The 115,343-nt window shown below is 73.8% G+C and carries 66 protein-coding genes and 4 pseudogenes (1 of these 70 running past the window's edge); 42 read left to right on the forward strand and 28 right to left on the reverse strand.

The window, feature by feature from the left end:
* The 4 genes from OG982_RS00005 to OG982_RS00020 form a co-directional block, all read right to left on the reverse strand.
* A partial coding sequence (locus OG982_RS00005; RefSeq protein WP_266947679.1) for a type I polyketide synthase occupies nucleotides 1-13,471 on the reverse strand: 13,471 nt, incomplete at its 3' end.
* 314 nt (nucleotides 13,472-13,785) lie between these two features.
* Entirely contained in the window at nucleotides 13,786-15,336 is a 1,551-nt protein-coding gene (locus OG982_RS00010; RefSeq protein WP_266790916.1) for a PH domain-containing protein, read from the reverse strand.
* Nucleotides 15,333-15,833: a PH domain-containing protein gene (locus tag OG982_RS00015; protein WP_266790914.1), complete on the reverse strand. Its 501-nt coding sequence runs from the start codon at nucleotides 15,831-15,833 to the stop codon at nucleotides 15,333-15,335. The genes OG982_RS00010 and OG982_RS00015 overlap by 4 nt, the downstream gene beginning before the upstream one ends.
* Nucleotides 15,834-15,906: 73 nt before the next feature.
* Nucleotides 15,907-16,464 (reverse strand): hypothetical protein, encoded by a 558-nt coding sequence (locus tag OG982_RS00020; RefSeq protein ID WP_266790912.1) that lies wholly within the window; start codon nucleotides 16,462-16,464, stop codon nucleotides 15,907-15,909.
* 165 nt (nucleotides 16,465-16,629) lie between these two features.
* On the opposite strand from OG982_RS00020, the gene OG982_RS00025 reads away from it, so the two are divergent.
* Entirely contained in the window at nucleotides 16,630-17,928 is a 1,299-nt protein-coding gene (locus OG982_RS00025; protein ID WP_266790910.1) for a sensor histidine kinase, read from the forward strand.
* Nucleotides 17,921-18,553, forward strand: coding sequence for a response regulator transcription factor (locus tag OG982_RS00030; RefSeq protein ID WP_266790908.1), 633 nt, complete (start codon nucleotides 17,921-17,923; stop codon nucleotides 18,551-18,553). Before OG982_RS00025 ends, OG982_RS00030 begins: the two co-directional genes overlap by 8 nt.
* 121 nt (nucleotides 18,554-18,674) lie before the next feature.
* On the opposite strand, the gene OG982_RS00035 is transcribed toward OG982_RS00030, so the two are convergent.
* From OG982_RS00035 to OG982_RS00055, 5 genes are all read right to left on the reverse strand, one after another.
* Nucleotides 18,675-21,590 (reverse strand): LuxR family transcriptional regulator, encoded by a 2,916-nt coding sequence (locus OG982_RS00035; RefSeq protein WP_266790906.1) that lies wholly within the window; start codon nucleotides 21,588-21,590, stop codon nucleotides 18,675-18,677.
* A gap of 205 nt (nucleotides 21,591-21,795) precedes the next feature.
* A complete protein-coding gene (locus tag OG982_RS00040) occupies nucleotides 21,796-22,560 on the reverse strand; it encodes a thioesterase II family protein (RefSeq protein ID WP_266790904.1) in 765 nt (254 codons plus the stop codon).
* A 308-nt stretch (nucleotides 22,561-22,868) separates the two neighbouring features.
* Nucleotides 22,869-23,795: a hypothetical protein gene (locus tag OG982_RS00045; protein ID WP_266790902.1), complete on the reverse strand. Its 927-nt coding sequence runs from the start codon at nucleotides 23,793-23,795 to the stop codon at nucleotides 22,869-22,871.
* A 31-nt stretch (nucleotides 23,796-23,826) separates the two neighbouring features.
* A complete protein-coding gene (locus OG982_RS00050; RefSeq protein WP_266790900.1) occupies nucleotides 23,827-24,252 on the reverse strand; it encodes a hypothetical protein in 426 nt (141 codons plus the stop codon).
* Nucleotides 24,249-27,677, reverse strand: coding sequence for a CHAT domain-containing protein (locus OG982_RS00055; RefSeq protein WP_266790898.1), 3,429 nt, complete (start codon nucleotides 27,675-27,677; stop codon nucleotides 24,249-24,251). The genes OG982_RS00050 and OG982_RS00055 overlap by 4 nt, the downstream gene beginning before the upstream one ends.
* A 117-nt stretch (nucleotides 27,678-27,794) precedes the next feature.
* On the opposite strand from OG982_RS00055, the pseudogene OG982_RS00060 reads away from it, so the two are divergent.
* Nucleotides 27,795-28,627: pseudogene (locus OG982_RS00060) on the forward strand (alpha/beta hydrolase).
* Here the strand turns inward: OG982_RS00060 and OG982_RS00065 are convergent.
* On the reverse strand, nucleotides 28,611-29,645 hold the full coding sequence (locus tag OG982_RS00065) for a zinc-dependent alcohol dehydrogenase family protein (protein ID WP_266790896.1): 1,035 nt from the start codon (nucleotides 29,643-29,645) through the stop codon (nucleotides 28,611-28,613). The pseudogene OG982_RS00060 and the gene OG982_RS00065 sit on opposite strands and share 17 nt — an antisense overlap.
* Before the next feature lie 264 nt (nucleotides 29,646-29,909).
* Here OG982_RS00065 and cseB point away from each other — a divergent pair, with 264 nt between their 5' ends.
* The 7 genes from cseB to OG982_RS00100 all read left to right on the forward strand — a co-directional run bounded on the left by cseB (nucleotide 29,910) and on the right by OG982_RS00100 (nucleotide 37,880).
* Nucleotides 29,910-30,659: a two-component system response regulator CseB gene (gene cseB, locus OG982_RS00070; protein ID WP_266790894.1), complete on the forward strand. Its 750-nt coding sequence runs from the start codon at nucleotides 29,910-29,912 to the stop codon at nucleotides 30,657-30,659.
* Between the two features lie 5 nt (nucleotides 30,660-30,664).
* A complete protein-coding gene (locus OG982_RS00075; protein WP_266790892.1) occupies nucleotides 30,665-31,951 on the forward strand; it encodes a HAMP domain-containing sensor histidine kinase in 1,287 nt (428 codons plus the stop codon).
* Nucleotides 31,952-32,150: 199 nt separating this feature from the next.
* Nucleotides 32,151-32,864, forward strand: a complete 714-nt coding sequence (locus OG982_RS00080) for an ABC transporter ATP-binding protein (protein ID WP_266792314.1) — start codon at nucleotides 32,151-32,153, stop codon at nucleotides 32,862-32,864.
* A gap of 64 nt (nucleotides 32,865-32,928) precedes the next feature.
* Complete coding sequence (locus OG982_RS00085) at nucleotides 32,929-35,487, forward strand: ABC transporter permease (protein ID WP_266790890.1); 2,559 nt, start codon at nucleotides 32,929-32,931, stop codon at nucleotides 35,485-35,487.
* Nucleotides 35,488-35,620: 133 nt separating this feature from the next.
* Nucleotides 35,621-36,256 (forward strand): metal ABC transporter ATP-binding protein, encoded by a 636-nt coding sequence (locus OG982_RS00090; protein WP_266790888.1) that lies wholly within the window; start codon nucleotides 35,621-35,623, stop codon nucleotides 36,254-36,256.
* Complete coding sequence (locus tag OG982_RS00095; RefSeq protein ID WP_266790886.1) at nucleotides 36,253-37,119, forward strand: metal ABC transporter permease; 867 nt, start codon at nucleotides 36,253-36,255, stop codon at nucleotides 37,117-37,119. The genes OG982_RS00090 and OG982_RS00095 overlap by 4 nt, the downstream gene beginning before the upstream one ends.
* Nucleotides 37,077-37,880 carry a metal ABC transporter solute-binding protein, Zn/Mn family gene (locus OG982_RS00100; protein WP_266790885.1) on the forward strand — a complete coding sequence of 268 codons (804 nt, stop codon included), beginning with the start codon at nucleotides 37,077-37,079 and terminating at the stop codon, nucleotides 37,878-37,880. The genes OG982_RS00095 and OG982_RS00100 overlap by 43 nt, the downstream gene beginning before the upstream one ends.
* A 58-nt stretch (nucleotides 37,881-37,938) precedes the next feature.
* Here OG982_RS00100 and OG982_RS00105 read toward each other — a convergent pair whose 3' ends face one another.
* Genes OG982_RS00105 through OG982_RS00115 form a run of 3 tightly spaced genes read right to left on the reverse strand, consistent with a single transcriptional unit; the run spans nucleotide 37,939 to nucleotide 42,268 of the window.
* Nucleotides 37,939-38,682 (reverse strand): DJ-1/PfpI family protein, encoded by a 744-nt coding sequence (locus tag OG982_RS00105; RefSeq protein ID WP_266790884.1) that lies wholly within the window; start codon nucleotides 38,680-38,682, stop codon nucleotides 37,939-37,941.
* Between the two features lie 44 nt (nucleotides 38,683-38,726).
* Nucleotides 38,727-40,472 (reverse strand): class I adenylate-forming enzyme family protein, encoded by a 1,746-nt coding sequence (locus OG982_RS00110; RefSeq protein ID WP_266790882.1) that lies wholly within the window; start codon nucleotides 40,470-40,472, stop codon nucleotides 38,727-38,729.
* Nucleotides 40,469-42,268: a CoA transferase gene (locus OG982_RS00115; protein ID WP_266790880.1), complete on the reverse strand. Its 1,800-nt coding sequence runs from the start codon at nucleotides 42,266-42,268 to the stop codon at nucleotides 40,469-40,471. Before OG982_RS00115 ends, OG982_RS00110 begins: the two co-directional genes overlap by 4 nt.
* 208 nt (nucleotides 42,269-42,476) lie before the next feature.
* Here OG982_RS00115 and OG982_RS00120 point away from each other — a divergent pair, with 208 nt between their 5' ends.
* Nucleotides 42,477-43,607, forward strand: a complete 1,131-nt coding sequence (locus OG982_RS00120; protein ID WP_266790878.1) for an acyl-CoA dehydrogenase family protein — start codon at nucleotides 42,477-42,479, stop codon at nucleotides 43,605-43,607.
* A 51-nt stretch (nucleotides 43,608-43,658) separates the two neighbouring features.
* Here the strand turns inward: OG982_RS00120 and OG982_RS00125 are convergent, their stop codons facing one another.
* The gene (locus tag OG982_RS00125) at nucleotides 43,659-44,720 is read right to left on the reverse strand and encodes a sugar ABC transporter permease (protein WP_266790877.1); all 1,062 of its coding nucleotides are present in this window, start codon (nucleotides 44,718-44,720) and stop codon (nucleotides 43,659-43,661) included.
* Nucleotides 44,717-45,847: an MFS transporter gene (locus OG982_RS00130; RefSeq protein WP_266792313.1), complete on the reverse strand. Its 1,131-nt coding sequence runs from the start codon at nucleotides 45,845-45,847 to the stop codon at nucleotides 44,717-44,719. Before OG982_RS00130 ends, OG982_RS00125 begins: the two co-directional genes overlap by 4 nt.
* A 262-nt stretch (nucleotides 45,848-46,109) precedes the next feature.
* Between OG982_RS00130 and OG982_RS00135 the strand changes: the two genes are divergently transcribed.
* Nucleotides 46,110-46,895 (forward strand): hypothetical protein, encoded by a 786-nt coding sequence (locus OG982_RS00135; RefSeq protein WP_266790875.1) that lies wholly within the window; start codon nucleotides 46,110-46,112, stop codon nucleotides 46,893-46,895.
* A 159-nt stretch (nucleotides 46,896-47,054) separates the two neighbouring features.
* Nucleotides 47,055-47,699, forward strand: a complete 645-nt coding sequence (locus OG982_RS00140) for a sigma-70 family RNA polymerase sigma factor (RefSeq protein WP_266790873.1) — start codon at nucleotides 47,055-47,057, stop codon at nucleotides 47,697-47,699.
* Here the strand turns inward: OG982_RS00140 and OG982_RS00145 are convergent.
* Nucleotides 47,657-48,757, reverse strand: a complete 1,101-nt coding sequence (locus OG982_RS00145) for a MarR family transcriptional regulator (RefSeq protein ID WP_266790871.1) — start codon at nucleotides 48,755-48,757, stop codon at nucleotides 47,657-47,659. The two genes, OG982_RS00140 and OG982_RS00145, sit on opposite strands and share 43 nt — an antisense overlap.
* A 133-nt stretch (nucleotides 48,758-48,890) precedes the next feature.
* The gene (locus OG982_RS00150) at nucleotides 48,891-49,838 is read right to left on the reverse strand and encodes a methionyl-tRNA formyltransferase (protein WP_266790869.1); all 948 of its coding nucleotides are present in this window, start codon (nucleotides 49,836-49,838) and stop codon (nucleotides 48,891-48,893) included.
* A 247-nt stretch (nucleotides 49,839-50,085) separates the two neighbouring features.
* Here OG982_RS00150 and OG982_RS00155 point away from each other — a divergent pair, with 247 nt between their 5' ends.
* The 5 genes and pseudogenes from OG982_RS00155 (at nucleotide 50,086) to OG982_RS00175 (ending at nucleotide 68,500) form a co-directional block, all read left to right on the forward strand.
* Nucleotides 50,086-51,435, forward strand: coding sequence for a lysine N(6)-hydroxylase/L-ornithine N(5)-oxygenase family protein (locus OG982_RS00155; RefSeq protein WP_266790867.1), 1,350 nt, complete (start codon nucleotides 50,086-50,088; stop codon nucleotides 51,433-51,435).
* A gap of 102 nt (nucleotides 51,436-51,537) precedes the next feature.
* The gene (locus OG982_RS00160; RefSeq protein ID WP_266790865.1) at nucleotides 51,538-52,587 is read left to right on the forward strand and encodes an iron-siderophore ABC transporter substrate-binding protein; all 1,050 of its coding nucleotides are present in this window, start codon (nucleotides 51,538-51,540) and stop codon (nucleotides 52,585-52,587) included.
* 54 nt (nucleotides 52,588-52,641) lie between these two features.
* Nucleotides 52,642-57,117 (forward strand): annotated as a pseudogene (locus tag OG982_RS00165) (amino acid adenylation domain-containing protein); the annotation flags it as partial.
* Nucleotides 57,118-57,248: 131 nt separating this feature from the next.
* The gene (locus OG982_RS00170; protein ID WP_266947680.1) at nucleotides 57,249-68,294 is read left to right on the forward strand and encodes a non-ribosomal peptide synthetase; all 11,046 of its coding nucleotides are present in this window, start codon (nucleotides 57,249-57,251) and stop codon (nucleotides 68,292-68,294) included.
* Nucleotides 68,291-68,500, forward strand: a complete 210-nt coding sequence (locus OG982_RS00175) for an MbtH family protein (protein WP_266790861.1) — start codon at nucleotides 68,291-68,293, stop codon at nucleotides 68,498-68,500. The genes OG982_RS00170 and OG982_RS00175 overlap by 4 nt, the downstream gene beginning before the upstream one ends.
* A 150-nt stretch (nucleotides 68,501-68,650) precedes the next feature.
* Here OG982_RS00175 and OG982_RS00180 read toward each other — a convergent pair whose 3' ends face one another.
* Both OG982_RS00180 and OG982_RS00185 read right to left on the reverse strand, forming a co-directional pair.
* The gene (locus OG982_RS00180) at nucleotides 68,651-70,534 is read right to left on the reverse strand and encodes an ABC transporter ATP-binding protein (RefSeq protein ID WP_266790859.1); all 1,884 of its coding nucleotides are present in this window, start codon (nucleotides 70,532-70,534) and stop codon (nucleotides 68,651-68,653) included.
* On the reverse strand, nucleotides 70,531-72,228 hold the full coding sequence (locus OG982_RS00185; RefSeq protein WP_266790858.1) for an ABC transporter ATP-binding protein: 1,698 nt from the start codon (nucleotides 72,226-72,228) through the stop codon (nucleotides 70,531-70,533). The genes OG982_RS00180 and OG982_RS00185 overlap by 4 nt, the downstream gene beginning before the upstream one ends.
* Nucleotides 72,229-72,416: 188 nt before the next feature.
* Here OG982_RS00185 and OG982_RS00190 point away from each other — a divergent pair, with 188 nt between their 5' ends.
* From OG982_RS00190 to OG982_RS00220, 7 genes are all read left to right on the forward strand, one after another.
* The gene (locus tag OG982_RS00190) at nucleotides 72,417-73,487 is read left to right on the forward strand and encodes an iron ABC transporter permease (RefSeq protein WP_266790856.1); all 1,071 of its coding nucleotides are present in this window, start codon (nucleotides 72,417-72,419) and stop codon (nucleotides 73,485-73,487) included.
* Nucleotides 73,484-74,626, forward strand: a complete 1,143-nt coding sequence (locus tag OG982_RS00195) for an iron chelate uptake ABC transporter family permease subunit (RefSeq protein ID WP_266790854.1) — start codon at nucleotides 73,484-73,486, stop codon at nucleotides 74,624-74,626. Before OG982_RS00190 ends, OG982_RS00195 begins: the two co-directional genes overlap by 4 nt.
* Complete coding sequence (locus OG982_RS00200; RefSeq protein WP_266790852.1) at nucleotides 74,623-75,507, forward strand: ABC transporter ATP-binding protein; 885 nt, start codon at nucleotides 74,623-74,625, stop codon at nucleotides 75,505-75,507. The genes OG982_RS00195 and OG982_RS00200 overlap by 4 nt, the downstream gene beginning before the upstream one ends.
* Before the next feature lie 14 nt (nucleotides 75,508-75,521).
* Nucleotides 75,522-77,093: an amidohydrolase gene (locus OG982_RS00205; RefSeq protein ID WP_266947681.1), complete on the forward strand. Its 1,572-nt coding sequence runs from the start codon at nucleotides 75,522-75,524 to the stop codon at nucleotides 77,091-77,093.
* A gap of 228 nt (nucleotides 77,094-77,321) precedes the next feature.
* Nucleotides 77,322-79,145: a glycoside hydrolase family 15 protein gene (locus OG982_RS00210; RefSeq protein ID WP_266790849.1), complete on the forward strand. Its 1,824-nt coding sequence runs from the start codon at nucleotides 77,322-77,324 to the stop codon at nucleotides 79,143-79,145.
* Nucleotides 79,146-79,162: 17 nt separating this feature from the next.
* Nucleotides 79,163-80,098, forward strand: a complete 936-nt coding sequence (locus tag OG982_RS00215) for a cyclase family protein (protein ID WP_266790848.1) — start codon at nucleotides 79,163-79,165, stop codon at nucleotides 80,096-80,098.
* Nucleotides 80,099-80,121: 23 nt separating this feature from the next.
* Nucleotides 80,122-81,702, forward strand: a complete 1,581-nt coding sequence (locus tag OG982_RS00220; protein ID WP_266790847.1) for a GMC oxidoreductase — start codon at nucleotides 80,122-80,124, stop codon at nucleotides 81,700-81,702.
* A 12-nt stretch (nucleotides 81,703-81,714) separates the two neighbouring features.
* Here the strand turns inward: OG982_RS00220 and OG982_RS00225 are convergent, their stop codons facing one another.
* From OG982_RS00225 to OG982_RS00240, 4 genes are all read right to left on the reverse strand, one after another.
* A complete protein-coding gene (locus OG982_RS00225; protein ID WP_266790846.1) occupies nucleotides 81,715-83,484 on the reverse strand; it encodes a sodium:proton antiporter in 1,770 nt (589 codons plus the stop codon).
* Nucleotides 83,485-83,503: 19 nt separating this feature from the next.
* On the reverse strand, nucleotides 83,504-84,523 hold the full coding sequence (locus OG982_RS00230; RefSeq protein ID WP_266790845.1) for a cytochrome d ubiquinol oxidase subunit II: 1,020 nt from the start codon (nucleotides 84,521-84,523) through the stop codon (nucleotides 83,504-83,506).
* Nucleotides 84,520-85,992: a cytochrome ubiquinol oxidase subunit I gene (locus OG982_RS00235; protein ID WP_266790844.1), complete on the reverse strand. Its 1,473-nt coding sequence runs from the start codon at nucleotides 85,990-85,992 to the stop codon at nucleotides 84,520-84,522. The genes OG982_RS00230 and OG982_RS00235 overlap by 4 nt, the downstream gene beginning before the upstream one ends.
* Before the next feature lie 111 nt (nucleotides 85,993-86,103).
* On the reverse strand, nucleotides 86,104-86,937 hold the full coding sequence (locus OG982_RS00240; RefSeq protein ID WP_266790842.1) for an SDR family oxidoreductase: 834 nt from the start codon (nucleotides 86,935-86,937) through the stop codon (nucleotides 86,104-86,106).
* 259 nt (nucleotides 86,938-87,196) lie between these two features.
* Here OG982_RS00240 and OG982_RS00245 point away from each other — a divergent pair, with 259 nt between their 5' ends.
* From OG982_RS00245 to OG982_RS00295, 11 genes and pseudogenes are all read left to right on the forward strand, one after another.
* Nucleotides 87,197-87,706 (forward strand): gluconokinase, encoded by a 510-nt coding sequence (locus OG982_RS00245; RefSeq protein ID WP_266790840.1) that lies wholly within the window; start codon nucleotides 87,197-87,199, stop codon nucleotides 87,704-87,706.
* Between the two features lie 392 nt (nucleotides 87,707-88,098).
* Entirely contained in the window at nucleotides 88,099-89,940 is a 1,842-nt protein-coding gene (locus OG982_RS00250) for a BTAD domain-containing putative transcriptional regulator (RefSeq protein WP_323139212.1), read from the forward strand.
* A 98-nt stretch (nucleotides 89,941-90,038) separates the two neighbouring features.
* Entirely contained in the window at nucleotides 90,039-92,267 is a 2,229-nt protein-coding gene (locus OG982_RS00255) for a TOMM precursor leader peptide-binding protein (RefSeq protein ID WP_266790839.1), read from the forward strand.
* Nucleotides 92,257-94,185, forward strand: coding sequence for a TOMM precursor leader peptide-binding protein (locus tag OG982_RS00260; protein ID WP_266790838.1), 1,929 nt, complete (start codon nucleotides 92,257-92,259; stop codon nucleotides 94,183-94,185). The genes OG982_RS00255 and OG982_RS00260 overlap by 11 nt, the downstream gene beginning before the upstream one ends.
* A 44-nt stretch (nucleotides 94,186-94,229) precedes the next feature.
* Nucleotides 94,230-95,788 (forward strand): annotated as a pseudogene (locus OG982_RS00265) (SagB family peptide dehydrogenase).
* A 13-nt stretch (nucleotides 95,789-95,801) separates the two neighbouring features.
* A complete protein-coding gene (locus OG982_RS00270) occupies nucleotides 95,802-98,567 on the forward strand; it encodes a lantibiotic dehydratase (RefSeq protein ID WP_266790835.1) in 2,766 nt (921 codons plus the stop codon).
* Complete coding sequence (locus tag OG982_RS00275; protein ID WP_266790833.1) at nucleotides 98,555-99,673, forward strand: lantibiotic dehydratase C-terminal domain-containing protein; 1,119 nt, start codon at nucleotides 98,555-98,557, stop codon at nucleotides 99,671-99,673. Before OG982_RS00270 ends, OG982_RS00275 begins: the two co-directional genes overlap by 13 nt.
* A complete protein-coding gene (locus OG982_RS00280) occupies nucleotides 99,670-100,794 on the forward strand; it encodes a peptidase M50 (RefSeq protein WP_266790832.1) in 1,125 nt (374 codons plus the stop codon). Before OG982_RS00275 ends, OG982_RS00280 begins: the two co-directional genes overlap by 4 nt.
* A gap of 76 nt (nucleotides 100,795-100,870) precedes the next feature.
* On the forward strand, nucleotides 100,871-101,887 hold the full coding sequence (locus OG982_RS00285) for an ABC transporter ATP-binding protein (protein ID WP_266790830.1): 1,017 nt from the start codon (nucleotides 100,871-100,873) through the stop codon (nucleotides 101,885-101,887).
* Nucleotides 101,884-102,639: an ABC transporter permease gene (locus OG982_RS00290; RefSeq protein ID WP_266790828.1), complete on the forward strand. Its 756-nt coding sequence runs from the start codon at nucleotides 101,884-101,886 to the stop codon at nucleotides 102,637-102,639. Before OG982_RS00285 ends, OG982_RS00290 begins: the two co-directional genes overlap by 4 nt.
* The gene (locus tag OG982_RS00295) at nucleotides 102,636-104,594 is read left to right on the forward strand and encodes a TOMM precursor leader peptide-binding protein (protein WP_266947682.1); all 1,959 of its coding nucleotides are present in this window, start codon (nucleotides 102,636-102,638) and stop codon (nucleotides 104,592-104,594) included. Before OG982_RS00290 ends, OG982_RS00295 begins: the two co-directional genes overlap by 4 nt.
* An 85-nt stretch (nucleotides 104,595-104,679) precedes the next feature.
* Here OG982_RS00295 and OG982_RS00300 read toward each other — a convergent pair whose 3' ends face one another.
* On the reverse strand, nucleotides 104,680-104,853 hold the full coding sequence (locus OG982_RS00300) for a thiazolylpeptide-type bacteriocin (protein ID WP_007268044.1): 174 nt from the start codon (nucleotides 104,851-104,853) through the stop codon (nucleotides 104,680-104,682).
* A 164-nt stretch (nucleotides 104,854-105,017) separates the two neighbouring features.
* Between OG982_RS00300 and OG982_RS00305 the strand changes: the two genes are divergently transcribed.
* The 4 genes from OG982_RS00305 (at nucleotide 105,018) to OG982_RS00320 (ending at nucleotide 109,217) form a co-directional block, all read left to right on the forward strand.
* Entirely contained in the window at nucleotides 105,018-106,289 is a 1,272-nt protein-coding gene (locus OG982_RS00305; RefSeq protein ID WP_266790824.1) for an amidohydrolase, read from the forward strand.
* Nucleotides 106,290-106,624: 335 nt separating this feature from the next.
* Entirely contained in the window at nucleotides 106,625-107,047 is a 423-nt protein-coding gene (locus OG982_RS00310; protein ID WP_266790822.1) for an SSI family serine proteinase inhibitor, read from the forward strand.
* 153 nt (nucleotides 107,048-107,200) lie between these two features.
* Nucleotides 107,201-107,950, forward strand: coding sequence for a hypothetical protein (locus OG982_RS00315; protein ID WP_266790820.1), 750 nt, complete (start codon nucleotides 107,201-107,203; stop codon nucleotides 107,948-107,950).
* Between the two features lie 172 nt (nucleotides 107,951-108,122).
* Nucleotides 108,123-109,217 (forward strand): selina-4(15),7(11)-diene synthase, encoded by a 1,095-nt coding sequence (locus OG982_RS00320; RefSeq protein ID WP_266790818.1) that lies wholly within the window; start codon nucleotides 108,123-108,125, stop codon nucleotides 109,215-109,217.
* Nucleotides 109,218-109,331: 114 nt separating this feature from the next.
* On the opposite strand, the gene OG982_RS00325 is transcribed toward OG982_RS00320, so the two are convergent.
* Nucleotides 109,332-110,669, reverse strand: coding sequence for a cytochrome P450 (locus OG982_RS00325; RefSeq protein ID WP_266792311.1), 1,338 nt, complete (start codon nucleotides 110,667-110,669; stop codon nucleotides 109,332-109,334).
* Nucleotides 110,670-111,161: 492 nt separating this feature from the next.
* On the opposite strand from OG982_RS00325, the gene OG982_RS00330 reads away from it, so the two are divergent.
* Nucleotides 111,162-112,451: a cytochrome P450 gene (locus OG982_RS00330; RefSeq protein WP_266790816.1), complete on the forward strand. Its 1,290-nt coding sequence runs from the start codon at nucleotides 111,162-111,164 to the stop codon at nucleotides 112,449-112,451.
* A gap of 69 nt (nucleotides 112,452-112,520) precedes the next feature.
* On the opposite strand, the gene OG982_RS00335 is transcribed toward OG982_RS00330, so the two are convergent.
* Together OG982_RS00335 and OG982_RS00340 are read right to left on the reverse strand one after the other, a co-directional pair.
* Nucleotides 112,521-113,642, reverse strand: coding sequence for a cytochrome P450 (locus OG982_RS00335; RefSeq protein WP_266790814.1), 1,122 nt, complete (start codon nucleotides 113,640-113,642; stop codon nucleotides 112,521-112,523).
* A gap of 271 nt (nucleotides 113,643-113,913) precedes the next feature.
* Nucleotides 113,914-114,039 (reverse strand): annotated as a pseudogene (locus tag OG982_RS00340) (short-chain dehydrogenase/reductase); the annotation flags it as partial.
* 186 nt (nucleotides 114,040-114,225) lie between these two features.
* Here OG982_RS00340 and bla point away from each other — a divergent pair.
* Nucleotides 114,226-115,152, forward strand: a complete 927-nt coding sequence (bla, locus tag OG982_RS00345) for a class A beta-lactamase (RefSeq protein ID WP_266790811.1) — start codon at nucleotides 114,226-114,228, stop codon at nucleotides 115,150-115,152.
* 32 nt (nucleotides 115,153-115,184) lie between these two features.
* Here bla and OG982_RS00350 read toward each other — a convergent pair whose 3' ends face one another.
* Nucleotides 115,185-115,343: the final stretch of a CatB-related O-acetyltransferase gene (locus OG982_RS00350; protein WP_266792310.1), read on the reverse strand. It continues 453 nt past the right edge of the window; 159 of the gene's 612 nt are visible here — the last part of the coding sequence; its start codon lies beyond the right edge, outside the window; it ends in the stop codon at nucleotides 115,185-115,187.

The following is a 115,343-nucleotide window of genomic DNA, read 5'->3' on the forward strand; positions in this document are numbered from 1 at the left end:
CAGACGCCACAACACCAGCAGCCTCATCCAGCGCCAGCAACGACACCACACCAGCGACGGCACCCGCATCGGCCAACAGCCCCGCCAGAGCAGCACGATCCATACCCGGCTCGACAACCACACGCCGGACCTCAGCACCGCCTCCAGCCAGCGCGTCCGCCACGGCCTCGGCTGAGGACTCGTCCTCACGCGCGACGACGACCCACTCGCCGGCCACGGCCCCGGCCGACACAGTCAGCGGCTTCCACGACACCCGGTAGCGCCAGGCATCGACCTCCGACTGCGTCCGCAGGCCACGACGCCACGCCGACAGGGCCGGCAGGACCGTCCCCCAGGCGTTCTCGTCCTCCATGTCCAGCGTCCCGGCGAGCGACGCGAGATCCTCACGCTCCACCGCGTCCCAGAATCGGGAGTCCACGTCGTAGCCGACGCCACTCCGTGCCGCGCCCGTCGTCTGGAGCCAGTAGCGCTGGCGCTGGAAGGCATACGTCGGCAGTTCCACTCGCCCGGCACCCGTACCGGCGAAGAAGGCGGACCAGTCCACCTCCACACCCCGCACATGAGCCACGGCAAGGGCAGCGACTGCGGAGTCAGCCTCGGCACGTCCTGCGCGCAGGGCCGGTACGAAGGCAACGTCCGCGTCACCGGTCAGGCAGTCCTGAGCCAGCGCGGACAGCACGCCGTCCGGCCCGAGCTCGACGAACGTCGTGACCCCCGCAGCCTCCAAGGCGCGGACGCCGTCGAGGAAGCGAACGGCCTCCCGCACGTGCCGCACCCAGAACGCCGCCGAACCCATCTCGTCCGAGACGACCGCGCCGGTCAGGTTGGAGACGACCGCGATGCGCGGGGCCTCGAACGACAGGCCCTCCACCACCTGGCGGAAGTCCTCCAACATCCCGTCCATGTGCGGCGAGTGGAACGCGTGGCTGACGGTGAGCCGCTTGCTCTTGCGGTCCGCGAACGCCTCCGCGATGGCCGTCGCGGCGTCCTCGTCACCGGCGATGACCACTGACTGAGGACCGTTGACCGCCGCGATACTCACGCGCTCGGTCAGCAGCGGCAAGACCTCGTCCTCGGACGCCTGCACCGCGATCATCACGCCACCACCCGGCAGCGCCTGCATCAACCGCCCACGCGCCGCCACCAGAGCGCACGCGTCCTCCAGCGAGAAGACACCCGCCACGTGCGCGGCCGCGATCTCACCCACCGAATGACCGGCCACGAACGCCGGCCTCACACCCCACGACTCCACCAACCGGAACAACGCCACCTCTACCGCGAACAACGCCGGCTGCGCGTACTCCGTACGGTCCAGCAGCGCCGCATCCGTCCCGAACAGCACGTCCTTCAGCGGCAGTTCGAGGTCCAGCCGCTCGCACACCGCGTCCAACGCATCCGCGAACACCGGGAAGGCGTCGTACAGCTCACGCCCCATCCCCAGCCGCTGGCTGCCCTGCCCCGTGAACAGGAAGGCGAGCTTCCCGGGGGCGGGCGAGCCCTCGATCAGGGCGGCCGTCGAGCGGCCCTCCGCCAGCACCGCGAGGCCGGCCAGCAGGGCCTCACGGTCTGCGGCCACTACCGCAGCGCGGTCCTCGAACGACGCCTTGCCGACCGTCAGTGACCACGCGACGTCGACCGGGCGCGCGTCCGGCGCGGACAGGAGGTAGGACTGGAGCTGACGCGCCTGCGCCCGAACGGCGTCCTCGCCCTTCGCCGAGAGCACCCAGGGCATCGCCGGAAGTAGCACGGCCGCTTCAGGTTCCGACGGCTCCACAGCGGCCGGCGGCTGCTCGATGATGGTGTGGGCGTTGGTGCCGCTGATGCCGAACGAAGAGACGCCGGCGCGGCGCGGACGGCCGGTCTCCGGCCAGTCCACCGCCTGCGTCAGCAGGCTGACGTCGCCCGCCTCCCACTCCACCTGGGCCGACGGCGCGTCCACGTGCAGCGTCTGCGGGAGCACCCCGTGCCGCATCGCCATGACCATCTTGATGACACCGGCGACACCGGCAGCGGCCTGGGTGTGGCCGATGTTGGACTTGATGGAGCCGAGCAGGAGCGGCCGGCCCTCAACGCGGTCCTGGCCGTACGTCGCCAGCAGCGCCTGCGCCTCGATCGGGTCACCGAGTCGGGTACCCGTGCCGTGCGCCTCGACCGCGTCCACATCCGCGGCAGACAGACCGGCACTCGCCAGGGCCTCACGAATGACCCTCTGCTGGGACGGCCCGTTCGGCGCCGTCAGGCCGTTGCTCGCACCGTCCTGGTTCACCGCCGACCCCCGTACCACGGCCAGGATCGGGTGCCCGTTGCGCAGCGCGTCCGACTGCCGCTCGACGAGCAGCATGCCCGCGCCCTCGGCCCAGCCCGTACCGTCCGCGGCCGCCGCGAACGACTTGCAGCGGCCGTCGGCCGCGAGGCCACGCTGACGGCTGAAGTCGATGAACGTCTCCGGCGTCGCCATGATGGCGACGCCGCCGGCCAGTGCCATGTCGCACTCACCGTTACGGAGCGCCTGGACCGCCCAGTGCAGGGCGACCAGCGACGACGAGCACGCCGTGTCCACCGTCACCGCCGGGCCCTCCAGCCCGAAGGTGTAGGCGATCCGGCCGGAGGCGATGCTGCCGGCGTTGCCGGTGCCGAGGTATCCCTCGACGCCCTCGGGCAGTTCGTCTCCACTGCCGACACCGTCGCCGATGCCGACGCCCGTGACGTAGTCGTGGTACATGACGCCGGCGAAGACGCCGGTACGGCTGCCGTGCACGGACGAGGGGTTGATGCCGGCCCGCTCGAAGGCCTCCCACGAGGTCTCCAGGAGGAGCCGCTGCTGCGGGTCCATGGCCAGGGCCTCGCGCGGCGAGATCCCGAAGAACGCCGGGTCGAACTCCGCCGCGTCGTGCAGGAAGCCGCCTTCGCGGGTGTACGAGGTACCCGCGTGGTCGGGGTCGGGGTGGTAGAGGGCCTCGACGTTCCAGCCGCGGTCGGACGGGAAGGCGGTGATGCCGTCGCCGCCGGTCGCGACGAGCTGCCACAGGTCCTCGGGCGAGCGCACCCCGCCGGGGAAGCGGCAGCCCATGCCGACGATGACGATCGGGTCGTCCGTGACGTCCACGACGGACCGTACGGGCGTCAGCCGTCCGCGCGCATCGTCCGGGCCCGCGGACCGGGTGGTCACCGCGAGCTCCGCCAGCAGGTGCCGGGCCAGTGCCACCGGGGTCGGGTAGTCGAAGACCAGGGTCGGCGACAGTCGCAGACCGGTCTCGGCCTTGAGTACGTTGCGGAGCTCCACGGCCGTGAGGGAGTCGAAGCCGAGATCCCGGAAGGCCCGTTCGGCGTCGACCGCGTCGGCACCGGTGTGGCCCAGGACCGCGGCAATGCGCCCGCACACTAGCTCCAGGAGCACGCCCTCGTGCTCCGCGACCGGCAGCCCGAGCAGGCGCGCCACCAGCGGCGAACCGGCGTCCGCACGGCCGTCCCTGCGCTCCACCGTCCGGCGTGCCAGGACCCGGACCAGAGCACGCAGCAGCGCCGGCGTCGAACCCGCCGAGACCGCCTGCGTCCGCAGGGCCGCGACATCGAGGCGGATCGGCAGGAGCACCGCGGAGTCCACCGCCATGGCGGAGTCGAAGAGGGCGAGCCCCTCGTCGGCTGCCAGTGCGCCGACACCATCGCGGGCGATGCGTCGCAGGTCGACCTCGTCGAGCCGCCCGGCCATACCGTCGGCACCCTCACCGCCGCTGCCCGTCTGCGGGGCCCACAGACCCCACGCGAGCGCGGTAGCGGCCAGCCCCTCGGCGCGACGCTGCTCGGCCAGAGCCTCCAGGAACGCGTTCGCGGCAGCGTAGTTCGCCTGCCCGGCAGCACCGAACGCCGCCGCAGCACCCGAGAACAGAACGAACGCCGACAGGTCCAGACCCCGCGTCAGCTCATGCAGATTCCAAGCCGCGTCCACCTTCGGCCGCAGCACCGCCGCAACCCGATCCGGCGTCAGCGACGACAGAACACCGTCATCCAGAACACCCGCAGTGTGCACCACGGCCGTCAGCGGGTGCTCGACCGGAACCGACGCCAACAGCACACCCAGCGCATCCCGGTCAGCAAGGTCACAAGCAACAAGCTCCGCCTGAGCACCCAACTCCGCCAGCTCAGCGACCAGTTCCTCAGCACCGACCGCCTCGGGACCCCGACGGCTGACCAACAGCAGACGCCGCGCCCCGTACGCGGTCACCAGGTGCCGCGCGAACAGCCGGCCCAGCCCACCCGTGGCACCGGTCACGAGAACCGTCCCGGACGGGTCACCGATCACAACAGGCGACTCGGCCGCACCGTCCGAAGCCGGCACGCGCACCAGACGCGGCACGCTCACCACACCCGCACGGACCGCCAGCTCCGGCTCACCGGCCGCCAGCGCGGCAGGAATCGCCGCCACCGACACCGGATCCAGACCCTCATCCAGATCCAGATCCAGATCCAGCATGACCAACTGGCCCGGGTTCTCCGACTGCGCCGAACGCAGCAGACCCCGCACCGCACTGCCCGACAGATCCCGAACACCCGAACCGGCCTCAACAGCCACCGCACCCGACGTCACCCACACCAGCCGCGTCCCGGCGAACCGCTCATCCGCCAGCCACTCCTGGACAGACGCCAGCGCGGCATTCACCGCACCGTGCACCGACCCGACGGTGTCGGCATCCACGTCCACAGCGGACGGCAGGACGAACACCGCATCCGGAGCGGGCTCACCCGCCACCAGCGCGGAACCGAACGCGGCCGCGTCGGCGTACTCCGTAACCTCGACACCCGTGCCGCCCAGGCCGATCTCGTCCCGGCCCAGTACGGCCCACCGCAGACCGGCGGGCGTCACCGAGCCGATTGCGGCCGGCTCCCACTCCACACGGAACAGCGACTCCAGGTGACCGCCGCCGGCCGCGTTGACCTGATCGGCCGAGGCCGGACGCAGGGTGAGCGACTCCACGGCCGCCACCGGGCGCCCGGTCTCATCCGCGATCAACAGGGCCAGGCTGTGCCGGTCGTCCGGCGAGTTCGGGGTCAGGCGCATCCGGAGCGAGGAAGCGCCCACGGCATAGAGCGAGACACCGGCCCAGGCAAACGGCAGCAGCGCACCGGCGGAGCCTTCCACGGCGGGGTCGCGGTGGCCGATGGCATGCAGACCCGCGTCGAGCAGCGCCGGATGCAGCCCGAACCGAGCCGCATCCGCACGCCCGTCCTCCGGCAGCACCACCTCCGTGAACAACTCGCCGCCACGCCGCCACGCCGCCTTCAGACCCTGGAACAACGGCCCGTAAGCCATTCCGTCCCCGACCAACTCCGCGTACAACCCGTCAATGTCGACAGGCACGGCACCCGACGGCGGCCACGCCACCAGCTCACCGAACTCCCGCGAAGCCTCCGGCCGCGCACCGGCCGCCAGCACACCCGAACCGTGACGCGTCCACGGCTCCTCCGCCGGCGCGTCCTGGAGGCGGGAGTACACGCTGAACGCCCGACGGCCGGGCGCCGTGGGCGCCTCGATCACGAGCTGAAGCTGCACACCGCCCCGCTCGGGCAGAACGAGCGGCGCCTCCAGCGTCAGCTCCTCCACCACATCGCAGCCGACCTGGTCGCCGGCACGGATCGCCAGGTCGACGAAGGCCGTGCCCGGCAGCAGCACGCCACCGTGGATCGTGTGATCGGCGAGCCAGGGGTGGGTGTCGAGGGACAGCCGACCAGCGAGGAGCACGCCCTCGGAATCGGCGAGCACGACCGCCGCACCCAGCAGCGGGTGCCCGGCGTCACCGAGCCCGATCGCCTCCGGATCCCCGGCGGCGAACACGGACGCGCTGGGCCAGAACCGCTGGCGCTGGAAGGGGTAGGTGGGCAGGTCGACGCGCTGGGCGTCGGAGCCGGTGAAGTACGCGGTCCAGTCGATGGTGACGCCGTGGGCGTGGGCCTGGGCGAGGGCCGTGGTGACGGCCTCGGCCTCGGGGCGGCCCTTGCGGAGCACGGGTACGAACACGGCGTCGTGCTCAATGCAGTCCTGAGCCAGGGCCGACAGCACACCGTCAGGGCCGAGCTCGACGTACGTGGTCACACCCGCGGCCTCCAGGGCGCGGACGCCGTCGAGGAAGCGAACGGCCTCCCGCACGTGCCGCACCCAGAACTCCGCCGAACCCATCTCGTCCGAGACGACCGCGCCGGTCAGGTTCGACACGACCGGGATACGCGGAGCGCCGAACGACAGCCCCGCCACCACCTCACGGAAGTCCTCCAACATCCCGTCCATGTGCGGGGAGTGGAAGGCGTGGCTGACGGTGAGGCGCTTGGACTTGCGATCGGTGAACGTCTCGACCACAGCAGTCGCAGCATCCTCGTCCCCGGCGATGACCACCGACTGAGGGCCGTTGATCGCCGCGATGCTCACGCGCTCGGTCAGCAGCGGCAGGACCTCGTCCTCCGAGGCCTGGACGGCGATCATTACCCCGCCGGCCGGGAGCGCCTGCATCAGGCGACCCCGGGCTGCCACCAGAGCGCACGCGTCGTCCAGGGAGAAGACACCGGCGACGTGTGCGGCGGCGATCTCGCCGATCGAGTGGCCGGAGAGGAAGTCCGGCTTCAGGCCCCAGCTCTCCACGAGCCGGAACAGCGCCACCTCGATGGCGAACAGCGCGGGCTGGGTGTACGCGGTCTGGTCCAGCACGGTGGCGTCGGACCCGAACAGGACGTCTCGCAAGGGCAGTTCGAGGTGGGAGTCCATGCGGGCGCAGATCGCGTCCAGCGCGTCCGCGAACACGGGGTAGGTGGTGTAGAGCTCGCGGCCCATGCCGAGCCGCTGGCTTCCCTGTCCGGTGAACAGGAACGCCGTGCCGCCGGAGGAAGCCGCAGTACCGCGAACCACTCTCGCTGCCTGCTCGCCGGCCGCGAGGGCCCGCAGAGCGGCGAGGAACTCTTCCCGCTCCCCCGCCACCACCACGGCCCGGCGCTCAAGAGCCGACCTCGATGTCGCCAACGAGTAGGCGACGTCGGTGGGTTCGAACTCCTCGTCCGAATCGAGCAGGGCGGTCAGACGCTCGGCCTGGACCTGCAGGGCCGCCTCGGTCCTCGCGGACAGCACCCACGGCATGACCCCACCGGGCCGCAGCGGCTGCGCGGACGGCTCCACGTCGGCGCCTTCCGGCGCCTGCTCGATGATCGTGTGGGCGTTGGTTCCGCTGAAGCCGAACGAGGAGATGCCTGCGCGGCGCGGACGACCGGTCTCGGGCCATTCCCGCTGCTCGGTGAGCAGGGCGACCTCGCCCGCGGTCCAGTCGACGTGCGGGGTCGGCTCGTTCACGTGCAGGGTCTGCGGAAGCACCCCGTGCTGCATCGCGAGCACCATCTTGATGACGCCCGCGACACCGGCGGCGGCCTGTGTGTGGCCGATGTTGGACTTGATGGAGCCCAGCAGCAGCGGCTGTTCGGCCGGCCGGTCCTGACCGTAGGTCGCCAGGAGGGCCTGCGCCTCGATCGGGTCACCGAGCCGGGTACCCGTGCCGTGCGCCTCCACCGCGTCCACCTCGGCGGCCGACAGACCCGCGCTGGCGAGGGCGGCGCGGATGACACGCTGCTGGGACGGGCCGTTGGGGGCGGTGAGTCCGTTGCTCGCACCGTCCTGGTTGATCGCGGAGCCCCGTACCACCGCGAGTACCGGGTGGCCGTTGCGCTGGGCGTCGGAGAGCCGCTCGACGAGCAGCATGCCCACGCCCTCGCCCCAGCCGGTGCCGTCGGCGTCGGCGGCGAAGGCCTTGATCCGGCCGTCGGCGGCGAGACCGCGCTGACGGCTGAAGTCGATGTAGGCCCCCGGCGACGACATGACCGTCACACCGCCGGCCAGCGCCAGCGAGCACTCGCCACTGCGCAGCGCCTGGATCGCCCAGTGCAGGGCGACCAGAGAAGCCGAGCAAGCCGTGTCGACCGTGACCGCCGGGCCCTCGAGACCGAACGCGTAGGAGAGACGGCCGGAAACCACGCTCGCCGCGTTGCCGGTACCGAGGAAGCCCTCGATGCCTTCAGGGATGGAACGGAACGTCCCGTCGTAGTCCTGGCCGTTCGTACCGATGAACACGCCGGCCTGGCTTCCGCGCACGGCGGCGGGGTCGATGCCGGCGCGCTCGAAGGTCTCCCAGGTGGTCTCAAGCAGCAGGCGCTGCTGCGGGTCCATGGCGAGGGCCTCGCGCGGCGAGATCCCGAAGAAATCGGCGTCGAAATCGGCGGCGTCGTAGAGGAAGCCGCCCTGGCGAGCGTAAAACGTGCCCTGCTTGTCCGGGTCCGGGTTGTAGAGGCGGTCCAGGTCCCAGCCACGGTCGACGGGGAACTCACCAATGGCGTCACCGCCGGTCGACAGGAGCCGCCAGAGGTCCTCGGGAGTACGGACGCCACCGGGGAAACGGCAGCTCATCGCGACGATCGCGATCGGATCGTCGTCCACCACCGTGGCCACCGGACCGGTGATCAGGGCCTGAGTGCCGAGCAGTTCATCGCGGAGGTAAGCCGTGAGGGCGGAGGCGGTCGGGTAGTCGAAGATCAGCGTGGCCGGCAGACGCACACCGGTGGCGGCACCGAGCCGGTTGCGCAGCTCGACCGCCGTGAGCGAGTCGAACCCGAGTTCCTTGAAGGCACGTTCGGCGCCGACGGCGTCAACGCCGTCGTGTCCGAGGACCGCCGCGACGTGCGTACGGACCAGACCGAGCAGCTCCCGCTCCAGCTCCGCCACACCCAGACCGGCAAGCCGGTCAACCGGCGACGCGCTGTCACTTGAGGCGTGGGCAGCGGTACGGGTCTCCTCCAGCTCGGCGAAGAGCGTGCTGGAACGCGCGACGGCAAAGGCGGGTCCGAAGCGCTTCCAGTCGACGTCCGCGACCAGCAGCGCCGCGTCGCCGGACGAGGCAACGCTCTGACCCAGCACGGCCATCGCCGTGTCCGGAGCCATCGGCGGCAGACCCTCACGACGCATCCGCGCCTCAAGCGCCTCATCCGCCGCCATGCCGCCCTCGGCCCACGGACCCCACGCGAGCGAGGTCGCAGCCAGACCGGCAGCACGACGCTGCTCGGCCAGGGCATCCAGGTAGGCATTCGCGGCAGCGTAGTTGGCCTGACCCGGCGCGCCGGTCATGCCGCTCATCGAGGAGAACAGCACGAACGCCGACAGCTCGATGCCGAGTTCGACGGTCAGCTCGTGCAGGTTGAGGGCAGAGGTCGCCTTGGCGCGCAGCACGCTCTCGAAACGGTCCGGCGTCAGGGCGTCCAGGACACCGTCGTCGAGCATTCCGGCGGTGTGGACGACCGCTGTGAGCGTGTCGGCCTCAGCCGCCAGCAGCGTGCGCAAGGCGTCCCGGTCGGCGGCGTCACACGCCACGACCGACACCTCAACACCCAGCCCCGGCAGCTCCGCCACCAAATCGGCGGCACCCGGAGCATCCAGACCACGACGGCTCGTCAGCACCAGACGCTCGACACCCGCACCAGCCAGCCAACGAGCCAGCCGACCACCCAGAGCACCCGTACCACCGGTCACCAGAACGGTGCCGGACGGCGTCCAGGAGTCGGCGCCACCACCAGAGGCACGGACCAGCCGACGTCCGAAGACACCAGAAGACCGCACCGCGACCTGGTCCTCACCAGCACCGGCCAGCACACCCACCAGGCGGGCCATGGCCCGCTCGTCCCACACCTCGGGCAGGTCGACCAAACCACCCCAACGCCCAGGAAGCTCCAGCGCCGCCACACGCCCCAGACCCCACACCTGAGCCTGAACCGCCGACACCAGACGGTCCGACCTGCCGACACTCACCGCACCACGGGTCAGGCACCACAACGGCGCCTCCACCCCGACATCACCCAACGCCTGCACCAAACCAGCAGACGCCACAACACCAGCAGCCTCATCCAGCGCCAGCAACGACACCACACCAGCGACGGCACCCGCATCGGCCAACAGCCCCGCCAGAGCAGCACGATCCATACCCGGCTCGACAACCACACGCCGGACCTCAGCACCGCCTCCAGCCAGCGCGTCCGCCACGGCCTCGGCTGAGGACTCGTCCTCACGCGCGACGACGACCCACTCGCCGGCCACGGCCCCGGCCGACACAGTCAGCGGCTTCCACGACACCCGGTAGCGCCAGGCATCGACCTCCGACTGCGTCCGCAGGCCACGACGCCACGCCGACAGGGCCGGCAGGACCGTCCCCCAGGCGTTCTCGTCCTCCATGTCCAGCGTCCCGGCGAGCGACGCGAGATCCTCACGCTCCACCGCGTCCCAGAATCGGGAGTCCACGTCGTAGCCGACGCCACTCCGTGCCGCGCCCGTCGTCTGGAGCCAGTAGCGCTGGCGCTGGAAGGCATACGTCGGCAGTTCCACTCGCCCGGCACCCGTACCGGCGAAGAAGGCGGACCAGTCCACCTCCACACCCCGCACATGAGCCACGGCAAGGGCAGCGACTGCGGAGTCAGCCTCGGCACGTCCTGCGCGCAGGGCCGGTACGAAGGCAACGTCCGCGTCACCGGTCAGGCAGTCCTGAGCCAGCGCGGACAGCACGCCGTCCGGCCCGAGCTCGACGAACGTCGTGACCCCCGCAGCCTCCAAGGCGCGGACGCCGTCGAGGAAGCGAACGGCCTCCCGCACGTGCCGCACCCAGAACGCCGCCGAACCCATCTCGTCCGAGACGACCGCGCCGGTCAGGTTGGAGACGACCGCGATGCGCGGGGCCTCGAACGACAGGCCCTCCACCACCTGGCGGAAGTCCTCCAACATCCCGTCCATGTGCGGCGAGTGGAACGCGTGGCTGACGGTGAGCCGCTTGCTCTTGCGGTCCGCGAACGCCTCCGCGATGGCCGTCGCGGCGTCCTCGTCACCGGCGATGACCACTGACTGAGGACCGTTGACCGCCGCGATACTCACGCGCTCGGTCAGCAGCGGCAAGACCTCGTCCTCGGACGCCTGCACCGCGATCATCACGCCACCACCCGGCAGCGCCTGCATCAACCGCCCACGCGCCGCCACCAGAGCGCACGCGTCCTCCAGCGAGAAGACACCCGCCACGTGCGCGGCCGCGATCTCACCCACCGAATGACCGGCCACGAACGCCGGCCTCACACCCCACGACTCCACCAACCGGAACAACGCCACCTCTACCGCGAACAACGCCGGCTGCGCGTACTCCGTACGGTCCAGCAGCGCCGCATCCGTCCCGAACAGCACGTCCTTCAGCGGCAGTTCGAGGTCCAGCCGCTCGCACACCGCGTCCAACGCATCCGCGAACACCGGGAAGGCGTCGTACAGCTCACGCCCCATCCCCAGCCGCTGGCTGCCCTGCCCCGTGAACAGGAAGGCGAGCTTCCCGGGGGCGGGCGAGCCCTCGATCAGGGCGGCCGTCGAGCGGCCCTCCGCCAGCACCGCGAGGCCGGCCAGCAGGGCCTCACGGTCTGCGGCCACTACCGCAGCGCGGTCCTCGAACGACGCCTTGCCGACCGTCAGTGACCACGCGACGTCGACCGGGCGCGCGTCCGGCGCGGACAGGAGGTAGGACTGGAGCTGACGCGCCTGCGCCCGAACGGCGTCCTCGCCCTTCGCCGAGAGCACCCAGGGCATCGCCGGAAGTAGCACGGCCGCTTCAGGTTCCGACGGCTCCACAGCGGCCGGCGGCTGCTCGATGATGGTGTGGGCGTTGGTGCCGCTGATGCCGAACGAAGAGACGCCGGCGCGGCGCGGACGGCCGGTCTCCGGCCAGTCCACCGCCTGCGTCAGCAGGCTGACGTCGCCCGCCTCCCACTCCACCTGGGCCGACGGCGCGTCCACGTGCAGCGTCTGCGGGAGCACCCCGTGCCGCATCGCCATGACCATCTTGATGACACCGGCGACACCGGCAGCGGCCTGGGTGTGGCCGATGTTGGACTTGATGGAGCCGAGCAGGAGCGGCCGGCCCTCAACGCGGTCCTGGCCGTACGTCGCCAGCAGCGCCTGCGCCTCGATCGGGTCACCGAGTCGGGTACCCGTGCCGTGCGCCTCGACCGCGTCCACATCCGCGGCAGACAGACCGGCACTCGCCAGGGCCTCACGAATGACCCTCTGCTGGGACGGCCCGTTCGGCGCCGTCAGGCCGTTGCTCGCACCGTCCTGGTTCACCGCCGACCCCCGTACCACGGCCAGGATCGGGTGCCCGTTGCGCAGCGCGTCCGACTGCCGCTCGACGAGCAGCATGCCCGCGCCCTCGGCCCAGCCCGTACCGTCCGCGGCCGCCGCGAACGACTTGCAGCGGCCGTCGGCCGCGAGGCCACGCTGACGGCTGAAGTCGATGAACGTCTCCGGCGTCGCCATGATGGCGACGCCGCCGGCCAGTGCCATGTCGCACTCACCGTTACGGAGCGCCTGGACCGCCCAGTGCAGGGCGACCAGCGACGACGAGCACGCCGTGTCCACCGTCACCGCCGGGCCCTCCAGCCCGAAGGTGTAGGCGATCCGGCCGGAGGCGATGCTGCCGGCGTTGCCGGTGCCGAGGTATCCCTCGACGCCCTCGGGCAGTTCGTCTCCACTGCCGACACCGTCGCCGATGCCGACGCCCGTGACGTAGTCGTGGTACATGACGCCGGCGAAGACGCCGGTACGGCTGCCGTGCACGGACGAGGGGTTGATGCCGGCCCGCTCGAAGGCCTCCCACGAGGTCTCCAGGAGGAGCCGCTGCTGCGGGTCCATGGCCAGGGCCTCGCGCGGCGAGATCCCGAAGAACGCCGGGTCGAACTCCGCCGCGTCGTGCAGGAAGCCGCCTTCGCGGGTGTACGAGGTACCCGCGTGGTCGGGGTCGGGGTGGTAGAGGGCCTCGACGTTCCAGCCGCGGTCGGACGGGAAGGCGGTGATGCCGTCGCCGCCGGTCGCGACGAGCTGCCACAGGTCCTCGGGCGAGCGCACCCCGCCGGGGAAGCGGCAGCCCATGCCGACGATGGCGATCGGTTCGTCGCTGCTGACCGCGGCGGTGACGGGCGCCTCGGCGGGGGCGGTCAGCCCCAGGAGCAGGGTGTGGATCCGGCGGGCGAGGTGGGCGGGGGTGGGGTGGTCGAAGGCCAGGGTGACGGGCAGGCGCAGGCCCGTGCCGGCGACGAGGCGGGCGTGCAGGTCGACGGCGGCGAGCGAGTCGAAGCCGAGGTCGAGGAAGGAGCGGTGCGGGTCGAGGGTGGCCGGTGCGGTGTCCCGAAGGGAGGCGGTGACCAGGGAGGACACCCAGTCGAGGAGCGCGGTGTGCTGTTCGCTCCCGGTCAGGCCGGCGAGGCGCTCGCGCCACCGGTCCCCACTGTCCGCGGAGCCGTCCGCGGTGCCGTCGTTGGTCTCGTCCGCGATGCCGTCCGCAGTGTCGTCTGCGCTGCCGGATCCGGATTCGCCCTGGTTCTCGCCGGCCTCGGAGGCGCCGTCGATTTCGGCAGCGAAATCCTGGGAATCGTTCAACATCGCGCGCTCCATCACTCCGTGCAGAGAAACCTAAGACCAGAGTTGACCCTGGCACGGGAGAGCCTCCGCAGAAACCCCTAACGCTCCCCTAGGGGCCCCTATGCGGTGACCCTGTGGAACGCGTCGTCATTCTGCGAGCGCGATCAATCATGATGCCCTCGAAGGGCGGGCAATGACAAGAATTCCGAAGGTATTCGTTTTCGACCGAATCGGAGACCCGGCCGCACAAGAGACCCGGCCGAATCAGAGACGGAGGGGCGGTCGTCAGGACCGCCCCTCCGTCTCCCGGGGGTGCGCCAGTTGGTTTTCGGGGGTCAGCGGCCCGCGGGCACCCGTTCGATGAACGGGGCGAGCAGGCCGGGCACGGTCTCCTCGGCGAAGGCGAGGCCTTCGGAGATCCGTACGTCGCGGACCTTGTAGACGCCGTTGCCGACGGCCGTGGCGGCTCCCAGGGTGAGCAGGCCGGCCCGGCGCTGGAAGACCGAGCGGGTGATGGACCAGCCGATGATCCCGTCGCGCTGGACGGCGGCGGTACGGCGGGTGAAGGTGCCCGCCCGGGTGACCAGGTAGGGGCCGTGGACGGCGTGGCCGAGGTTGCGGTAGGCGTCGAAGGCGAAGGCCACGCCGACCGCGAAGAGGACGACCGCGGTGATCCAGCCGGTGTGCACGAGTACCGGCGTGAGCCACAGGCCGAGGCCGACGAAGGGCGCCGCGAGCAGGACGGACCAGGTCAGGGCGCGGTTGATCCTGCGGCGCAGGGCGGCGCGGGGGTGCGGGGCGAGCTGCGCCGCGGTCGTCGGGGAGACGCTCTCGCCGAGGACGTCGGCGGCGATCCGGCGGGCCAGGGCCAGGGGTACGGGCGGGGTGAGCCGACTGCGGCTGCTGTTCTCGTCCTCGTTGCCGAGGCCGCTGGCGACGGCCTTCAGGCGGGCTCCCCCGGCCCAGCGCAGCAGCAGGGGTTCGGCCACCTCGGCGCCGCGCAGCCGCCGTTCCTCGATGCTGACGGAGCGGGTGATCAGCAGGCCGCGGCGGACGCGGAGCAGGCCGGTCTCCGGGCGGTCGAGGCGGTAGCCGCCCCAGCCCTCTATGAAGGTGGCGGTCGATCCGGCGACGCCGATCACGACGATGACGAGGAGGGTCACGAGGATGCCGTACCAGAGCGGTACGGAGCCGAAGCGGTCCTCGATGTCCTTGACGATGCCGAGTTCCAGGGGGTCGATCTTCATCTCGTGCAGCGTGCGGTAGACGCTGCCGACGGCGATGAAGACACCGCCGACGCCCCAGAGGGTCAGCGGGGCGTACCGCAGCCACGCCCAGTCGAGTTCGGCGAGAGTGTCGTCGTCCTCGGGGTCGCTGACGGCCAGGCCCTGACGGGCGTGGCGCAGCTCGCTCAGCTTCCGGCGCAGCGCGTCGGCGTCACGGATGCTGAGGCCGTCCAGGGACAGGCCGCCGCCGGAGGAGGCCTGGTCGCCGGTGGCGATCTTCAGGGAGGTGAGGCCGAAGATCCGGTGGAGGGGGTTGGCGGTCAGGTCGGCGCTGCGGATGCGGTCGACGGGGATCGAGCGCTCGCTGCGGAAGAACCATCCCTTGTGGAGCTCCACCCGGTCCTCGGTGACGCGGTAGCGGGTGGTGACGAGGCGCATCGTGCTGATGCCGGAGATGACGAGGCAGGTGATGAGGAACGAGGCGAAGGTGATCAGGACCTGGAGGTTGATCTCGCCGCCGGTGATGACGGTGGTGGCACCGAAGGTGGCCAGCGGCGTGGCCACCACGCTCAGGTTGACGAGGAACAGGCGGGGGTTGAGCCGCCCCCACGCGTCGCTGTCGGCGGGGTCCTGGTGTCGTACCGCGGTGTCCGGTGTCACGTGGCGTCTCCCGGTACGGCCTGGGTGGACCGGGTCAGCTGCTCCACGAGTTCGGTGGCGGTCCGGTGGTCCAGTCCCTTGATCTTCACGGCGCCGGCGGAGGAGGCGCTGGTGACGGTGATCCCGGAGAGGCTGAACAGCTGCTGGAGCGGGCCGCGGAGCATGTCGACGGTCTGGACGCGGGACAGGGGGACCACGCGCCACCGCTGCCAGAGCCATCCGGACGCGGCGTAGACGGCTTCGTCGGTCATCTCCCAGCGGTGCACCCGGTAGCGCCAGATGGGCATGATGGCCATGTAGAGGAGGCCGGGGACGAGCGCGACGAGGAAGAGGGGCCCGAAGACGAAGCGCGCCGGCGAGATGGTGAGCCAGAGCACGCCGAACACGAGCGGGAGAGGCAGGGCGAAGAGGGACGACTGGAGGGTCCACCAGCCGATGGCGCGGCTCTCGACCCGGTTGCGAGGCGGCCGGAGCCTCAGTTCTTGGTTGTCTAGCACTGCTTCACCCTGGTTCCTGAAGGATCTTGAATCGTCGCGGGATCGTCGAGGGTCATCGTGGAATCGTCGCCGGTCAACTCGGACCGTGTTGTTTACAGTTCGCTCTCCGGTCGTCTGCGACCGGCGCCGTGGCGGTCCGTACGGCGCGCAGCCGGGACAGCAGGACGGCTGCCCGGGCCGTCACCATCGACAGGGACATCAGGGCGAGCGAGCTCACGAGGACCTCGCTGCCGCTGAGTTGGTAGTCGGTGGTGAAGCGGTCCATCCGTGCGCGGAACCAGTGCTCGCAGCCGTAGGCGAAGACGATCTGGACTCCGCAGAGGAGGACCCAGACCGCCGCGTGACCGAACCCGCCGGTGCTGCGGATGTCGCCCGCGGGGTCCCGGTGGGCGGTGAGCAGCGAGCTCGCGACGAGTCCGCAGATGACCCCTACACCGATGGCGGCGAGGTGCAGCGACGTGTCGTTGCCCGCCGTCGGGAAAGAGTGTACGCACGCGCCGGTGACGAGGACGGCCACCAGTGTGGGGCCGGCGATCCTCACGGCGGTGATGCGCCGGTTGCCGGAGTCGGTCGCGAGGATGACGGCCAGGATCGTCGCACAGGTGATGAGTGCCGTCGTGAACTGCCCCACGTGCCGAACCCGCCCTTTCCGCATTCCCTTGAAATCCGTTGTCGCGGTTCTCCCTCCGCTGCGTCCAACGTAGGCGGGGCGGCCGGCCGGGGGAACGACCGATCAGTGGGACCGGCTGTCAACCGATCGACGGACACCGGCGAAGCTCGTGGTAGGACTGGTTCCGTGCACACAGACACTCAGCCGGAAGTCCCGCGGACGGCCCCGAACTACGGCCCCGACTCGGGGAGCCGCTGGTTCGGTCTGTGGGACGGCTATTTCGCCGTCTCCTACCTCGTCACCGTCATGCTGCTGTTCACCTCGACGGAAAGCCAGGCCCACCGGGCCCTCGCGATCGGTGCGCTGACGCTGATCGTGCCCTGGTACGCGGGGCTCGGCCGGAGGTTGATGGTCCATCGGACGTCGGGCCGGCGGAACATCGTCTTCTCCGCCGGGCTCCTGCTGTTGTTCGCCTCGTCCAGCATGCTCGATCTCGCGGGTTCCTTCGCGTTGTTCGCGGTGGTCCCCATGCTCATGATGAGCCTGTCGGTGCCGCCGGCGATCGTGCTGGTCGTGCTGGCCAACCTGTGGCCGGTGACGGTGGTGTGGCTGCGGGGCGGGGAGTTCGATCCGCACATCCTGTCGGTGCTGCCCATCTCGCTGCTGGGCATCGGCGTGTCCGTCCTGCTCGGCCTGTGGATCACCCGGGTGGTGCGGCAGAGCACCGACCGGGGCGAGCTGATCAACGAGTTGCGGCGCAGCCGGGAGCGTGAGGCCCGGCTGTCGCACCAGGCCGGCATCTCGGCCGAGCGGGAGCGGCTGGCCCGCGAGATCCACGACACCCTGGCACAGAGCCTGACCAGCATCATCAGCCTGGTGCAGGCGGCCGAGTCGGAGGTGGTGGACAACCCCGAGCGGGCCCGCAGCCGACTCGGGCTGGCCGGGCGGGTCGCCCAGGACAGCCTGGCCGAGGCCCGCGGTTTCGTCTCGGCGCTCACCCCGCCGTCACTGCGGGAGAGCTCGCTGGTGCAGGCCGTGCGCCGGCAGGCCGACCTGCTGATGGAGGAGACGGGCCTGGCGGTGCGGTGCACGGCCCGCGGCGAGGAGCAGCCGCTGCCGATGGCGGTCAGCGTGGTGCTGCTGCGCTCGGCGCAGGAGGCGTTCGCCAATGTGCGCAAGCACGCGACGGACGCCCGTAGGGTGGAAGTGCTGGTGGCGTACGCGCCGGAGGCGGTGCGGCTCGTGGTACGTGACGACGGCGCGGGTTTCCGGACCGCCGACGCGCTGCGGGACCAGGAGCCGGGGGACGGCGCGCGGGAGCGCGAGCCGGACGGCGAGCGGAACGGTTTCGGGCTGCGCGGGATGCGCGCCCGGGTGGAGGAGATCGGCGGAATGGCACAGGTCAGCAGTAGCCCGGGGGCGGGCACGGTCATCGAGGTGACGGTGCCGCTGGCCCCGGTGGAGCAGGGGTCGGCCGATGAGTGAGCGCGCACCGATCGGGGTGCTGCTCGCGGACGACCACCCGGTGGTCCGGGAGGGCCTGAGCGCCATGCTGGAGCTGGACGAGGGCATCCGGGTGGTGGGGCAGGCCGGTTCCGGTGAGGAGGCGGTGTTGCAGGCCGCCCGGCTGAAGCCGGACATCGTCCTGCTCGACCTGCGGATGGGCGCGATGGACGGGGTGGCCGCGACCGGGCACATCCTGCGGGAGTCGCCGCGGAGCAGGGTGGTCATCGTGACCACGTACGAGGACGACGCGGACATCCTGCGCGCGGTGGAGGCCGGCGCGGCGGGCTACTTGCTCAAGGGCAGTTCGCGCGAGGAGCTGGTGCAGGCGGTGAAGGCGGCGGCGCGCGGTGAGACGGTGCTGACGCCGTCGCTGGCGCCGAAGCTGTTCCGGGCCCGGGTGGTGGAGGCGCCGGTGCTGTCCGAGCGGGAGTGCGAGGTGCTGCAGCTGGTCAGACAGGGCATGACCAACGCGGACATCGGGCGCCGGCTGTTCATCAGCGAGGCGACGGTCAAGACGCACCTGCTGCGGTCGTTCAAGAAGCTGTCGGTGTCGGACCGGACGGCTGCGGTGATGACGGCCCTGGAGCGGGGCCTGCTGTCCTGAGAGGCACCAGGACCCCGGTATCCCGGGAATCCCCGGGATCCCCGGTTTCCGGGTCCGTAGAGACCGGGGATCCGGGGATACCGCTGGTCCGGGGATGGCGCCACCAGGGCCGGCCCGCCGCTCAGGCGATGCCGGGCAGGCTCAGGTCCCACAGCCGGGCCGGCAGGTCCCGGCGCCGCTTGACCCTCAGCTTGCGGTAGATCCGGGTCAGGTGCTGCTCGACCGTCGAGACGGTCACGTACAGCTTGGTGGCGATCTCCCGGTTGGTGTGGCCGCGCGCCGCGAGCAGCGCCACGCGTGCCTCGGCCTCGGAGAGCGACTCGGACAGCGACTCGGCCTCCCGGGCCGGTTCGGCCTCGCGCCCGGCCGGCGCGGCGACGGCCTCGCCGTCGCCCTGCCCGGGGGTGAACTCCTGGCACAGCGGCTGCGCCCCGCAGGACTTGGCGACGTGCCAGGCCTTGCGTACGAGCATCCGGGCCCGGTTGAAGTCCCCGGCCGCGCGGTAGCCGCTGCCCAGCTCCCCCAGCGCGCTGGCCAGCTGGAGCCGGTCCTCGCCCTGTTCCAGGGCCTCCACGGCCTCGGTGAGGCGCCCCAGGCGGTAGGTGAGGTCGCCGCTGGTGCGGGCGAGCGCGTACAGCAGGGCGCCGCGCGGCCGGCTGCCGGCCGGGCCCGCTTCGCGCTGCTTCTGCTGCTCCACGTACTCGCGGGCCCGCGCCATGTTGCCGATGGCCAGCCACGCCTCGGCGGCGTCCAGTCGCCAGGGCGCCAGTTCCACGGCGTCCATGCCCCAGGCCTGCATCAGTTCGCCGCAGGTGAGGAAGTCGCGCAGGGCGGCGTGGTAGCGGCCGGTGGCGAGGTGGCAGCGGCCGCGGGCCCGCAGGTAGTGCAGCCCGATCTGGGTCTCCAGCATCATCTCGGGCACGGGCTGTTCGAGCAGGCCCATCGCCTCGTCGAGGTTGCCCATCCGGGTCTCGGCGTCGATGAGGATGGCCAGCGGCAGCGCGATGCCGACGCCCCAGCACTGCACGGATATCAGGGACATGGCCTGGCGGGCCTGGGCGGCCGCGCCCGGCAGGTCGCCCTGGCGCAGGGCGACCTCGGCACGGACCACGCCGAGCGCCGCCTGCCAGGTCGGCGCGTTGCGGGCGGAGCATTCGCCGAGCAGCCGGTCGGTCCAGATGAGCGCGAGGTCGAGGCGGCCGGCGTAGACGAGGGTGAGGGCGGCGATGACGAGGGGGGTGAGGGTGCGGTCGCTGAGGTGGTAGCGCTGGAGCACCCGGGTGGCCTCGGCGACGGCCGCTTCGCCCTGGCCGCCGCGCAGCGCCGTCCGCATGGCCTCGACGGCGGGGATGTGGGCCTCGTCGGGCATGTCGTAGGCGGTGGCGCCCGCCGCCGCGGTGCCGGCGGGCGTGCGCGGGTCACCGGGCCGCGAGGTGTGCGAGGTGTGCGAGGGCCCGGCGGTCGCGAACACCTCGCGGACCGGGGGGCTGACGAGCGAGAGCCAGCTCTGCGCGGCGGCGAGGGTGCCGGGTTCGTACACGAAGGGCTGCCCGGCGTCCAGTGCCTCCTGGGCGGCGGTCTGCAGGCGGCGGACGGCTTCGCCGGCCTGGCGGGCCTCGCCCATCCAGGCCAGACAGGTGACGGCGTGGAGGAGGTCGCGGTCGCTGAGCCGGCCGGCGCAGAACTCCCGGGAGAGCTGGCGCAGGTGGCCTTCGGCGGCGACGGGGCTGCTGCGCCAGACGATGCTGACCAGGCGGGATTTCAGCGCGGTGCGGCGCGGGCCCTCGGGGCAGGAGTCCACGGCCAGTTCGCCGCAGCGCAGGGCGAGTTCGGGGTCGTCCTCGACGAGGGCGTACTCGGCTGCCTCCTGCAGGACGGGTATCGCCCACTCCCCCACCTGCTTGCGGGCGGCGAGGAGGTGGCGGGCGACGTCGAGGGCGGCCGCTCCTTCCTGGTGGAGCAGTCGCGCGGCCCGCTGGTGGAGCACGGACAGCGCGCCGGTCGGGGTCGCGGCCAGCACCGCGGCGCGGGTCGCGGCCTCGCGGAAGGCGCCGCCGCGCAGGATTCCGCAGCGGTCCAGGTCCTGGACGGCCAGTTCGGCGGTCTTGACGTGGACGTCGGTGATCGTGCTGAGCAGGGCGGTCGGGCAGGCGTCGCCGAGGACGGCGATGCCGCGGGCGACGGCCAGCATCTCGGGGTCGCCCCGGTGGAGGCAGTCCAGTACGGCGCGTTCGAAGTTCTCGGCCGGGGCGAGCGGCTGGAACGGCTCGCTGTCGCCCAGGGCGGCGAGGCCGTCCTCCAGCAACGCCTTGATCAGCAGCGGGTTTCCGCCGGTGGTCTCCTGGCAGTCGGCACAGACCCGCTGGGCGGCGGCGGTGGAGAAGTGGCCGGCCAGCACGCGTCCGGTTCCGTCCGCGCTGAGCAGTGGCAGCCGGATGCTGGTGCAGTTGGGCTGGCGCTGCAGTTCGGCGTGGAAGGCGAGCTGGGCGGGCAGCAGCCGTACGGCCTCGGTGAGGACGATGAGCACGCCGGCCTGGCGGACCCGTCGGGCGAGGCACAGCAGGAAGGCGCGGGAGAGTTCGTCGCCGTGGTGGACGTCGTCGACGGCGATGACGACGGTGCGTTCGCGGGCGATCCGCAGGAGTGCGGCGCAGACGTACGGCAGGATCCGCATCCCGGCCTCGACGCCGCCGGCGATCGCGCCGGTGGCCGGCTCGTGGGTGTCCGTCGTCGGGGTGCCCAGGCTGTCGAGGAGCGCGGTGGCCTCGGCGTGGACCTCGGGTTCCAGGGGCGCGGCGCTGTCGAGGATGCGGCGCAGGATGCCGAAGGGGAGGTAGCGCTCCGCGCGGGAGCCGGCGGCCTCCAGGACCAGCGCGCCGTCCGAGATGGCCTGTTCCGTGAAGCGTTCCAGCAGGGTCGTCTTGCCTGCGGCGATGGGCCCGCTGATGACGGCGACGCGTCCGCGGCCCCGCCGGGCGCTGCCGAGCAGGTCGTTCAGCGTCTCCCACTGCTTCTCGCGCTCGACGAGCCTTGCCACCACTGCGTTCCCTTCCCCCGGAATGTCTGAACTTGCCCTGCACTGCACTGCGTCGCGCCTCCTTGAGCCCCGCCTCGCGGGCGCAGTGGGTCCGGGGCGGGGTCGGTTCCTCCGGTGCGGGGAGGGCTGTCCGGCCCGGCCTCGGGCCCGTCTCGTCCGTTCGCTGCCGGGTCGGCCGCCGGTCGTGCGGCGTCCCGGCGGCGGCTCAGCCCTTCCGGGTGGCCGCTGCGAGCTCCTCAGAAACGATCTTCAAGATCTGCGCCTGATGCTGGGCCAGGAAGAAATGGCCGCCGGGGAAACGGTGGATGTCGAATCCACCGAGGGTGTGCCCTTCCCAGGATTCCGCTTCTTCCCGGCTGGTGCGGGGGTCGGACTCGCCGGTCAGTACGGTGATCGGGGTGTTCACCGTGTCCTGAGGCGTGGCGCGGTAGTTCTCGATCGCCGTGTAGTCGCTCCGAATGGCGGGGAGCACCATACGCAGGATCTCTTCGTTGCCGAGAATCGCGGCCTCGGTTCCGCTGAGCTCGCGCATTTCGGCCACGATGCCGTCGTCATCGCGCAGATGCACGGTTTCCTGGCGGAAACTCGACGGCGAACGGCGGCCGGAGGCGAAGACCCGGACGGGGGTGATGCCGTGGTCGCGTTCCAGCCTGCGCGTCACCTCGAAGGCGAGGACGGCGCCCATGCTGTGGCCGAAAAGAGCCAGCGGCCGGTCCGCCCAGGGCAGGAGTGCGCTGGTCAGCGCGTCGGCGTAGACGCCGATGTCGGTGATCCCCGGCTCGTGCCGGCGGTCCTGGCGTCCGGGGTACTGGACGGAGAGGACGTCCACCGCCGGGGCCAGCGCCTGGGACATGGGGAAATAGAAGGAGGCAGATCCGCCGGCGTGCGGCAGGCAGACCAGTCGGATCGGGCTTTCGTCCGCGGCGTGATAGCGGCGGATCCAGCCGTCGGCATTCTGCTTGTCGATCAAGGGGATGAAGACTCCCTGTTTCCGGTGCGGAAGCGGCGTGCGGGCTCGAAGGCCCGAACTCATTCGCCACTTCCGTACGCGCGTTCCGTTGCCCTCATGTCTAGCAGAGCGTCAATGCCGCCAGTACCCCTACCTTGGACCCCTATGCTGGCCGGAAATCACCTGCCGGGTATGCGCGGCCGGGCTGTGAAAAGCGTTTCACGCCATGCACCCCATTAGGGATATGACGCAATACCACCCCTGGAGGTTCCACCCGGCGGCGCGGGATCCCGCGCCGGCGCCGGTCCGCCCGCGCCGGCCCCGGCGGTTCACGGGGTGAAGCGGAATCCGGCGGAGCCCGAGCCGCGCCACAGGTAGGTGGTCAACGCGGCCCCGGTGACCCGTTCTTCCGCCGGGGTCGCGGGCAGCGGCCGGCGCAGCGCCCGGTACAGCTCGCCCCGGTGGACGGCGAACGCCGCCTCCATCACCCCGGTGAACCGGCGGGCCCTGGCCGGCAGTACCCCTACGTGCGCGACCAGGACCACGGCCAGCCCGGCCGGCACGGCCCACCAGGTGAACGGGCGCATCGCCACGGCGAAGACGGCACCCCAGACCATGGCCGCGACCGCCCGGTCCAGGGCCGCCCGCGTCTCCCCCGCCTCCCGCACCAGCGGCTCCGGCAGCAGCCGCGACAGGCCGGGCCAGACGACGGCGGGGTCGAGCCCGTACCGGTCGGCGATGCGCCGCTCCGAGGCCCGCACCAGGTTGCCCAGCCGGGTGGGCGTCGCGTACGCGGCGACGTGCGGACGCCGGCGGCGGTCGCGCTCCAGCCGCTGGTACGCCGTGAGATCGGCCGGGCCGGCGCCGGGGCGGGTCATCCGCAGGTACGCCTGCTGCCACTCGGCCTGGGTACGTGCCGCCGCACGGGCGGCGGCCTCGGAGCGCCGCACCCCGAGCCGGCCGATCCGCCACAGCGGCCCGCCGCCCTGGAGGAACCTCAGCAGCGGGCCGGCGAGCGCGAGGACGGCGAGCCCGCATCCGGCCAGGCCGAGCAGGGCGGCGAGGACCAGCACCACCGTGACCGGGGTTCCGGCCTTTTCCAGCCACGCGGCGGCGGCGCGCACCCGGTGCAGGTCGCCGTCGGACCACACCACCGCCGACAGGCAGCACAGCCCGAAGACCAGCGGCTGGAGCGCCAGGGCCAGCCACCGTTCGAGCATCCGGCCGCCCAACACGCTCAGGACCTGTTCGAGCACGTTCTCCTCCCGCCTCTCGTCGGCGACCGGATCAGGGGACGGGCACGAGCGGGGGATGGCCCGGGGTGGCGCACGGCGGTACGGGCGTGCCCAGCTCGGGGCTGAACCAGCGGAAGTCGCCGCGCGGGCACACCCACTGCGACTCCGCCTCGACGAACCCGGCGTCCCCGAGCGCCTCCCCGCCCCGGGCGTCGTCCTCCGGTTCCTCCTCCGCCCGGTCGTAGGGGGGCCGGTAGCGCGGGGCGTCGGCCAGCACCGCCGCCAGGTAGTCCCCGGTGGCGGGCGAACGCCCGAACAGGGTCAGCAGGCGCGCCGCGCCGGCCTCGCTCGGCGGGTCCGCGAGCGCCTGCGCGAACTCGCGATCGCGCTCGGCGGCCACGCGCGGGCCCACCAGCCGTTCCAGATGGGGGCGGACCGACCTCGCGGCCTGGTAGACGCCCTCCGTGTCCACGCTCATGACGACTCCTCTCGCACGCCGGTCGGGCCGGCGCCCCCGACGTGCAGATGGGTGGCCCAGACCGAGGGTTCCTCGGCCCACAGGCCGCGCAGGCGCAGCACGGCCTCGTGCAGGGCGCCGGCGGCGGCCTCCGGGCCCCGCTCGGCGACGGCCCGGTGGACGGATTCCACGACGTCGCGCCCGCGCCGGCCGCGCAGCCGCCACAGCGTGCCGACGACCTGGTGGAACCCGGCGAGGCGGAACGCGGAGGTCAGGTGGAGGGCCTCGTCCGGGTTGCGGAAGCCGGGCGCGGCGGTGGAGCAGGCCGCGAGGAAGGCGAACTCGGCGTCGGTGAGCCGCAGTGCGGAGATCGCGGGTACGTCGAGGGGGTGCTCGGCGTGGTCCGCCAGGCGCAGCGCACCGGCCCCCGGGTCCATCGGGTCCGTGTCCGCATGACAGGCGAAGTGGGCGCGGCGGGCGGTCCTCAGCGCGGCGAGCACCCGGTCGCGGGTGGCGTCGGGGCCGATCAGCCGGTCGACGGGGCCGGGGGCGAGAGCGGCCACGGCCTCCGCCTCGGCGAGGGTGTTGGGTGCGGCGGAGCCGGCCTCGGCGCCGCTCGCGGTGGCGGTGGCGACGACGAGGGTGCGGCCGGGGCCCGTGGCCGTCCGGTCCGGACCGTCGCCGCGGAGCAGGGCGTCGATGGTCGGGGTGTACGAGGAGACGACCCGGTCGGGGACGGTGAGCGGTACGTCGTCGAACCGGGTGTTGTGGCGGCCGGCGGCGTGCAGGGGGAGGGCGGTCAGGAGGCCGGCCGGGCACCACCACACGCGGGGGCGGTCGGCGGCCGGGCCCTCGGCGCGGGTGGTGTGTCCGAGCCGGTCGAGGACGGGGCCGGTGACGGTGTCCCAGAGGGCGACGAGTACGGCGCTCACGGCGCGTTCGGCGGCGGTGCGGGCGGCCCGGCCGGCGCCGGGCGCGGCCAGGGCGTCGAGGGCCTCCATGAGGGCGGCGCTCTGCTCCGCCGCGAAGGCGGGGGTGAGTCCGGGCAGCGGCACGGCCTCCGGTTGCCGGGCGGCACGCAGCAGGACGGCGTCGGAGCGGAACCTCGACACGTTGACGATGACGATCGCCCCGGTGGGTCCGGCCGCCGCCGTCAGGGCGTGGAGGTCGGGCGGGGCGAGGAAGCCGGGGAGGCCGGCCTCGGTGCGGATCCGCGTGACGAGCCGGTCGAGTTCGGCCTCCGCCCGGCGGCGGCCCTCGACGCCCGCGGTGGCGGCGGGGGCCGCCGGCTCGGGCTCCGGCTCGCGGCGGGCCAGGCTGTCGTGGGACGTCTCCGGCTCGGTCAGGGCCTGTTGGAGGGCCCGTAACCGCGCGGCGAGGGCGGGGTCGGCCGCTTCCAGGTCGGTGAGGTCGCCGCGGGCGTCGAGGGCCTGACGCATGATCACGCCGCGGCCGCGTTCGAAGAGGCGTACGCCGTCCGCGACACGGTCGGCGGCCAGGCAGCAGGCCAGGGCGGTGGAGGCCATGCCGCCGAGCGCGGTGAGCCGGTGTTCCCGGTCGGCGCGGCGCAGCGCCGCGGGGGCGACCCGTACCAGACGCTCGACGGCCTCGGAGTAGGCGTCGGCGGCGGCGTCCCAGTCACCGGCGAGGGCGGCGTTCATGCCCAGCGCGGCGGCGGCCGCCGCGGCCACGGCCGGACCGGCGCTGTGATGCCCGGCGGCCTGCCGGTATGCGGCCGCGGCCAGCGCACGGTCCCCGGCCCCGTCGGCCGCAGCCGGACCGGCGCCCGCCGCGTGGGCTCCAGCCGGATCGACTCCCACCGCGTCAGCTCCAGCCGGGCCGGCGCTCGCCGCGGCCGCTCCAGCCGGATCGACTCCCACCGCGTCAGCTCCAGCCGGGCCGGCGCTCGCCGCGTCGGCTCCCGCCGGATCGACTCCCGCCGCGTCCGCCCCCGCCAGGCCGGCTTCCGCCGCGTCGGCGCGCAGGCGGTGGGCATTGCCCACGGCGTTGAGGGTCACCGCGTACAGGGCGGAGTCGGGTGCGCAGGCGGCGACGGCCCGGCGGGCCGCGTCCAGGGCCTCGCCCGCGTCCAGGGCCTCGCCCGCGTCCTCGGCCGAGCCGGTGCGTTCGGCGCGGGCCAGCAGCGTGTTGCAGCGGGCGAGGTGCGCGACCGTACGGGCCTGCACGCCGGCTGTACCGAGGGCGACGGCGCTCTCCAGGGCCTCGACGGCGGTGTCGGCGGCGGCGAGGGCTGCGCGTACGTCCTCGGGGTCACCGCTCGCCTCGGCCCGGAGCTGGAGGACCCGGCTGTGATTGGCCAGGGCCACGGGACGGTCCGGGCTGCGCGGGTCGAGGACCTGGATCCCGAGGTCGGACGCGTTCGCCCCCGCGTCGAGGTCGGCCCGGTCCCCGGTGCGGCCGTACCGGGTGAGGCGCGCGAGCGCGAGGTAGGCGAGGCACCGCCCGGCGGTGGCCCGGCTGGTGACGGGCAGTGCGACGGCCCGCTCGCAGACGCTGACCTGCTCGTCGAGGTCCTCGCGGTGGCCGAGCGCCTCGAAGCGCAGCCGCAGCGCGTTGCCGAGCCCGGCCAGCGCCTCGGGCAGGTACGGGTGGTCCTGGTCGTCGAGGAGGAGGACCGCCTCCCGGTAGCGCCGGACCGCCTCTTCCAGGTCGGCCGGGGAGCCGGTCCACTCGGCGCGGATCCGCCGGGCGAGGGCCAGGTTCCCGCGCATCGTGCCGCGTTCCTCGTCCTCCTCGTCCATGGCGGCGACGACCTCCTCCCAGACCTCGATCGCCTCGTCCAGATCCCGGGCGGGGCCGCCGACGCGCAGTCCCAGAAGCAGGGCGTGCCCGTGGGTGATGCGCACCCGGTCCCGGAACGGGTCGTCGGCGGCGACGGCCCCGTTCGCCTCGCGGGAGCGTGCGACCAGCTCCGTCACGTCGGCGGGGTTCCCGAACCAGTCGGCGCGCACGCCGAGGAACTGCGCGAGGACGGCCAGGTGACCCGCGCGGCTGTGACACTCCCAGTGCTCGTCGGCCACGAGGGTCCGGGCGAGGGTGATCGCCTCGTCCACCATCCGCTCGGCGGGCCCGCCACCGCGCCGGGCGCGCTCCATCAGGGCCCGGGCGAGACCGCACGCGGGCGCGTACGTGGTGAAGTACCGGGCGGGACTGGGCCCGATCCGCTCCGGTGCGCGCAACCACACGGCGCCGAGCCGGAATTCGAGTCCTTCCAGGTCCTCGGCGTCCTGCCCGGCGGGCAGTAACCGGTACCGGATCCAGTGGACGTTGCCGGCGACCCGCGAGGCCTCGAGGTCGTCGAACGGGAAGGGCACGCACTCGTCCACCACGGCCAGCGCCCCCACCACGACCGGGTCGATCACGTGCCGGGGGTTGCGCCCCGGGTCGGCGAGAAGGGCGTTGGTCCGCGCGTCGAGCAGCTTCACCGCCCGCTTCAGCCGCGGGTCCCCACCCTTGCGCGCACGTAGCCCCCACACCATCCGAGCCCCCTGTCCCCGCGCTCTTCCTGCCCCGCCGCGGGGCCCCACAACCATGCCTCCGGCATGCCCGGTGTGGTTGGGTACCCGTATGGGTCTCGTGTGTGTGGCGCCGGAGTCCGGGAGCGGGTCACCGCGGAGAACCTCGCCGCCCGGCAAGGGCGGGACGCCACGACCCGGCCCAGGCCCACGGCGGAGGAGCTGCGTGACGGCGGCCGTGTCGAGGTGGCGGAGTTGCGGGTGCCGGGACTTGCGGGCGGAGGGGACGGCACGCTCGTGAGCGCCCGGCCGGCCGGGCTCGCGGGGCCGCTGCCCCTGCTGTACTACATGCACGGCGGCGCCATGATCATGGGCAACGCCTGGTCGGTGCTCCCGCGGATCCTCCGCGAGTGGGCGCTCCCGCTGGGCATCGCCGTCATCTCGGTCGAGTACCGGACGGCGCCGCGCACGCGCTACCCGGGGCCGCTGGAGGACTGCTACGCGGGACTCGTCCGGGCGGCCGGGCACGCGGCCGAGCCGGACGTCGACGCGGACCGCATCGTCATCGGGGGCAAGAGCGCCGGCGGCGGGCTCGCCGCGGCCCTCGCCCTGCCGGCCTACGCCGCCCCCGCCCGCGCCGCGGACCTGTCCGGACTTCCTCCGGCCTACGTCGAGGTCGGGTCGGGTCGGGTCGGGTCGGGTCGGCCGAGATCTACCGGGACGAGGACGTGGCCTACGCGAACGCCATCTGGCAGGCCGGCGGCCAGGCCGAACTGCACGTGTGGCTCGGCGCCTACCACGGCTTCGACGGCATCGCACCCCGGGCGGCCCTCATCCGGGACGCCCGCGACGCCCGCACCCGCTGGCTCCGGCGCCTCCTCGCCGGCCGCGGTGGCGCCGCCGTCAGGGCTGGATCATGACTTTCAGCGCCTGCCGGTCGGCCATCGCCCGGTACCCGGCGGGAACGTCGTCGAGGCTGACGGTGCGGTCGAAGACGCGCCCGGGTTCGACCTTCCCTTCGAGGACGTCGGGCAGCAGTTCCTCGATGTAGGCGCGGGCCGGGGCGACGCCGCCGGTGAGGGTGATGTTGCGCAGGAACACCGGGAAGTCCATCGGCACCTCCGGGTACTGCGGGGCGCCGACCCGGCTGATGGTGCCGCCGGCCCGCACCACGCCGAGGGCGGTCTCGATGGCGGGCCTGAGGCCGACGCATTCCAGGACGGTGTGGGTGCCGTCCCCCGCGGTCAGCTCGCGGACCTTCTCGACGCCTTCCTCACCGCGTTCGGCGACCACCTCGGTGGCGCCGAAGTCGCGGCCGAGATCGGTGCGGTCCTCGTGCCGGCCCATCAGGATGATCCGCTCGGCGCCGAGCCGCCTGGCGGCGAGCACCGCGGACAGGCCGACGGCGCCGTCCCCGATCACCGTGACCGTCGTACGCGGGCCGACCCCGGCCCTGACCGCGCAGTGGTGGCCGGTGGGGAACACGTCCGAGAGCGTGAGCAGCGACGGGAGCAGGGCGGAGTCCTCGCCGACGGGCAGCTTGACCAGGGTGCCCTGCGCCTGCGGGACGCGTACGGCCTCGCCCTGGCCCCCGTCGACACCTTCCGCGCCCCACCAGCCGCCGTGGCGGCACGAGGTGTGGAGGCCCTCGCGGCAGAAGTCGCAGGTGTTGTCGGCCCACACGAAGGGGGCCACCACCACGTCGCCGCGCTTGAGAGCGCTCACCTCGGTGCCGGTCTCCTCGACGACGCCGAGGAACTCGTGGCCGATCCGGTCGCCGCGGTCCGCGGCGGGTTTGGCACCGTACGGCCACAGGTCGCTGCCGCACACGCAGGAGCGCAGGACGCGCACCACGGCGTCGGTGGGCTCGTGGACGGCGGGATCGGGCACGTTCTCGACGCGTACGTCGCCGGCGCCGTAGATCAGGGTCGCTCGCATGACGGGTCGCCTTTCGATCGCTTCCCTTCCACCGTCGCGCCTGCCGGGACCGCCCGCCAGACGGACGCTTCGGGGGCGGCGAGCGGCGGTTTTGTATCCGTCGGGTATCAGCCGGCGCTCCGTTGCCCGTCGAAGCGTCCACCGGACCGTGCGACGCCGTCGCCGCGCCCGGTGCCTGCCGTATCGTTCCCTTGTTCCCCGGCTCGGCTGTTCCCCGGCTCGGCCCTTGTCCCCCACCGGTCCGTCCGTACAGGAGCCGTCCCCGTGTCCTCGTCCGCCCCCGCCCCGGCCTCCGCGCGTCCCGTACGCGTGCTGCTGGTGGAGGACGACGATCTGATGCGCCGGTCCTTCACCGTGGCCCTCGACCGCTATGGCTACCGGATGACGGCCGCGGCCGACGGGCTCGCGGGGCTGGAGCTCTTCCGCGACGGGGCCTTCGACCTGCTGGTCCTGGACGTGATGCTGCCCGGCCTGGACGGGATCGGCCTGTGCCGCAGGGTCCGGGAGACCAGCCTGGTGCCGATCCTGATGATGTCCGCGCGCGGCGACGGGCTCGATGTCGTCGCCGGTCTGGAGGCCGGGGCGGACGACTACGTGGTCAAGCCCGTGGACACCTACGTGCTCGTGGCGCGCATCCGCTCGCTGCTGCGACGGGCCACCTACGCGCCCGTCGCCGCGGCGGGGCCCGAGCACGCCACGGCCGGGGGGTCGGGGGCGCCCTCCGACGGCGAGCGGCTGGTGTTCGGGGACCTGACCATCGACACGGACGGCCTGGAGGTGTTCGTGGCCGGAAACCCGGTGGCGCTCACCCCGACCGAGCTGAAGCTGCTGCTGGAGTTCGCCGCGCACCCGGGCGTCGTGCTGGAGCGGCACACCCTGCTGCGCAACGTCTGGGAGTACGGCTGGGACGGCGACAGCCGGGTCGTGGACCTGTGCGTGCAGCGGCTTCGCAGGAAACTGGGCCGGGACCGGATCGAGACGGTCCGCGGCTTCGGCTACAAGTTCAGGCGCTGAGGCCGGTGCGCCCGTTCCACCGGCCGCGCCCGGGCCGCGTGCCCCTGCGCTGGAAGATCGCCGCCCTGGCGGCCGCCACCGCCTGCCTGGTCGCGGCGGCGGTCGGCGTGCTGGTCCATCTGTGGACCGCGGGCGACGTCCGCGACCGGGCCGAGATGCGGGCGTTCAACAGCGTGTACTCGGCCGTGGACACCTACCGGCGTACCGGGACCCTGGCGGACGGTGCCGAGCTCGATCCCGCCGAGCTGCCCGCCGCACTGCGCCACCCGGACGACGGCGAGCGGCACACGGCGTACGACGGGCGCATCGACGACAACGTGGGGCCGACCGCCTGGGCCGCCCAGCGGGTCGGCGGGCCGGGCAGTCCCGTGCTGGCCGTACGGGTCAACATGAGCCCGGAGCTCCACGATCTGCGCCGGCTCGACGTGAGCATGGCAGTGGCCTCGCTGGTCGCGCTCGCGGCGGCCGTGCCCCTGGCGGTGTACGGGGCGGGGCTGCTCGGCCGTCGGCTGCGGCGCGTGTCCGAGACCGCGGGCCGGATCTCCGCCGGGGACCTGGACGCCCGTACCGGTCCCACCAAGGGCGGCGACGAGGTGGCCGACATCGCCGCCACCGTCGACCTCATGGCCGACAGTCTCGGACGACGGCTGCGCACCGAGCGCCAGTTCACCGCGGACGTGGCGCACGAGCTGCGCACCCCCGTCGGCGGGCTGCTGGCCGCCACCGATCTGCTGCCGCCGGGCGAGAGCGAGGATCTGGTCCGGGCCCGGGTACGTGATCTGCGCGGCCTGGTCGAGGACCTGCTGGAGATCTCCCGGCTGGACGCCGGCGCCGAGCATCCGGTCCGCGCCCACGTGCCGCTCGGCGCGGTCGTCCGCGAGGCCGTGGCGCGCACCGGGTTCGACGCGGAGGTCACCGACGCGCGGGACGCCTGGGCCGCTGAGACCGCCGGGGCCGCGGAGGCCGCCGAAACCGTGGAGACGGACCCGCGCCGCCTGGAGCGGATCGTCGGCAACCTCGTCGTCAACGCCCACCGGCACGGGGCCGCCCCGGTCGAGGTCACCGTCGACGGCCGTACCGTCGTCGTGCGCGACCACGGCCCCGGCTTCCCCCCGGACGTGCTGCGCGAGGGTCCGCGCCGTTTCCACACGGGCGCGGCGGAGCGCGGCTCGGGCCACGGCCTGGGGCTGACCATCGCCCTGGGGCAGGCCCGGGTCCTCGGCGCCGAGCTGCGTCTGGACAACCACCCGGACGGCGGGGCCGTCGCCACGCTGCGCCTGCCGCCCTCCTGAGCGCCCGGTCCCCCTACACTACCGCTACACAGCGGCGCGGTCGCCGATACACGGTGGTCCACGCCCCGATACACACCCCGGACACCCTTCGAAGTGCACCCGACAGCACCCGAAGAGGAGTCCCCCTGTGACCGCCGCGCCCTCTGACGCCCTCGCGCCGCATCCGACGACCGCCGCCTTCGCGGCCGCCACCACCGACCTGTCGAAGGTCTACGGCAGCGGCGACACCCGTGTCGTTGCCCTGGACCGGGTCAGCATCGCCTTCCGGGAGGGCGAGTTCACCGCGATCATGGGCCCCTCCGGCTGCGGCAAGTCCACCCTGATGCACTGCGCCGCCGGGCTCGACTCGGTCAGCTCCGGATCCGTCCGCATCGGCACCACCGAGCTGAGCACGCTGGACGACCGGCAGCTCACCGAGTTGCGCCGGGACCGGATCGGGTTCGTCTTCCAGGCGTTCAACCTGTTGCCGACGCTGACCGCGTTGGAGAACATCACGCTGCCGCTGACCATCGCCGGGCGCCGCCCCGACCGGGAGTGGCTGGACCGGGTGGTCTCCATGGTCGGCCTGTCCCAGCGGCTCGGCCACCGGCCCGGGCAGCTGTCCGGCGGCCAGCAGCAGCGCGTGGCCGTCGCCCGCGCGCTGGCCTCCCGCCCGGCGATCGTCTTCGGCGACGAGCCCACCGGCAATCTCGACTCCCGCGCCGGGGCCGAGGTCCTCGGGTTCCTGCGGGACTCGGTGCGCGAGCTCGGCCAGACCGTGGTCATGGTGACGCACGACCCCGTCGCCGCCGGCTTCGCCGACCGCGTGGTCTTCCTCTCCGACGGCCGCCTCGTGGACGAGATGACCCGTCCCACCCCGGACCGGGTGCTGGACCGGATGAAGGCCTTCGACACCCGTACGCGCACCAGCTGACCGGACCGCGCTCCGGCGCCCCTCTCCCCTCTCCCCTCCGCCCTCACGCCCCCGAAAGCCACCCATGCTGAGAACAGCCCTGCGCAACGTCCTGGCGGCCAAGGCCCGTCTGGTCATGACCGTCCTCGCGGTCTGCCTGGGTGTCGCGTTCACCTGCGGCACCCTCGTCTTCGCGGACTCCGCCACCGCGGCCTACCGCGCCTCCGCGTCGAAGAACTTCGCGGACATAGCGGTCACCGTGACCCCCAAGGCGCCTCGGCCCGGGGCCGCCGCGGACGAGAAGGGCGGCGCGCTCGACGACGCGCTCGTGCGCAGACTCGCCGGGGTTACCGGTGTCGCCGCTGTGCGGCCCTCGGTCGACGGCACGGCGACCCTGAACGGCGCTGACGGCCGTCCGCTGCGGGCCGCGAAGGCCTGGGCGAACATGGCCGCGGCCTACGTACCGGGCAAGGACGGCGCGGACAGCCGCTATCCGCTGGTCAAGGGCCACGCCCCCCGCAAGGCCGATGAAATGGCCCTGGACGGCGGCGCCGCCGACGCCGGCGGGCTGAAGATCGGCGACCTGGTCACGCTGGCCACCGACGGGCCGGTCATGCGGAAACGGCTCGTGGGCATCGTCAGGACCGAGGACACCCGGGTGACCGCCGGCGGGAGCCTCGCCCTGTTCGACAAGGCGACGGCCCAGGAACTCTTCGCGGCCCCCGGCCAGTACACCTCGATCGACCTGTCCGCCGCGCCCGGCACCGACCAGTTCGAGCTCTCCGAGCGGGTCGCGGCCCTGCTCCCGGCCGACCGGGCCGAGGCCACCACCGGCGCAGCCCAGGCCGCCCAGCAGGCCACGTACATCGACACGTTGACCCGGGGCCACCAGAAGATGCCGATGGTCTTCGCCGGGGTGGCGCTGTTCATCGGCTCGTTCCTCATCGTCAACACCTTCACCATGCTCGTCTCCCGGCGCACCCGGGAGATCGCGCTGCTGCGGGCGATCGGCGCCACGCGCCGCCAAGTGGTCCGTACCGTCCTGTGGGAGGCCGTCCTGGTCGGCCTCGTCTCGTCGGTGGCCGGGTTCGTGCTCGGCCTGGGCATCGCCTCCGTACTGCCCGGCCTCCTGAGCACCGACGACCTGCCCGACGGCCCCCTGGTGATCGGCCCGCTGCCCGTCGTGGCGGCGCTCGGCGTGGGCGTCGGCATCACCGTGCTCGCCGCGTGGCTGCCGTCCCGCAAGGCGGCGAAGGTCGCGCCCATCGAGGCGCTGCGCTCGGCCGAGCGGCTGCCCACCGCCAACGCGTCCCGGGTGCGCGGCGTGGCGGGGCTGGTCCTGCTCGTGCCCGGCGCCGGGCTGCTGGTGTCGCTCACGGGGGCGAAGGACGCCTCCGAGGAGAACCTGCGGGACGCGATGTCCGGCTGCGCCCTCCTCGTCGTCGCCCTGATCGTGCTGGCGCCGCTCCTCGCCTCCCCCGTGATCCGGCTGAGCGGGCGGCTGACCGGCCGCCTCGGGATCACCGGCCACCTCGCGCGCGAGAACGCGCTGCGCGACCCGCGGCGTACCGCGGCCACCGCCTCCGCGCTGATGATCAGTACGGCGCTGGTGGCCGGGCTCGCCGTCATCGGCGACTCCACCGGGCAGGCTCTCGACCGTCAGGCCGCGGCCGGCCTCGGCGCCGACTACGTGATCACCAGCAGCTCCACCATGACGGGCATCGACCCGGCCGCCGAGCAGCGGGTGGCCCGGACGCCGGGGGTGAAGACGGCGGCCGCCGTCACGGACTCCACCGTGTTCACCGGCGGCGGTGTCCGCGCGATCGCCGGCGTGGATCCCGCCACCGTGGGCGAGGTCATGAGGCTCGACTTCGCCGCCGGTTCCCTGAAGGACCTCGGACCGGGCCGGATCGCCGTCTCCGCCACCGTCGCCCGGGAGCAGGGCGTGAGCGCGGGCGGGCAGCTGGGGGCCCGCATCGGCCGCAACCAGGAGGTCAAGCGGTACACGGTGGTCGGGGTCTACGAGGACAACCCCACCGCCGGGGACGTGCTGGGGGCCCGCGGCGAGGTGAGCGAGGACGGCTTCCTGCCCGGCTCCGTCCAGCGGATCCTCGTCCGCACCGAGAGCGGCGCGGTCTCGAAGGCCACCGAGGACCGGCTGCGCACCGCCACCGGCAACAGTCCGCTGGTGCGGGTGAAGGACCGGCGGGCAGTCGTGGACGAGGCCGCCGGCTCGCTGGCCGACCTGCTCACCCTGATGTACGGGCTGCTCGCCATCGGTGTCGTGATCTCCTCGCTGGGCATCGTCAACACCCTGGCGATGTCGGTGTCGGAGCGCACGCGCGAGATCGGCGTGCTGCGCGCCATCGGCATGGACCGCGCCGGGATCCGGCGGATGATCCGCCTGGAGTCGGTGACCGTCGCGCTGTTCGGCACGCTCCTGGGCCTGGCCGGCGGACTGTTCGCGGCGTGGGCGGTCGGCGCGCTGGCCAATGGTGCGATGGCCGAGTACTCCCTGACGCTGCCGTGGGGGACGCTGCTCCTCGTGTGCGTGGTGTCCCTCCTGATCGGCGCGGTCGCCGCCGCCGTCCCGGCCCGGCGGGCAGCCGCCCTGAGCCCCCTGGAGGCCGTCGCGGAGCAGTGAGCGGTGGTGGTGCGGTCCGAGAGGAATCCGCCGCCCGCCGGAACCGGAAGCCGCCCGCGTCCGACTAACGCCGAGTGCGGGCGGCGGGTCATCCGCTGCCGGCACCTGACGACGGAGCGCGGAAGGGCGAGGGATGGGCGGGCTGGACGTACACATGCGGGGGGTCGCCTGCCGCCACGGCAGGGTCGAGGCGGTCGCCGACGTGGATCTGGAGATCGCGGCGGGCGAGCACGTCGCGCTGACCGGGACCAACGGTTCGGGCAAGACCACGCTGCTGCGTGCGGTCCTCGGGCTGCACCGCCAGGTCAGCGGCTCGATCCTGGTCGGCGGCCGGGGCACCGGCTCCGCCGCCGAGTGGGCGTGGCGGCGGCGGGCCTGCGCCTGGATCCCGCAGAAGCCGGCGGCCGGCCGGTTCCCGCTGCTCGGGGACGAGTTGCTGGCCAGTGGCGGCGCGCCGGACGAGGCCGCCGAGGCCGCGCGGAAGCTGGGTGTCGGCGCGCTGACGCGGCGCCCGCTGCACACGCTGTCCGGCGGCCAGTTGCAGCGGATGTACCTGGCGCGGGCGATCGGGTCGGTGGCCGCGGGGGCCGAGGTGCTCCTGGCCGACGAGCCGACCGCCGCGCTGGACTTCGGCGGCCAGGAGGAGGCGGCCGACGTGCTGGTCTCGCTGCCGGTGACCCTCGTCGTGGTGACGCACGACCGGGCGCTCGCGGAGCGCTGCGACCGCGTACTGGAGATGGCGGCGGGCCGGCTGCGGGAGGTCGGGTGATCCTCGCGAGCGCCGATCTCGGCGAGCTGCTCCAGCTGGTCCCCGTACAGCGGGCGGGCGTCGCCCTGCTGCTGGCGGCGGTGGGCCTGCCGGTCATCGGGGTCGTCATCGTCGGCCTCGACATCATGCCGGTGCGCTTCGCGATGATGCACGTCGCGCTGCTGGGCATCGCGGTCGGTCTGCTGACCGGGCTCGACCCGATGCTGTGCGCGCTGGTGGCGTGCGCCCTGGCCGGTGCGGGGGTGGCGCCGCTGGCGCGCACCCCGGACGGGCTGTCCGGGGCGATGGGCCTGCTGATGAGCCTGGCCATCGCCGCCGCGCTGCTGCTCCTGGCCGTGTCGGGGGTCAACGCCTCCGGGGCGTTCGCGCTGCTGTGGGGCTCGATCCTGTCCGTGGGCACCGCCGATCTCGTGGTGCTCGGCGTGCTGGCGGCTCTCGTGCCGGGGCTGTTCTGGTGGCGGCGCCGCGATGTGGCGCTGCTGCTGTACGACCGGGAGCTCGCGCAGTGTTCCGGTGTTCCCGTCCGGCTGCTCACCGCCGTCCTGCTGGTCCTGGTCGCGGTGGCGGTCGCCGGGGCGATCAAGCTGACCGGCGCCCTGCTGGTCGACGCCCTCACCCTGCTGCCCGCCCTCGCCGCGCGCCGGCTGGGCAGCTCGCTCAGGTCGATCACCCTGTGGGCGGTCGGCATCGGCGTCGCCGTGAACCTGACCGGCTTCCTCATCGCCCTCTGGCTCGACTGGCCGCCCGGGCCGGTCCTGGTCCTCACCGCGGGGGCGCTCGTCCTCGCGGTCCATCTCATCCCCGAACGGAGCATCAGCACATGGCGCGCACCCGCGGCCGATTCGCTTCCCTCCTCGCACTGAGCGCGGCACTGTCCCTCGTCACCGGCTGCGGAAGCGGCGGCGACACCGCGTCGAAGGACGCGAAGCCCGCCCACGACGGCAAGCCCGTCGTCGTGGTCACCACCACCTGGGAAGGCGCCTTCGCCAAGGCCGCCGGGGCCGAGGACGTCAAGGTGATCGTGCCCCAGTCCGTGCACCACGCCCCGGACTACGATCCCAAGCCGTCCGACCTCGCCGCCGTCGGCAAGGCCGACTTCGTGCTGTACGCGCCGTTCGAGCCGTACGCGGCGAAGATCAAGGAGGCCGCCGGTTCGAAGGCGGAGCTGGTCGAGGTGAACCTCGACAACGACGCCGACAAGGTCAAGGCCGAAGTGGCGCGCCTGGGCAAGCTGTTCGGCACCGAGAACGCCGCCGCGACGTGGTCGGCCTCGTTCGACACCGAGTACGCGAAGCTGGCGAAGGACGTCCAGGGTTCCTGGCCGGGCGGGAAGAGCCCGGCGGTGGTGGCGCAGGTGTTCACCGGCTGGTCGGCGAAGCTGGCGGGCGCCACCACGGTCGGTACCTACGGGCCGGAGGCCGTCACTCCGGCGCAGCTCGCCGAGCTGTCCGCGAAGAAGCCGGCCCTGGTGCTGGACAACGCCCACATGTCGACGGGGACGGTCCTGCCCGATGCGGGCGCCAAGCAGGTGAAGATCGTCAACTATCCGGGCGAGGACCTCGACCTGCTGCCGGTCTACCGCAACGCCGCGGCCGAGCTGAAGAAGGCCATGGGCGGTTCCTGACCCGGGGGGAAATACGAAGGGCGGGGAGCACCGGGTGTGCTCCCCGCCCTTCGTACGTTTACGGGCGCGGGGCCGCGGGCGGTGTCCACACCGTGCCGCGGGCCTCGTATTCGAGCATGGTCTCCACTCCCGTGGCCGCGTCGGCGCCGAGTTCCCGGCGTACGAGCCACAGCGCGAGGTCGAGGCCGGAGGTGATGCCGCCGGCGGTGACCAGGTCGCCGTCGTCCACCACGCGGGCGTTCTTCAGCAGGCCGCCCTGCTGTTCGAGGTCGGGGCGGGCCTTGTGGTGGGTGGTGCAGGGGCGGTTCGCGGTCAGTCCGGCGGCGGACAGCAGCATGGTGCCCGTGCAGACGGCGCCGAGGGTGAGGCCGGGGCGGACCGCCGCGGCCAGCTTCCGGGGCAGTGTCCCGCCCCGGATCTCGGCCCACACCCCGGGGCTGTCGCGGCGCGCGTATCCGCCACCCGGTACGAGCAGGACGTCCGCCGAACGTGGGGCCCAGGCGTGTTCGACCGTGACCTGGGTTCCGTAGGCGGCGCGGACGACGCCCGGGCGGGTGGCGGTGACGTAGCGGAGGTCGATCTCGCGGTCGGTGAAGAAGCGGGCGGCGGAGAAGACCTCGTAGGGGGCGGCGAAGTCGAGTTCCTCCACGCCGTCGTACATGACGACGTGGACACGCAGCGGTCCCGCCGCCTTCGGGGCGGTTCGCGGTGGCGCGGCGCCCGCCGGCGCGGTGGCGGCGCCCGTCACGGTGGCCGCGGCGCCGATCGCGGTCGTGGCGCGGAGGAGGTTCCTGCGGTTCATCCGGTGCTTCCTTTTCCGTTCGGTTTCCGTCCGCTGCGGTGCGGTCAGCCCGCGTGGGCGAGCGGGGGTGCGGTGGGCGTCGTGGTGGCGGTTGTGGCGGGCGTCGTGGTCGCCGTCGTGGTGGCCGTCGTGGCGTCGGAGTGCGCGGCCTGCGCCAGCCGTTCGCGCAGGGCGGCGCGGTCGGGCTTGCCCGCCGGGGTCAGCGGGAGTTCGGTGACCACCAGCAGGCGCTCGGGGTGCTTGCGCCGGTCGAGCCCCCGGTGGGTGAGGTGTTCGCCCAGCGAGGCGAGGGTGGGGGGCCGCTGGCCGCGCGGTACGACGCAGGCCGCGAGGCGCTCGCCCATCAGCGCGTCGGGCACGCCGACGCACACGACGTCCCGTATCCGCGGGTGCGAGGCCAGTTCCCGCTCGACTTCGGCGGGGCTGATGTTGGCGCCGCCCCGGATGACGATGTCCTTGAGGCGGCCGACGAGGTGCAGGATCCCGTCCTCGTCGATCAGGCCCAGGTCTCCGGTGCGGACCCAGCCCTCGGGGGTGCGGTAGCGGGCGTCGAGATCCGGGGAGGCGACGTAGCACATGGGGGTCATGGGGCCGCGCGCGATGATCTCGCCGATCGTCCCGTCCGGCAGCTTCTCGTGCGTCTCGGGGTCGGTGATGTGGATGTCGGCGACGCGGGGGTCGGGGCGGCCGGCGACCACGCCCGTGGCGTCCGCCTCCGGGAGGTCGTGGCCGAGCCCGGTGTGGCAGTTGACCCCGTCGGCCGAGCCGTACAGGTTCACGACCGGGCAGCCGAAGGCCCGGCCCGCCTGCCGCGCCGTGGTCTCGTCCAGGGCCGCGCCGCCGAGCACCAGGGCGGTGGGCGGGGGCAGTTGACCCTCGTCGGGCTCGGGGTGTTCCAGCCGGTCCAGCATCATGCGGACCATCGTGGGCACGCCCAGGATGTGGGTGGGCCGGTGTTCGCGGATCGCGGCGAGGGCCGCCTCGGGGGTGAAGTGGTCGAGCAGGACGAGCGTGCCGCCGTGCCGGGCGAGGGTGACGGCGGTGCCGTTCGATCCGAAGGCGGAGGCGAGCGGTACGAGGAACAGGCACCTCGGCGGCGCCTTGTCGGGCATCAGCGAGGCGAGGAAGTTGCCGCGCCCGCCCGCGAGCGCGTTGTGCGAGTAGGCGACCATCTTCGGCTCCGCCTCCGAGCCGGAGGACACCAGGATGCGTGCGGCGCTGTCTGGGTCCGGGCGGGCGGGGACGAAGTCGGCGGCGTCGGACCGCAGCAGCGTGTGGAGCGCGATCGTCCCTTCGGGCGCGGCGCCGACGCGCCCGGCGGCGATGACGTGGCGCAGCGCGGGCAGGGCCGGGGCGAGGGCGCGCAGTTCGGCGGCGTGGTGCTCGCCGCGGTGCTCGACGGCGACGATGACCGCGACGGCCTCCGCGCGGCGCAGCAGGCACTCGGCCTCCAGGCTGCCCCGGCCGACGGGGAACGGCAGCGCCACCGCGCCCAGGGCGGCGAGGGCCAGGTCCGCGATCACGGCGCCCCGGTTGTTGGGCAGCTGGACGCCGACCACGTCGCCCGCCCGTATGCCGAGGTCTCTGAGGCCGGTGGCCAGGGCGCGGACCTTGCGGTCCAGGGCCGTGTGGCAGAGCGGGCCCTTGGCGTCGATGACGGCGGTGGCGTGCGGGTCCGCGATCTGGCGGGCCCTGAAGAGGCTGTAGAGGTCCAGGTCGGGGCAGGTGCCGTCGGCAGCCCACGTACGGCGCAGGCCCACGGGCAGCAGATCGTGCAGGGCGACGGTCATGCGAAGCTCCAGGGGTCGGGAACGGTGGGCGCGCCGTGCGCGTCGCGGCTGATCGAGCCGGTGAAGCGCGGGTCGTGGCGCAGGTCGGCCGGGTCGGTGGTGACCGCGGTCGCGGTGAGGCCGTGCGCACGCAGTTGCGCGAGCGCCTCGCCGGTGGGCAGGGACGTCAGGTCGTACGCGGCGGCGGCCGCCGCGCAGGAGTCGGCCGGTGCGATCCACCCGTCGGCGGTGGGCAGGGGGCGACGGAAGCCGGCGGGGCGGCGTGGCTGTTCGCCGCGCCGGACCCGGCGCAGGGCCGGGCCGAGGAGGACGTCGGACGCGCCGAGCAGGGAGGAGTCGACGCGCACGCCCCTACCGGTGCGCTCGCGCAGCAGCAGCCCGGCCAGCACGGCCTCGGTTCCCAGGAGTCCGCCGAGGACGTCGAGCAGGGTCATCAGGGAGGGCGCGGGTGCTTCGCCGCGCGGGCGGGCGGCTTCGCCGACGGCGGTGCGGGCCTGCACCATGAAGTCCGTTCCCATGGGCGCGTCGGCGATCCGGCCGCCCGTCCCCCAGCCACTCGTGTACGCGTAGACGAGCGCGGGGTTGACGGCTGCCAGGTCGGTGTGGTCGAGGCCGAGTTCGGCCGCCTTGCCGGGGGCCCAGTTGTGCAGGAACACGTCGGCCCCGGCGGCCATGCCGAGGAGCCGGCGCCGGTCGGCCCCGGACTTGATGTCGATCTCGACGGCCCGCTTGCCCCGGTTCAGCGCGAGCCAGCGGGCGGAGATCCCCGAGCAGGCCGGGGGCATTCCCCGCAGCGGGTCGCCGCCCGGCGGCTCGATGCGTACGACGTCGGCGCCGAGCAGGCCCAGCAGGTGGGCGGCGAGGGGTGCCTGGATGCGGCGGCCGGCCTCCAGTACGGTCAGCCCCGCCAGCGGGCGCGCGGCCGTCGGCGTCGCGCGCGGGGCGCGGTGGCCGGAGCCGTAGGGGGCCAGTTCCCAGGGCGCCGCGTCGTGGTCGGCGGCGTGCTCGGCGGCGCGCTCGGCCAGGGTCCGCAGTCGGCAGACCTCCGCGCCGGCGAGGGCGGCGGCCTCCCGGATCCGCTGCCAGGTGTGGGCGCGGGTGGTGGTGTGCAGGGCGTCGGGGAAGGGCGCGCAGGCGGTGGCGTAGCGGAACTGGAAGGGCCGCCAGCCGGCCCGGAGCGCGTCGGCGGGGGCTTCGAGGGCCCGCCAGAACGCCGCCCAGGCGCCGGGGTCCAGGGTCTCCAGCTCGAAGAGCGTGCCGTCGGCCGAGGTGAACGGGGGTCCGCCGGGAGCGAGTTCGGCGGCCTCGCCCTCATCGGCGCCGGCCGCGGCGAGGTACTGGGAGACGACGAGGAGCCCGGCCCGGTCCGCGCTGGTCCGCACCCCGGCGGCCGGGCCTCCCCGGGCCTGGCCGACCAGTGCGGCCAGCAGCCCCTGCACGGTGAGGACGCCGGTCGCGGCGGCCGCGTAGTCGACGGCGAGGCCGCGCGGAGCGCCGTCGCGCCGGCCGTGGACGGCCATGATGCCGGTGGCGGCCTGCGCGGTGGCCTCGTCGGCGATGCCGCTCGTCCGGTCCGCCGACCACCGCACGGCCGCCTCCCGCTCCCCGAAGTCCCCGCCGGACAGCGCGAGACGGGCCGCGCCGCCCTTGGCCGGCCCGGGCTGCTCCGGCGCGGTACGGGCGCCCAGGTACCGCAGGTGCGCGGTGGCCAGGCCGGTCAGCTCGGGCGGTCCCGAGGCGGCGATCCGCAGCCCTTCGAGCGGCTGGACGGTCTGAGTGATGGCTGGTGACGCCATGCCTCTCCTCTTCTCCTGGCGCGCGGCGGTGGCCGGCGCCCCGGATGTGCGCGACGCGGGAACCAGGTCGGGTGCGCACCCGACCAGTTCCTCGGGAAGGCAGTCGGACAGCCGTTCCCATGGGTTCCCGGCGGAGCGGAGGAAACTGGTGGAGCACCGCGGAGAAAGGGATCACAGCCATCCTGAACTCCCTTGCACGACAGTGGAGTTGAGGGGAAGGGTCGCGGAGTTCGTCCGCGACCGCGTCATGCGCCTCGAGCCCGTGATCGACGCGGGCGGGCCGGCCGCGGCCGCCGCCCTGCGGGATCTGCGGGCCCAGGCGAAGGAGGCGGGCCTGTGGGCGCTGCCGCTGCCCGTCGAACTGGGCGGCCAGGGACTGCCGCTGGCGCAGTACGCCCGGATCGCCGAGGCGGAGGGAGCGAGCGACCACGGGCCGGCGGCCCTGGGCTCCGCGTCGCTGCTGGACGCCACCATGCTGTGGAACCACGGCAGCGACCGGGTCCGCGAGCGGTATCCGGCGCGGCTGGCCTCCGGGGAGCTGCGCGCCTGCTACGCGATGACCGAACCCGACACCCCGGGCACCGACCCCTTCCTCACCGCGACCCGCGCCGAGGAACAGCCGGACGGCAGCTGGCGGGTGAGCGGCCGCAAGTGGTTCACGTCGGGCGCCGCCGACGCCGACCTGGTCACCGTCCTCGCCCGCACCGACGGGGACCCCGGCGACCGCACCGGGCTCTCGCTCCTGCTGGTTCCCACCGGGTCCCCGGGCTTCCGGGTGGTACGCGAGCTGCCGCTGTTCGGGGCCACCGGCCAGTGGGAGATCGCGTTCGACCGGGTCGCCGTGCCCGCCGACCACCTCGTCGGCAAGCGCGGACATGCCCTGGCCATCGCGGGCGAGCGGCTCCAGCTGGGCCGGACCCTGCGCTGCCTGCGCTGGCTCGGCCAGGCGCAGCGCGCCTTCGACCTGATGTGCGAGCGCGCGGGCTCCCGCAGCGGATCACGCGGTCCGCTGGCCGGCCACCAGCTCGTCCAGCAGCACGTCTTCGAGGCGCTGCTCGCCCTGCGCACCACCCGGCCGCTGGTCCACGAGGCGGCGGATCGGATCGCCGCCGGGCTCGACGCGCACGTCGAGGTGGGTCTGGCCAAGGTCGCCGCGGCCCGCATGCTCCAACAGGTCGCGGACGCCGCCATCCAGGTCCACGGCGCGGCAGGGCTCGGCCCCGACACCCCGCTGCCCGCGCTCTTCCGCACCGGGCGTGCGGCACGCATCCTCGACGGCCCGGACGAACTCCACATCAGCTCCGTGGCCCGCCGGGTGCTACGCGCCTACGAGCCCTGACACGCGCGGCGTGCCCCTCGGATCGGCGCCCGGGGCGGTCCCCGGCGCGGTTCAGGCGTCGCGGATGTCGATCAGGTCGGTCAGTGCGGCCAGCCCCAGTGCCAGGAAGTAGTCGCCCCACACCAGCTCGTGCCGCACGGCGACGCCCTTGCCGGCGTCGTAGCAGCCGTCCAGCAGCCTGCCCCGGATCAGGTGCTCGGCGACCAGGCGCTCCAGGATCGCGACGGCCCGGTACGCGTACCGCGGCGCCCGGGCGCCCGGGACCCGGGCGAGTTTCAGCAGCGCGACGGCCGCGATCGCGGCGGCGGAGGTGTCCGGCGGGCCGGCGGGCCGCGCCGCGTCGGCCGGCGGGACCAGCGGGGAGTCGGGCCGCGTCCACGGCCCGGCCAGCCGCTCCGCCACCGCCTCCCACTCGGGGGCCGCACCGGCGCAGACGGCGGGGCGGTGCAGGGCGTCGGCCACCGCAAGGAGCAGCCACGCGTCGCCCCGGCTCCAGCCCGCCGCCGGCTCCTCGCACGCCCGCCAGCCCGCCGCCGCGTCGAACTCCCGGGCGGGTACGGTGTGCCCGCCCTCGCCGAGGCACAGGTCGAGGTGGCGCCGCAGGTGCGATGCGGCGGCCTCGGCGCCCTCCGGTCCCGCGGCGGCGAGCAGCGGCACCATGCCCGGCACGCCGTCCACCCGGGCCAGCAGCCTGGGTCCGCCGAAGGCCGACCCCCAGGGCACCAGCCCGAGTTCGGGGTCCATCGCGGCCAGCGCGGCCCGCGCCGCCCGGGTCCGCAGGGCCCGCGCCGCGGCGTCGCCGTCGGCGTGCGCGGTCGCGTACCAGAGGATCAGCCCGCGCGTGGAGGTGTCGGCCTCGACCCAGCCGGCCAGCCGCGCCGTGCACGCGGCGGCGGCCGCCCGGTCGCTCGCGGCGCCGGTGTGCCGGGCCCGCAGCCACAGCAGTCCGGCCCAGAAGCCGCCGGTCCACGAACCCCGGCCGGTGGTCACCCATCGCCCCGTGTCCGGATCGGCGTACAACGGGAACCGCTCTCCCGCCTCGGCCAGGGTGACGGCCGCGCGGTCGAGGATGTCGGCCAGGGCGCGGCCCGCCCAATCGGGTGTCGGCGTCATGCCGGGACCTCCGTGCCCGGCAGCCGGCGTTCGCGTACCGCCCAGGTCGTCGCGACCACGCCGGCCGCGGCGAACTCGGCGGCGACGAGCAGCCAGCCCGGCCCGTACCGGCCCGCCTCCGCCAGGACGCCGAAGAGCGGCGGTCCGAGCGCGAATCCGGCGAAGAACCCGGCGGCCACCAGCGCGGAGTCCTGCCCGGCCCGGCCCGGGGCGGCCCGCTGCATCACCAGCACCATCGAGACGGCGTTGCCGGAGACGGCGAACACCCCGACGGCGACGACGGCCGGCCAGACCAGCGGCGGCACGGACATCGCGGCGGCCAGCAGGACCGCCGCCACGACCGCCCCCGCCGCCAGCCCGCCGGGCAGCCACTCGGCGCGCCCCGGCCGGGCCGCCTTCGACCAGCCGACCCGTCCGGCGATGCCCGCGACGCCGAGCACGGCCACCAGGGCCGCGGCCGCCGTCGGTCCCATGCCGAGCTCCTGGGCGCCGAAGAGCGCCACGTACGTGTTGACCGAGGCGATCCCGCAGCCCAGGAAGAACGAGAAGACGGCCAGCCAGGCGATCGCGCCGCGCGGCACCAGCGACGCGCGCGGCGGCGCCGCCTTCGCCGGCGGGTCGGCGGGCAGGGCGCGCCACCCCCAGAGCGCGGCGAGCGCGGCCGTCGCGGCCGCCGTCCACACCGCGCCGCGCCAGCCGACCCCGCCGGCCAGCGCAGCGAGCGGCAATCCGGCGGCGAACGCGCCGAGTTGGACTCCGGACTGCTTCATCCCGGTCACGGCGCCGCGCCGGGCGGGCGCGACGGCGGCCAGGATCGCCTTGTTGGTCGCCGGATTGGCCAGCGCCTGCGGCAGCCCGCCCAGCGCGACGGCGGCGAGGAGGAACCCCGGCCCGGGTGCGGCCCCGATCAGCGCGAGCGCCACCGCGGACACCAGCAGCAGGACGACGAGGGAGCGCCGCGGCCCGATCCGGTCCACGACCCGCCCGCCGACGGGCGACAGCACGGCGGCCGCCCCGAACCCGATCGTGGTCGTCAGTCCGAGGACGGTCGGCGAGACGCCCAGCTCGCGCACCAGCCTCGGGCCGAGGGCGCCGAGCAGGAACAGTTGCAGCATGGAAAAGGCCATGGCGCTGGTGAGCAGCGCCGTCAGCCGGCCGTCTTCCCGCGCTTCGGCCGCCTGCGCCGAAGCCGTCCGCTCCCCCACCGCTGACTCCGTTCCGTGGCTGACATCCGTGGCCGGCATTCCGGTCCGGGACAGGAGTCGGATCGGTGAACAGGCAGGTTCCCGGCGCCCGTTGTGGCGTAGGACACAGGCGTTTTGTCAGGTCGCGCCAACTTTCGACGGCCCTCTGTGAGCTCCACCGGAGGGATGCGACGATGAGCCCGCCATGACTCCCGGTCGATGTTGCCGCGCACTCAGGGCCGCGATGTTCGCGGCCACCTGTGTGCTGCTCGCATCCCTGGGGCACCTCCTCATGTCGGGGGCGGCCGTCCCCTGGCGGGCGGTGGCCGCCGCGCTCGCGGTCACCGGCGCGGTCGCCTGGGTCCTCGCCGGTCGCGAACGCGGCCTCCTTGCCGTCACCTCCGCGACGGTCGCCGTCCAGGCGGTCCTGCACACCGGGTTCTCCCTGGCCCAGGCGCTGGCCCAGGCGGCGGCTCCGTCGCGGCCCGAGGGCGTTTCGGTGGCCCAGCAGTGGGCCCAGTACCTGCTCTGCGGCCCGACCGCACGGCTCTCCCGCGCCGAGGCCGTACGGGTGGTGCGGGACGCGGGTCTCGGGAGCCGGCTGGAGCTGCCTCCGCCCGGCGAGGGCGGCCACGCCCACCACGCCGCGCACGCGATGGCCGATGCCGGTACGGCCATGACCACCGTGCCGATGCCCGCCGGGCACGACATGGGCTCGATGTCGCCGACCGGCATGCTGGCCGCACACCTGCTGGCCGCGCTCCTGTGCGGCCTCTGGCTCGCCTACGGGGAGCAGGGCACGTTCCGCGTCCTGCGCGCGGTCGCCGGGCTGCTTCTCGTACCCCTGCGCCTGGCCTTCCGCCTCCCCGCACCTCCCGACCGTCCCCGCCTGGGCGCCCGCCGCGGCCACCGGTCGCGCCCGCCGCGCGGGTTCCTGCTCGTCCACGCCATCACCTCACGGGGTCCGCCCGCGGGAACCGCTGTCATCTGACAGCCGGCTCACCGACGCGCGCGAGGACGTACCGCTCGCCACGCGCCTCGGTCATCGGTCATGCCGTCCGGCAGGCCGTACCGCTCACCGGCCCGCCCCGCTCCCGTTGCGCGCGCGGCGCCGGACCCGGATTCCGGATTCCCAGAAGGACATCAGGCGATGCCCCCTGCCCTGCTTCCCCCTCCGGCCGTCGTCGAGACGGCACCCTCACGCCACACCGGCGGCCCCGACGAGTCGACGACCCTGCTGGCGCTCGCCGCCCACGACGGCGACCCCGACGCGGTGGACCGCTTCGTCCGCGCCCTGCACCGTGACGTGTGGCGCTACGTGGCGTACCTCAGCGCCGATCCGCAGTCGGCGGACGACCTGACACAAGAGACCTTCCTGCGGGCCCTGGGCAGCCTGCACCGGTTCGAGGGCCGCTCCTCAGCCCGCACCTGGCTGCTCTCCATCGCCCGGCGCACCGTCATCGACAGCCTCCGCCACAAGGCGGCCCGCCCCCGGATCTCCGACCGGGACGACTGGCAGAGCGCCGCCGAACGGACCCAGCCCCGCGATCTGCCAGGCTTCGAGGACGGGATCGCCCTGGCCGAGCTGTTGGCCGCGATCCCCGCCGAACGGCGTGACGTGTTCGTCCTCACCCAGGTCCTGGGGCTCCCCTACGCCGAGGCGGCGACCGCCCTCGGCTGCCCGATCGGCACGATCCGCTCCCGGGTGGCCCGTGCCCGCGCCTCGCTCGTGGAACTCCTCACGGACACCTCTCACGCGTCGGTCGCCGGCCCGCCCGCCTCCGGGGCGAAGTAGTCGCTCGCCGACATCTCCGTACCGCCCTCGGTGCGTACGCGGACCAGCGACAGCCCTCTGCCCGGCGCCTCGTCGTCCGGCCCCGCCACGATGACCAGGCCGTCGGTCTCCGAGCGCACCACGCGCCCGGGCGCGCCGCCGTACCGGCCTTCGGTGGCGGCGGCCGCCAGGATCTCCAGGCGCCGGCCGCGGTGGTGGGTGTACGCGCCGGTCCTGCCGCGGGACTGGGCGCGCACGAGGTGCTCGATGTCCTCGGCGGAGCGGTTCCAGTCGATGCGCAGGGCCTCGACGGACCGGGCGCCGGCCGGTCGCGGCGGGTCGGTGTCCGGGGCGGCGGCCTCCGCCGCCGCGGCGTCGGGGTCCTCGTGCACCGTGTGGGAGGGGGTGGTGTCGAAGTGCCGGTGCACACGGCGCAGCAGGGAGCCGAGCTGGGCGCGTTCCCCCGCGGTCAGGGGGGCCAGGAACTCCTCGTCGGTGGAGGAGATGTCCGCGTTGAGCCGGGCCAGGGCCGCGCGGCCTTCCCGGGTGAGTTCGACGACGACCCGGCGGCGGTCGGCGGTGTCGCGGACGCACTCGACGTACCCGGACCGGGCCAGGTCGTTCACGACCTTGACGAGGTCGCTGGCGTTCATGTCGAGCCGGTTCGCCAGGGTTCCCTTGGACTGGGGGCCGAGGTCGCCGAGCAGGGCGAGCACGGTCAGGTGCCACAGGCGCAGGCCGTGTTCGGTCAGTTTGGCCGTGAGCCTGCGGCGGGCCGCCTTGCCGATCGCGTACACCAGGTAGGCGTTGAGATCGAGCACGCTCGGCGGTGTCGCGCTCGTCGGCTCCGGTACGGCGGCGCCCCTTCCCTCCCGCTGTCCGGCCCCGCCCGTTGCCGGTCTGTGCGCGGCGGCCGCGTCCGCGCTCCGCGGCGCCGGCGGGGCGCCGGGGGGCGGGTCGGGGTTGGTCAGGGCGTCGAGTACGCGCGCCCAGTCGGTCTGTGTGTTCGCCGTGCCGATGATGACGAACGCAGGCCCCGCAGCGCCCCCGTTGGCCTCCGCCGCGACCGGATGTTCCATCAGTTTTCCCTCGCTCCCCGTCCGTTCGAACACGTGGGCCGCCGCAATGACATCGCCGCCGCGCGGATCGGGTGATCCGCGCGGCGGCGAAGGGGCGGCCGGTCAGGTCCGCCCCGCCGGTCAGGGGCGGCAGTCAGGGGCGGCCGGTGAGGTATCCGCCCATCGAAGTGAAGTACTCGGTCGCGGGCAGTTCCCGGCCGTCCTCGGTACGGACCCGGGTGATGGCGAGTCCGTGGTTTCGTCCGGTGCGGGCGTCGGCTCCGGCGACGATGACCACCCCGTCGCCCTCCCGGTAGAAGATCCGGCCCGGCGTTCCCCCGTACCTGCCCTCGGAGACCACGGCGGCCAGGACCTCGAGGCGGCGGCCGCGGTGGTGGGTGAAGGCGCTCGGGTAGGGGGCGGACTGGGCGCGCACGAGGCGTTCCAGGTCCTCGGCCGGCCAGTTCCAGTCGATCCGGATGTCCTCCTCGGCCCGCTTGTGGAAGAAGCTCGCCTGCGAGCGGTCCTGTCGGGTGAACTCGGTACGGCCGGAGGCGATCAGGTCCAGGGCGGCGACGACGACCGGGGCGATCAGGTCGACCGTCTTGTGGAACAGGTCGGTCGCGGTGTCGGTGGGGCCGACGGGTACCGCCTGCTGGACCACGATGTCCCCGGCGTCGAGCACCTCGTCCATCAGGTGCGCGGTGACGCCGACTTCGGGCTCGTTGTTGATCAGGGCCCAGATCAACGGGGAGAACCCCGCGTACTTCGGCAGCAGCGAGTCGTGCACGTTGAGCGTGCCGCGGCGGGGCAGGGAGTAGATGCGCGGAGGGATCCAGGTGCGCCAGTTGTTGGCGACGATGATGTCGGGGTCCGCCTCCTTGAGGCGGGCGAACAGCTCCTCGTCGTCGGGGCGGTTGCGGATGACGACCGGTACGCCGTGCTCCGCCGCGAGGTCGGCGACCGAGTCGCTCCAGATCTTCTCGTAGGCGTGTTCGCTCTTGGGGTGCGTGACGACCAGCACCACGTCGTGCTCGGAGTCCAGAAGCGCTTGCAGGGTGCGATGCCCCCAGGTCTGATATCCGAACATGACGACCCGCATGCGGTTCCTCCTCATACGAACGGTGGACTACTCCTAGTAAAGCAAGGCTTACCTAACTACGCAACAACCCTATTTTCAGGGCTATTTGACATCTGGAATCACCCACAAGAGAGCCCCCGGCCCATCGACAGGGGCTTGTAGATCAGGTTAGCCTTCCCTAAGTTCCACCTGCAGTCGCGCGTCGGCATGCCTTGCTTCCGCCCTTCCCTCACGCCCGGCGAGCTGCCATCCCCCCGATGGGAGTGACATGTCACAAGCTCCTCCTGACGATGCACCACTGATCCACGACCTCATCGGAATCGGCTTCGGCCCCTCCAATGTGGCCATGGCCATCGCACTCAGCGAACACAACGCGAGCGTCGACAGGCAGGGCGCGGTCACTGCTCACTTCTTCGAGCAGCAGCCCCGTTTCGGCTGGCACCGCGGCATGCTGATCGACGACGCCACCATGCAGGTCTCCTTCCTCAAGGACCTGGTGACCCTGCGGAACCCGGCGAGCGAGTTCAGCTTCCTCTGCTACCTGCAGAGCAGGGGCCGGCTCGTCGACTTCGTCAACCACAAGAACCTCTTCCCGCTGCGCGTGGAGTTCCACGACTACTTCGAGTGGGCCGCGGCCAAGGTCGACGACATGGTGTCCTACGGGCACCAGGTCACCGCCGTACGGCCCGTCGTGCGCGACGGGGTGGTCCAGTACGTCGACGTGATCGCGCGCTCCGGCTCGGAACCGGTGGTCCACCGGGCCCGCAACCTCGTCATCGGCACCGGGCTGCGCCCGCAGATGCCCGACGGCGTCGGGCGCACGGAGCGGATCTGGCACACCTCCGACCTGCTGACCCGGGTCGACTCCCTCAAGGACACCGACCCGTCCCGGTTCATCGTGGTCGGCGCCGGCCAGAGCGCCGCGGAGAACGTGTCCTTCCTGCACCGCACCTTCCCCGAGGCCGAGGTCTGCGCCGTCTTCTCCCGGTACGGCTACAGCCCGGCCGACGACAGCGGGTTCGCCAACCGGATCTTCGACCCGGAGGCGGTCGACGAGTACTTCACCGCCCCGGAGGACGTGAAGCGCAAGCTCATCGCCTACCACGCCAACACCAACTACTCCGTGGTGGACATCGAGCTGATCGACGAGCTCTACCGGCAGCAGTACCAGGAGAAGGTGCTCGGCACCGAGCGGCTGCGCTTCCTGAAGGTCTCCCGCCTCACCGACGTGGTCGAGACCCCGCACAAGGTGCGCGCCACCGTGGAGTCGCTGGTGACCGGCGAGCGGACGCCGCTCGACGCCGACGTGCTGATCTACGCCACCGGGTACCGGTCGGCCGACGCGCTCGGGCTGCTCGGCGAGCTCGGGCGCCACTGCCGGCTCGACGAGCGGGGCCGGGTCCGGGTCGAGCGCGACTACCGCGTGACGACCGGCCCCGAACTGCGCTGCGGGATCTACCTCCAGGGCGGTACCGAGCACACCCACGGCATCACCTCGTCCCTGCTGTCGAACACCGCGGTCCGGGTCGGGGACATCCTGCGGTCGATCATCGACCGCGGTCCGGAGCCCGCCGGCGGACCCCGCCGAGCCGCCGACGAGATCGGCTCCGCCCTCTAGCGCCCCACACCGTCGCGGTGGCCCGGCGTGCGAAGGGAGCGCGCCGGGCCGGTGCGACGCGCAGGTCGAAGCACCCCGAAGTCCCCGTGAAAGGAAACACCCGTGCCCTTTGGTACACGCACCGCGCCGATGCGGTTCACCCGTCTCCTCCCACGCGTGGCCGTCGCGGCGGCGGCCGCGCTCGCGCTGGCCGCGTGTGGCGGCAAGGACGCCGACACGACGGACAAGGCTGACAGTCCCAAGAGCGGGGAGCCCGGCGCGGCGGCCGGCGCCTTCCCCGTGACGGTCGAGCACAAGTACGGCAGCACGGCGATCACCGCGCAGCCGAAGAAGGTCGTCACGCTCGGCCTGTCCGACCAGGACGCCGTCCTCGCCCTCGGCATCAAGCCGGTCGGCGCGGTCGACTGGTTCAAGGAGCAGCCGTACGGCAAGTGGCCCTGGGCCAAGGACCTGTGGGGCTCCGCTCCCCCGCAGGTCGTAGGAGAGCGCGACGAGTACAACATGGAGAAGATCGCGGCCCTCAAGCCCGACCTGATCATCGCGCAGTACTCGGGCATGAAGAAGGAGCAGTACGACACGCTCTCCAAGATCGCCAAGGTGGTGGCACAGCCCAAGGGCTCGGAGGACTACCAGGCGACCTGGCAGGTGATGACCAAGCAGATCGGCAAGGCCCTCGGCAAGGACGCCGAGACCGACAAGCTCATCGCGGGCATCGACGCGCGCTTCAAGGCCGTCCGGGACAAGCACCCGGAGTGGAAGGACAAGACGGTCACCGTCGGGGAACCCTACGAGCCGGGCAAGTTCTCGGCGTTCTCCCCCAAGGACCCCAAGGTCATCTTCCTGAGCGGGATGGGCTTCACCACGTCCGAGGCCTACCGCACGGCCCTCGGCAAGGAGAACGTCGCCGACCTCAGCTCCGAGCGCCTGGACGTCATGGAGGCCGACCGCACCGTCTGGCTGGGCAACGCGCAGACGGAGGCCGCCATGAAGGCGGACCCGCTCTACCAAAAGACCAAGGTGCACCAGGAGAAGCGGGACCTCTTCCTGCCCTACGACAACCCCGACATCGGCGCGGCGCTCTCCTTCAACACGGTCCTGAGCATCCCGTACGCCATCGACCAGGTCGTCCCGAAGCTCGAGGCCATCAAGTAACGCAGCGACGCAGCGACACCGACACGCGCGAACCAGGGAAGGGCTGATCGAACGATGTCTGACGCCGCCGAACCGGACGACAACCCGGCAGCATCCGCTCCCGGAAGCCCGTCCACCCCCGAAATCCGGGTCACCGGCGGTCAGTCGGGGATCTGGCCGGCCCAGCGGATCGAGCCGGACAGCCCGGCCTACAACGTCACGTTCACCCTGGAGCTGCGCGGTGACGTCGACCTCGACCGCCTGGCCGCCGCCGTGCGCCAGGTGGTCGAGGAGGCCGAGTGCCTGCACGTGCGGTTCACGGCCGAGGCCGACGGCCGGCCCCGCCAGAGCGTCCGGCGGTTCCCGGTGCGGGTGGCGACCGTCGACCTGCGGACCGCGGCGGACGCCGAGTTCGCGGCCTGGGACTGGCTGGAGGCGGACCGCCGCCGGCCCATGGACCTCGCGCGGGGCCCGCTCTTCCGGCACGCCCTGATCCGGCTCGCCGACGACCGGGTCCTGTGGTACCAGTGCTACCACCACATCGTCATCGACGGACTGAGCGTCGGCCTGCTCTCCCGCAGGGCCGGGGAGATCTACTCCGCCGACCGGCCCGTCGAGGAGGTCGACTGGGCCCTCTCCCGGCTCCCGGCCTCCGAGGCCGCCTACCGCTCGTCGGCGCGGTACGAGGCCGACCGCGCCTACTGGCTGGAGCGGCTCGCCGACCGGCCCGACCCGGTCCGTCTCGTCGAGCGCCGGCCCGAGGTGATCGCCCGCCGCGTGCGGTGCACCGACGAGCTCTCGGCGCAGGACACGGCGCGGCTGCGGGAGGCCGCCGCCAAGGCCGGCGTACGGCTGTCCCGGCTGCTCGTCGCGGCCGTCGCCGGCTATCTGCACCGGGCGACCGGCGCGCGGGACCTCGTCCTCGGACTGCCCGTCACCACCCGCTTGGACCCCGAGGCCGTGCACGTCCCCGGCATGGTGTCCAACATCGTCCCGCTGCGCCTGGCGGTCCGCCCGGGCATGACCGGGACGGAGCTGCTGCGCGAGGTGACCGGGCGGATCGCCGAGGCCGTGGAGCACAGCCGCTACCGGGCCGAGGACCTGGCCAAGGACCTCGGCCTCGTCGAGGGGGTGGCGGAACTCGTCGGGCCGACGGTCAACGTGCTTCCCGGCACCGGCTGGCTGTGCTTCGGCGACCACCCGGGGGACCTGCGCCCGCAGTGGACGGGACCGGTCAGCGACCTGGCCGTCACGGTCGGCGAATCGCAGCGCGGCGCCGTCCGCTTCCACTTCGACGCCGACGCGGACGTGATCGGCGACGAGGAGGTCGGCGCCCACGCGCGGCGGTTCCGGATGGTCCTGGACGCGCTCGTCGCGAGCCCGGACCAGCCGGTCGGGCGGATCGAACTCACCTCCGGGCCCGAGCGGGAGCACCTGCTCACCGCCCTCGGTGTCGCGCCGTACGACACGCGGGAGGTGTCCTGGCCGACCGCCTTCGAACACCGCGCCGCGCTCGCGCCCCAGCGGACCGCCCTGGTGTGCGAGGACCGCGTCCTGTCCTACGGGGAGCTGAACGCGGCCGCCAACCGGCTGGCCCGGCTGCTGACGGCGCGCGGGGTGGGCGCGCGGGACGTCGTCGCCGTGGCCGCCCCGCGCTCCCCCGAACTCGTCGTCTCCCTGCTGGCGGTGATGAAGGCGGGCGCGGCGTACCTGCCGCTGGACGCCGACCACCCCCGGGAGCGGATCGCCTACATGCTCGCCGACTCCGGTGCGCGGACGGTGATCACCACCCGGAAGGCGGCGGAAGGCCTGCCGGACGGGGGCCCGGCCGGTGCGGCGGACGTCCGGCGGCTGGTGCTGGACGATCCGGCCGTCGCCGCCGCCCTCGCCGCGCAGGACGCCTCGGACCCCGGGGTGCCGATCGCCCTGGACCAGGCCGCGTACGTCATCTACACCTCGGGGTCCACCGGCCGCCCCAAGGGCGTGGTGGTCCCCCACGACGGCATCGGGAGCCTGATCGCCACCGCCACCGAGCGGATCGGCATCGACGAGGACAGCCGTGTCGTGCAGTTCGCCTCGGTCGGGTTCGACGTCACCGTATGGGACCTGGTCATGTCGCTGTGCGTCGGCGGCCGGGTCGTCCTCGTCCCCGCCGAGCGGCGGGTCGCCGGGCCCGCCCTGACCGACTACGTCCGCGAGCACCGCGCGACCCACATGATCCTGCCCCCGTCCCTGGTCTCGGCACTGCCGCCGGAGTGCGAACTGCCCGAGGGCGCGGTGCTCGTGGTCGGCACCGAGGCCGTGCCGGGCGAGCTGATCGCCCGCTGGGCCGGGCGGCTGCGCGTCGTCGTCGCGTACGGGCTGACCGAGGCGAGCGTCAACTCGACGCTGTGGACCGCGGATCCCGGGCGCCCCGGGCCGGCCCCGATCGGCCGCCCCGACCCCAACACGCGGGCCTACGTGCTCGACTCCGCGCTGCGCCCCGTCCCGGTGGGCGTCGAGGGCGAGCTGTACGTAGCGGGGCGCGGCCTGGCCCGCGGCTACCTGGGACGGCCCGCCCTGACCTCGGAGCGGTTCGTCGCCGACCCGTACGGGGCGCCGGGCGCACGGATGTACCGGACGGGCGACCGGGTGCGCTGGGCCGCCGACGGCAATCTGGAGTTCCTTGGCCGCGCGGACGGCCAGTTCAAGATCCGGGGCCACCGGATCGAGCCGGGCGAGATCGAGAGCGCCTTCATGGCCTGCCCGGGCATCGCGCAGGCCGCCGTCCTGGTCCGCGAGGACCAGCGGGGGGCCAGGCGGCTGGTCGCGTATCTCGTGGCCGGCGGGGAGGGCGTGGACGCCGACGCGATGGTGAGCGCCGCCCGGGCCCGGGTGGCGGACGTACTGCCGGAGCACATGGTGCCCTCGGCGGTGGTGCGCCTGGGCGGGCCGCTGCCCCTGACGCCCAACGGGAAGCTCGACGCCCGCGCGCTGCCCGTGCCCCGGTGGGCGGCGCTGACCGGCGACGCGGCGCCGACGACCCCGGCCGAGGCGGTGCTCGCGGGCCTGTTCGCCGAGGTCCTCGGGCTGCCCTCGGTGGGCGTCCACGACAGCTTCTTCGCGCTCGGCGGCGACAGCATCGTCGTGATCCGGCTGGTCACGCTGGCCCGCGAGGCCGGGATCGCGCTCAGCCCCCGCGACGTCTTCCGGCTGCGTACGGTGGCGGCGCTCGCGCACGCCGCGGGGAGCCCGGACACGGCGCCCCCGACGGCCGCCGCGCCGCCCGAGCCGTTCTCGCTCATCGCGCTGACCGGAGCCGAGCGGGACGCCTTCGCCGCCGCCGTCCCGGACCTGGTGGACGTCGTCGCGGCCACGCCGCTCCAGGAGGGCTTCTTCTTCCACGCCCAGATGGACGGGGCCGGGGCGGACGGATACGCCGTGCAGGACACGGTCGAGCTGGCGGGCGATGTGGACGCGGACGCGCTCCGGGTGTCCGTACAGCACCTCCTGGACCGCCATCCGCTGCTGCGGGCGGCGTTCGTCCAGCGCCCGGACGGGCCGGTGGTCCAGCTCGTCGCCGGGCAGGTGTCCCTGCCGTGGACCCGCGCCGACCTCTCGGGGCTCGACCCGGTGCGGCAGGCCGCCGCGGTGGAGGAGGCCGCGGCCGCCGAACGGGCCCTCGGCTTCGACCTCGGCCGGCCGCCGCTGCTGCGGGCCGCGCTGCTGAGACTGGGCCCGGAGCGGTCGCTGCTGGTCCTGACCCTGCACCACATCGTGGCCGACGGCTGGTCGGTGTCCCTCCTGATGCGGCAGCTGCTGGACGGCTACCGGCCCGGCGAGGCGCTCGCGCGGCCCGAGCCCGATCCCGGCTACCGGGCCTACGCGGGCTGGCTCGCCGGGCTCGACCGGGAGCGGGCCGCCGCCGCCTGGCGGGCGGCGCTGGCGGGGCTCGCCGGGCCGGCCGGGCTGCCCGTACGGCCGGTGGCGCCGGGCGGCGGCGGGAGCGGCCGGATCACCCTGGACCTGTCCTCGGCGGAGACGGCCGCGCTCACTGCGCGGGCCCGGGAGCTCGGGCTGACCCTCGCCGCCGTCGTCCAGGGCGGGTTCGGCCTGGTCCTCGGCGATGTGCTCGGCGCGCACGACCTCGTCCTCGGGGTCACCGTCTCGGGCCGGCAGGCCCCGGTCGTCGGAGTCGACTCGCTGGTCGGCCTGCTGATCAACACCGTCCCGGCACGGCTCGCGTGGCGCCCCGAGCAGTCGTTGGCCGAGGTGCTGGCCCGGTTCCAGGAGAGCCAGGCCGAGCTGATGGAGCACCAGCACCTCGGGCTCGCGGACATCCAGCGGGCCGCCGGGCGCGGCGAGCTGTTCGACGCGCTGGTGGTGGTCGAGAACCTGCCGGGCGGGGGCGAGCCCAGCGATCCCGCCGGCCGGATCCGGATCACCGGCTCCCGCGTCCGGGACGCCGTGCACTACCCGCTCGCGCTCACGGTGCTGCCGGGCGAGCGGCTGCGCCTCCAGCTCGACCACGACCGGGCCCGGCTGGACGACCCGGCCGCCCGGCGGTTCGCGGACCGGCTGCGCGCCCTGCTGGGGCAGCTGGCCGCCGACCCCGCGCTGCCGGTCGCCCGCGTCGGCCGGGGGCCCGCCCCGACCTGGCGGCCGGGGCGCGGCGCCCGCTGCCCGACGCCACCGTGTCCGCGGTGTTCACCGCGCAGGCCCGCCGGAGTCCGGACGCGGTCGCGCTGCGCCACGGGGACGGCGGGACCCGCTACGCCGAACTGGAGGCGCGGGCCCAGGCGTTGGCGCACCGGCTGGTGGCCGAGGGGGCGGGTCCCGAGACCGTGGTCGCGGTGGCGGTACCCCGCTCGGCGGCCGAGGTGGTGGCGCTGCTCGGGGTGCTCGAAGCGGGCGCCGTGTACCTGCCGGTCGATCCGGGCCTGCCGCAGGAGCGCGTCCGGTACATGCTCGCCGACTCCGGGGCACGGATCCTGGTCGCCGCCGCGGAGGCGGGGGCCCTGCCCGCCGGCGCCGACGGGCTGCGCACCGTACGGCTGGACGCGGACGGGAAGGTGGCGGGGGCGTCCGTACGGGCTCTGCGCGCGCTGCCCGTCGCGGATCCGGACGCCGCCGCGTACCTCATGTACACCTCGGGGTCCACGGGCCTGCCCAAGGGCGTGGTGGTGAGCCACCGCGCGCTGGCGGGCCAGCTCGCCTGGACGGCGCGGGAGTTCGGCTTCGGTCCGCACGACCGGGTGCTGCACCAGTACGGGGCGGGCTTCGACCCGTCCCTGCAGGAGGTCCTCGTCCCGCTGCTGACGGGCGGGACGGTCGTGATCGCGAAGCCGGACGGGCACCGCGACCCGGCGTACCTCACGGCGCTGATCCGCACCGAACGGGTCACCACCGTGGACCTCGTGCCCTCCCTGTACGCCGCGCTGCTGGCCGAGGACGCCGGAGAGGCCGGGGGCGGCGGGCCGTGGTGGTCCGCGCTGCGCAGGGCGTTCAGCGGCGGCGAGGCCCTGCCGGTCCCGCTCGCGCGGCGCTGGCGGGAGCTCACCGGGGTGCCGCTGTTCAACGTGTACGGGCCGACCGAGGCGGTCATCCAGGTCTCCGGCTGGGAGGCGGGTGCGGAACCGCTTCCCGGACCCGACACGGCGGGACCCGGCGCGGCGGGACCCGGCGCGGCGGGACCCGGCGCCGCGGCGGGCACCGTGCCCATCGGCCGCCCGGTGTGGAACACCCGGCTCCACGTGCTCGACCGGTACCTGCGGCCGGTGGCCGCGGGAGAGCCGGGCGAGCTGTACATCGCCGGCGCCCAGCTGGCCCGCGGCTACCACGCGCGCCACGCCCTCACGGCGGAGCGCTTCGTCGCCGACCCGTTCGGCGCCCCGGGAGAGCGGATGTACCGCACCGGGGACCTCGTCCGATTCACCGCGGACGGTGTGCTCACGTATCTGGGGCGCACCGACCACCAGGTCAAGATCAGGGGTAACCGGGTGGAACTCGGGGAAGTCGAAGCACGTCTGCGCGCCGAGCCCGCCGTCGGGGAGGCGGTCGTCGTCGCCCGCGCCGACGAGCGCGGCGCCACCCGGCTGGTGGCCTACCTGGTCGCCGCCGACGCGGCGGCGGGCCTGGACGTCGAGGCGGTGCGGCGGTCCCTGGACGGCTCGCTGCCCGCGCCCATGGTGCCGGGCCACTTCGTGACCCTCGACGCGCTGCCGCTGACGCCGGGCGGGAAGACCGATCTCGCGGCCCTGCCGGCGCCCGAGGTCCGGCGCCGTTCCCGGCAGACCCCGGCGGGCTCCGCCGAGGACCGCGAGCAGCGGCTGCGCGTGGTGTTCGCGGAGGTGCTCGGCCTCGACGAGGTCGGCGGCGACGAGGACTTCTTCGTGCTCGGCGGGGACAGCATCCTGTCCATGTCGGTCGCCTCCCGGGCCCGCGGGGCGGGGCTGGCGGTCACGCCCCGGGCCGTCTTCGAACACCGCACCCCGGCCGCGCTGGCGGCCGCCGTCGGGGCGGCCGCAACGACGGCGACCCCCCGGGCCGCGGATTCCGACGCAGTGGGCGATCTGCCGCTGCTGCCCATCGTCCACCAGCTCCGCGAGGACGGCGGGCCGATCGGCCGCTTCAACCTGTCGATGCTGCTCCAGGCCCCGGCCGGGGCGGACACCGGTTCCCTGGCCCGGGTGCTCCAGGCGGTCCTGGACCACCACGACGGCCTGCGTCTGGTGCTGTCCCGGATGGAGCTCGGCCCGGCGATCCCGGCGCTGTGGTCGGCCGCGATCCGCCCGCCGGGCGTGGTGGACGCGGCGGGGCTGCTGCGCCGCGCCGACGCGCGGGGGCTGGACGACGCCGCGCTGCGGTCCCTGATCGCCGAGGAGTCCGACGCCGCCGTCTCGCGACTGGACCCCGACACGGGGGCGGTGCTGCAGGCGGTCTGGTTCGACACGGGGGCGGCGACGCCGGGCCGGCTGCTGCTCGCCGTCCACCACCTGGTGGTCGACGGGGTGTCCTGGCGGGTGCTGCTGGGCGATCTGGCCGCCGCGTGGGAGGCCGTGGTGCGGGGCGAGCGGCCCGTGCTGGAGCCCGTGGCGACCTCGCTGCGGCGCTTCGCCCGGGAGGTCGCCGAGCAGGCGACGTCCCCGCGCCGCCAGGCCGAACTGCCGTACTGGGCGAAGGTGCTGGCCCCGGGGGCGGAGCTGCTGCCGGGCGCGGTGCGGACCGGGACGGCGGGGTCGGCGCGGGAGCACCGGACCCGCCTGGGCACCGAGGAGACCCGGGCGCTGCTGACCGCCGTGCCGGCGGCCGCCGGGGCCGACGTCACCGAGGTGCTGCTGACGGCGCTGCGGCTCGCGGTCACCCGCCGGGGCGGCAGGCCCGACGGCGAACTCCTCGTCGACCTGGAGCGGCACGGCCGCGAGGGGTACGGGGACGGCCCGGACCTGTCCCGTACGGTGGGCTGGTTCACCGGCCTGCACCCCGTGCGGCTGCCCGCCGCGGGCGACCCGGTCGAGCTGCTCGGGCGGGTGAAGGAGGCGGTGCGCTCGGCTCCGGACTCCGGCGCCGGGTACGGCATGCTGCGCTACCTCAACCCGCAGCTCGCCCCCGTCTTCGCGCAACTGTCGGGCGCGCAGCTGCTGTTCAACTACTTCGGCCGGCTGCCCGCGGAGCAGACCCGCGACTGGGCTCCCGCCGCCGAGGCCGACGCGCTGCGCGTGGAGCCCGACGCCGGGCTCGCCATGCCGTACCCGCTCCAGGTCAACGCCGTCTGCGCGGACACCCCGGACGGTCCGGAGCTGCGCAGCACCTGGACGTGGCCGCGGAGCGAGGGCGGGGCGCTGACCGCGCGGGACGTGGCGGAACTCGCGGACGCCTGGACGGCGGCCCTGCGCGAGCTGATCGGGCACGCCGGGCAGGACGTACCGGGCGCCCGGGGGCTCACGCCCGCGGACCTGCCGCTCGTAGGCCTCACACCGCAGGAGATCGCGCTGGTCGAGCGGGTCAGCCCGGTCCCGGTCGCGGACATCTGGCCGCTGTCCCCACTCCAGGAGGGCATCCACTTCCACGCCAGCTACGACGCCGCCGCGCTGGACGTCTACACGGCCCAGGACTGCTTCGACTTCGACCGCCGCCTCGACATCGAGCGGCTGCGCGCGGCCTGCGCGGCGCTCCTGGCCCGGCATCCCGGGCTGCGCACCGGGATCACCGGCGACGGCCTGCCGGGCCCCGTCCAGTTCGTCAGCCCGCCCGACGGGATCCCGGCGCCGCTCACCGAGACCGACCTGACGGGCCTGTCCGAGCAGGAGCGCCGGCTGCGCCTCGCCGAGATCTCCGAGGCGGACCGGCTGGCCCGGTTCGACCTGGCGGCGCCCCCGCTGTTCCGGCTCCGGCTGGTCCGGCTGACCCCGGACACCGACCGGCTGATGCTCAGCCACCACCTGGTGGCCTGGGACGGCTGGTCGCAGGCCCTGTTCCTGGAGGAGCTGCTCGGCCTCTACGAGAGCGCCGGGGACGCCCGCGGCATGGGCGCGCCCGGAAGCTACCGCGACTACCTGGCCTGGCTCGCCGGACAGGACCTCGACGCGGCCCGGGAGACCTGGCGTACCGCCCTGTCCGGGCTCGCGGAACCGACCCTGGTGGCCCGGCAGCAGGGCGGCGAGCCGACGATCCCGCGCCGTCGCGCGCTCGATCTGGGCCCGGAGCTGAGCGAACGGCTGCGCCGGTGCGCCCGGGAGCACGGGCTGACGGTCAACGCGGTGCTGTCCACGGCGTGGGCCCTGGTGCTGTCGGCCGCCGTGGGCCGCGACGACGTGGTGTTCGGCGCCACCGTGGCCGGGCGCCCGGCGGAGGTGCCCGGCGCGCGGACGGCGATCGGCATGTTCCTCAACACGGTCCCGCTGCGGGTGCGGCTGCGGCCCGGGGAGTCGGTGCTGGACCTGCTGCGCCGGACCCAGTCCGAGCGGGTGGCGGTGATGGACCACGAGTACCTGGGGCTCGCGGAACTCCAGCGGGCCGGCGGCCAGGGGGCGCTCTTCGACACCCTGTACGTCCTGCAGAACTTCGCCGACGAGGACGCCTTCCGGCGGCTCACCGACCGGCACGGCATCACCGGCGTGGACAGCGTGGACGCCACGCACTATCCGATGACCCTGATCGTCAACCCGGCCGCGACGGTCACCGTGAAGCTGGAGTACCGGCCCGACCTGGTCGGCGACGCGCAGGCGGCGGCCACCCTGGAGCGCTACCGGGCCCTGGTGCGACGGCTGCTCGACGGCCTCCCGGAGCCGGTCGCGGCGCTGGACCTGCTGCTGCCCGCCGAGCGCGCCGAGCTGGTGGCCGCCCTGGAGGCGGGCGAGCAGCCGGTGCCGAACGAGACGGTCGCCGACATGCTGGCCGACCAGGTCGGCCGGACCCCCGACGCGCTCGCGCTGGTCTTCGGCGAGCAGGCGCTCACGTACGCGGAGCTGGACGCCCGGATCAACCGGCTGGCCCGGCTGCTGCTGGCCCGGGGCGCGGGGCCCGAGCGGGTCGTCGCCCTGGCGCTGCCGCGCTCGATCGAGATGGTGGTGGCCCTGTTCGCGGTACTGCGCACGGGCGCCGCGTACCTGCCGCTCGACCTGGACCACCCGGTGGACCGGCTGCGCCTGATGATCGAGGACACCGGGCCGCTGTGCCTGCTGTCCACGGCGGCGGTCGCGCCGACGCTGCGGGGGCCGGCGGGTCCGCTCGCCCCCGAAGTCGCCCTGGACGACCCGGAGGTCACCGCCGCCCTCGCCGCGCTCCCGGGCACGGCGGTCGGTGACGCCGAGCGGCCCGCGTTCGCGCACACCGCCCCGGACCGGCTGGAGCACCCGGCGTACGTGATCTACACCTCCGGCTCGACCGGCCGTCCCAAGGGCGTCGTCACCCCGTACCGGGGGCTGACGAACATGCAGCTCAACCACCAGGTGGAGATCTTCGACCCGGCCATCGCCTCGGCGGGCGGCCGGCGGCTGCGGATCGCGCACACCGTGTCCTTCGCCTTCGACATGTCCTGGGAGGAGCTGCTCTGGCTCGTCGAGGGCCATGAGGTGCACGTGTGTGACGAGGAGCTGCGGCGCGACGCCGCCGCCCTGGTCGCCTACTGCGACCTGCACCGCGTCGACGTGGTCAACGTGACCCCGACCTACGCCCAACTGCTCATCGAAGAGGGGCTGTTGGAGCACGACGAGGCCGCGGGCAGACACCGTCCCGCGCTGGTGCTGCTGGGCGGTGAGGCCGTGTCCGACGCCGTGTGGACGCGGCTGGCCCGTACGGAGCACACCTACGGCTACAACCTGTACGGCCCGACCGAGTACACGATCAACACGCTCGGCGGCTCCACCGAGGACAGTGCCACCCCGACGGTCGGCCGGCCGATCCGCGCGACCCGGGGCCATGTCCTCGACACGATGCTGCGGCCCGTCCCGCCCGGCTGCCCTGGCGAGCTGTACATCTCCGGAGCGGGCCTGGCGCGCGGCTACCACGACCGGCCGGGCCTGACGGCGGAACGGTTCGTAGCCGACCCCTTCGGGGCGCCGGGCGAGCGGATGTACCGCACCGGAGACCTGGTACGACAGCGCCCGGACGGGCTGATCGACTTCCTCGGGCGGACCGACGACCAGGTCAAGATCCGCGGCTACCGGGTGGAGCTGGGCGAGATCGGCGCGGCGCTGTCCGACCACCCGCGGATCGCCCACGCGGCCGTCGTCGTGGCGGAACACGCGGGGAACAAGCGGCTGGTGGGGTACGTGGTGCCCGAGCCGGGAGCCGACGGCGGCGACACGCTGCTCACGGCGGTGCGCGAGCACCTGAAGTCGGTCCTGCCCGGCTACATGGTCCCGGCGGCGCTGGTCGCGGTGGACACGCTCCCGCTGACCGTCAACGGCAAGCTCGACGTGCAGGCCCTGCCGGCGCCGGACCCCGCCGCCTCCGGCACCCGCCGCCCGCCCCGCTCGCCGCGCGAGGAGACGCTGCGCGCCCTCTTCGCGCAGGTGCTGGGGCTGCCCGAGGACGGTGTCGGCATCGACGACTCCTTCTTCGACCTCGGCGGCCACTCCCTGCTGGCCACCCGTCTGATCAGCCGGGCGCGGACCGCGCTGTCGGCGGAGCTGGCGATCCGGGACCTGTTCGAGGCGCCGACGGTGGCCGAACTGGCCGAGCGGGCCGGGCGCGGGGCGGACGCCGCACGGCCCGCGCTGACCGCCGGCGAGCGGCCCGAGGAGCTGCCGCTGTCCCACGCCCAGCAGCGGCTGTGGGTGATCCAGCAGATCGAGTCGGCCTCGGCCGCGTACAACTTCCCGCTCGTGATGCGGCTGCGCGGTTCCCTCGACCTGGCCGCGTGGCGGGCGGCGCTGGCCGATGTCACGGCCCGCCACGAGGCACTGCGCACCCTGTTCGCCACCCGGGAGGGCCGGGTGTTCCAGCGGGTGCTGCCCGCCGCACAGGCCCGGCCGGTGGTGGACGTCGTCGGCGCCGACGAGGAAGAGCTGCCCGCCCTGATCGACGCGGCGGTGAGCCGCCCGTTCGATCTCGCCGCCGAACTCCCCGTCCGCGCCACCGTCTTCGCGGTGGGCCCCGAGGACCACGTCGTCGTCCTGCTGCTGCACCACATCACCACCGACGAGTGGTCGGACCGGCCCTTCCTCGGCGACCTGGCCGCCGCCTACGCCGCCCGCCGGGCCGGCGGCGAGCCGCGCTTCGAGCCGCTGCCCGTGCAGTACGCGGACTACGCGCTGTGGCAGCGCCGGCTGCTCGGCGGCGCCCTTGACGCAGGGAGCCTCGCCGCCCGGCAGCTGGAGTACTGGCGCACCGCGCTGGAGGGCGCGCCGGAGGAGATCGAGCTGCCGGCCGACCGGCCCCGGCCCGCCCGGCCCGCCTTCACCGGGGGCGAGCTGGACATCGAGTTCGACGCCGAGACCCACCGGGGGCTACGGCGGCTCGCCCGGGAGCACAACGCCAGCATGTTCATGGTGGTGCACGCGGCCGTCGCCGCGCTGCTGCACCGGATGGGCGCCGGCAGTGACATCCCGATCGGCTCGCCCATCGCGGGGCGGGGCGACGAGGCGCTCGACGACCTGGTCGGCTTCTTCGTCAACACCCTGGTGCTCCGCACCGACCTGGGCGGGGACCCCGGGTTCGGCGAGCTGCTGGAGCGGGTGCGCGACACCGCGCTGGCCGCGTTCTCGCACGCCGACGTGCCGTTCGAGGCGGTGGTGGAGAAGCTGAACCCGACCCGCTCGCTCGCCCGCAACCCCCTGTTCCAGGTGATGGTGGGCTACCACCGGCGCGTCGGGGAGGAACCGGCCCTGCCCGGGCTGGCGGTGGAGTACGTGCCGTTCCGGATCAGCTCCGCCAAGTTCGACCTCGTGTTCAGCTTCACCGAGCACACGGGCACCGGTACCCGTGATGACGCCGAGGCGCTCGGCTGCCGGCTGGAGTTCGCCTCCGAGCTGTTCGACCGGGAGAGCGCCGAGCTGCTGGGCGAGCGGCTGCGCCGGCTCGTCACGGCGGTGGCCGCGGATCCGCGCCTGCCGGTGTCCCGGCTGGAGATCCTGGACGCCGGGGAGCGACGGCTGGTCCTGGAGGGGTTCAACGCCACCGACCGGGCGGTCGAGGAGGCCGCCCTGCCCGCACTGTTCGGGCGCCGGCTCGCCGAGCGGCCCGGGGCCCCCGCCGTCGTGGACCGGTCCACGACGCTCGACTACCGCGCCCTCGACGCCCGCTCCGACCGGATCGCGCGGCTGCTGGCCGGGCGCGGGGCCGGCGCCGGGAGCGTCGTCGGCGTGGCCGTGCCCCGCTCCGCCGACATGGTCGCCGCGGTGCTCGCCGTCCTCAAGCTCGGCGCCGCGTTCCTGCCGCTCGACCTCGTCCATCCCGCCGACCGGCTCGCGTACATGGTCGCGGACTCGGGCGCCGCGCTGGTCGTCGCGACCGAGTCCGTCGCCGGGAAGCTCCCGGCGGTCGACGGGGTCGCGGCGGTGCTGCTCGACTCCCCCGCCACCGCGGCGGAACTCGACGCGCTGCCGGACGGCCCGGTGGACGCCCCGCCCGTGCTCCTGGACGCCGCCGCGTACGTGATCTACACCTCGGGATCCACCGGCCGCCCCAAGGGCGTGGTCGTCCCGCACGAGGGCATCGCCAGCCTGGTCGCCACCGCGGTGGACCGGATGGGGCTGCGCACCGACAGCCGGGTGCTCCAGTTCGCCTCGATCGGCTTCGACGTCGCCGTGTTCGAGCTGGCGATGGCCCTGTGCCACGGGGGCGCACTGGTGCTCGTACCCGACGAGGCGCGGGTCGCGGGGGCGGCGCTCACCGAGTTCCTCGCCGAGCAGCGGATCACGCACATGATCCTTCCGCCGTCCCTGGTGTCGGCGCTGCCCGCCGGCTGCGAGCTGCCCGAGGGGTCCACGATCCTGGTGGGCACCGAGACGGTGCCGCCGGACCTGTTCGAGCGCTGGGGCGGCAGGGTGAACCTCATCGCGGCCTACGGGCTGACCGAGGCGACCGTGAACTCCACGCTGTGGCCCGCGCGGGAGGCCGGCGGGAGGCCCGGTGGGCGCGTCCCGATCGGGCGCCCCGACCCCAACACCCGCTGCTACGTGCTGGACGCGACCCTCTGCCCCGTCCCGCCGGGTGTCGCGGGCGAGCTGTACGTCGCCGGGCGCGGGCTCGCCCTCGGCTACCTCGGCAAGAGCGCGCTGACCTCCGAGCGGTTCGTCGCCGACCCGTACGGCCCGCCCGGCAGCCGCATGTACCGCACCGGGGACCGGGCCCGCTGGCGAGCGAGCGGTAACCTCGACTTCCTCGGCCGGGTCGACACCCAGGTGAAGATCCGCGGCTTCCGCATCGAGCTGGGCGAGATCGAGTCCGCCCTCACCGCCCACCCCGACGTGGCGCAAGCCGCCGTGGTGGCCGACCGGGACGGGGACATCGTGCGCCTCGTGGGATACGCCGTTCCCGAACGCGGGGAGCTCGACGCCCGGGCGCTGCGGGCGCACGCGGCCGGGCTGCTCCCGGAGTACATGGTGCCCGCCCTCGTGGTGCCGCTGGACGGCCCGCTGCCGCTGACGCCCAACGGGAAGCTGGACCGCAAGGCGCTGCCCGCGCCGGACTGGTCGGGGATGACCGGCGACGCCCGGCCCGCCGATGCCACACAGGCGCGGCTGGCGCGGCTGTTCGGCGAGATCCTCAAGCTGGACGAGGTGGGGGCCGACGACAACTTCTTCGCCCTGGGCGGCCATTCCATGGCGGCCATGCGCCTGCTGGGCCTGATCCGGGCCGAGTTCGGGGCGGAGCTCGGCATCCGCGACGTGTTCGACGCCCTGACGGTGAGCGGCATCGCGGAGCGGCTCGAAGGGGCCGGGGCGGCCCGGCCGCCGCTGCGGCCGGGCGCCGCGGAAGGCGGGGAGACGCCGGCCGCGCCGGTGCAGCGCGCCCAGTGGTCGGCGTACCGGTTCCGGCCAGGCTTCGACAGCGCGCTCGCGCTCCGCTCGGCGGGCCCGCTGGACGCCGGGGCGCTGGCCGAGGCGCTGGGCGACGTGGTCGGGCGGCACGCTCCGCTGCGCACCTCGTTCGCGGAGCACGGGGACGGGCTCCGGCTGCGGGCGGCCGCCGCGCCGCCGGCCCTGGCCGTCGAGCGGTGCGCCGACCTCGACGCCCGGATGGCCGAACTCGCCGGGCAGGCCCCGGACCTGGCGGTGGAGGCGCCGCTGCGGGCTCACCTGCTCCGGGCCCCGGACGGGGCCGAGGCCCTGCTGCTGGCCTCGCACTACCTGGCCGTCGACGAGTGGTCGGTGGTGCCGCTCTTCCGGGATCTGACCACCGCCTACGCGGCCCGGGCCGGCGGCCGGGCGCCCGAGTGGGAGCCGCTCGCGGTGACGTACGCCGACTACGCCCGCTGGGCCCGCGAGGTGCTCGGCGACCTCTCGGAACCCGGCAGCGCGGGCGCGCGGCAGCTCGCGTACTGGAGGCGGACGCTGCGGGACGCACCACGCGCCCTGGCACTGCCGACGGACCGGCCTCGCCCGGCGGATCCCGGCCCGTCGGGGTACACCGCCGGCCGGGTGCCCCTCGTACTCGACCCGGAGCTGCACGCCGGGGTGGACGCGCTGGCCCGGGAGACCGGCACCAGCATGTTCATGGTGCTGCACGCGGCGCTGTCGGCCCTCCTCACCGCCCACGGCGCGGGCACCGACCTGCCGATCGCCACCATGGTCGCGGGCCGGTCCGACGAGCGGCTCGCCCCGCTGGTGGGCTGCTTCCTGAACACGGTGGTGCTGCGCACCGACACCGGGGGCGACCCGACCTTCCGGGAACTGCTGGCGCGGGTACGGGAGACGACGCTGAGCGCGCTGGACCGGCAGGAGGTGCCGTTCGACGAGGTGGCCCGGGTGACGGGGCTGCCGACCCAGGGGCCGCAGGTGCGGGTGGTGCACCACGAGCAGGCGGAGCTGGGTGAGCTGGAGGGCGGCGTGGGCTCCTTCCACGCGGTCCCGGCCGGCCGCACGACGGCGGAGCTGACGCTCGGCTTCTACGAGCCGCGCGGAGACGGGCCGGTGCACGGGGAGCTGATCCACGCGACGGAGCTGCTCGGCCCGGCCAAGGCCCGGCGGCTCGCCGAGGAACTCCACATGCTGATCGGGCATGTGGCCGCAGACCCGCGACAGCCGCTCTCGGAGCTGTTCGCGCTGATGTCCACGAGGACCACGAGGAGTGAGGACGCATGACGACCAACCCGTTCGAGGACCCGCAGGGCAGCTTCCTGGTCCTGGTCAACGAGGAGGGCCAGCACTCGCTGTGGCCGTCCTTCGCCGAGGTGCCGGCCGGGTGGCGGACCGTGTTCGGCGCGGACACCCGGGAGGCGTGCCTGGCCCATGTGGAGGCCAACTGGACGGACTTGCGGCCCAAGAGCCTGATCGCCCGCCAGGACTGACCGCCCTCCAGGGCTGGCCGACCGCCGGGACTGGCCCCCCAGACTGACCCGGCGCCGGAAGCGACGCCCGCCGGGAGCCCCGGGCGGGCGGGGAGCCCCGGAATCCGCTCGTACGGGTTCCGGGGCTCCCTCCTGTACGGAACGCTCCCGTCAGTCCTCGCTCACGCGCGGCCCGGGAAGCATGCCCGGCGTGCCCGGCGTGCTCCTTCCCGGCACGGACCGGCGGCTGTCCGACCAGGCCGCCCACAGGGTCGCGTAACTGCCGCCCGCGGCCACGAGTTCCGCATGGGTGCCGCTCTCCACGACCCGCCCGCGGTCCAGGACCACGATCCGGTCGGCGGTCGCCGCCTGCGGCAGCCGGTGGGCGACCAGCAGCCCGGTCCGCCCCTCCAGGGCGCGCAGCGCGGCGGCTTCGAGGGTACGGGCGCCCGCGCTCCCGGCGTCGGCGGTGGCCTCGTCCAGGATCGCCACCGGCGGGTCGGCGAGCACCAGGCGGGCCAGGGCGAGCTGTTGGGCCTGGGTCACCGTGAGCCGGTGCCCGCCCTCGCCGACCACTGTGGCGGCCCCCTCCGCCAGCGCCTCCACCCAGGGCAGGGCGTCGACCTGGGCCAGGGCGGCGGTGATCTCGGCGTCGGTGGCCCCCGGCCGGGCGAGCCTCAGGTCGTCGGCCAGCGGCCCGGCGAATACGTGGACCTCCTGGCTGATCAGGGTCACGGTCCGCCGGACGCCCGCCGGGCCGAGCGCGCGGGTGTCGGCGCCGCCGAGTTCGACGATGCCGCCGGTCGGCTGGTGGACCCCGGCGATCAGCTTCGCCAGGGTGGTCTTCCCGGCGCCGCTGGCGCCGACCAGCGCGACCCTTTCCCCGGCTCGGACGTCGAGGTCGACCTCGTGCAGGACCGGGTGCCCGGCCTCGTAGGCGTGGCTGAGCGCGCGCACCCGTACGGAGCCGTCGGCCGGCCGGGTGTCCCCAGCCGGGCCCGGCTCGGCGGGCAGGGCCGAGACGCCGACGAGCCGGGCCAGGCTCGCCCCGGCGGACTGGGCGTCGTCGATGAGGAACAGCGCGGCGTTGACGGGGTTGAAGAGGCTGTGGAAGTACAGGGCGGCGGCGGTCGCGGTGCCGATGCTCACGGCGCCGTCGCCGACCAGCAGGAAGCCGGTGACGAGGACGGCGGCGAGCCCGATGAACTCGGCGAGGTTGAGTCGGGAGAAGAACCCGGAGACGAGCCGGATCCCGCGCAGGGCCAGTTCGACGGCCTCGCGCGAGCGGTGCTCCAGGAGCTCCGCGTGCTGCCCGGTCAGCCGGAACGCCCGCACGGTGCGGACGCCGCCGACGCTGTCGAGGAGCTGGTGCTGGAGCGCTCCGTTGGCCACCCGGTGCGCGGCGTACACGGGGACCGCGCGCGGGATGTACCAGCGGACGGTGAGGACGTGCACGGGGACGGCGAGCAGGACGGCGAGCAGGAACCGCCAGTCGAGTACGGCGAGTCCGACCAGGGTCAGGGCGATGGTGAGCAGGGCGGTGGTGAATTCGGGGAGGGCCTGGCGGACGACCCGGGTGATGAGGGTGACGTCTGCGGTCACCCGGGAGGTCAGGTCGCCCGAGCCGGCCTGTTCGACGCGTTCCAGCGGCAGGTTCAGGGCCCGTTCGACGAACCGCTCGCGCAGCCCGGCGAGGACGGTTTCGCCGAGGCGGGCGACGAGCGAGCTGCCGAGGGCGGTGGCGACGCCCCGGGCGGCGGCGACGGCGACGAGGAGGACCATCGGGAGGGTCAGGGAGCCGGTGCCCCGGTGCCCGGCGACCAGGTCGACCATCCGGCCGAGCAGCGGGGCGGTGAGCAGGCCGATGCCGGTGCCCAGGGTGAGCACGGCGGCGGCGGTGAGGGTCTGGAGGCGGCGGCCGCGCAGCAGTTCCCCGACGGCGGCGAGGGTCTGGGCCCCGGTGGCCACGGGCAGGATGACGCGCTCCCGCTCCCGGGTGGCGTCCGGTGCGCTCGGCTCGGGCGGCGTGGGCGGCGTGGGCGGCGTGGGGCTCATACCAGCACCACCGCACGGTAGGACGCGTCGGCGGTGACGAGTTCGGGGTGGCGGCCGTCGGCGGTGACGCGGCCTTCGCCGATGACGACGACCCGGTCGGTGACGGCGAGCAGCGCGGGGCTGGTGGTGACGAGCAGGGTGGTGCGGCCCTTGCGCAGGTCGCGCAGCCGGGTGGCGATCAGCGATTCGGTGACGGTGTCCACGGCGGTGGTCGGGTCGTGCACCACGAGGACGTGCGGGTCGGCGGCCAGGGCCCGGGCCAGTGCGACCCGTTGGCGCTGTCCGCCGGAGAGGGACCGGCCGCGTTCGCTGAGCGGGGTGTGCACGCCCTGGGGAAGGGCGCGGGCCACGTCGTCGGTGGTGGAGGCGGCGAGTACGGGCGCGAGGTCCGCGGCCGGGGTGTCGGCGCCGGCCCGTACGTTGTCCAGCAGGCTGGCCTCGAAGAGGTCGGCGTCGTGGTGGGCGACGAGGACGGCGCGGCGCACGGTGTCGGGGTCGAGGGTGGCGAGGGCGATCCCGCCGAGCTCGATGACGCCGTCCCCCGGGTCGGTTTCGCGGCCGAGGCACAGCAGCAGGTCGGTGGCCGCGGCAGGGTCCGGGCAGACGACGCCGACCAGGCTGCCCTCGGTGATGTCGAGGTCGATCCCGCGCAGGGCTCCGTACCCGACGCCGCGCAGCCGCAGTCCTCCGGTGAACGGGTGGGGCAGGGTGGCGGTTCCCGCGGGCACGGCGTGCGCGCAGGCGAGCACCTCGCCGATCCGTTCGGCGGAGGCGCGGCCCTGGGCGAACTCGCCGCTGACGTAGGTCAGGAGCTGGAACGGCCCGAGCAGGAACTGGGCCAGCCCGACGGCCGCCACGAGCTCGCCGATGCTCAGGGAGCCGCCCATCGCCAGGCGCGCGCCCACCAGGCCGATGACGGCGATGAAGACGCCGGTCAGGGAGAGGATCGCGCCGTCGTGCCAGGAGCGGCTGCGGGCGGCGCGCACGGCGGCGGCCAGGGAGTCCTGGCTGGTGCGGCGGTAGCGGGCCACGGCGGCCGGTCCGGCGCCGATGCCCTTGAGCACGCGCAGGCCGGCGATCAGGTCGGCGGCGACTCCGGACGCGTGGGCGGCCCGCTCCTGTTCGGCCTCGCTGCGGCGTTCGAGGGGGAGGCTGATGCGGTGGCCCAGCCAGAGCAGGGGCGGTACGCCGAGCAGGATGAGCAGGCCGAGGGGTACCGAGACGCGCAGCAGGGCGAAGGCGCTGACGGCGAGTCCGGCCAGGGCGGCGACCCCGTACGGCAGGGCGGCGACGACCGCTCCCACCCGGGCGGCGTCGCCGGTGGCCATGGCGGTGAGGGCGCCGGGCAGCCGGCCGGTGTCCGCTCCGCCGCGCGGGTCGAGGACCCGGTCGCCGAGCTCGGTGCGGATCCGGTGGGCGGCGCGCTCGCCGGAGCCGTCGGTGATGCGGGCCGCGGTGCGGTAGCAGGTCGACAGGACGAGGAAGAGCGCGGCGAGGATCAGCAGCCAGCGCAGGAGCGCGCCGCTGGATCCGGTGGCCACGGCCCGGTCGATGATGACGCCGATGACGACGGGCACCATGGCCTCGCACGCCTGGTGCGTCGTACCGAGGAGCGAGGCGGCGGCGACCCGGCGCCGCTGCCCGCTGATCGCGCGCCGGAGGACTGAGCCTCCGGGTGGACTGCCGTCAACCATGCGGGACCTCCGGAGGCCTTCAGTTGGGTGAGGACTCTCAATTGTTCGATGGTGGGAATCACGTGCGAATTCAGGGTCACGGGCCTGGACTGCCCTGGTCCGCAAGGCCGTTGACCCTGTCGAGTTCGTTCAGTTAGCCTCACCTAAGTTAGCGCTTCGCGAACGAATGGTCGCCGAGGGGAGCCGTGTTGTCGGTCGAGACCCGGGCGACGGTCGACAGGGGCGCCGCCGAGCCGGCCGCCGCGGCCCCGCGCAGGACCGCCGCGACCGCCTTGCGCGGCGCGGGCCTGATCGTCGCCCTCGCCGCCCTCATCCTGATCGCCTTGCTCAGCGTGTGGCTGGGCACCCGGGACATCCCGTTCACCTCGACGTGGAACGTGCTGTGGAACCCTGACGGGTCACAGGCCTCCGTGATCATCCACAGCTACCGGATCCCCCGGACGGTGCTCGGCGTGCTGGTGGGCATCGCCCTCGGCCTGTCGGGCGCGCTCATGCAGGCCCTGACCCGCAACCCGCTCGCCGATCCGGGCCTGTTGGGCGTGAGCCTCGGGGCCTCGACCGGCGTGGTGGTGGCCATCGCCTTCCTCGGGATCGGATCGGCCCTCGGCTACGTCTGGTTCGCCTTCGCGGGGGCCGCCGTCGCCTCGGTCGTGGTCTACCTGCTCGGCTCGGCCGGCCGCAAGCTGGCGACCCCGGACCGGCTGGTCGTCGCCGGCGCCGCGGTGACCGCGGTGCTGTACGCCTTCAACTCCGCGGTCCTGCTCCTCGACCCGCGCGCCTTCAACCAGTTCCGCTTCTGGACGGTGGGCGCGCTCGCCGGCCGCCGGATGGACGTCGTGTGGGTCGTCCTGCCCTTCGTCGTGGTGGGCCTGGTCGTCGCGCTGCTCCTGGCCCCCTCCCTCAACGCCCTCGCCATGGGCGAGCAGCTGGGACGCGCCCTGGGGGTGAACATCGGCCGGACCCGGGTGCTGGGGGTGGTCTCCGTGATGCTGCTGTGCGGGGCCGCGACCGCCGCCGCCGGGCCGATCGGCTTCGTCGGCCTGGTCGTCCCCCACGTGGCGCGCTTCGTGGTGGGCCCGGACCAGCGCTGGGTGATGGCCTACTCGATGCTGCTGGCGCCCGTCCTGCTGCTCGGGTCGGACGTCCTGGGCCGCGTGATCGGGGCGCCCGGGGAGGTACAGGTGGGCATCGTCACCGCGTTCATCGGGGCTCCGCTGTTCCTCGCCCTGTGCCGCCGCCGAAAGCTGGTCATGCTGTGAGCCCCGCTCCGGAGGCGCGGACCTCCGCACCGCCCGCCCGCTCCGGATCCGGCTCCCGCTCCGGCTCCGGCTCGCAGCCCGGCTCCCGGTCCCGGGTGATCACCGGCCGGGTCGTCCGAAGCCGCCCGGGCGGCGGCCTCTCCCTGCGCTTCCACGGCCGTTCGCTCGCCGTCACCGCCGCGCTGGCCGTCGTACTGGTGGCGGTCATGCTGGTCACCCTGACCACCGGCGACTTCACCCTCTCCGTCCCCGAGGTGCTCCGGGCGCTGGCCGGCACCGGCTCCGGCGGCGCCGACTTCATCGTCAACACGCTGCGCATGCCCCGCCTGGTGACCGCCCTGTGCGTCGGGGCGGCCCTGTCCGTGAGCGGGGCCATCCTGCAGAGCCTGACCCGCAACGCGCTGGGCAGCCCGGACATCATCGGCTTCACCAACGGTTCGGCGACCGGGGCGCTGGTCGTGATCGTCGTCCTGCACGGCAGCATGACCCAGATCGTGCTCGGCGCGCTGATCGGCGGCCTGGGCACGGCTCTCGCGGTCTACCTGCTGGTGTTCGGCGGCGGCGTCCAGGGGTTCCGGCTCGTCGTCATGGGCATCGGGGTCAGCGCGCTGCTGCTCGCCGTCAACTCGTACCTGATCACCCGCGCCTCCTGGCAGGAGGCGCTGGAGGCGCAGGCCTGGCTGATCGGCAGCCTGGGCAACCGGACCTGGGACCACGCGACGGCGGTCGGATGCGCGGTGGCCGTCCTGCTGCCGCTCGCCTTCCTGCTCGGCGGCCGGCTGACCATGGTGGAGATGGGCGACGACACGGCGACGGCCCTCGGCGTGGACGTGGCGCGCAGCCGTACCGCCCTGCTGCTGATCAGCGTGGCGCTGGCCGCGTTCGCCACCGCGGTGACCGGCCCGATCTGGTTCGTCGCGCTGGCCGCTCCCCAGCTCTCCCGCAAGCTGATCCGCTCCTCGGGGTCCGGACTGGTTCCGGCCGCCCTGATGGGCGCCGTCCTGCTGGCCGTGAGCGACCTCGCGGTCCAGCGCCTCTTCTCCCCCGCCCTGCTGCCGGTCGGTACGGCGACCGGCACCGTCGGCGGTCTCTACCTCATCTGGCTGCTGGTCACCGAGTCGCGAAAGAGCCGCGCATGACACGTACGAGCGCTCCGGACGCCTCCCCGCCACCGAAGGGGGACGCGTCGGCCCCGACGGCCCGGCTGCGGGCCGAGGGCCTGACCCTCTGTTACGAGCAACGGACCGTGGCCACCGGCCTCGGGGTCGTCATCCCCGACCACTCCTTCACCGTGATCATCGGCCCCAACGCCTGCGGCAAGTCCACCCTCCTCAAGGCCCTCGCGCGGATGCTCAAGCCCGAGGCGGGCGAGGTCTACCTGGACGGGGCCGCCATCGCCTCCTACCGCTCCCGCGAGGTGGCCCGCCGGCTCGGCCTGCTCCCGCAGTCCTCCACCGCCCCGGGCGGCATCACGGTCGGCGACCTGGTGGCCCGCGGCCGCTACCCGCACCAGCGGATGCTGAAGCAGTGGTCCCCCGAGGACGAGGACGCCGTCGTCGAGGCCATGCGCCAGACCGGCGTGCTGGAACTCGCGGACCGCCCCGTGGACGACCTCTCCGGCGGCCAGCGCCAGCGCGTCTGGCTGTCCATGGTGCTCGCCCAGCAGACCTCCGTACTCCTGCTGGACGAGCCGACCACCTACCTGGACATCGCCCACCAGGTGGAGGTCCTCAACCTCTGCGCCGACCTGCACGAGCGCAAGGGCCACACCATCGTCGCCGTGCTCCACGACCTCAACCAGGCCTGCCGGTACGCCAGCCACCTGGTCGTGATGAAGCCCGGCGGCACGATCGCCGCCGAGGGCGAACCCTCGACCGTCATGACCGCCGAGCTGGTCCAGGAGGTCTTCGGCCTGCCCTGCCGGATCATCGAGGACCCGGAGACCGGCACGCCCCTGATGGTCCCCACCGCCCGCACCCGCCACGCCGCGCAGCCCGAGGCCGTGGCACACACCCCCTGAGGACCGGAGCGCCCATGCTCAGTACGCGGCTGACCAACGCGCACGTCATCACCATGGACCCAGCTCACCCCGTCGCCCGCGACCTCGGCATCTGGCGCGGCCGGATCGTCGGGCTCGACGGGGCCGTGACGGGGCTGCCCGCCCGCGAGGTCGTCGACCTCCAGGGCGCCACCGTGCTCCCCGGGTTCATCGACAGCCACGTCCACCTCGCCTGGGCGGGCCTGAAGGCGGCCACCCCGAGCGTGGCGCCCTGCACCCGGGCCGAGGACGTCTTGTCCGTGGTGGCCCGGGCCGTCGCGGACAAGCCGTACGGCGCCTGGGTGGACATCGCCGGATACGACCAGCGGGCCCTGGGCCGGCACCTGACCGCCGCCGAGCTGGACAAGGTGAGCGACGGCCGCAAGATCTTCATGATCCACGACTCTGGGCACGGCTGCGTCGTCAACAGCGCGGTCCTGGACCTGCTCCCGGCCTCCGCCGCGCAGGGGCAGGGCTTCCTCGCCGAGAGCGCCATGACCGCCGCGCGGCGGCTGCGGCTGCCGTACTCCCAGACGGAACTGGCCGACGCGATCGAACGCGCCGGACGGGACTGCCTGGCCGAGGGCATCACCGCCTGCGCCGAAGCCGGTATCGGCGGCGGGCTGCTCGGCCACAGCCCGGTCGAGGCCGGGGCGTACCAACTGCTGCGCGACCGGGGCCGGCTCCCGCTGCGCGTCCAGTTGATGGCCGCCGGGGACACCCTGCGCCCGGTCGCCGCCCACCCGGGCGACGGCATCCCCCGGGCGCTCGACCTGGGGCTGCGGACCGGCTTCGGGGACGACTGGCTGTCGGTCGGCGCGCTGAAGATCTACACCGACGGCGGCATGATGGCCCGTACGGCCGCGCTGACCAGCCCGTACGAGGGGTCGGACGGGTCGGGCGAACTCCAGGACACCCCGGAGCGGATCACCGACCTCATCGTGGCCAGCCATCTCGCCGGCTGGCAGCTGGCGGTGCACGCCATCGGCGACCGCGCCGCGGACCTCGCCCTGGACGCCCTGGAGCGGGCCGGGCGGGTGCGGCCGCGGCCCGGCGCCCGGCACCGGATCGAGCACGCCGGGCTGATCCGCCCCGATCAGCTGCCGCGCTTCGCCGCCCTCGGGGTCAGCGCGGTGGTCCAGCCGAACTTCCTGCGCTCCTTCGGCGACGACTACGCGGCGGTCATGGGCCCGGAGCGGGCCCCGTGGATGTACCGGGGGCGGGGGTTCCTCGACCACGGCGTCACGCTGGTGGGCAGCTCCGACCGCCCGGTCACCGACGGCGCCCCGCTGCGCGCCGTCCAGTTCATGGTGGAGCGGGCCTCCGCCTCGGGGCGGCCGATCGGTCCGGCCGAGGCGATCACGGTGGACGAGGCCCTGCACGCGTACACCGTGGCCGGCGCGTACGCCTGCCACTGGGAGGACGGCGCGGGGAGTCTGACGCCCGGCAAGCGTGCCGACCTGGTGGTGCTGGGCGACGATCCCCGACGCGTGGAGACCTCGCGCATCGGGGACATCGAGGTGGTGGAGACCTACGTGGACGGCGTGCCCACCGCGCACCGCGGCTGACCTTCACGCGGACGGCCCTGCCGACGTGCCGGCGGCTGGTGGCCCGCAGCCGCACGGCCGCCGGACGGCAGGCCCGGGACGCCCGGATCCGCCTGCGCCACCCCTGGGCCCACCACTCCCACCAGGACGATTAGAGCAGGTCAGCCGCCTGCCGACCAGCGCAACGGGCACATCCGGTGGTCCTGGCAGATAGTGGATCACAAGGACCTCTCTCATCTGGGGGCGCTCATGGACCGCTACCCGCCCATAGCCGAGCACGGCCTGATCGGAGACCTTCAGACAGCCGCTCTGGTGACGTCCAAAGGGGTGGTGGACTGGTTCGCGGCGCCCCGCTTCGACTCGCCCACCATCTTCGCCGGACTGCTCGACCACGACCGGGGCGGATACTTCCGGATCGGCCCCGACGACGCGGACGCCACCTGCAAACAGCTCTACTATCCGGACACGGCGCTCCTGGTGACCCGGTTCATGTCGCCCGACGGCGTCGGCGAGGCGATCGACTGGATGTCGCCGAACACGAGCCGCACCCCGGCCGACCGGCACACTCTGATCCGGACCATACGCACCGTGCGGGGCACCGTGCACTTCGACCTGGAGTGCCGCCCGCGGTTCGACTACGGCCGGGCCTCCCACGAACTCGACCTGCGCAGCACGGACGCCACCTTCCGGGCGCCGGGCGTGACCGCGTTCCTCCAGAGCACCTTCCCCCTGGAACGGGACGGCGACGACCTGCGCGGATCCATCACGCTGAAGGTCGGAGAAACGGCGGCGGCCGTGCTCACCGTCTGCGGCGCCGACGCCGAGGCACCGGCGCCGCTCACCGTCGACGGCGTCACCGGGCAGCTGTGGGACGCGGCGGACTTCTGGCAGACGTGGGTACGCGGCTCCAACTACCGGGGCCGCTGGCCCGACATGGTCAACCGCTCCGCCATCACCCTGAAGCTGCTCACCTACGCGCCCACCGGCGCTCCGGTCGCCGCGGCCACCATGGGCCTGCCCGAACAGGTCGGCGGTGAGCGCAACTGGGACTACCGCTACACCTGGGTGCGCGACGGATCGCTCTCCGTCCGGGCCCTGCTCGACCTCGGCTACGTCGAGGAGGCCACCGCCTTCACCCGCTGGCTCGGCGACCGGCTGCGCGAGACGGCCGGCAAGCCCGGCGAGCCGCTCCAGATCATGTACCGGGTCGACGGGGAACCCCTGCTGGGCGAGGAGGTCCTCGGTCACCTGGAGGGGTACCGCGGCTCCGCCCCGGTCCGCCTCGGCAACGCCGCCGCCGACCAATTGCAGCTGGACATCTACGGCGAGGCGCTCTACGCCCTGTCGGCGGGCCGTGAGGTCGCCTACCACGTCGGCTTCCGGGGCTGGAAGGTGCTGTCCCGCACCCTGGACTGGCTGGCCGACTCCTGGGACCGCCCCGACGAGGGGATCTGGGAGACCCGCGGCGGCCGCAAGGACTTCACGTACAGCCGGGTCATGTGCTGGTCCGCCTTCGACCGCGGCCTGCGGCTGGCGGCCGATTTCAGCCGGCCCGCCGACACCGACCGCTGGACGAAGGCCCGCGACGCCATCCTGGAACAGGTGATGGAGCACGGCTGGAGCGAGACGAACCAGGCGTACGTCCAGCACTACGGCGGCGATGACGTGCTCGACGCGTCGCTGCTGCTGATGCCGCGGGTGGGGTTCATCAGCCCCCGTGATCCGTCGTGGCTGACCACCCTGGACGCGATGGACCGCACCCTGGTCTCCGACAGCCTCGTCTACCGGTACGACCCGGCCGCCTCCCCGGACGGCCTGCGCGGCTCCGAGGGCACCTTCAGCCTCTGCACCTTCCTCTACGTGGACGCGCTGGCCCGGGCCGGGCGCCTGCGCCCGGCCCGGTACACCTTCGAGAAGATGCACACCTACGCCAACCACGTCGGCCTCTTCGCCGAGGAGGTGGGCCCCAGCGGCGAGCAGCTCGGCAACTTCCCGCAGGCGTTCACGCACCTGTCGCTCATCACGGCGGCCTGCACCCTGGACGAGGCCCTCGACCGGCAACGCGAGACGTGACCCCGGGAGCGATGTCCATGGGTCGGGAGAACCAGCCGGGTCCGCGCCAGAGCCCGGACGACTTCGAGGCCCTGTACGCCGCACTTCGGCGACAGGCGACGGGCGACGCCCGCGGCTCGCCGGCCCACATCACACCGCGGTGCGTCCTGGAGGCGGCGCGAGAGATCCGGTCCGGCCGGACCGTCACGCTCGCGGCGCCGGTCGAGACCCGTACCTCCCCCGACAACCCACAGCCCGCCGGCCACCGGCTGACCGGCCCCTGCGAGGACGAGGCGCTCGCCCACGGCTTGCACTTCGCCACCGACCGCTTCGGCATGAACGTGCACGGCGATGCCGACAGCCACCTCGACGCCCTCTGTCACGTCGTCTGGAACGGCACCCTGCACGGCGGCGTCTCCGCGGCCTCGCTCACCCCGGACGGCGCCACCGCGTTGTCGGTCGAGCTGGCGAGGAACGGGATCGCCGGCCGGGGCGTCCTGCTCGACATCCCGCGACTGCGCGGGGTGCCCTGGCTCGAACCCGGCGACCACGTCACCGCCGGCGAACTGCTGGCCGCCGAGCGGAGCCAGAGCGTCCGGGTCGGCGAGGGGGACCTGCTCTTCGTCCGGGTCGGCCACCGGCGCCGGCGCACCGAGTCCGGCCCCTGGGACGCGGCCCGGTCCCGCGCCGGGCTGCACCCGGCGGCGATGGAACTCCTGGCCGAGCGCCGGGTGGCCGCCCTGGGCGGCGACGGCAACAACGACACGGCCCCGAGCCTCACGGACGGCGTGGAGTTCCCCGTCCACGTGCTGGGCGTGCACGCCCTCGGGCTGTACCTCCTGGACTACCTCCAGTTCGAGGATCTGGTGCCGCTGTGCGAGCAGGAGGGCCGCTGGTCGTTCTTCTGCGTGATCGCACCGCTGCGGCTCCCCCGGGCCACCGGCTCACCCGTCAACCCCATCGCGATCCTCTGACCAACGACACCAAGGTGGCCGACATGGTCGACAACCAGCACTACGACGTCATCGTCATCGGCACCGGTGCGGGCGGCGGCACGCTCGCCCACCGCCTCGCCCCGAGCGGGAAGCGCGTCCTGATCCTGGAGCGCGGCGGCTACCTCCCCCGCGAGCGCGACAACTGGGAGTCCACCGCCGTCTTCGTCAAGGGCAAGTACCGCGCGCCCGAGTTCTGGTACGACAAGCACGGCGACCGGTTCCCGCCGGAGGTCAACTACTACGTCGGCGGCAACACCAAGTTCTTCGGCGCCGCGCTGTTCCGCCTGCGCCCCGAGGACTTCGCGCAGTTGCGCCACCACGGCGGCATCTCACCGGCCTGGCCGATCCGCTACGAGGACCTGGAGCCGTACTACACGGAGGCAGAGCACCTCTACCTCGTGCACGGCCGGCACGGCGAGGATCCGGGCGAGGGGCCGGTCAGCGCCCAGTACGCCCATCCGCCGGTGCTGCACGAGCCGCGGATCCAGCAGCTCAGCGACGACCTGGAGAGTCAGGGCCTGCACCCCTTCCACCTGCCCATCGGCGTGAACCTCACCCAGGACGCCGACGGCCGCGCGACCCACGGGAGCGTGTGCATCCGCTGCAACCGGGTGGACGGCTTCCCCTGCCTGGTGCGCGGCAAGGCGGACTCCCAGGTGATCTGCGTCGATCCCGCCCTGCGGCACGACAACGTCCACATGGTCACGGGTGCCAACGTCCGGACGCTGGAGACCGACGACACCGGGCGCACCGTCACCGCGGTGGTCGCCGAGCTGGAGGACGGCTCCGAGGCCCGGTTCCGCGGCGACATCGTGGTGGTGGCCTGTGGCGCGGTGAACTCCGCCGCACTGCTGCTGCGTTCGGCGAACGAGCGGCACCCGCGCGGTCTGGCCAACAGCTCGGACGTCGTCGGCCGCCACTACATGCGGCACAACAACCTGGCCCTGATGGCGGTTTCACACGAGCCGAACGACACGCAGTTCCAGAAGACCCTCGCGCTCAACGACTGGTACCTGGGCGCCGACGACTGGGAGTTCCCGCTCGGCGGCATCCAGATGCTGGGGAAGTCCGACGCCGAACAGATCAAGGGCGAGGCGCCGCACTGGGCGGGACTGGCCTCGCCCGACATGCCGTTCGAGGTGCTGGCCCACCACGCGGTGGACTTCTGGCTGTGCGGCGAGGACCTGCCCCGACCGGACAACCGCGTCACGCTGGACGACAACGGCGACATCCACCTGGCGCTGGACGAGAAGAACAACATCGAAGGGCTGAAGCGGCTCCAGCACAAGCTGCGGGGGATGCTCGGCAAGCTGGGCATGCATCCGCACCACCTCCTGCCGCACAGCCTCTACCTGCACAAGGGCATGCCGATCGGCGCCACCGCCCACCAGGCGGGCACCGTCCGTTTCGGGACCGACCCGCAGACCTCCGCGCTCGACGTCGACTGCAAGGCCCACGACCTCGACAACCTCTACGTCGTGGACACCGCCTTCTTCCCGAGCATCGGCGCCGTGAACCCGTCGCTGACCGCCATCGCCAACGCGATGCGCGTCGGCGACCGCATCGCCGAGCGCATCCGCTGAGGGGTGTTCGCCCTATGCGCGGACGGACGCCGGCGCGGGGGTCAGGAGGATGGCGGTGTCACCCTCCAGCGGCGCGGGCGCGGCGGCGTCGGTGACCGCGACGAGCTGCCCGGTCGGGCGCACCAGGAACAGCACCTCGTGTCCGGGCGGGATGCCCCCTTCCACGCGCGAGGGGACGATGCGGGCGCCGCCCGCGTACCGGCGGGCCAGCTCGGGCCGGTTGAGGCCGCGCGCGAACAGCGCCTCGCCGCCGGTGTAGGGCGCGACGACCCCGTGGCTGCGCGTGGGCGGCTCCAGGCGGTGGACGGGACCCCTCACGGTCGCCTTGAGGGTGAGCAGCGCGAGCGCGTTGAAGTCGTCCTCGCTGGTGAGCAGGAGCACGTCGGTGATGCCTTCGAGCTCGGCCCCGGCGCCGGTGGCGGCGGCGAGCAGCTCACCCGGGGCCAGGGCGAGACCGGCGTCCGTGATGCTCCGGCGCTGCTGGTCGAGGCCGGCCCACATGAGGACGTCCAGGCCCGCCGCGCGCAGGGCACCCCCCAGCTCCACCACCCAGGGGTCGCCGCCCACCAGGAGCGGCCGGGACCGCGCGGAGCGGCGGACGCCGAGCAGCCGGGCCGCGGGGAGCGCCGTCAGGCCGTACAACATGACGGTGGCGACGATCACGATGAAGGTGGCCGGGAGGATCTTCTGCGCGCCGGCGACGCCCGCTTGCACGAGGGAGACCGAGAACGTGGAGGCGGTGGCCGCGGCGACGATGCCGCGGGGCGCCATCCATCCGATGAACCACCTCTCCCGGTACGGGACGTCGGTGCGGGCCGTGGAGAGCAGTGCCACCAGGGGTCTGACCACGAGGACGAGGACGGCGACGAGCGCGAGGGCGGGCAGCACGACATGGCTGAGGGACTGCGGGGTGACCGTGGCCGAGATGGAGACGAACAGCACGCCGATGATCAGCGAGACCAGCGTCTCGAAGAAGGGCCGCCGGGCGGGGATGTCCAGCCCCGGCAGGTTGGCCAGGGCCAATCCCATGACGACGGCGGCGATGAGGCCCGTGTCGTCCCGGAAGGCGTCGCAGGCCGCCGCCACCGCGACCACGGCGGCGAACTGGACCGTCGTGCCGAGCACCTCACCGAGGTCGAGGCGACGCAGCAGCAGCCAGAGCACCGCCGCTCCGACGGCGCCGCCGAGCAGTCCGACGGCCGCGCTGCCGCCGAACTCCAGGACCTGGCTGCCGAGGCCGGGCTGCCCGCCGGCCAGGACCCCGTGGAAGACGAACGCGCCGAGGATGCCGCCGAGCGGGTCGATCAGGGTGCCCTCCCAGACGAGGACGCGTTGCAGGCGCTCGCTCGGGCGGACGAAGTCGAGGACCGGGCCGACCACCGTCGGGCCGCTGACCACGAGGATCGCGCCCAGCATGACGGCCGCGGCCCGCGACATGCCGAGGAGGGGGACGGCCAGCAGCGCCGCGGACACCCCGGTGACCAGTGCCCCGAGCCAGATGAGCCGGACCACGACGGTCCGGGTGTGGCCCCGCAGCCGGTGCAGGTCCAGGCCGAGTCCCGCGTCGTAGAGGATCACCGCCACGGCGAGCGAGACGAGCGGGGAGAACGCGGCGCCCAGCAGCTTCTCGGGGTTGACGTCGTCGGTCAGCGTGCCGGCGATGAAACCGGCCGGCAGCAGCAGGAGGATCGCCGGGATCCGCAGGAGGCTCGCCACCAGCTGGGAGCCGGCGGCGAGGGCCACGATCAGTCCGATGCCGACCAGGACCTGGCTCGACGTCACCGCGCCCCGTCCCCTCCCGTCATTCGGCGACGTCCTCGTCGGTGAGGGGTTCCAGTACGCCACGGGTGTCGAGGCGGTAGAGCACGACCAGGGCGGGGCCGATCAGCACCAGCGCGACGGCCGTGACGAAGAGCAGCCAGTGGAGCGGCTGGCTCGCCCCCGCGCCCTGCTGGACGGTCAGTGTCGTGGGCACCAGGTAGGGGCGCTGGGCGGCTCCCCAGGCGGCGATCAGCAGGGCCACGGTGGCCACCGAGGAGTACCGCGCCCACCCGGCGGCGGGGCCGGAGACCAGCCAGGCGGTGACCGCCAACGCCGCCACGGCGGCGATGAGCAGGGCCAGCCCGGCGCCGTGGGTGAGCCCGTGATGGACGTACGCGGCCTTCGGGTCGGTCAGGGTCAGGCCGATCACGCCGACCACCAGCAGCGCGGCGCCGGCGATCCGGGCCCGGAGCCGGAAGTAGCCGATCAGGTCACCGGCCCCGAAACGCCGGGCGTCCACGGAGAGGAAGACCGCCCCGAGGAAGGCGGTGGCGGCGACGGCCACCAGGCCGGCCGTGATCGAGGTGGTGTTGGCCCAGGCGTGAGCCGAGGCGACGGTGCCCGGAGCGACGCGCCCGGAGGCCACGCTGCCGATGACCGTGCCCAGGAAGAACGGGGTGAGCAGGGACGAGACGGCGAAAACGACGCCGTAGACCCGGCGTCCTGCGAGGTTGCGGGTGGGCTTGCGAAAGGCGAACCCGGCGCCGCGCAGGACCATGCCGACGGCGGCGAGTACCAACGGGAGCCAGAGAGCCGTGAACACCGTCTGGAAGAACTCCGGGAATCCGGTCCACATCAGGATCAGTACGAAGATCAGCCAGACGTTGTTGACCTCCCAGACCGGTGCCATGGCGTGGTCGATCAGCCAGCGGGGGCGCTTGCCGCGCGCGGCGCCCCCGGCGCACAGGTCCCAGAACCCGGCGCCGTAGTCGACTCCCCCGCCGCACGCGTAGGCGGCGATGACGAGCAGCAGGATCCAGGCGACGATGCTCGCGGTCACTGCTCGCTCCCTGGTGCTCGGTGGTCCCCGCCGGCTCCGGCCACCGGTTCCGGGCGCGGACCGTAGGGGGTGTCCGTCTCCGGGCCCTCGGTGAGCGCCTGGACGGAGTCGGGGCCGCAGGCGGCGTCGGCGAGCCGCCAGCGGGTGCGCATCTTCAGCACCACGCCGAGCAGCGAGCCGAAGACCAGCGCGTAGACCACGACGACGAGGCCGAACGCGGCCCACAGGGAGGCGGCGGCGGTGGGGGTCACCGCCTCGGACACACGCATGTTCTGGTAGACGATCCAGGGCTGGCGGCCCACCTCGGTGGCGATCCAGCCGCATTCCACGGTCACCACGCTGGCCACGCCGGACACGGCGGCGCACCGGAAGAACCAGCGGGACTTCGGCAGGTCGCGGTGGCGCCACCAGCACCAGGCGTACCAGAGGGCCAGCAGGATCAGGGCGGAGCCGATGAGCGCCATGATGTCGAAGGCCCAGTGCGCGATGGTCGCCTGGGTGGCGGTGGGACGGTCCGAGGCGGGCACCGAACTCAGACCGGTGACCTGCGTGTCGGGACTCTTCCCGGCCAGGATGGAGTCGAGCACGGGGATCTTGATGCCGCCCTTGACGGTGCCGTCCTCCTGGAGCCGGCCGAACAGGTACTCGGGGACGTGCGTGTCGGTGTTCCAGACCAGTTCGAGGGCGGCGAACTTGATGGGCTGCTTGAGGAAGACCTGCCTCGCGATGTTGTCGCCGAGCACGAACTGCACGGGGGTGAGGAGCGCGGCGACGGTGAACGGCACGGTGAAACCGAGGCGGTGGTAGCGGTCACGGCGACCGCGGAGCCAGCCGACCGCGTAGACCCCGGCCACCACGTAGCCGGCGGTGATGAACATGGCGACGACGAAGTGCCAGTACTGCGGGCCGAACATCGGCGTGAAGATCGCCTGCTGGACGCTGACGTTCACCGGACGGCCGTCGGCGTCGAGGGTGAAGCCGCGCGGGGTGTTCATCCACGAGTTGGCGGCGATGATGCCGAAGGAGCCCATCAGGGCCGCCAGCGGCAGGGGTACGCCGAGCCAGAAGTGCGTCTTCGGCGGCAGCCGTCGCCAGCCGTAGAGGTAGATGGCGATCAGGATCGCCTCCAGGAAGAAGGCCCACGCCTCGATCCCGAAGCCGAGGCCGAAGACGTCGCCCCAGCGGCCCATCATGCCGGGCCAGAGCAGCCCGAACTCGAAGGACAGCACGGTGCCCGTGACGATGCCGACGGCGAACTGCACGGCCATCACGGCGGACCACCGCCGGGCCAGGAGCATCGCGACCGGATCGGACTTCCGCAGGCCCCGGTGGTGCATGAGGAGGGTGATGAACGGCAACGCCACCCCCAGCGGCACCAGGATGATGTGCGAGGCCAGGGTGAACGCCATCATTTCCCGGGCGGGCAGCAGTTGTTCGGGGCCGTCCGCCAGGAGGTGTACTGGGATCATCGTGCGGTCCTCGGTGACTCGTTCCTGGTGACCGCGGGGGCCAGTGGACGGGACGGGGAGACGGCCCCGCGCGCCTGCCACGTGCGGGGCCGGCCGGGTGGGGGCGCCGGGTCAGCCTCCGGTCGCGAAGCCCGGGAAGAGGGTCATCCCACCGTCGACGTAGAGGGTGGTCCCGACGACGTAGTCCATCAGGTCGGAGGCCAGAACGGTGACCGCCCGCGCGATGTCCTCGGGATCCCCGACCCGGCGGTAGGGGATCAGCTGCAAGAGGGCCGCCTCGGCCTCTGGGGTGTCCCAGGCGTCCCGGTTGATCGGGGTGCGGATGGCTCCGGGGGCCACGGCGTTCACCCTGATGCCCTGCGGCGCGAGTTCCTGGGCCAGCGTCTGCATCAGCATCAGGACGCCCCCCTTGGACGAGGCGTAGTTCACGTGGCCCGCCCAGGGGATGATCTGGTGGACCGAACTCATGCAGACGATCTTCCCGGCCGAGCGGGACACCTCGGGCACCACGCCCCGGCGGACGAACTCCTTCGCCGCCTCCCGGGCGCACAGGAACTGGCCCGTGAGGTTGACGTCGATCACCTTCTGCCACTGGGCGACCGTCATCTCGGTGATGGCCGCGTCCCGCTGCAGGCCGGCATTGGCCACCATGATGTCGATCGTCCCGAACTCCGCGACCATCCGGTCGACCATCGCGACGACCTGGTCCTCCTGGGAGACGTCCGCCTCGTGGGCGTAGGCCCGCACGCCGTGCGACGTGATCTCCGCGACGACCGCCTCGGCCTCCTCCGCCCCGGAGACGTAGTTCACGACCACGTCGGCGCCCGCGCGGCCCAGCCCGATCGCGGTCGCCTTGCCGATGCCCGAGTTGGCACCGGTCACCAGTGCCTTCTGCCCGTCGAGGATCCGCAGCGTCGCCCTGAGCGTCTCGTCCCCGGTCGACATCAATCGTCTCTCCCATTCGTTGGCGGCAGGTACCGGCACCGGCAGACCACACTCACCCGCGCGGACCCGCGCGGCGCCGGGCGGCTCGCACCACTCGGCCGATCGGGGCAACCACACCCCTCCGACGGCGTAAGGGGGGCTGGACGGAGCCGATCGCCTGGATGATCTCCTGACCAGGCCGTCCGGCTCATGGGCTACCCGGGAGCGCGCTGTGCAGACATCCGGACCGGCACGGCCGGCACCGACCGTCGTGGTGGTCATGGGCGTTTCCGGATCGGGCAAGAGCACCGTGGGCCGGCTGCTCGCCGCCCGCCGCGAGGTGCCGTTCGTGGAGGGCGACGACTTCCATCCGGCGGCGAACATCGCCAAGATGCGCGCCGGTCATCCGCTCGACGACGCGGACCGCGAGCCGTGGCTGACGGGCCTGGCCGACGGGATCCGCGACGCCCTGCGCGCCGGAGCGGGCGCCGTCGTCTCGTGCTCGGCACTCAAGCGGAAGTACCGAGACCGCCTTCGCGCGGTCGCCCCGGGGGTCTGGTTCCTGCACCTGACGCTGGACCGGGCCGTGGCGCGCGCCCGTGTCACCGGGCGGGCGGGACACTTCATGCCGGTCCGGCTCCTGGAGTCCCAGTACGACGTCCTGGAACCGCTGGGGGCCGACGAACCCGGCCTCACCGTCGACGCCGGCGCGGGCGCCGACTCCGTCCTCGGACGGGCCGGGGACGCCCTCGCGGAATTCGAGGCCCGCAGGGGCGCGGGCGGCGGATAGCCGTCGTGCAGGGTAGCGGACTCCCACCGCCCCGGGAGGGTAGGACGATCGGCCATATCAGTGGCCGAATACGCACCTTAACTGTATCGCCACATCGTGCTTGGATGGCGCCGCCACAGTAATTCGTTTACGGCTGAACGGTTTTGACGGACCGGCGGTAACTCCACGAAGCATCCAGGTTACACAGAAGGGAGAAACTGTCGGCCGGTGCCAAACAAGTCATCCTTTGGCTCGACTTCCGCAAGATCCGTTATGTAGTGTTCCAGTCATTCACCGCCCAACGGGGGGCGGAAAAGCGACTGCGGGCTTGGTTCGGACTATTTCCGGCGTGCGACGGGCCCCGCAGAACCGGCAGACCGCCGCCCCCGCCACGCTCCCTACAGGGGGAATGCGTGTCCCGACTCGGGGGATCAATCATCCGGTTCCAGCTTCTGGGGCCTTTGAGCATTGCGCACGGCCTCGAAACCGTCGTTCTCAAACCGTCCAAGCCGACCAGTCTTCTCGCCGCACTTCTCCTGCATCCCGGCACCGTGGTGTCGACCACGTACCTGCTGCGCGCCGTGTGGGACGAGGAACCACCCGCCACCGCCCGCGCCGCACTGCAGACGTGCGTGCTCCGCCTGCGCCGGCTATTCGCCAAGTACGGCATTTCCGCGACCACCATAGAGGCCGTACCGGGCGGTTACCGGATGCACAACGACACGGAAACTCTCGACCTCGTGCTCTTCCGCGCGCTCACGGCCGCGGCGGGATCCGCGACCGGTCCGGGAGAGGAGCTGTACCGGCTCCGGGAGGCCCTTTCGCTCTGGCACGGCCAGCCCTTGGCCAATGTGGCCTCGCGCATGCTCCAGCAGGACGCGGTACCAGCCCTCGAACAGGAGCGGCTCCGGGTACTGGAAAGGGTCTGCGACCTCGAACTCGCCGCCGGGAACTGCCATCAGGTCCTGGTCGACCTGTACGAGAGCGCCCGTCGGCACCCGGTGCGGGAACGATTCACCGAGCAGCTCATCGAGGCCCTCTACCGCACCGGACGCCAAGCCGAAGCCCTCGCCGAGTACCGCACGGTGCGCGACCGGCTCCGCGACGAGCTGGGCATCGACCCGGGCGCGGGACTGCGACGGCTGGAACTCGCCATCCTGCGCTCCGAGGACCTGGCGCCCGCCCCGCCGCCGCGACCCGCGCGACCGCTCACCACCGGGGCCGAACTCCCCGAACCGTCGGCCGCCGTACGCGCCGGTGTCCCGAACCGGCCGGTCCGGGCGGTGCCGCCCGTCCCCGCCTTCGCGGGGCGCGAGAGCGACCGCGGGGCCATGGCCGAGCGGCTCACCTGCGCCGACGGACCGCGACTGGTCGTCGTCTCGGGGGCGCCGGGCATCGGAAAGTCCGCTCTGGCCCGCCAGACGGCCCACGAGACGCAGGGCGCCTTCCCCGGCGGGGTGTTCTCGATTCAGCTGGACCGGCCGGACGGGACCGCGCTGCCCGTCGAGGAGGCGGCGCGACTGCTGCCGGAGGCCGGCGCGGGGGCCGATCCCGGGGCCGGCGCGGGACCCGGTGCGGGAGCCGGCCGGCGGCTGATCGTCCTGGACGGCGCGGCCGGCGCCTGGCAGGTGCTCCCGCTGCTGACCGCGACCGGGGACGCGTCGGTCCTCGTGACCAGCAGGCGCGGCCTGGCCGCCGTCGTCGCCACCCACGGCGGCGCGGTGCACCGCCTCGACGTCCTGCGACCCGCCGAGGCGTACGCCCTGCTCGCCGGGCTCGTCGGCGAGCGGCGGATCGCCGCCGAGCCGGCGGCGGCCCGGGAACTGGCCTCCGTGTGCGGCCATTTCCCGCTCGCGCTGCGGATCGCGGCGGGACGGCTGCTGACCCGGCCCGCATTGTCGGTGGCGGACTGCGCGGCGTGGCTCGCCGAGGATCCCCCCGCCCGGCTGGCCCTCGCGGAGGACGCCCGGCTCTCGGTGCCGGAGGTGTTCGGGCAGGCGCTCGACGCGCTGCCTCCCGAACTGCGGGAGGCGTTCCTGCGGCTCGGCGCCCTCGCCGCGGGCGCCGACGCGTCGGCCGGGGAGAGCGAGAGCGTACTCGAACAGCTCGTGGACACCGGGCTGTTGGAGGACGGGCCGCCCGGCCCGTACCGCCTCCACGACTTCCTTCGCATCTACGCGCGTTGGCGCGTCCGCACGCACGAGACGACCGCCGCGACCGCTGCGACAGCCGCGACAGCGACCGCACCGCACTGAGCGCCACACCCGCCTTCCCCTCTCCCCTCCGCTCCCCCTCTCCCCCTCTCCCCCTCTCCTCCTCCCGATCCCGCCCAGACCGCACCCAGGGGTGTCCCATGGCTCACGCCAGCTATCAAGCCGTTGCCGCGACCCGTCCCCGGATCCGCCGGGACGTGCTGTTCACCGAGACGCCGGACGGTGTGCTGTTCCACAACGCGGACGGCGGCTTCCGCCTCACGGCCAAGTCCGCCTACCGCTTCGCGACGCTGATCGTCCCCCACCTCACCGGCGAACACTCGGTCGCCGACCTGTGCCGGGGCCTCGGCGAGGCACAGCAGGCGATGGTCGGGGAGCTGGTCCGGACCCTGTACGAACGGGACTTCGCCCGGCCCGTCGCCGCCCCGGCCGAGGAGGCCGCCGAGCGGCCGGCGCTCGCGCCCGACGTGGCCCGCCGGTTCGCCCCGCAGATCGCGTACGCCGACCACTACGCCGACGACGCCGAGGCACGGTTCCTGCGCTTCCGCGAGACCCGGGTGGCCGTCCTCGGCGACGACGACGTGGCCCGCTGGTGCGCGTCGAGCCTGATACGCAACGGCTGCGCGAGCGTCGGCGTGCCGGCGGACATGGAGACCCCGGCGCTCGACGCGGAGGTCGCGGAGGCCGTCGGCGACGGCTGCCCGGTCGAGCTCCGCACGCTGGCGCCGGCCGGCGGTCGGGAGCCCGGCTGGCCCGAACTGGCCGACTACGACCTCGTCGTCGTCACCGGCGGCCGGACCGCGCCCGCCCGGCTGCTGCCCCTGCTGCGCGCGGGGATCCCCGCCGGCCGCACCCTGCTGCCCGCCTGGTCGTACGGCGCCGACGCCGTGATCGGCCCGCTGATGGCGCACGGCACCGCCGGCTGCTGGGCCTGCGCCGCGCTCCGGCTCGGTGCGGCCGTCGGCCGTGACACCGCGGCCGCGGCCGAGCTGTGGAGCACCCTCGCGCTGCCCGGCAGCCCCGCGCCGGCCGGCCCGGAGCCGGGGCGGCCGCTGGCCGCGATGATCGGCAACCTGCTGGGGTACGAGGTCTTCCGCGCCACCTCGGGGGCCCTGCCCGCCGAGACCGCGGGCCAGGTGATCGTGCAGGACATGGCCTCGCTGGACGTCACGGCGGAACCTCTCCTCGTACACCCGCGCTGTCCGTTCTGCGCCCCAGCCGAGGAGGACGCGGCCCTGGAAGCCGTGGCTCCCGTGGACCTCGCCGCGGCGGGCACCTCCCCGGCACCCGCGCCGGCGACCCTGGAGACCGCGCGCGAGGCGGACGCCCTGGTGGAGGAGCTGAACCGGCGGTCCGCGCTGGTCCGTCCGTACACCGGTGTCTTCACGCGCTACGCGGACGAGCCGCTCACCCAGATCCCCCTCAAGCTGAGCGTGGTGGAGTTCGGCACGGGCCACGCGGGCCCCCGCGCGGTCGCGGCCTTCGACGTCCACCACGTCGCCGGGGCGCGGATGCGGGCGCTGGACGCCGCCGCGGTCCTCTACGCCGAGCACGTCGTCCCCGCCCGCGGTCTCGTGGCGCGGGCCGAGGGGGCGGTCGCGGAGAGCGCGCTGACCATCGCCTCCGGTCTGTCGGGCACAGCCTCGGCCTGGCAGCGGGCCGTCTCGCTGGTCACGAAGGAGCCCGCGCTGGTTCCGGCGGGCGCGGTACGCCCGTTCGGCCCGCACAACGGCGACAGGCTCTACGAGCGCACCCGCGCCGGAGCCGGAGCCGGCCCGACGCCCGCCGACGCCGCGGCGGCCGGCCTGCTGTCGGCGCTGGCCCACGACGCGCTGCTGCGGGCGGTACGGGGGGCGGCGGCCGCGCCGGTCCTGCTCACGGACGAGACGCCCGACGCCGAACTCGCCTTCCTCGTACGGTCGGCGGAACGCCTCGGGATCGCCGTCGAGCTGCTGGACCTCGGCGAGGGCGCCCGGTCCGGCGTGCAGGTGCTGCTGGCCCGGGCGGAGCAGCGGTGGGCCGTGGGCGCCGACCTGGACCGGCAGACGGCGACGGTCGCCGCGCTGCGGGACCTGCTGGGCGCCGTTCAGTACGAGCGGGACGCCACCGCCTCCGGGGCGCCGGCCGACACGGGTGACCCGCTGCTGCGGGATCTCGACGCCCGCACGCTCACGGTGTCCGCCGACGCCGGTGACGCCCGGGCGAACGCGGTCGTCGCGGCGGGCTGGACGGGGGTGCTGGACCGGCTGCGCGCGGCGCGCCGCGACGCCTACGCGGTCCCCACCGGTTCCGCGGACCTGGCCTCCGCCGGACTGCACACCGCCAGAGTGCTGCTCACGTGCACCCAGGAGCCGGGCGATGACCACTGAACGGCTCGCGGTCGGCCCCGAGGTCGCCCGGGCGCTCGGTCCGGACGCGGCGGCCCGTTTCACCTCGCTGCTGGAGCGCGCCCTCGGGGCCCTGGGCGGTCCCCGGGTGACGCTGTCGGCGCTGGGGACCGCGGACGCCTTCGCCCTGCCCGCGCCCGAGCCCGGCGAGAGCCGCGCCGCCGTGCCCGTGCACCTGTACGGCCACCAGGCGGTCGTCGGGCCGCGGGGCGGCTGCGCCCGCTGTCTGGAACGCCGCTGGCAGGCCGTGCGGTCCGTCGCGCTCCGGGACGCCCTGGAACTGGGCGGTGGCACGCGGGCCGCCGGCGAGTGGCCGCACGCGCACGCCTTCGCGGCTCAGGCGCTGGCCGCGCTGATCGCGGCGGCGGCCGAGCCCGGCGCCCCCGCGCCCGCCGGGGTCTTCCCCGAGGTCCGGCTCCTGGATCTGCGGACGGGCACCGTACGCCGGTATCCGCTGGTCCCCGACCCCGAGTGCCCGGTGTGCGGCGCCCCGGGGACGGACACCGCCCAAGGGGCCGTGCTGGAGCTGCCGCCCGCGCCGAAGTACCGGCCGGGTGTCTTCCGTACCCGCCCCATCGAGTCGTACGGGATCGACGTGGCGGCCTTCGCCAACCCGCTGTGCGGGGCGCTGGGCCCCTCGCTCGTCCAGGACGTCTCCTCCACCTCCACCTCCGCGACCATCGGCTGCTTCTCGATGCGCTCGGGCGCGTACCTGCGCGAGACGTTCTGGGGCGGCCACACCGACTCCTTCGCCCGCAGCGCGCGGGTGGGGGTGCTGGAGGGGCTGGAGCGCTACGCCGGGATGCGGGCGCGGTCGCGGACCACGAGCGTCACGGGCTCGCTCAAGCGGTTCGGCGCCGATGCCGTCGACCCCCGGGAAGTCGGCCTGTACAGCGAGGCCTTCCACCGGGACAACCCGCGCGTGCGCCCCTTCGACCCGGACCGGGAGATCGCCTGGGTGTGGGGCTGGTCGCTGCGCGACCGGGTACCGCGGCTGGTGCCGGAGATCCTGACGTACTATCACGCGCCCGGGCTGGAGAACCGGTTCGTGCAGGAGAGCTCCAACGGCTGCGCCTCCGGCGGCAGTCCGGCCGAGGCCGTGTACTTCGGGCTGATGGAGGTCGTCGAGCGGGACGCGTTCCTCCTCACCTGGTACGGGCGGCAGCCGCTGCCCGAGATCGACCCGTCGAGCAGTTCCCGGCCGTCGACGCGCGCGATGGTCGACCGGCTGGCGATGTACGGCTACCGGGCCCGGTTCTTCGACACCCGGATCACCTTCCCGATCCCCGTCGTGACGGCGGTCGCCGAGCGCTTCGACGGCGGCCCCGGCCGGATGTGCTTCGGGGCGGGGGCCGGTCTCGACCCGGAGTCGGCCCTGGACTCGGCGCTCTGCGAGATCGCCACGGACGCCGTCAACCTGCCGGGACGCACCGAACGCGACGAGGCCCGGCTGCGCGCCATGGCAGCCGACTTCGGCCTGGTCACCGCGCTGCACGACCATCCGCTCGTGTACGGGGTCCCGGAGATGGGCCGCCACGCGGACTTCCTGCTGCGGGCCGGCGGCGGGCCCGCGCGGGCCGTGGCCGAGCTGGCGTGGCCGGACGCCCGGGGCGCGGCCGCGGCCGACGACGTACGCACCGACCTGGAGCGGTGCGTGTCGGCGGTCACGGCCGAGGGATTCGACGTCGTGGTCGTCGACCAGACGATGCCCGAGCAGCGCGCCCTCGGCCTGCACACCGTGAGCGTGCTCGTCCCCGGGCTGCTCCCCATCGACTTCGGGTGGTCCCGGCAGCGGGCGCTCGGCATGCCGCGGATGCGGACCGGCCTGTTCGACGCCGGGCTGCGCGAGCGCGCGCTGGAGTCCGCCGACCTGAACCCGGCCCCCCACCCCTTCCCCTGACCCGGCCGCCGCGACCGGCGTCCGACCCGAACGTAGGAGGACCCATGGGCTACGCCCATGTCTACGCCCACGAGATCATGCACCGCGGCCGGGTGCCGATGGAGCCCGCCGACTTCGTACCCGACTGGTCCGACCGGCCGCGCAAGGCGAAGTTCTACCCGGACGCCGAGACGCTCCCGTTGCCGGAGCCCCGGCTGCCGTCCCCGTCCGACGGCGCAGCCCGGGGTTTCACCCTGCCGCTGCTGTCCGGGATGCTCCGGGACTCCTACGGGCTGACCGGCCGGCGTCTCGCGGTCCAGGCGAACACCGACCTGGCGGCGCTGCCGCACTACACGCACGCGAACTGGTCGCGGGGCACCGCGTCGGGCGGCGGGCTCTACCCGGTGGGCATCCACTGGGCGGCGGGCCCGGGCGGGCCGTTGACGCCGGGGCTCTACCACTACGCGCCGCACCAGCACGGGCTGCGCCGGCTGCTGACGGGTGATGTCACCGGGGAGGTCCGGGCGGCCCTCGGCTCCGGGGCGGGCGCGGCCGCCGCCGCGACGCAGTACCTCGTCCTCGGCGTGAAGTACTGGCAGAACGCCTTCAAGTACAACAGCTTCTCCTTCCACGCCGTGAGCATGGACGTGGGCGCCCTGGTGCAGACGTGGCGGCTGTGGGCGGCGCAGTACGGGCTGCGGATCGACCCGGTGCTGTGGTTCGACGAGGACCGCCTGGCCCGGCTGCTGGGCGTGGCCCCCCAGGAGGAGGGCGTCTTCGCGGTCGTTCCGCTGACCTGGGAGGGAGCGCGGCCGGCCGGGGAGACCGCCCGGGCGACCGGGGCCGCGGTGCGACACCGGGACGTCGAACGCTCCCGCCGCGTCCTGGAGTTCGAGACGATGCTGCGCATCCACGAGGCCACGGCGGGGCGGGCCGCCGACCGCCCGGCGCCGGGCGCGCTGGACGCGGCCGCCGCGTTCGCGCCGCGCGGCGCCGATCCGCAGCCGCTGCCGGCGCCCCCGCGCCGCCGGCCGCCACCGGGCGGGCGCTGCGCGAACGCCGCAGCAGCTTCGGCCGGTTCGACGCCTCCCGGCCGGTCGCGGCCGAGCAGCTCGCCGCCGCGCTGGCCGACTGCGCGGCCACCGCGTACGGCACGGAGGCCGAGCGTCCCGGCGGACCGTCGCTCACCTCGCTGTACGCGTTCGTCAACCACGTCGAGGGCGTCGCGCCCGGTGCGTACGCCTACGATCCGGCCGCGCACGCCCTGCGCCTGGTGGTGCCCGAGCCGCCCGGGCCGTTCCTCCAGCGCAACTACTTCCTGTCCAACTACAACCTGGAGCAAGCGGGCGCGGTGGTCGTCCCGACGGTGCGCACCACGGCCGTGCTGGACGCGGTGGGCGATCGCGGCTACCGGCTGGTGGGCGCCACCATCGGCGCGATCGCGCAGACCTTCTACACCACGGCCGCGGCCTTCGGCCTGGGCGCCGGCGTCGCACTCGGCTTCGACAACATCTCGTACATCGAGGAGCTGGGGCTGAGCGGCACCGACGAGGCGCCGCTGCTGATCATGCTGCTGGGCCACGAGCGGCCGAGGCCGGCCGACTTCCGCCACGAGACGGCCTGAGGGGAACGGGACGATGAACACCACCGAGTGGCATGCGGGCGACCGCTTCATGCTGCGGGTCGCGGGGCTCCCGCTGTCCGCGGTCGATGCCCTGCGGGCCACGGACACGCGTCGCTGGGCCGAGGACGTCCTGGCCGCCGAGGCGGGGTTGCGCGCGGGCGCGCAGCGGCTGAGCGACGTGCTCCACGAGGCCGTCGGGGCCACCGATCCGGCCCCGGACGGCGCGGGCGCGACGCAGCGCCGGGCGCTGCTGCGGCTGCGCCGGCAGATCCACAACGACCGGCTGCCGGCCCGGCCGGACGCCTCGACCGAGACGGCCATGGAGGCCGTCGCGGCCGTGGACGAGGCCGCCGCCGAGCACCTGGCCGGCTGGCTGCACCGGCGCCGGCTGCTGGAGAAGCTGCTGGCGGAGGGTGAGCCTCTGCTCACCGCGGACCTGGCCCGCAACCGGGCCGCGCTGCGGGAGCTGGTGGCAGACGACCGGCTGCGGCTCGGGCTGCTGCTGGCCTCGCCGGTGCTGGAGGGGCAGCTCGACGGGTACGCGCGGGCGAAGGGCGTGCCCAGCGGCCGGGCCCGCAAGGCCGAGCGGTCGGTCCTGTCGTACGTGTACCGCACGGCCTGCAAGACGAGCCCGTTCAGCACGTTCACGGGGGTGGCGACCGGCCGTTTCACGGAGGATGCCGCCGGCGCGGACGGGATCCGGGTCGCCGACGCGTGGAGCAGCCATGTCCGGCTGAACGTCGTGGTACTGGCGCGGCTCGCCGAGCTGATCCTGGCCGACCCGGTGCGCCGCCGGGACCTGCCGCTGCGCCTGGCCTCGGGCTGGGGCCACGAGGAGGACCGGATCCGCTACGTGCGGCGCTCGGTCACCGCGGGCGACGACGCGGCGGCCGTCACCTTCGACGCGGTCAAGGACCGGCTGTTCTTCCTGCGCCGCAGCGGGACGCTGGAGCGGCTCCTCGCCCTGTTCGCCGAGCGGCCCGAGCTGCGGCACGCGGAGCTGGCCGACTGGCTGGCCGCCGAGCACTCGGCCGACGCGGCCGACTGCGAGGCGTACGTCTGCGCGCTGCTCCAGCTCGGCATGGTGCGGGTGCCCTGCCTGGACACGGAGGTCCACAGCGCGGACCCGCTGCGGTCCTTCCAGCGGTCGCTGGCCTCGCTGGAGCGGCCGTGGTCCGACCGGCTCGCCGCCCTGCTGGAGGCGCCCGCCGCGGCGCTGGCCGACTACCCGGCGGCCGGGCAGGCCGAACGGGCCGCGCTGCTGCGCGTCCTGCGCGCCGGGCTGCACCGGGCGCAGGAGGAACTCGGCTCACCGGACGCCGCCCTGCCGCAGACCCTGCTGTACGAGGACGTGAGCGCGGGCCGCGCGCTGCCCTGCGCGCCCCGGGACTGGTCCGCGCTGCGCTCGGTCGAGCGGATCCTGCCCGCCTTCGACCTGACGCTGGCCGGGCGGATCACGTTCGAGGGGTTCTTCACCGCGCGGTACGGCGCCGGCGGCCGCTGCGAGGACCTCCTGGGGCTGGTGCACGACTTCCACGAGGACTTCTTCGACCAGTACCTGTCGTTCACCGCCCGCCGCAAGCCCTTCGACGAGCACGGCGAGTACGTCGCGGAGGTGAACTGGCTCGGCCTGCCCGGCATCCGTGCCCTGGACGCGGCCCGCCGGGCGTTCGTCGGCCGCATGCGGCAGGCCTGGTCGGCGTACGAGGACACGCGGGCCACGGCAGCGTCACACCCGGACGTCATCCGCCTCGACGAAGCGGACCTGGCGGCCGTGGCCTCCGAACTCTCCCCGGTGACCTCGGACTTCGCACCGCGCTGCCACCACCTGCAGCTCGCCCGGGACCCCGCCGACGGCACGGCGCTGACCGTGCTGAACCGCTCGTACGGCGGCCTGTCCTTCCCCTTCAGCCGCTTCACGCACGTGTACGACGGGCAGGGCGAGGCCCCGTCCGCGGAAGGGCCCGGCGCCGGCTTCTCCGGCGCGCTGCGGGCCACGGCCGGCCGGGTCACCCCACCGGGCGCGGTGTTCGCCGAGGTCACCGGTGGCCCGGTCACCACCAACCTCAACCTGCACGGGCAGCTGACCGACTACGAGATCGTCTGCCCGGGCGAGAGCGGCACCCTCCCGCCGGAGCGGCGGCTGCACCTGGACGACCTGTACGCCGAGCACGTGCCGCGGACCGGGCGGGTGGTGCTGCGCTCGCGGCGGCTGGGGTGCGAGGTCATCCCCGTCTACCTCGGCTACCTGGTGCCGCTCGCGCTGCCCGCGATCCCGCGCACCCTGCTGCTGCTGTCCCCGTCGTCGATGTCCCCGCTCGACGTGTGGGCGGGAGTACCCGAGGGGGCGGACCGCGACGGCGTCACCACCCGCCCCCGGGTGGTCCACGGCGACGTCGTGCTCAGCCGGCGCAGCTGGACCACCACGGCGGGTGCTCTCCCCGTACAAGGCGCCCAGGAGGCCTCGCACTTCCTCGCCTGGCAGCGCTGGCGGCATGCCCACGGGCTGCCGGAGCAGGTGTTCGCGACCGTCTCGGCGGGCCCGTCGGCCGCCGGGGCCAAGCCGCAGTACGTCGACTTCGCCGGCCTCCTCTCGCTGGCCGCCTTCGAGACGCTGCTGCGCGATCCGGCGCACCGGGTCGTCTTCCGCGAGATGCTCCCCGACCCCGACGGCCTGCACGTGCACTCGGCGCGCGGCGCCCACGTCGCCGAACTGGCCGTCGAGACACACACCTTGACCCTCAGAGACCAGGAAGGCGGCGCCCGATGTCGGAGCTGACCCCGTCCACCGGCGCCCGCGCCGAGACCCGCGGCGCATGGCAGGCCCTGCACGTCTTCTACGCCGCCAATCCGCAGCCCCTGCTGACGCGGTGCGTGCGGCCGCTGATCGCCGAACTCACCGCCGACGGCCTGCTCGCCGGGCACTTCTTCATCAACTACTGGCTGGAGGGCCCGCACGTGCGGCTTCGGCTGCGCCCGGCCACGCCGGAAGCCGGGCCGGAGGTACGGCGTCGCGCCGAGGAGGCCGTCGCCGCGTTCCTGGCCACCCGCCCGGCCCTCTACGAGGTGGACTCCGGATTCCTCAACGAGTTCTACAACACGCTGTTCGACATCGAGTTCCCGGAGGGCGACCGGGCCGCTTTCATGGGCCCCGACGGCCGGATGAACCTGAGGCCGAACAATTCGCATTCCTGGGAACCCTACGAGCCCGAATTCGGAAAGTACGGCGGCCCGGCGGGCGTCGAACTCGCCGAATGGCATTTCGCCCGCTCCAGCGACCTGGTCATCGACGCCCTGCACCGCATGAACCTGCACCTGCGGACCGTCCTGCTGGGCACCTCCGCCCAGCTGATGATGGTGATGGCGGGGGTCTTCCTGCCGGAGCGCGAGGAACTCACCGGATATCTCGACCGCTACTACGAGTTCTGGCACCAGGCCTTCCCCGGCACCGGGTTCATCGGGTCCGAGGAGTACGACCGCAACTACGAGCAGACGGCGCCCGGACTCGGCCGCCGGTTCGCGGCCGTGCGCGAGGCGCTCGCCTGCGGGGAGACCGGCCGGCTCCCGGCCTTCCTGGCCGGCTGGGCGGAGCACTGCCGGGAGCTGCGCGAGCGCGCCGAGGCGCTGGCCGTCGCCGGGGACCTGGTGTTCCGCTCCTGGGACGGCACGCGTGACGAGCGGGTGACGGATCCGGCCGTGGCCCTGCCGCTGCTGCTCTCCCCGTACATGCACATGACCAACAACCGGCTGCACGTCACTATCCGCGACGAGGCGTACCTGGCGCACCTGCTGGGCCGCGTCCTGCGCGAGAGCGAGAGCGCGGACCGGAGCGACGGCGCGGGCGCGGGCGCGGGCCGGACCGAGGGCGCGGCGGTCGCCCCGTGACCGGGCACACCCCCGCGCCGGGCCCGGCGGGGCTGCTCGGGCACCGGCCGACACTGCGGCCGGAGGTGCTGCTGTCCGCGCCGCTGCTCAACGGGGCGGCCACCGTCCACCTCGTCAAGGACCCGGTGTCCGGCGCCTCGTTCGAGATCGGGCCGAAGGAGTTCTTCCTAGTCTCCCGGCTCGACGGCTCCCGCAGTCTCGCCGAGATCGGCGCCGAGTACGCGCAGGCGTTCGGGCGGCGGCTCGGCGAGGGGAACTGGCAGCAGTTGCTGTCCCTGCTCGGCGCCCGCCGGCTGCTCGCGGGCGGCCCGCCGCCGCCCGCACCGGCGCCGCCCGGCAAGCCGCTGACCGGCACGCTGCTCAAGGGCACGTTGCGCCTGGTCGCGGACGCCGACGCCACCACGGCCCGGCTGCACCGCGCGCTGCGGCCGCTGCTGCACCCCGCGGTGCTCCTCGTACTGCTGCTCGGCTGCCTGGCGATGGAGGCCGCGCTCGCCCTGTCCTTCGGTGAACTCGCCGACGCCTTCGGGTGGTTGCTGCGCCACCCGGCGCCGCTGCTGGCGGTGGCCACCCTGACGTGGCTGAGCACCGCGCTGCACGAGTTCGCGCACGGCGTCGCCGCCCGCCACGTCGGCGGCACCGTCGGCGAGATCGGGCTGCGGTGGCGGCTGCCCGTCGCCATCATGTACTGCACCGTCGACAACTACCGTTTCCTGGAACGCCGTCGGCACCAGGCGGCGGTGGCCTGCGCGGGCGCCTTCGCCAACCTGCTGTTCCTGCTGCCGTTCTTCGGCTGGTGGGCGGCGCTGCCCGAGGGTGACCCCACCCGCCGGGTGCTCGGCGCGCTCCTTCTGATCGGCAGTGCGCAGGCGCTGGTCAACCTGATCCCGCTGCCTCCGCTGGACGGCTACACGATGCTCGGCCACGCCCTGCGCGTCACCCGTCTGGCGCCGGCGAGTTCGGGGTATCTCCGTCTGCGGACGCGCGACCGGGCGGCCGCCGCCGCGTATCCGCCACGGGCCCGCCGGCTCTACCTCGGATACGGCATCGGCTCCGCCCTGCTCGTCCTGTTGCTGGCGGCCGGCCTCACGGGAGCCGTCTGGTACTCCGTCACCACCTGACCCCTCACGAACCGCATTCCCCCAAGGACCGGGGTCACGCCCGGGCCGTACGCACACACAGAGGAACGCACGCCCCATGACAACTGACGCCACCCAGCCGCCCGACTCCCCGGCCATCGCCGTCCAGGACGTCCACAAACGCTACAGTGACCGCCGGGCGGTGGACGGGGTCTCCCTCGACGTGCGCCGCGGCGAGTTCTTCGGGCTGCTCGGCCCCAACGGGGCGGGAAAGACCACCCTCATCGAGATCATGGAGGGGCTGCGGCAGGCGGACGCCGGCACGGTCAGCGTCCTCGGCCACAGCCCGTGGCCCCGTGACACCGCGCTGCTGCCCCGGATGGGCGTGCAGACGCAGGCCTCGGCGTTCTTCGTACGGCTCAGCGCCCGCGAGCACCTCGCCACCGTGGCGGGCCTGTACCGCTGCGACCCGGCGGCCGCGGACCGCACGCTGGAGACCGTCGGGCTCACCGAGCAGCGCGACGTCCTGGTGGAGAACCTCTCCGGCGGCCAGCGCCAGCGCCTGGCCATCGCCTCCGCCCTCGTCCACGGCCCGGAGCTGATCTTCCTGGACGAGCCGACGGCCGCCCTGGACCCGCAGGCCCGCCGCGATCTGTGGGAGGTGCTGCGCGCCCTGAAGAGCGAGGGCCGCACGATCGTCTACACGACCCACCACCTCGACGAGGCCGAGGCGCTGTGCGACCGCGTCGCGATACTCGTCGACGGCCGGATCGCCGCTCTCGACTCGCCCCACCGGCTGGTGACGGCGGCGGGCGCGCCCTCCCGGCTGCTGCTGCCGGCGGGCCGGCTCGGCATCGAGGAGGCCGCCACGCTGCCCGGCGTGGACCGGGCCACTCTGCAGGGCGGCTCGCTGGTGCTGGAGACCGCGGCGCCCGGCAAGGTGCTGCAGGCCGTGGACGCCCTCACCGGGCTGGACGGGGTGATGACCCGCACGGCGACGCTGGAGGACGTCTACCTCGAACTCACCGGCGCCGCCCACCACGGCCGCCCCGCCGACCCCGGGGCCGGCGCCCACCCGCACGACACGCGGAACACGCACGACACGCAGAACACGCGGACGGAGCACCAGGCATGAGCGCATACACGGCCCTGACCGCGGCCGGATACCGGGCGCAGGTCCGGGACAAGACCACCCTCTTCTTCACGTTCGCCTTCCCGCTGCTCTTCCTCGTCGTCTTCGGCCTGATCTTCAGCGGGCAGGACGTCGAGGAGACCGGCCGCCCCTACATCTCGTACATCGCGCCCGGCGTGATGTCGTGGGGCGTCGCCAACGCGGCCGTCTTCGGCATCGCGTTCACGCTGATGCAGTGGCGGCGCGACGACCTGCTGCGGCTGATCCGGCTCACGCCGACCCCCGTGACGACCGTCCTCGCCTCGCGGTACGTGCTGGCCCTGGTCGTGGGCGTGGTGCAGGCGGCCGTGTTCGTCGCGGTGGCGATGGTGCCGGGCTTCGGGCTGGTCCTGGACGGGCGCTGGCCGCTGGCGCTGCCCGCCCTGGTGCTCGGCATCACCGCGTTCCTCGCCATCGGGGTGATCGTCGGCACGTACGCGAACACCCCGGAGGCCGTCGCCGCGATCGCCAACTGCCTGATGGTGCCGATGGCGTTCCTTTCCGGCTCGTTCCTGCCGCTGGACATGATGCCGTCGTGGCTCCAGCAGGTCTCGCGCGTGCTGCCGCTGCGCTACCTCAACGACGCCGCGACCGGCGCGCTCACGGGAACCGGGTCGCTCGGCGCCGTCTGGACCGGGTGCGCGGCGCTGCTCGGCTTCGCCGTCCTCTTCGGCGCGATCGGGCTGAAGACCTTCCGCTGGAGCAACCGGACATGACGCCGCCGTCGCTCGTCGCCCCCGCGGGCGCCGTCCCTGCGCTCGCCCCCGACGGGGCTCCTCTGGAGGCCGCCCGCCGGGACCTCGCCCGGGCGCTGGAGCCGCTCGGCGCCGTCGTGGTGACCCTGGGCGTCCACGACGCCCTGGGGCCGCGCGCCGCCGACCCCTTCGCGGCGGTCCGGCCGGGCGCGACCGTGCACCTGAGCGCGCGGGAGATCCTCGTCGGCCCGTGGGGCGGCGACGGCACCGCCCCGGCGTGCGGCCAGTGCCTGGCCATGCGCCGCCAGCGGCTGCGCAGCCGCAGCGAGCGGGACGCCCTGGAGACCGGCAGCGCGGTGGGCACTGCGGCCGGCCCGGAGTGGCCCCGGCTGTCCCCGTACGTCCACGACGCGGTGCACGCGCTGCACGAGGCCGTCCTCGGCGGTCAGGCCGCCGCTCCCGACGGGTCGGCGGCCGACCGGGCACTGCCCCAGGTGTCGCGGCTGGACCTGGAGACGCTGCGGATCCGCACGTACCCGCTGCTGGCCGACCCGCTGTGCCCGGACTGCGGCCCCCGGGGCACCGACGCGCCCCGGCCGTTCACGCCCGAGTCCCGGCCCAAGCCCGACCCGGGCGCGCAGCGGCTGCGGGCCGCGTCCTCGTACCCGATGCCGTACGCGGCGCTGGCCAATCCGGTGACGGGGGTGCTCGGCGGCGGCACCTGGCTCAACGTCACCTCGCCGACCACCGCACCGGTCGCCGGGAGCGTCTTCATGCGCGGGTACGCGGGCCTGACGGACGTCACCTGGAGCGGACAGGCCAACAGCTTCGCCGCGAGCCGCGACCTCGCCTACCTGGAGGGGCTGGAGCGCTACGCCGGAACCCACCGCCGCACCGGGAACTCGCTGCTCACCGCCTCGTACGCGGAACTGGGCGAGCGGGCCCTCGACCCGGCCGAGTGCGGCTTCTACGCCCCCGGGACCTACCGCGACGACCCGCTCGTGTCCCCCTTCGACCCGCAGCGGCCGATCCCGTGGGTGTACGGGCACTCGCTGCGCGACGACCGGCCCGTCCTGGTCCCGGCCCGGCTGGTGCACTACAGCGCGGGCCTCGCCGCCGACAACTTCGTCTTCGAGTGCTCCAACGGCTGCGCGATCGGCAGCTGCCTGGAGGAGGCGCTGCTCGGGGCGCTGCTCGAACTCGTGGAGCGGGACGCCTTCCTGATCGGCTGGTACGGCGGGCTTCCGCTGACCGAGATCGACCTGTCGACGGTGCCGGGCACGGCGGTGCGCACGATGGCCGACCGGGCGGCGCTCCAGGGGTACGACGTGCACGCCTTCGACAACCGCGTCGATCTCGCGGTACCGGTGGTGACGGGGCTGGCGGTGCGGCGCGACGGCGGTCCGGGGCTGTTCTCCTTCGGCGCCGGCGCGGCCCTCGATCCGGCGACGGCGGTGGAGGCCGCGCTGTCGGAAGTCCTCACGTACATTCCGCACCTGCCCCGCCAGGTCGAGGAGCGGCGCGGCGAACTGGAGGCGATGGCACAGGACTTCGGCCGGGTGCTGCACCTGAAGGACCATGCCCAGCTGTACGGGCTGCCGGCGATGGCCGAGTACGTGCGGCCCTACCGGGAGCCGGTGGCGGTGCGCCCGATGGACGAGGTCTACCGCTCCTGGACGGAGCACGGGCGCCCGCGCACCGGTGACCTGCGCGACGATCTGCTGTGCTGCGTGGCCGAGTTGACGCGGGCGGGGCACGACGTCGTCGTCGTCGACCAGACGACGCCCGAGCAGCGCCGGATCGGGCTGCGCACGGTGTGCGCGGTGGTGCCGGGGCTGCTGCCGATCGACTTCGGCTGGTCCCGGCAGCGGGCACCGTACCTGCCGCGGCTGCGCACCGCGCCCCGGCGGGCGGGGCTGCGGGCGGCCGACCTCACCGAGGCCGAAGTCCGCATGGTCCCGCACCCGTTCCCGTAACCGCTCACCGATCCCCTGACGGGCGGATGCCCCGGTCCTCGCGTCGGCGAGGGCCGGGGCATCGGCGTCCGCGCGGCCTGACGGGTCAGGCGGAGCAGGAGGTGGTGCTGGTGGTCGAGGAGCAGGTCGAGGTGGAGCTGCAGCTCGTGGAACCGGCGAGCACGACCTCGCTGGCGTCCGAGTAGTCGGAGATCTCGAAGGTCTCGGACTCCAGCTCCAGGATCTCGTCCGCGAGCGAGGCGAGAGGCGACTTCTCCATGATGACTCCTTCTGAGTACGGGGCGGCACCGGTCTGTGCCGTGCCGGTCTCCATCAGAGCCGGTGGCGCCGTCACCGCAGCCGTCGCGGCGCTGACACTCCTCTGACACAAGGTGTCAGCGCCCTGCCGCACCCCCTCCGGTACGACTGTCCGATCATGACGGCATGACCGGCCCCGCACCCGTCCCCGCATCCGCGCCGCTCGCCCGGCTGGACGCGCACCTGCGCGCCCTGACGACGCTCTACCTGGAGCTGCACCGGGATCCCGAGCTGTCGGGCGCGGAGCGGCGTACGGCGGACCGCTTCGCCGGCCGGCTGGAGGCGGCGGGGTTCGCGACCACGCGCGGCATCGGCGGCCACGGCGTGGCCGGGGTGCTGCGCAACGGCGACGGGCCCACGGTCCTGCTGCGGGCCGAACTCGACGCCCTGCCGGTGCGGGAGGCGAGCGGCCTTCCGTACGCGGCCGACGGGGAGGCGGCGCACGCCTGCGGGCACGATCTGCATCTGGCCGCGGCGGCGGGCGCCGCCACGCTGCTGGCCGAGACGCCGGGGGCCTGGCGCGGCACCCTCGTGGTGGCCGGGCAGCCGGCCGAGGAGACGCTGGAGGGGGCGCGGGCGATGCTGGCCGACGGCCTCTACCGGCGGTGCGGCCGCCCGGACGACGTACTGGCCCAGCACGCCGCCCCGCTGCCGGCCGGGATGGTCGCGCACGGGTACGGGCCGATGACGGCCGGGAGCGTCACCTTCCGGGTGGTGGTGCACGGCCGCGGCGGCCACGCGGGCGCCCCGCACCTCGCCGTGGACCCCGTCGTCGCGGCGGCCCACGTGGTGACCCGGCTGCAGACGGTGGTGGCGCGGGAGGCCGCCCCTGCGGAGCAGGTCGCGGTGACCGTCGGCTCGTTCCGGGCCGGCGACCGGGCCAACGTCATCCCGGACCGCGCCGAACTGGCCCTCACCGTCCGGGCGGTGAGCGAGGCCTCGCTGGCCCGGGCCGCCGACGCGGTGGAACGGATCGTGCGCGCCGAGTGCACCGCCGCGGCCTGCCCCCGGGACCCGGAGATCGTCCGGGTGTCCGCCTCCCCCGTCACCCACCCCGATCCAGGGGTCACGGCGGCCGTACGGGAGGCACACGCGGCCGAGTTCGGGGCGGAGCGGGTGGCGATGTGGCCGCCCTCGCTGGCGACGGAGGACTTCGCGCTGTTCGGCGACGCGGGCGTGGACGTGCACGGCGAGCGGGGCATCCGGCTCGGCTACTGGATGCTGGGCACGGTCGGCCCGGCCGCCTGGTCCCGCGCCCCCGGGACGACGGCGGCCGAGAAGCTGGCGGCCCTGCCGGCCAACCACGCCCCCGACTTCGCCCCGGACGTCCGCAGCGCCCTGCCGGCCGGCGTCCGGGCCCTGACGGTGGCCGCGCTGGCCCGCCTCGGCACCCCGTAGGCGCGGCGGAACGCCGCTTTCCGGTCAGCCTGGGTGGCCGTCCGGTGAACCGTGCGCGGCCTGAGGAAGGTCAACCGTTGGTCAATGGCTGGTCAACGGCCTGCGATGGGCACGGCACCCCGGTCGTCACCCTCCGTCCGCATGTGATCGCGAAGGGCACACACCCCGCCTGAGCTGCCAGAACGACCGTTCGGTCGTCGATATGCGAACGGTGTGTCCGTAAATCGGTCATCGATGTGCGCGCACCCTTCACACCGGCAAGACTCGGCGACGTCCACTCGACACACCGCAGCCAAATGCTGCGTCTGCCCTTCGAATTGAAAGAGAGTACCGTCGTGCGTCACCGCATCGCTGCTGTCTCCGCCGCCGCCCTCCTCGCCCTGGCCGCCGGCGCCACGGGCATCGCGCAGGCACAGCCCGCGAGCCTGTACGCCCCGTCCGCCGTGGTCCTCGCCGTCGCCCAGGGCGACGACGGGGTGACCGTCGTACGCGCGTCCACCCTCAGCTGCGCACCGACCGCCCAGGGCACGCACCCCAACCCCCGGGCCGCCTGCACGGCCCTCGCCGCCACCGCCGGCACCCTCGACGGGCTCCTCGCCGCCCCGAACCCCGACCGCGCCTGTCCGATGCACTACGACCCCGTCACCGTCACCGCGGACGGCGTCTGGCAGGGCAAGCGCATCTCCTGGAAGCACAGCTTCTCCAACGCGTGCGCCATGTCCGCGACCCTCAACGGCAACCCGGTCTTCGCCTTCTGACCACCTCCGAGCACCTCTGACCGGCTCTCCCGGCGCGGCGTGCGCACGCCGCGCCGGGAGGGGGGTCGCAGCTCGATCATCGGCCGTCGCATCCTTGGACTGAGCGAATCGCGCACTCGCGCGCCACGCCACCCGAGCGATCAGGAGGATCCGATGAACGCCGCCGGAGAAGGACCGCAGCTGCCGGACGCGGTCAGCGTCGCCAATGCGAAGACGACGCTCCTCCAGCTCCTCGCCCGGGCGGGCGTCTACACCGGCGACGCGGAGGAACTGATCGGACTCGTCGCGGCCGGCTCCCTGGCCCGCGCGTACGAGGAGATCGCCGCCGGCGCGCGGACCGCTCCGGGGGACAAGGGCGAACCGTACGACTCCGGCTGGCTCGACGGCGCCCGCGATGTCGTCGACGCGCTCGGCGGCATCGCGGACCAGGCCGTGCGCCAGGCCGTGGGAGCGGACGCGTCCGACCCCTCCGATCCGTCGGCCGGCTCCCCGGAGGACCGCCCGCGCGTACGGCGGATGGAGGTGGAGCGGGCCCAGGTGGCGGTCTCCCCGCTCTACCTCTCCTTCGCCTCCGTCTCCGACTTCGACCCCGAGGTCACCACCGAGGTGCTCACGGCCGTCCTCGGCACGCTGGGCTCCCGGCAGCGGGCCCTGTACGCCGGACGCCTCACGGAGTTCAGCTCGGCCCATCAGGCCCGCCTGGAGCGGCTGTACGCGGAGTACGGACCCGGCAGCGCGATCGCGATCCACGGCCGCTACTCCCTCATCCACTCCCCCACCAGCCTCGCCGTCCTGGAGCGCCTGGCCACGGCCCCGGCCGCCCTGCGCGAGGAATGGGACGCCGGCGAACTGCCCCCGGCCTGGCTGGACGGCCTGACCACGGCCTGGGACGCCTCGGCCTGAATCCCCGAACCCATCGCGGGGAGATCGCGGGGAGATTGTCCTATTGGATCAATCCTCTCGACTGCTTACTATGCGCCATAGTCGATCACTCCGAAGTGCAGGTGGTCTACGGCCCCGGGATCACCCACGGGCTTCGGCTGAGGCGCCTTGCACCATGTCGAGAGGGGGGCCGATGGGGCCTGACCTGGAAGTTCCGCCGCTCTTCACTCCCATCCCGTCTGCGATCCATCCGGCACACGCGGAGATAGACGTCCAGACCGCGGCTTGGGCCGAAACGTTTCGCATCGGGTCCGAAGAGCTGCGCGGCCGACTGGTGAGGCAGGACATCGGCATGTTCGCGGCCAGGATCCTCCCGGAGGGCCGCGAGGGAACCGTCTCCCTCCTCGCGGACTTCATCCTCTGGCTCTTCGGCGTCGACGACGGGCACTGCGAGGAGGGGGAACTCGGCAACCACCCCGGCGACTTGGCCGGCGTCCTCTCGCGGCTGCTGCGGGTCGCGCAGAACCCCGAGGCCCCCATGCTGCTGGACGACCCGCTCTCCGCCGGGCTGCGCGACCTGCGCTACAGAGCCGACCACTACGGAACGGCCGGACAAGTCGCCCGCTGGGTGGACACGTTGCGCGAGTACTTCTTCTCCGTGGTCTGGGAGGCCTCCCACCGCAGCACGGGCACGGTGCCCGATCTCAACGACTACACCCTGATGCGCCTCTATTCCGGCGCCACTTCGGTGGTGTTCCCGATGCTGGAAATGGGCGGTGGGTACGAACTCCAGCCGCACGAGCGGGACCGTACGACGGTGCGCGCCGCGGCCGAGATGGCGTCATTCATCATCACCTGGGACAACGACATCTTCTCCCACCACAAGGAGCGGACCGGGGCGGGCTACTACCTGAACGTCCTGCGGGTGCTGGAGGACGAGCAGGGCCTCGACGCCGCCCAGGCGCTGGACGTGGCGATCGCCCAGCGGGACCGCGCGATGTGCCTGTTCACACGGCTCAGCACCCGTCTGGCCACGGAGGGAAGCCCGCAGCTTCGCCAATACCTTCAGGGCCTCGGGTCCTTCATACGGGGCGCCCAGGACTGGGGCATCAGCTCCCTGCGGTACAGCTCCCCCGACGACCCGGCCGGCATCCCCTCCGTGTTCCGCGACACGCCGACCGACTCCCGGCACGAACCGCTCGGCATTCCCGCCGTCGACTGGTGGTGGGACCTGCTCCCGGAATCCGCGCCGCTGCCCGACTCCGTATCCGCGGACCGGAGCGCGTAGAGCGGCCGGCCCGCACGCGGCGGCCCGGGGCCTCGCGCGCGGAGACGACCGGTTCCCGGTGACGGCGTTCGGGACCGGGCACGCGATCGCTCCACGCGACGTGAGGCCGCCCCGTCAGCTCCGGCGGGGTTCGACGGTCATCAGGATGCGGTCGGCACGCGCCACCGCGGAGGCGACTTCCCGCGGCGTGTGCCCCGGAACCGGTGTGAGGCGCCACCGGGAGAGCAGCGTCGCGATGGCTATGGTCACCTCCGCCCAGACGAAGGTGTCGCCGATGCACTTGCGGTTGCCCGCGCCGAACGGGACGTAGGCCTCGCGTCCGAGTCCCGCCTCGGCCTGGCGGTGCGGCAGCCAGCGGTCGGGGTCGAAGCTGTCGGGGTTCGCGTAGAGGTCCGGATCCCGGTGTACGGCGTAGAGACTGAACGCCACCTCGGTGCCCACGGGAAGGGTGAAGCCGCCCAGCTCGACGGGGACCGTGTTGCGGCGCATGAGCAGCGTCACGCCGTGCAGGCGGATCACCTCGTCGATGACCCGCCGCAGGCACACGAGCCGGGGAACGTCCGAGATGGAGACCGGCCCGTCGCCGACGACGTCCCGGATCTCCGCGACCACCTGGGCCTCGACCTCGGGATGGGCGGCCAGCTCGTGGAAGGTCCAGGCGAGGGTCGCCGCGGTCGTCTCCGCTCCCGCGAAGAGGATCGTGCTGAGCTCGTCGCGGACCTCGGCATCGGTCAGGGGCTCGCCGCCCTCGCTGTCCTGAGCCCGCAGCAACAGGGAGAGGAGATCGTCGCGTTCGGTGTCCCCGGAGCGCCGGGCGGTGAGGATGACCTCGTCGATCACCCGGCGCAGGCTCGCCGACGCCGCGTCGAAATCGCGGTTGGCGCGGATGGGCAGCCGGTCCAGGAACTTCGGGGAGGCGGCCCGTACCAGCAGGTTCTTCAGGAGAACGGGCAGGTTCTCGCGTACGGCCGCCACGGCCGGCAGGCCGATGTCCGCGGAGAACAGCGTCGAGGCCAGGGTCTCGATGGCGTAGTCGGCCATCGCCTGCTCCAGGTCCACCTCCAGCCCCGGAGTCCAGGAGTCGGCGAGAGCCAGCGCGTTGCGGCTCATGGTGTCGGAGTACCCGGCGATGCGTTCCTTGGAGAACATCGGCTGGATCAGGCGGCGGTGCTTGCGGTGGACCTCGCCGTCGGAGTTCGCCAGCCCGTTGCCCGCCAGGGGCCGCAGCCGGTCGAAGAAGCGTCCCTTCTCGAAGTCGCGCGCCTGGGTGACCGTCACTTCACGCACCAGGAACGCCGAAGTGGCGACGTACATCGGCATCGTGCCGAGGTCGACGCGGACCAGGTCCCCGTGCTCCCGCAAGCCCGTCAGAAAACCGAAGGGATCACGCCACAGGTGCAGGGCGTGCCCAAGCAGCGGCACCGCCCCGGGCGCCCGTGGGACCGACCGCAACTCAACATCCGACACTCTGGGTTCCTCTCCGATGGGGCGTACGTGACCGGCTAACTGGAACACACCGGCGCAACCGCGCACTCGCCAGGGGCGCTTCCGGCCGGCCTGTTCCGCGGCCGCTGATCGCGGCGCCGACCGGGCGCCCCAAGGGATCTCGCAAGCCGGGGAGTTGGAACCCGGCCCACTCTGCTGACGCCCCGGCACACCCGGTTATGCTGCGTGTCGCTGCCGTTACGCCGCTCTGCCTACGCGAGCACACCTGCGGATCCGGCCGAACCCAGGTCCAGGCCGGCAGCGACTTGACACATGTCCGGCTCCCTTTTCCACGCCGCTGCTTTCGGAGGCCTCGTGACGACCCCGTACCCAGACGCAACCGGTGCTTCGCCCGCGCCCGTCCCGCCTCCGGGATGCCCCGCACACCTGCCGCAAGGTCCCCGGCCGGACGGCCTGCGGCGGCTGTACGGGCCCGAGGCGGAGGGCTCGCCCTACGCCATGTACGACGAGCTCCGCCGGCAGCACGGCTCGGTGGCACCCGTGCTCCTGCAGGACGACGTACCGGCCTGGCTGGTGCTGGGACACCGGGAGATCCTGGAGGTGATGCGCAACCCCAAGCAGTACTCCAGCGACTCCCGCGTCTGGAAGGTCCAGCTCGCCCCGACGTCCCCGCTGCTCCCCATCACCGCCTGGCAGCCCCTGGTGGCCTTCGCCGACGGCCACGAGCACGCGCGGCTGCGCGCCGCGATCACGGACAGCCTCGGCCGCTTCCGCCGCCGCGGCATCCGCAGCTACGTCGTCCGCTACACCGAGCAGCTGATCGGCGAGTTCGCGGGGAACGGCAAGGCCGATCTCGTGTCCGACTTCGCCGAGAAGCTCCCGGCCCTGGTCGTGGGGCGCCTCTTCGGAGTCCCCGAAAAGGACGCGCCGGCCGTGGGTGTCGCCGTACGGGACATGGTCAAGGGCACGGCAACCGCCCTGGAGAGCAACACGTTCGTCGTGGGCGTCCTGACCGAGCTGGTACGGCGCAGGAAGAGCAGCCCGGGCGAGGACTTCACCAGCTGGCTGCTGAGCCACGAGTCGGACCTCAGCGACCACGAGGCGATGGAGCACCTGCGGCACGCCATGGTCGCCGCCATCGAGAACACCACCAACCTGATAGCCAGCACGCTCCGGATGGTCCTGACCCACCCCCGCTTCCGCGCGAGCCTGTCCGGCGGCTCCATGACGCTGCCGGACGGCCTGGACCAGGTCCTCTGGGACGACCCGCCGCTCATCGTGCTGCCCACCCGGTGGGCGACCGCCGACACCCAGCTCGGGAGCCAGCAGATCCGGGCCGGTGACCTGGTGATGCTGGGGCTGGCCGCCGGCAACGTCGACCCCGAGATCCGGCCCGACCTGACCACACCGGTGCACGGAAACCGCTCGCACCTCGCGTTCGGCAGCGGGCCCCACGCGTGCCCGGGTGAGGACATCGGACGGGCGATCGCGGAGACGGGCATCGACACGCTGCTCGCACGGCTGCCCGACATCCAGCTCGTCGGGGAGGAGAGCGACCTGCGGGTGTCCGCTTCCCTGCTCTCCAGCCGCCTGGACAACCTGCCCGTCCACTTCACCCCCCGCCCCACCGGGAACAGCGCCAAGCCCGAGGCGGGCCCCACGGCCAAGGCCGGCGTCGCGGCGCCGGCCGTCCGGATCCCGTCCCCACCGGCCGCCGGAACCGGCGCCGGCACCGGCGCCGGCACCCGCCGGCCCTGGTGGCGAAGCCTCCTCTCCGGCCGCCGGTAGCGGACACGGCATGACGGGAGGCCCGGCCAGGCGATCCACGCCGTGGTCCGGGCCTCCCGCCCGTGTCGTTCAGGAGAGCAGCGCGCCCCTGCCCTGGAGCCGGACCGGCAGGTTCTGAAGGCCCTGGAGCGGGATGGACGCCACGGTGGTGGGGGCCTCGTCGGCGAGGGCCAGGCCGGGGAAGCGCGCGAACAGCGCCCCGAGCGCCACTTCCGCTTCGAGCCTGGCCAGGTTCGCACCGAGGCAGTAGTGCGAGCCGTGCCCGAACGCCAGGTGGTGGCGGGCCGCCCGGTCCAGGTCGAAGCGGTCCGCGTTCTCGTGCACCTGCGGGTCCCGTCCGGCCGCGAAGAGCGCGGCGATGACGGGCTCTCCCTTCTCGATGGTGACTCCGCCGATCTGGACGTCCTCGGTGGCGTACCGCATGAGGGCGTACCGCACCGGCGAGGAGTGGCGCAGCCCCTCCTCGACGGCGTCCGCCCAGGTGTGGGTGCCCGCGACGACCGCGGCGACCTGCGAGGGGTCGCTCAGCAGGCTGTGCACGGTGCCGGTGATGAGGGCAACGGTCGTCTCCTGCCCGGCGATCAACAGCAGGAACATCGTCTGGACCAGCTCTTGGTCACTGAGCCTGTCGTCGTCCGCGTCACGCGCCCGGATCAGTTCGGTGGCGAGGTCGGCGCCGGGGTTCTCGCGCTTCAGGGCGATCAGCTGCGCGAGCTCGCCGGCGATCGTCATCTGGGCCGCCAGAACCCCGTCCTGGTCGGACGACTCCGACGGCTGAGGCGTCACCAACCGGTCGAAGGCACCGCGCAGCCTCGCGGCCGCGGCCACGGGGATGCCGAGAAGTTCACAGATGACCTCGACCGGCAGCTGCCACGCGAACTCCTCGCGAAGATCGACCGCTTCGTCCGCACCGGCGCTCTCCAACCGGTCGAGCAGAACGCTCGCGATCTCCTCGATACGCGGTCTCATGGCCTCGACGGAGGCACGCCGGAAGGCGGAACTGACGAGCCCGCGCAGCCGCGCGTGAGCCGCGCCGCCCGCGTGGAGCATGCCGGCCCCCTGAATGAGCGCGCCGAGCTCCCAATCCGGGGGTATCCGACCGTCCGTCAGGGCCTGCCAGTGGACGGCGTCCTTGCTGAGCAGAGCATGCCCGAGCGCGTCCCTCGACGTCTGGTGGTCGAGGGTCGCCACCGCCTCCACACCACCGGGCAACAAGACCTTCCGGACCGGACAACCCGCCCCGCGAAGCGCATCGGCTTCAACGGCGGGGTCAGCGCCCGGATCGAGCGGGAACGGGATGGCATCAAGGTGTTGCACGAGTGCTCCATCACTAGGGTGGCACGTTCTTCGAGGGGCACGCCAATTGTGCCCAACACCCCAACGACCTGCGAAAGTAGGGCCGCCGCACCCTCAACCGGGCCCCCGGCCCGCCGGTCGGTCAGGGGCGCGATCGACGTCACCGTCACTTCGCCTGGGCGAGGCGGACCGCGTCGGGGCCGGCCGGGAAGCGGAGCTGGCCGGTCGTGTCGTGCGCGGCTCGCCACACCGCCTCGGCGACGTCGCTCTCCTTGGTGAGCAGGTCCTCGCCCATGGCATGCCGCGCCAGCAGGGTGCGGAGCTCTTCGAGGCACATGACTCCATTGCAGCACCGCGATCGCCCGCCACGCGGCCCGGCCGGCCAGGAACCGAATTGATCACGTTTGACGTCTTCGGGGGCACATGATCACGCAGAACGGGCGGAAAAGGAGAGACTGATATGAAAACCCCGGGGGCAATGCCATCCCGTCGCACGCTGCTGACCGTGGGAGCGGGGGCCGCGCTGGCCGTGGCGGTGCCGGCGGGCGCGGCCCGCGCGGCCTCGGCTTCGGCTTCGGCGTCGGTTTCGGCGCCGGGCGAGGCGGCCGGCGTCACGGCGCGGCTGCGCGTACTGGAGCGCGAGTACGGGGCGCGGCTGGGGGTGTACGCGCGGGACACCGCCACGGGCCGGACCGTGCTCTACCGCTCCGACGAACCGTTCCCCATGTGCTCGGTGTTCAAGACCCTCGCGGCGGCGGCCGTGATGCGGGACCTCGACCACGACGGCACCCACCTCGCGAAGCGGATCCACTACACGCAGCAGGACGTCACGGACGCGGGCGGCGGAGAGATCACGAAGCGGCCCGAGAACATCGCGGGCGGCCTGACCGTGGCCGAACTCTGCTCGGCGGCCATCGCCCAGAGCGACAACGCCGCCGGGAACCTCCTCCTGCGCGAGCTGGGCGGTCCCACCGCGATCACCCGCTTCTGCCGCTCGCTGGGGGACCGCACGACACGGCTCGACCGGTGGGAGCCCGCGCTGAACTCGGCCGAACCCTCACGGGTGACCGACACCACCAGCCCGCGCGCGATCGGGCAGACGTACGCGCGGCTCACCCTCGGCGACGCGCTGACCCCCGGGCACCGGGAGCGGCTGACCGGGTGGCTGCTGTCCAACACCACCAGCGGTGACCGGCTCCGGGCCGGGCTGCCCCGCGACTGGGCCGTCGCGGACAAGACCGGAGCCGGTTCGTACGGGACCAACAACAACGTGGGCATCGCCTGGCCGCCGGGACGGCCGCCTGTGGTCCTGGCCATCCTCAGCACCAAGCCGGACGCGGCCGCGCCCCGTGACAACGCTCTGATCGCCGACGCCGCGAAACTGCTGGCGGACACGTTCGCCTGACGGTCCGGGACCGCGAAGCCGCCGCGGCCCGGTCACCTGGGGGTGGCCGGGGCGGCGGCTTCCAGGTCGTCGATGCTGCCGGACATGACGGCGCGCACGTTCCGGGTCAGGTGCTCGGCCGGCCAGTCCCACCAGGCCAGCGCGAGGAGGCGGTTGACGTCCGCCTCGCTGTACCGGGTCCGGATCAGCTT

It is taken from the genome of Streptomyces sp. NBC_01551 (assembly GCF_026339935.1).
GTDB lineage: Bacteria > Actinomycetota > Actinomycetes > Streptomycetales > Streptomycetaceae > Streptomyces.

Bases quoted from the DNA above. Each gene is read 5' to 3' on its own strand.
- OG982_RS00030 (WP_266790908.1), top strand. From the start codon at position 17,921: ATGAGTGAGCGCGCACCGATCGGGGTGCTGCTCGCGGACGACCACCCG.
- OG982_RS00050 (WP_266790900.1), bottom strand. From the start codon at position 24,252: ATGAGCGTGGACACGGAGGGCGTCTACCAGGCCGCGAGGTCGGTCCGC.
- OG982_RS00065 (WP_266790896.1), bottom strand. From the start codon at position 29,645: ATGCGAGCGACCCTGATCTACGGCGCCGGCGACGTACGCGTCGAGAAC.
- OG982_RS00085 (WP_266790890.1), top strand. From the start codon at position 32,929: ATGCTGAGAACAGCCCTGCGCAACGTCCTGGCGGCCAAGGCCCGTCTG.
- OG982_RS00090 (WP_266790888.1), top strand. From the start codon at position 35,621: ATGGGCGGGCTGGACGTACACATGCGGGGGGTCGCCTGCCGCCACGGC.
- OG982_RS00100 (WP_266790885.1), top strand. From the start codon at position 37,077: ATGGCGCGCACCCGCGGCCGATTCGCTTCCCTCCTCGCACTGAGCGCG.
- OG982_RS00105 (WP_266790884.1), bottom strand. From the start codon at position 38,682: ATGAACCGCAGGAACCTCCTCCGCGCCACGACCGCGATCGGCGCCGCG.
- OG982_RS00110 (WP_266790882.1), bottom strand. From the start codon at position 40,472: ATGACCGTCGCCCTGCACGATCTGCTGCCCGTGGGCCTGCGCCGTACG.
- OG982_RS00115 (WP_266790880.1), bottom strand. From the start codon at position 42,268: ATGGCGTCACCAGCCATCACTCAGACCGTCCAGCCGCTCGAAGGGCTG.
- OG982_RS00125 (WP_266790877.1), bottom strand. From the start codon at position 44,720: ATGACGCCGACACCCGATTGGGCGGGCCGCGCCCTGGCCGACATCCTC.
- OG982_RS00130 (WP_266792313.1), bottom strand. From the start codon at position 45,847: ATGGCCTTTTCCATGCTGCAACTGTTCCTGCTCGGCGCCCTCGGCCCG.
- OG982_RS00135 (WP_266790875.1), top strand. From the start codon at position 46,110: ATGACTCCCGGTCGATGTTGCCGCGCACTCAGGGCCGCGATGTTCGCG.
- OG982_RS00140 (WP_266790873.1), top strand. From the start codon at position 47,055: ATGCCCCCTGCCCTGCTTCCCCCTCCGGCCGTCGTCGAGACGGCACCC.
- OG982_RS00145 (WP_266790871.1), bottom strand. From the start codon at position 48,757: ATGGAACATCCGGTCGCGGCGGAGGCCAACGGGGGCGCTGCGGGGCCT.
- OG982_RS00150 (WP_266790869.1), bottom strand. From the start codon at position 49,838: ATGCGGGTCGTCATGTTCGGATATCAGACCTGGGGGCATCGCACCCTG.
- OG982_RS00155 (WP_266790867.1), top strand. From the start codon at position 50,086: ATGTCACAAGCTCCTCCTGACGATGCACCACTGATCCACGACCTCATC.
- OG982_RS00175 (WP_266790861.1), top strand. From the start codon at position 68,291: ATGACGACCAACCCGTTCGAGGACCCGCAGGGCAGCTTCCTGGTCCTG.
- OG982_RS00180 (WP_266790859.1), bottom strand. From the start codon at position 70,534: ATGAGCCCCACGCCGCCCACGCCGCCCACGCCGCCCGAGCCGAGCGCA.
- OG982_RS00185 (WP_266790858.1), bottom strand. From the start codon at position 72,228: ATGGTTGACGGCAGTCCACCCGGAGGCTCAGTCCTCCGGCGCGCGATC.
- OG982_RS00200 (WP_266790852.1), top strand. From the start codon at position 74,623: ATGACACGTACGAGCGCTCCGGACGCCTCCCCGCCACCGAAGGGGGAC.
- OG982_RS00205 (WP_266947681.1), top strand. From the start codon at position 75,522: ATGCTCAGTACGCGGCTGACCAACGCGCACGTCATCACCATGGACCCA.
- OG982_RS00210 (WP_266790849.1), top strand. From the start codon at position 77,322: ATGGACCGCTACCCGCCCATAGCCGAGCACGGCCTGATCGGAGACCTT.
- OG982_RS00215 (WP_266790848.1), top strand. From the start codon at position 79,163: ATGGGTCGGGAGAACCAGCCGGGTCCGCGCCAGAGCCCGGACGACTTC.
- OG982_RS00220 (WP_266790847.1), top strand. From the start codon at position 80,122: ATGGTCGACAACCAGCACTACGACGTCATCGTCATCGGCACCGGTGCG.
- OG982_RS00235 (WP_266790844.1), bottom strand. From the start codon at position 85,992: ATGATCCCAGTACACCTCCTGGCGGACGGCCCCGAACAACTGCTGCCC.
- OG982_RS00240 (WP_266790842.1), bottom strand. From the start codon at position 86,937: ATGTCGACCGGGGACGAGACGCTCAGGGCGACGCTGCGGATCCTCGAC.
- OG982_RS00245 (WP_266790840.1), top strand. From the start codon at position 87,197: ATGGGCGTTTCCGGATCGGGCAAGAGCACCGTGGGCCGGCTGCTCGCC.
- OG982_RS00255 (WP_266790839.1), top strand. From the start codon at position 90,039: ATGGCTCACGCCAGCTATCAAGCCGTTGCCGCGACCCGTCCCCGGATC.
- OG982_RS00260 (WP_266790838.1), top strand. From the start codon at position 92,257: ATGACCACTGAACGGCTCGCGGTCGGCCCCGAGGTCGCCCGGGCGCTC.
- OG982_RS00270 (WP_266790835.1), top strand. From the start codon at position 95,802: ATGAACACCACCGAGTGGCATGCGGGCGACCGCTTCATGCTGCGGGTC.
- OG982_RS00275 (WP_266790833.1), top strand. From the start codon at position 98,555: ATGTCGGAGCTGACCCCGTCCACCGGCGCCCGCGCCGAGACCCGCGGC.
- OG982_RS00285 (WP_266790830.1), top strand. From the start codon at position 100,871: ATGACAACTGACGCCACCCAGCCGCCCGACTCCCCGGCCATCGCCGTC.
- OG982_RS00290 (WP_266790828.1), top strand. From the start codon at position 101,884: ATGAGCGCATACACGGCCCTGACCGCGGCCGGATACCGGGCGCAGGTC.
- OG982_RS00295 (WP_266947682.1), top strand. From the start codon at position 102,636: ATGACGCCGCCGTCGCTCGTCGCCCCCGCGGGCGCCGTCCCTGCGCTC.
- OG982_RS00300 (WP_007268044.1), bottom strand. From the start codon at position 104,853: ATGGAGAAGTCGCCTCTCGCCTCGCTCGCGGACGAGATCCTGGAGCTG.
- OG982_RS00305 (WP_266790824.1), top strand. From the start codon at position 105,018: ATGACCGGCCCCGCACCCGTCCCCGCATCCGCGCCGCTCGCCCGGCTG.
- OG982_RS00315 (WP_266790820.1), top strand. From the start codon at position 107,201: ATGAACGCCGCCGGAGAAGGACCGCAGCTGCCGGACGCGGTCAGCGTC.
- OG982_RS00320 (WP_266790818.1), top strand. From the start codon at position 108,123: ATGGGGCCTGACCTGGAAGTTCCGCCGCTCTTCACTCCCATCCCGTCT.
- OG982_RS00330 (WP_266790816.1), top strand. From the start codon at position 111,162: ATGTACGACGAGCTCCGCCGGCAGCACGGCTCGGTGGCACCCGTGCTC.
- bla (WP_266790811.1), top strand. From the start codon at position 114,226: ATGCCATCCCGTCGCACGCTGCTGACCGTGGGAGCGGGGGCCGCGCTG.